92 protein-coding genes and 1 tRNA gene (3 of these 93 only partly in view) are annotated in these 115343 nt (G+C 71.9%); 38 read left to right on the forward strand and 55 right to left on the reverse strand.

Features of this window, described 5'->3' with window-relative positions:
* Both pepN (OO62_RS03670) and OO62_RS03675 read left to right on the forward strand, forming a co-directional pair.
* Positions 1-1133, forward strand: the end of a protein-coding gene (gene pepN, locus OO62_RS03670) for an aminopeptidase N (protein ID WP_033265695.1). Its footprint begins 1471 nt before the window's first position; the window shows 1133 of its 2604 coding nt (coding positions 1472-2604); its start codon lies beyond the left edge, outside the window; its stop codon occupies positions 1131-1133.
* 124 nt (positions 1134-1257) lie between these two features.
* A complete protein-coding gene (locus OO62_RS03675) occupies positions 1258-2277 on the forward strand; it encodes a hypothetical protein (RefSeq protein WP_033265696.1) in 1020 nt (339 codons plus the stop codon).
* A 44-nt stretch (positions 2278-2321) separates the two neighbouring features.
* Here the strand turns inward: OO62_RS03675 and OO62_RS03680 are convergent, their stop codons facing one another.
* Complete coding sequence (locus tag OO62_RS03680; RefSeq protein ID WP_033265697.1) at positions 2322-4064, reverse strand: TIGR03767 family metallophosphoesterase; 1743 nt, start codon at positions 4062-4064, stop codon at positions 2322-2324.
* Between the two features lie 443 nt (positions 4065-4507).
* Between OO62_RS03680 and OO62_RS03685 the strand changes: the two genes are divergently transcribed.
* Positions 4508-5539, forward strand: coding sequence for an aspartate-semialdehyde dehydrogenase (locus tag OO62_RS03685; protein WP_033265698.1), 1032 nt, complete (start codon positions 4508-4510; stop codon positions 5537-5539).
* 83 nt (positions 5540-5622) lie between these two features.
* Here OO62_RS03685 and OO62_RS03690 read toward each other — a convergent pair whose 3' ends face one another.
* Positions 5623-6144, reverse strand: coding sequence for a DUF1203 domain-containing protein (locus OO62_RS03690; protein ID WP_033265699.1), 522 nt, complete (start codon positions 6142-6144; stop codon positions 5623-5625).
* Positions 6145-6303: 159 nt separating this feature from the next.
* On the opposite strand from OO62_RS03690, the gene pepN (OO62_RS03695) reads away from it, so the two are divergent.
* Entirely contained in the window at positions 6304-8880 is a 2577-nt protein-coding gene (pepN, locus tag OO62_RS03695) for an aminopeptidase N (protein ID WP_033265700.1), read from the forward strand.
* A 122-nt stretch (positions 8881-9002) separates the two neighbouring features.
* Here pepN (OO62_RS03695) and alc read toward each other — a convergent pair whose 3' ends face one another.
* The 8 genes from alc to OO62_RS03735 all read right to left on the reverse strand — a co-directional run bounded on the left by alc (position 9003) and on the right by OO62_RS03735 (position 18100).
* Positions 9003-10154 carry an allantoicase gene (alc, locus tag OO62_RS03700; protein ID WP_033265701.1) on the reverse strand — a complete coding sequence of 384 codons (1152 nt, stop codon included), beginning with the start codon at positions 10152-10154 and terminating at the stop codon, positions 9003-9005.
* A gap of 128 nt (positions 10155-10282) precedes the next feature.
* The gene (locus OO62_RS03705) at positions 10283-11239 is read right to left on the reverse strand and encodes a LysR family transcriptional regulator (protein WP_033265702.1); all 957 of its coding nucleotides are present in this window, start codon (positions 11237-11239) and stop codon (positions 10283-10285) included.
* A 17-nt stretch (positions 11240-11256) separates the two neighbouring features.
* Positions 11257-12234 carry a DMT family transporter gene (locus tag OO62_RS03710; RefSeq protein ID WP_078617005.1) on the reverse strand — a complete coding sequence of 326 codons (978 nt, stop codon included), beginning with the start codon at positions 12232-12234 and terminating at the stop codon, positions 11257-11259.
* A gap of 55 nt (positions 12235-12289) precedes the next feature.
* Complete coding sequence (locus OO62_RS03715) at positions 12290-13267, reverse strand: acyl-ACP desaturase (protein ID WP_033265703.1); 978 nt, start codon at positions 13265-13267, stop codon at positions 12290-12292.
* 274 nt (positions 13268-13541) lie between these two features.
* Positions 13542-13790, reverse strand: a complete 249-nt coding sequence (locus OO62_RS03720) for a hypothetical protein (protein ID WP_033265704.1) — start codon at positions 13788-13790, stop codon at positions 13542-13544.
* Positions 13791-13849: 59 nt separating this feature from the next.
* Complete coding sequence (locus OO62_RS03725; protein ID WP_033265705.1) at positions 13850-15517, reverse strand: alpha-L-fucosidase; 1668 nt, start codon at positions 15515-15517, stop codon at positions 13850-13852.
* Between the two features lie 141 nt (positions 15518-15658).
* On the reverse strand, positions 15659-17824 hold the full coding sequence (gene malQ, locus OO62_RS03730; protein WP_033265706.1) for a 4-alpha-glucanotransferase: 2166 nt from the start codon (positions 17822-17824) through the stop codon (positions 15659-15661).
* A 6-nt stretch (positions 17825-17830) separates the two neighbouring features.
* The gene (locus OO62_RS03735; protein WP_033265707.1) at positions 17831-18100 is read right to left on the reverse strand and encodes a hypothetical protein; all 270 of its coding nucleotides are present in this window, start codon (positions 18098-18100) and stop codon (positions 17831-17833) included.
* A 504-nt stretch (positions 18101-18604) separates the two neighbouring features.
* Here OO62_RS03735 and OO62_RS03740 point away from each other — a divergent pair.
* Entirely contained in the window at positions 18605-21568 is a 2964-nt protein-coding gene (locus tag OO62_RS03740) for a glycoside hydrolase family 84 protein (RefSeq protein WP_033265792.1), read from the forward strand.
* Between the two features lie 116 nt (positions 21569-21684).
* Here OO62_RS03740 and OO62_RS03745 read toward each other — a convergent pair whose 3' ends face one another.
* Positions 21685-22221 carry an HNH endonuclease gene (locus OO62_RS03745; protein WP_033265708.1) on the reverse strand — a complete coding sequence of 179 codons (537 nt, stop codon included), beginning with the start codon at positions 22219-22221 and terminating at the stop codon, positions 21685-21687.
* Positions 22222-22512: 291 nt separating this feature from the next.
* On the opposite strand from OO62_RS03745, the gene OO62_RS03750 reads away from it, so the two are divergent.
* The 7 genes from OO62_RS03750 (at position 22513) to OO62_RS03780 (ending at position 30639) form a co-directional block, all read left to right on the forward strand.
* Positions 22513-23595: a mechanosensitive ion channel family protein gene (locus tag OO62_RS03750; RefSeq protein WP_033265709.1), complete on the forward strand. Its 1083-nt coding sequence runs from the start codon at positions 22513-22515 to the stop codon at positions 23593-23595.
* A 286-nt stretch (positions 23596-23881) separates the two neighbouring features.
* A complete protein-coding gene (locus tag OO62_RS03755) occupies positions 23882-25021 on the forward strand; it encodes an ROK family transcriptional regulator (RefSeq protein WP_033265793.1) in 1140 nt (379 codons plus the stop codon).
* Positions 25022-25081: 60 nt separating this feature from the next.
* Positions 25082-26422 (forward strand): ABC transporter substrate-binding protein, encoded by a 1341-nt coding sequence (locus OO62_RS03760; protein ID WP_033265710.1) that lies wholly within the window; start codon positions 25082-25084, stop codon positions 26420-26422.
* A 36-nt stretch (positions 26423-26458) separates the two neighbouring features.
* Positions 26459-27412, forward strand: a complete 954-nt coding sequence (locus tag OO62_RS03765; protein WP_033265711.1) for a carbohydrate ABC transporter permease — start codon at positions 26459-26461, stop codon at positions 27410-27412.
* Between the two features lie 6 nt (positions 27413-27418).
* Positions 27419-28327 carry a carbohydrate ABC transporter permease gene (locus tag OO62_RS03770; RefSeq protein WP_033265712.1) on the forward strand — a complete coding sequence of 303 codons (909 nt, stop codon included), beginning with the start codon at positions 27419-27421 and terminating at the stop codon, positions 28325-28327.
* 6 nt (positions 28328-28333) lie between these two features.
* Entirely contained in the window at positions 28334-29626 is a 1293-nt protein-coding gene (locus OO62_RS03775) for a 6-phospho-beta-glucosidase (RefSeq protein WP_051732624.1), read from the forward strand.
* Entirely contained in the window at positions 29617-30639 is a 1023-nt protein-coding gene (locus OO62_RS03780) for an N-acetylglucosamine kinase (protein WP_033265714.1), read from the forward strand. The genes OO62_RS03775 and OO62_RS03780 overlap by 10 nt, the downstream gene beginning before the upstream one ends.
* On the opposite strand, the gene OO62_RS03785 is transcribed toward OO62_RS03780, so the two are convergent.
* Together OO62_RS03785 and OO62_RS03790 are read right to left on the reverse strand one after the other, a co-directional pair.
* Positions 30636-30962: a hypothetical protein gene (locus OO62_RS03785; protein WP_033265715.1), complete on the reverse strand. Its 327-nt coding sequence runs from the start codon at positions 30960-30962 to the stop codon at positions 30636-30638. The two genes, OO62_RS03780 and OO62_RS03785, sit on opposite strands and share 4 nt — an antisense overlap.
* A 227-nt stretch (positions 30963-31189) precedes the next feature.
* The gene (locus OO62_RS03790; RefSeq protein WP_228332450.1) at positions 31190-31849 is read right to left on the reverse strand and encodes a FadR/GntR family transcriptional regulator; all 660 of its coding nucleotides are present in this window, start codon (positions 31847-31849) and stop codon (positions 31190-31192) included.
* A gap of 309 nt (positions 31850-32158) precedes the next feature.
* Here OO62_RS03790 and OO62_RS03795 point away from each other — a divergent pair, with 309 nt between their 5' ends.
* The 11 genes from OO62_RS03795 (at position 32159) to OO62_RS03840 (ending at position 50191) form a co-directional block, all read left to right on the forward strand.
* Positions 32159-33532 (forward strand): hypothetical protein, encoded by a 1374-nt coding sequence (locus tag OO62_RS03795; protein ID WP_033265794.1) that lies wholly within the window; start codon positions 32159-32161, stop codon positions 33530-33532.
* A 20-nt stretch (positions 33533-33552) separates the two neighbouring features.
* On the forward strand, positions 33553-34578 hold the full coding sequence (locus OO62_RS03800) for a glutamate ABC transporter substrate-binding protein (protein ID WP_033265717.1): 1026 nt from the start codon (positions 33553-33555) through the stop codon (positions 34576-34578).
* Positions 34579-34763: 185 nt separating this feature from the next.
* The gene (locus OO62_RS03805; protein WP_051732627.1) at positions 34764-36089 is read left to right on the forward strand and encodes a hypothetical protein; all 1326 of its coding nucleotides are present in this window, start codon (positions 34764-34766) and stop codon (positions 36087-36089) included.
* Positions 36086-38668: a serine/threonine-protein kinase gene (locus OO62_RS03810; protein ID WP_033265718.1), complete on the forward strand. Its 2583-nt coding sequence runs from the start codon at positions 36086-36088 to the stop codon at positions 38666-38668. The genes OO62_RS03805 and OO62_RS03810 overlap by 4 nt, the downstream gene beginning before the upstream one ends.
* A gap of 1 nt (position 38669) precedes the next feature.
* Positions 38670-40043 (forward strand): PP2C family protein-serine/threonine phosphatase, encoded by a 1374-nt coding sequence (locus OO62_RS03815; RefSeq protein ID WP_033265719.1) that lies wholly within the window; start codon positions 38670-38672, stop codon positions 40041-40043.
* 373 nt (positions 40044-40416) lie between these two features.
* Positions 40417-40488, forward strand: coding sequence for a hypothetical protein (locus tag OO62_RS40435; RefSeq protein ID WP_467027377.1), 72 nt, complete (start codon positions 40417-40419; stop codon positions 40486-40488).
* A gap of 126 nt (positions 40489-40614) precedes the next feature.
* Positions 40615-42168 carry an FHA domain-containing protein gene (locus OO62_RS03820; RefSeq protein ID WP_164993266.1) on the forward strand — a complete coding sequence of 518 codons (1554 nt, stop codon included), beginning with the start codon at positions 40615-40617 and terminating at the stop codon, positions 42166-42168.
* Positions 42169-42298: 130 nt separating this feature from the next.
* Positions 42299-42703, forward strand: coding sequence for a globin (locus tag OO62_RS03825; RefSeq protein ID WP_033265721.1), 405 nt, complete (start codon positions 42299-42301; stop codon positions 42701-42703).
* 186 nt (positions 42704-42889) lie between these two features.
* A complete protein-coding gene (locus tag OO62_RS03830; RefSeq protein WP_033265722.1) occupies positions 42890-46342 on the forward strand; it encodes an ABC transporter permease in 3453 nt (1150 codons plus the stop codon).
* A gap of 31 nt (positions 46343-46373) precedes the next feature.
* On the forward strand, positions 46374-49109 hold the full coding sequence (locus tag OO62_RS03835; RefSeq protein WP_051732629.1) for a thioesterase domain-containing protein: 2736 nt from the start codon (positions 46374-46376) through the stop codon (positions 49107-49109).
* A 104-nt stretch (positions 49110-49213) separates the two neighbouring features.
* Positions 49214-50191 (forward strand): ABC transporter ATP-binding protein, encoded by a 978-nt coding sequence (locus tag OO62_RS03840; RefSeq protein ID WP_051732653.1) that lies wholly within the window; start codon positions 49214-49216, stop codon positions 50189-50191.
* 100 nt (positions 50192-50291) lie between these two features.
* On the opposite strand, the gene OO62_RS03845 is transcribed toward OO62_RS03840, so the two are convergent.
* From OO62_RS03845 to OO62_RS03875, 7 genes are all read right to left on the reverse strand, one after another.
* Positions 50292-51014, reverse strand: coding sequence for a DUF8010 domain-containing protein (locus OO62_RS03845; protein ID WP_033265723.1), 723 nt, complete (start codon positions 51012-51014; stop codon positions 50292-50294).
* Entirely contained in the window at positions 51011-51445 is a 435-nt protein-coding gene (locus tag OO62_RS03850) for an acyl-CoA thioesterase (protein ID WP_033265724.1), read from the reverse strand. Before OO62_RS03850 ends, OO62_RS03845 begins: the two co-directional genes overlap by 4 nt.
* 5 nt (positions 51446-51450) lie before the next feature.
* Positions 51451-53115: an energy-dependent translational throttle protein EttA gene (ettA, locus tag OO62_RS03855; protein WP_033265725.1), complete on the reverse strand. Its 1665-nt coding sequence runs from the start codon at positions 53113-53115 to the stop codon at positions 51451-51453.
* A 305-nt stretch (positions 53116-53420) separates the two neighbouring features.
* Positions 53421-54812, reverse strand: a complete 1392-nt coding sequence (locus OO62_RS03860; RefSeq protein ID WP_173675863.1) for a Cys-Gln thioester bond-forming surface protein — start codon at positions 54810-54812, stop codon at positions 53421-53423.
* 241 nt (positions 54813-55053) lie between these two features.
* Positions 55054-55638 (reverse strand): single-stranded DNA-binding protein, encoded by a 585-nt coding sequence (locus OO62_RS03865; protein WP_033265798.1) that lies wholly within the window; start codon positions 55636-55638, stop codon positions 55054-55056.
* Between the two features lie 336 nt (positions 55639-55974).
* Positions 55975-58002 (reverse strand): YfjP family GTPase, encoded by a 2028-nt coding sequence (locus tag OO62_RS03870; protein WP_398741999.1) that lies wholly within the window; start codon positions 58000-58002, stop codon positions 55975-55977.
* Positions 58003-58811: 809 nt separating this feature from the next.
* A complete protein-coding gene (locus tag OO62_RS03875) occupies positions 58812-60722 on the reverse strand; it encodes a GTPase domain-containing protein (protein WP_078617000.1) in 1911 nt (636 codons plus the stop codon).
* Between the two features lie 302 nt (positions 60723-61024).
* Here OO62_RS03875 and OO62_RS03880 point away from each other — a divergent pair.
* Positions 61025-61097 (forward strand) — tRNA-Arg (locus OO62_RS03880).
* 175 nt (positions 61098-61272) lie between these two features.
* Here OO62_RS03880 and OO62_RS03885 read toward each other — a convergent pair.
* The 17 genes from OO62_RS03885 to OO62_RS03970 form a co-directional block, all read right to left on the reverse strand.
* Complete coding sequence (locus tag OO62_RS03885; RefSeq protein ID WP_033265728.1) at positions 61273-62661, reverse strand: tyrosine-type recombinase/integrase; 1389 nt, start codon at positions 62659-62661, stop codon at positions 61273-61275.
* Positions 62661-62864 carry a helix-turn-helix transcriptional regulator gene (locus OO62_RS03890; RefSeq protein ID WP_033265729.1) on the reverse strand — a complete coding sequence of 68 codons (204 nt, stop codon included), beginning with the start codon at positions 62862-62864 and terminating at the stop codon, positions 62661-62663. Before OO62_RS03890 ends, OO62_RS03885 begins: the two co-directional genes overlap by 1 nt.
* Positions 62864-64000 (reverse strand): AAA family ATPase, encoded by a 1137-nt coding sequence (locus OO62_RS03895; protein WP_033265730.1) that lies wholly within the window; start codon positions 63998-64000, stop codon positions 62864-62866. The genes OO62_RS03890 and OO62_RS03895 overlap by 1 nt, the downstream gene beginning before the upstream one ends.
* Entirely contained in the window at positions 63997-64905 is a 909-nt protein-coding gene (locus OO62_RS03900; protein WP_051732632.1) for a bifunctional DNA primase/polymerase, read from the reverse strand. Before OO62_RS03900 ends, OO62_RS03895 begins: the two co-directional genes overlap by 4 nt.
* 85 nt (positions 64906-64990) lie before the next feature.
* Positions 64991-66406 (reverse strand): DNA cytosine methyltransferase, encoded by a 1416-nt coding sequence (locus tag OO62_RS03905; protein ID WP_033265731.1) that lies wholly within the window; start codon positions 66404-66406, stop codon positions 64991-64993.
* A gap of 80 nt (positions 66407-66486) precedes the next feature.
* On the reverse strand, positions 66487-66945 hold the full coding sequence (gene ssb / locus OO62_RS03910) for a single-stranded DNA-binding protein (protein ID WP_033265732.1): 459 nt from the start codon (positions 66943-66945) through the stop codon (positions 66487-66489).
* 24 nt (positions 66946-66969) lie between these two features.
* Complete coding sequence (locus OO62_RS03915; protein WP_051732634.1) at positions 66970-67431, reverse strand: hypothetical protein; 462 nt, start codon at positions 67429-67431, stop codon at positions 66970-66972.
* An 11-nt stretch (positions 67432-67442) separates the two neighbouring features.
* A complete protein-coding gene (locus tag OO62_RS03920) occupies positions 67443-67631 on the reverse strand; it encodes a hypothetical protein (RefSeq protein WP_033265733.1) in 189 nt (62 codons plus the stop codon).
* Positions 67632-67663: 32 nt separating this feature from the next.
* Entirely contained in the window at positions 67664-67915 is a 252-nt protein-coding gene (locus OO62_RS03925; protein ID WP_033265734.1) for a hypothetical protein, read from the reverse strand.
* A gap of 141 nt (positions 67916-68056) precedes the next feature.
* Positions 68057-70249: a cell division protein FtsK gene (locus tag OO62_RS03930; protein ID WP_033265735.1), complete on the reverse strand. Its 2193-nt coding sequence runs from the start codon at positions 70247-70249 to the stop codon at positions 68057-68059.
* A 406-nt stretch (positions 70250-70655) separates the two neighbouring features.
* On the reverse strand, positions 70656-71897 hold the full coding sequence (locus OO62_RS03940) for a DUF2637 domain-containing protein (protein ID WP_033265737.1): 1242 nt from the start codon (positions 71895-71897) through the stop codon (positions 70656-70658).
* On the reverse strand, positions 71894-72529 hold the full coding sequence (locus tag OO62_RS03945; RefSeq protein WP_033265738.1) for a GGDEF domain-containing protein: 636 nt from the start codon (positions 72527-72529) through the stop codon (positions 71894-71896). Before OO62_RS03945 ends, OO62_RS03940 begins: the two co-directional genes overlap by 4 nt.
* Positions 72526-73131, reverse strand: a complete 606-nt coding sequence (locus OO62_RS03950; RefSeq protein ID WP_051732635.1) for a hypothetical protein — start codon at positions 73129-73131, stop codon at positions 72526-72528. Before OO62_RS03950 ends, OO62_RS03945 begins: the two co-directional genes overlap by 4 nt.
* Positions 73128-73442, reverse strand: a complete 315-nt coding sequence (locus OO62_RS03955; protein WP_033265739.1) for a hypothetical protein — start codon at positions 73440-73442, stop codon at positions 73128-73130. The genes OO62_RS03950 and OO62_RS03955 overlap by 4 nt, the downstream gene beginning before the upstream one ends.
* 87 nt (positions 73443-73529) lie before the next feature.
* Positions 73530-73712 (reverse strand): hypothetical protein, encoded by a 183-nt coding sequence (locus OO62_RS03960; RefSeq protein ID WP_033265740.1) that lies wholly within the window; start codon positions 73710-73712, stop codon positions 73530-73532.
* A 268-nt stretch (positions 73713-73980) separates the two neighbouring features.
* On the reverse strand, positions 73981-74160 hold the full coding sequence (locus OO62_RS03965) for a hypothetical protein (RefSeq protein WP_033265741.1): 180 nt from the start codon (positions 74158-74160) through the stop codon (positions 73981-73983).
* A 98-nt stretch (positions 74161-74258) separates the two neighbouring features.
* Positions 74259-74639 carry a RapZ C-terminal domain-containing protein gene (locus OO62_RS03970; RefSeq protein WP_033265742.1) on the reverse strand — a complete coding sequence of 127 codons (381 nt, stop codon included), beginning with the start codon at positions 74637-74639 and terminating at the stop codon, positions 74259-74261.
* A 487-nt stretch (positions 74640-75126) separates the two neighbouring features.
* Between OO62_RS03970 and OO62_RS03975 the strand changes: the two genes are divergently transcribed.
* Positions 75127-75897, forward strand: coding sequence for a helix-turn-helix domain-containing protein (locus tag OO62_RS03975; RefSeq protein ID WP_033265743.1), 771 nt, complete (start codon positions 75127-75129; stop codon positions 75895-75897).
* The gene (locus OO62_RS03980) at positions 75894-76367 is read left to right on the forward strand and encodes an NUDIX hydrolase (RefSeq protein ID WP_033265744.1); all 474 of its coding nucleotides are present in this window, start codon (positions 75894-75896) and stop codon (positions 76365-76367) included. Before OO62_RS03975 ends, OO62_RS03980 begins: the two co-directional genes overlap by 4 nt.
* On the opposite strand, the gene OO62_RS03985 is transcribed toward OO62_RS03980, so the two are convergent.
* Together OO62_RS03985 and OO62_RS03990 are read right to left on the reverse strand one after the other, a co-directional pair.
* Positions 76355-76924, reverse strand: coding sequence for an HD domain-containing protein (locus tag OO62_RS03985; RefSeq protein WP_206738490.1), 570 nt, complete (start codon positions 76922-76924; stop codon positions 76355-76357). The genes OO62_RS03980 and OO62_RS03985 overlap by 13 nt on opposite strands.
* A gap of 22 nt (positions 76925-76946) precedes the next feature.
* Positions 76947-77381 carry a GntR family transcriptional regulator gene (locus OO62_RS03990; RefSeq protein WP_033265745.1) on the reverse strand — a complete coding sequence of 145 codons (435 nt, stop codon included), beginning with the start codon at positions 77379-77381 and terminating at the stop codon, positions 76947-76949.
* Between the two features lie 261 nt (positions 77382-77642).
* On the opposite strand from OO62_RS03990, the gene OO62_RS39455 reads away from it, so the two are divergent.
* Complete coding sequence (locus OO62_RS39455; protein WP_129322953.1) at positions 77643-81524, forward strand: NACHT domain-containing protein; 3882 nt, start codon at positions 77643-77645, stop codon at positions 81522-81524.
* 974 nt (positions 81525-82498) lie between these two features.
* Positions 82499-83206, forward strand: a complete 708-nt coding sequence (locus tag OO62_RS04000) for a hypothetical protein (RefSeq protein WP_129322952.1) — start codon at positions 82499-82501, stop codon at positions 83204-83206.
* Between the two features lie 145 nt (positions 83207-83351).
* Here the strand turns inward: OO62_RS04000 and OO62_RS04005 are convergent, their stop codons facing one another.
* Positions 83352-84617 (reverse strand): DNA sulfur modification protein DndB, encoded by a 1266-nt coding sequence (locus tag OO62_RS04005; RefSeq protein WP_033265748.1) that lies wholly within the window; start codon positions 84615-84617, stop codon positions 83352-83354.
* 308 nt (positions 84618-84925) lie between these two features.
* On the opposite strand from OO62_RS04005, the gene tsaD reads away from it, so the two are divergent.
* Positions 84926-86044: a tRNA (adenosine(37)-N6)-threonylcarbamoyltransferase complex transferase subunit TsaD gene (tsaD, locus tag OO62_RS04010; RefSeq protein WP_228332640.1), complete on the forward strand. Its 1119-nt coding sequence runs from the start codon at positions 84926-84928 to the stop codon at positions 86042-86044.
* Between the two features lie 129 nt (positions 86045-86173).
* Positions 86174-87274, forward strand: a complete 1101-nt coding sequence (locus tag OO62_RS04015) for a hypothetical protein (RefSeq protein ID WP_051732637.1) — start codon at positions 86174-86176, stop codon at positions 87272-87274.
* Positions 87275-87315: 41 nt separating this feature from the next.
* Here OO62_RS04015 and OO62_RS04020 read toward each other — a convergent pair whose 3' ends face one another.
* The 3 genes from OO62_RS04020 to OO62_RS04030 form a co-directional block, all read right to left on the reverse strand.
* Positions 87316-88332 carry an alpha/beta fold hydrolase gene (locus tag OO62_RS04020; RefSeq protein ID WP_033265749.1) on the reverse strand — a complete coding sequence of 339 codons (1017 nt, stop codon included), beginning with the start codon at positions 88330-88332 and terminating at the stop codon, positions 87316-87318.
* 193 nt (positions 88333-88525) lie between these two features.
* On the reverse strand, positions 88526-89605 hold the full coding sequence (mreB, locus tag OO62_RS04025) for a rod shape-determining protein (RefSeq protein WP_033265750.1): 1080 nt from the start codon (positions 89603-89605) through the stop codon (positions 88526-88528).
* 155 nt (positions 89606-89760) lie between these two features.
* A complete protein-coding gene (locus OO62_RS04030; RefSeq protein WP_033265751.1) occupies positions 89761-91872 on the reverse strand; it encodes an FUSC family protein in 2112 nt (703 codons plus the stop codon).
* Positions 91873-92159: 287 nt separating this feature from the next.
* On the opposite strand from OO62_RS04030, the gene OO62_RS04035 reads away from it, so the two are divergent.
* Entirely contained in the window at positions 92160-93182 is a 1023-nt protein-coding gene (locus tag OO62_RS04035; protein ID WP_099869502.1) for an alpha/beta hydrolase, read from the forward strand.
* 37 nt (positions 93183-93219) lie between these two features.
* On the opposite strand, the gene OO62_RS04040 is transcribed toward OO62_RS04035, so the two are convergent.
* The 10 genes from OO62_RS04040 to iolC all read right to left on the reverse strand — a co-directional run bounded on the left by OO62_RS04040 (position 93220) and on the right by iolC (position 106272).
* The gene (locus OO62_RS04040) at positions 93220-93690 is read right to left on the reverse strand and encodes a hypothetical protein (protein WP_033265752.1); all 471 of its coding nucleotides are present in this window, start codon (positions 93688-93690) and stop codon (positions 93220-93222) included.
* 112 nt (positions 93691-93802) lie between these two features.
* On the reverse strand, positions 93803-94663 hold the full coding sequence (locus tag OO62_RS04045; RefSeq protein ID WP_033265753.1) for an ABC transporter permease: 861 nt from the start codon (positions 94661-94663) through the stop codon (positions 93803-93805).
* Positions 94660-97374 carry an alpha/beta fold hydrolase gene (locus OO62_RS04050; protein ID WP_033265754.1) on the reverse strand — a complete coding sequence of 905 codons (2715 nt, stop codon included), beginning with the start codon at positions 97372-97374 and terminating at the stop codon, positions 94660-94662. Before OO62_RS04050 ends, OO62_RS04045 begins: the two co-directional genes overlap by 4 nt.
* A 124-nt stretch (positions 97375-97498) precedes the next feature.
* On the reverse strand, positions 97499-97972 hold the full coding sequence (locus tag OO62_RS04055) for a GNAT family N-acetyltransferase (RefSeq protein WP_033265807.1): 474 nt from the start codon (positions 97970-97972) through the stop codon (positions 97499-97501).
* Between the two features lie 377 nt (positions 97973-98349).
* A complete protein-coding gene (locus OO62_RS04060; RefSeq protein ID WP_164993265.1) occupies positions 98350-99492 on the reverse strand; it encodes a hypothetical protein in 1143 nt (380 codons plus the stop codon).
* Positions 99493-99702: 210 nt separating this feature from the next.
* Positions 99703-101196 carry a CoA-acylating methylmalonate-semialdehyde dehydrogenase gene (locus OO62_RS04065; RefSeq protein ID WP_033265755.1) on the reverse strand — a complete coding sequence of 498 codons (1494 nt, stop codon included), beginning with the start codon at positions 101194-101196 and terminating at the stop codon, positions 99703-99705.
* A gap of 38 nt (positions 101197-101234) precedes the next feature.
* A complete protein-coding gene (gene iolD / locus OO62_RS04070; protein WP_033265756.1) occupies positions 101235-103118 on the reverse strand; it encodes a 3D-(3,5/4)-trihydroxycyclohexane-1,2-dione acylhydrolase (decyclizing) in 1884 nt (627 codons plus the stop codon).
* Positions 103115-104140 (reverse strand): 5-deoxy-glucuronate isomerase, encoded by a 1026-nt coding sequence (gene iolB / locus OO62_RS04075; RefSeq protein ID WP_078617001.1) that lies wholly within the window; start codon positions 104138-104140, stop codon positions 103115-103117. The genes iolD and iolB overlap by 4 nt, the downstream gene beginning before the upstream one ends.
* 30 nt (positions 104141-104170) lie before the next feature.
* On the reverse strand, positions 104171-105058 hold the full coding sequence (locus OO62_RS04080) for a Cgl0159 family (beta/alpha)8-fold protein (RefSeq protein WP_033265757.1): 888 nt from the start codon (positions 105056-105058) through the stop codon (positions 104171-104173).
* A 221-nt stretch (positions 105059-105279) separates the two neighbouring features.
* Positions 105280-106272, reverse strand: a complete 993-nt coding sequence (iolC, locus tag OO62_RS04085; RefSeq protein ID WP_033265758.1) for a 5-dehydro-2-deoxygluconokinase — start codon at positions 106270-106272, stop codon at positions 105280-105282.
* Positions 106273-106714: 442 nt separating this feature from the next.
* On the opposite strand from iolC, the gene OO62_RS04090 reads away from it, so the two are divergent.
* The 6 genes from OO62_RS04090 (at position 106715) to OO62_RS04115 (ending at position 112921) form a co-directional block, all read left to right on the forward strand.
* The gene (locus tag OO62_RS04090; RefSeq protein ID WP_033265759.1) at positions 106715-107635 is read left to right on the forward strand and encodes a sugar phosphate isomerase/epimerase family protein; all 921 of its coding nucleotides are present in this window, start codon (positions 106715-106717) and stop codon (positions 107633-107635) included.
* Positions 107636-108116: 481 nt separating this feature from the next.
* Positions 108117-109139: a Gfo/Idh/MocA family protein gene (locus tag OO62_RS04095; RefSeq protein WP_033265760.1), complete on the forward strand. Its 1023-nt coding sequence runs from the start codon at positions 108117-108119 to the stop codon at positions 109137-109139.
* Between the two features lie 206 nt (positions 109140-109345).
* Positions 109346-110794 (forward strand): sugar porter family MFS transporter, encoded by a 1449-nt coding sequence (locus OO62_RS04100; RefSeq protein ID WP_051732639.1) that lies wholly within the window; start codon positions 109346-109348, stop codon positions 110792-110794.
* A 108-nt stretch (positions 110795-110902) separates the two neighbouring features.
* Entirely contained in the window at positions 110903-111277 is a 375-nt protein-coding gene (locus tag OO62_RS04105) for a peptidoglycan-binding domain-containing protein (protein WP_033265811.1), read from the forward strand.
* Between the two features lie 386 nt (positions 111278-111663).
* Positions 111664-111858 carry a helix-turn-helix transcriptional regulator gene (locus OO62_RS04110; protein ID WP_033265761.1) on the forward strand — a complete coding sequence of 65 codons (195 nt, stop codon included), beginning with the start codon at positions 111664-111666 and terminating at the stop codon, positions 111856-111858.
* 139 nt (positions 111859-111997) lie between these two features.
* Positions 111998-112921 carry a 2-dehydropantoate 2-reductase gene (locus tag OO62_RS04115; RefSeq protein ID WP_051732643.1) on the forward strand — a complete coding sequence of 308 codons (924 nt, stop codon included), beginning with the start codon at positions 111998-112000 and terminating at the stop codon, positions 112919-112921.
* 28 nt (positions 112922-112949) lie between these two features.
* On the opposite strand, the gene OO62_RS04120 is transcribed toward OO62_RS04115, so the two are convergent.
* A complete protein-coding gene (locus tag OO62_RS04120) occupies positions 112950-114026 on the reverse strand; it encodes a LacI family DNA-binding transcriptional regulator (protein ID WP_078617002.1) in 1077 nt (358 codons plus the stop codon).
* A 285-nt stretch (positions 114027-114311) separates the two neighbouring features.
* On the opposite strand from OO62_RS04120, the gene OO62_RS04125 reads away from it, so the two are divergent.
* Positions 114312-115343, forward strand: the 5' portion of a protein-coding gene (locus tag OO62_RS04125; RefSeq protein WP_033265763.1) for a Gfo/Idh/MocA family protein. 18 nt of this gene lie beyond the right edge of the window; the window shows 1032 of its 1050 coding nt (coding positions 1-1032); the start codon lies at positions 114312-114314; its stop codon lies beyond the right edge, outside the window.
* Positions 115244-115343, reverse strand: the 3' end of a protein-coding gene (locus OO62_RS04130) for a DedA family protein (protein ID WP_078617003.1). It continues 695 nt past the right edge of the window; only the last 100 of its 795 coding nucleotides appear in the window; the start codon falls outside the window, past its right edge — the gene reads right to left on this strand; it ends in the stop codon at positions 115244-115246. The two genes, OO62_RS04125 and OO62_RS04130, sit on opposite strands and share 118 nt — an antisense overlap.

Here is a 115343-nt window from a genome sequence, read left to right on the forward strand (position 1 = left end):
CGCACCGGGTCGCGGTGGGCCTCTACCGGCGGCAGTCCGTGTTCTCCGGGAGCGGGGACGCGGCGCTGGTGCGCTACGCCCACGTCGAGGTGGACGTGACCGGGCCCCGGACGGCGGTGCCGGAGCTGGCGGGCCTGGAGCGGCCCGAGCTGATCCTGGTCAACGACGAGGACCTGACGTACTGCAAGGTCCGGTTCGACGAGGGGTCGCTGGCCACGCTGCGTACCCGGCTCGGGGACCTGACCGACCCGATGGCGCGGGCGCTGTGCTGGGCCGCCCTGTGGGGGCTGACCCGCGACGGGCTGATGCCGGCCCGCGACTACCTCGACCTGGTGCGGCGGTTCGCCGGCAAGGAGACGGACATCGGCGTCCTGCAGTCGCTGCACGGGCAGGCCCAGACGGCGCTGGAGTACTACTCCGCGCCGGACCGCCGCGAGCCGGCCGCCCGTGAGCTGGCCGAGGGCGCGCGGCACGAGCTGCGGCTGGCCGAGCCGGGCAGCGGCCACCAGCTCACCTGGGCCCGGCACTTCGCCGCGATCGCCTCCACGCCCGCCGACCTCCAGCTGCTCAAGGGCCTGCTGGAGGGCACGGCGAAGATCGACGGCCTGGAGGTGGACCAGGAGCTGCGCTGGGCGTTCCTGGAGCCGCTGGCCGCGCACGGCGTCGCCGACGAGGCACTGATCGCCGCGGAGCTGGCCCGGGACGACACCGCGTCCGGCAAGCGCCACCAGGTGCGCTGCCTGGCGGCCCGGCCCTCGGCCGAGGTCAAGGAGCGGGCCTGGTCGGACGTGGTGGAGTCCGACGTGCTGTCCAACGCCCTGGTGGAGGCGACCATCGCGGGCTTCGCGCAGCCCGGCCAGCGCGCGCTGCTGGCGCCGTTCGCGCCGCGCTACTTCGCGGCGATCGAGCGGGTGTGGCAGGAGCGGTCGATCGAGATCGCGATGGACGTCGTGCGCGGGCTGTTCCCGGCGTGGCTGGTGGAGCAGTCCACGCTGGACGCCGCGGACGCCTGGCTGGCCGGGCACGAGCAGGCGGCGCCCGCACTGCGCCGGCTGGTGCTGGAGGAGCGCGACGATCTGGCCCGGGCGCTGCGGGCACAGGCTTGTGACGAGGCGGCCGGGACGAGGCCGTAACCTCCGCGGCGACCAGCCCTTTTCGGCAGTCGAACGCCCGTACTTTAGCCCAGGATTGTCCGGTTCCGGGTACGGGCGTGTAACAGCGGTTAGGGGGTGGAGCGGGCGCGGGAATCGCCCTGTCATGAACGACACCCCGCTCTCCCCCCTCCCCCTCCACCACCTCTCCGGCCTGGGCACCCGGGTGCTGACCTCCCGTCAGCTCCGGCAGCACGGCGTCCCCGCCGCGGAGCTCACCGAGCGCTGCCGCCCCGGCGGCTGCTGGCAGCAGGTGCTCCCCGGCGTGTACCTGCTGCATCCCGGCCCGCCCACCAGCGAGGAGCGGCTCCGGGCGGCGCTGCTGTACGCCACCCACCGGGGGCCGACGGTGCCCCAGCAGGGCGCCCCGTCCACCGACGCCCCGCCGGTGATGATCACCGGCCTGGCGGCGCTCGCCCTGCACGGCTTCTCCGAGACACCCCCACTGCTCGCCCTGGACCGCATCGAGGTACTGGTCGCCCGCACCCGGCGGCTGCGCTCCACCGGCTTCGCGCAGATCGTCCGGGCCGCGGACCTGCCGGCGCCGCAGGAGGTCACCGGGGTGCCGACCGCCCCGGTGCCGCGCGCGGTCGCGGACGCGGTGGCCGGGCTCAGCGACGCCGCGGCGGTGCGCCGGCTGCTGACCGAGGCGGTACGCGGCGGGCACTGCGAGGCGGCCGCGGTGGTACGGGAGCTGAGCCGGGCACGGCTGCTGACCCGGCCGCACGTGGTCGACGCGGTGGACACGCTGCTCGCCGAGGGCCGGGCGCTGGCCGAGCAGCGGCTGTACGCGGTGGTCCGCGAGCACGGGCTGCCGGAGCCCCTGTGGAACGTCGATCTGCGGCTGCCGGGCGGCCCGCACCTGGGTGGGGTGGACGCCTTCTGGCCGGAGCACGGGGTGGCCCTGGAGATCGACACCCGCGTGCCGCGGCCCGAGGAGGACCCGCTGCACTCGGCCTTCGACCACAAGCGCGAGCACCTGGAGCGGCTGGGCATCACCGTCGTCCGCTGCCTCCCGCGCACCCTGCGGGAGGCCCCCGAGCAGCAGGCGGCGGTGATCCGTACGGCTCTGATGGCGGCGCCGGAGCGGGAGCCGAGCGCGTATGTGATGGCCCTGCCGCGCTGACGGGGCCCCGCCCCCGGAGCCGGCCCGGTCCCGCCCCGGCTCCGTCAGCGCCGCTTGAGCAGCAGCTCGACGTTGCGGTCCCGGGCCGTGCCCACCAGGTCCTTGCGGGCCTCGGGGGCGTTGAAGGACAGCTCGCGGTAGAGGGCCGCCAGCCCGGTCTGCGAGAGGTCGGAGAAGTCCGTGCGGTGCGGGGCGGCCGACTCGACGAGGGTGGTGATCAGCGACAGCGTCCCGTCGTGGTTGTCCACCAGCTCGATGACCCGGGCCAGCTGCGGGAAGTCGATGTGCGAGGCGGTGGACACCTCCCAGAAGCTGCCGTGCGGGGTGATGTCGTTCTTGTGGCTGTGGCCGTTGATCCACCCGACGACGCGGGGGTGCGCCGCCAGCAGCTCGACCAGTGCGGCACCGCCGTACCGCTTCTCGTGCGGGCGGGCCGGGTCGGGCCGGGTGTTGTTCATGGTCTTGCTGGTGTGGTGGCTGAAGACCAGGACGTGCGCCTTCTCGCCCTTCTCGTTCTCCTTCAGCGTCCGCTCCAGCCAGCGCAGCTGCGCCTCGCCGACCGAACCGGTGTAGTGGCCGCCGGGGTCGGTGGTGTCCAGGCTGATGCCGAGGACGTGGTCGGAGACCCGGAAGGTGTAGTAGAGGCGGTTCTCCGCGAGGTTCGCCGCGGTGTAGCCGTGGCCGTGCGGGCCGTGGCCGGCGTGCGACGGGTCGAGGTGGGCACGCAGGTACTCGGCGCGGGTGAAGGGGGCCCGGCGCTCGTCGGGGGTGACCCGCCTGGCCTGCTTGGCGTGCGCCTTCAGCATCCGCTTGAAGTCCGCGCCCTTGGGGTCGAGGCCGTCCTTGACCGCCTTCCAGACCTTCGCGGCCTCCGCGGCGGGCAGCGTCTCCAGCTTGTGGCCCCCGGTGGCGAGGTCCGTGAAGAAGGGGTCGCCGGGGGCGTAGCAGCCGCCGGGCAGCGAGTCGTGGTTACCGACCGTGGAGTACCAGGGCAGCCGGAGGCCGGGGCTCTGCACGGTCCGGATCGCCGCGTCCAGGAAGCCGTGCAGCTGCGGGAAGCCCAGCGCCTTGTCGGCGTCCCGCAGCGCGCTGTCCGGCTGCCAGTACAGCTTCAGGCCGCTGTCCTGGACGCCTTCGTAGCGGCGGGGGTCACCGGAATTGGGGGTGATCCGGCCGCCGCTCATCGCGGTCAGGAACCACTCCAGCTCCAGTTTGGAGTTGTTGTCGGTGTTGTCACCGGTGGTGATCACGAAGGACAGCGGGGCGCCGGTGGCGGGCCCGCCGGGCAGCGCGTTGACCCGCTCGATCAGCGAGACGACCCCGGCGACGGAGAGCGCCTCCTGCGGCCGCCAGGCGCTCGCCGTCTCCGCGCGCAGGTACTCGTAGCGCAGCGGGCTCTGCACATCGACCAGGTGCAGGTCGGTGAGCTGCACGAACGACGCCAGCGCGGTGCGGCGCCGGGCCCGTCCGGCGTGCGCGGCGGCCAGCTCGGCGCGCACCACCCGGTCCCAGGCCGGCCCGTCGGCGAGCCGGCGGTAGCCCCCGGTGCCGCGCGGCGTGGCGACGCCGGCGAGGGTGGTGCCCCTGGTGAACGGCACCCGGGGCACGGCGGGGGCGTCGACGGAGATCGGCGCGGCGGGGGCCGGGCCGGGGCTGACGGTGGCGGCCTCGGCCGTCCGGCCGGGGCCGCCGAAGGCGAGGCCGAGCCCGGTGGCGGCGCCGACCGCACCGGTGGCGGCGAGGAACGTACGGCGGTCGAGAGTGGCGGCGGACCGTATACGGGACATACGCGGGCTCCCCGGGTGCGAACGCGACGGCGGCCGGGCCCGCGGGCGGCGGGAGGGGGACTCCGTGTCACCCCTCCGCCGCACAACTGGCCCGTCACCAGGGATGGTTGGCACCGGGAATGACCTGCGCGTGAACGCCACCGCAACGCCGGGAACCCATCACCGGGCAGGGATCTGCCGGTCACCGGGCGGTCACCGGTCCCTGCCCGGGCCTGCGCACGGCGGTCACCGCGCGTTCACCGCACGGGGTATCCGGGGCGCCCGCCACCGGCCCCGCGGCACGCTTCGCAGGCGGCCGGTCACGCTACGCGTCCGTACGGCTTGCGATCCTCCGCAGAATGGAATGGATTGGACAAGGCGACGGGTGTCACACACATGATGGAGGCACTACTGAGCAGGTGTTCCGAGCAGACACCCACGTCAGGCCAGAAAGAAGGAGTCCCATGAGGGTCGGAATCGTCGGAGCCACCGGACAGGTCGGCGGCGTGATGCGGGGCATCCTCGCCGAGCGGAACTTCCCGGTCGAGCAGCTGCGGCTGTTCGCTTCGTCCCGGTCCGCCGGACGCACCCTGCCGTGGCAGGACACCGAGATCACCATTGAGGACGCGGCCACCGCCGACTACTCCGGGCTGGACATCGTCCTCTTCTCGGCCGGCGGCGCGACGTCCAAGGCCCTCGCGCAGAAGGTCGCCGACGCCGGCCCCGTGGTGATCGACAACTCCTCCGCCTGGCGCCGTGACCCCGAGGTCCCGCTGGTCGTGTCCGAGGTCAACCCGCAGGCCATCACGGACCGCCCCAAGGGCATCATCGCCAACCCGAACTGCACGACCATGGCCGCGATGCCGGTGCTGCGCCCGCTGCACGACGAGGCCGGCCTGGTCTCGCTGGTCGTCGCCACCTACCAGGCGGTCTCCGGCAGTGGCCTGGCCGGTGTGGAGGAGCTGGACGGCCAGGTCCGCAAGGCCGTCGAGCAGGACGCCACCAAGCTGACGCACGACGGCTCGGCGGTGGAGTTCCCCGAGCCCGACAAGTACGTCCGCCCGATCGCCTTCAACGTGCTGCCGATGGCCGGCTCGATCGTCGACGACGGTCTGAACGAGACCGACGAGGAGCAGAAGCTCCGCCACGAGAGCCGCAAGATCCTGGAGATCCCGGACCTGAAGGTGTCCGGCACCTGCGTCCGCGTCCCGGTCTTCTCCGGCCACTCGCTCCAGGTCAACGCCCGCTTCGCGCGCCCGATCAGCCCCGCCCGCGCGCAGGAGCTGCTGGCCGGCGCCCCCGGCGTCACCCTCTCCGACGTCCCCACCCCGCTCCAGGCCGCCGGCCAGGACGCCTCCTTCGTGGGCCGGATCCGCGCCGACGAGACCGCCGAGAACGGCCTGGCGCTGTTCCTCTCCAACGACAACCTCCGCAAGGGCGCGGCGCTGAACGCCGTCCAGATCGCGGAGCTGGTCGCGGCGGAACTGCGCGGCTGACCGACCCGGCCGCAGGGCGGTGCCCGTACCGAGACCCCGGGTCTCGGTACGGGCACCGCCCTTTTCCGTGCCCCCGCGCGGCGTCAGCCCCGCCGCACCTCGAACTGGAAGCACCCGTACTCCACGGCCCGGACGTGCACCAGCACGACCCGCGGGTCGGCGAACGCCTCGTCCAGCGCGGCGTCGAAGCCCGCCCCGGCGTCCTCGGGGATCTCGAAGAGCCGCCCGCCGACGATCTGCCCTTCGGCGTTGTAGCGGCGCAGCGTCCGCAGCGCACCCGGCCGCGCGAACGGGTACTCCGCGGTCGCCTCGGCCGGCCCGTCGCACTCCTCGGCGTGGATGAACACCGGGCCCTGCTCGTCGTAGGCCCCGGGCCTGGCGCCGGTCCGCTCGGCCCAGCGCCGCAGCGGCGCGTACGAGACCAGCGCCACCAGCTCGCCGGGCTCGATGGCGCGCAGGCAGCAGCGCAGCGGACTGCCGACGCAGTCCACCGGCCGGCCGTCCTCCCGCGCGCGGTACGGCTCGACGGGCCGCCCGGCGTCGTCGGTCCCGCGGATTTCCTTGAGCGCGGCGGGCGGAATGGGAAGGGGGGTGTAGGTCGTCATGCGTCCAGCGTCACCCGCGGCCCCCGGGCGGCGCCGGCGGGAATCGGACCACGCGGTCGGCCGCCGGTCCCTCGAATAACCAGCCCTCGGGCGCACGGGTCCGCGTGGAAAGATGACGGAAGAGTCCGATGCGATGAGCAATGCGAAGGAGACGAACGGGTGCCTGGCACGAATCTGACCCGCGACGAGGCGCAGCAGCGCGCGCGGCTGCTGACCGTGGACGCGTACGAGATCGATCTCGACCTCTCCGGCGCCCAGGAGGGGGGCACCTTCCGGTCCGCGACGACGGTCCGGTTCGACGCCGCCGAGGCGGGCGCGGAGTCGTTCATCGACCTGGTGGCCCCCACCGTGCACGAGGTCGTGCTCAACGGCGAGGCGCTGGATCCGGCCGCGGTGTTCAAGGACTCGCGGATCGCGCTGCCGGGGCTGCGGGCCGGCCGCAACGAGCTGACCGTCGTCGCGGACTGCGCCTACACGAACACCGGCGAGGGCCTGCACCGCTTCGTCGACCCGGTGGACCAGCAGGCTTACCTCTACACCCAGTTCGAGGTGCCGGACGCCCGGCGGGTGTACGCGTCCTTCGAGCAGCCGGACCTGAAGGCGACCTTCCAGTTCACCGTGAAGGCCCCGGAGGGCTGGACGGTGATCTCCAACTCGCCGACGCCCGAGCCGAGCGGGAACATCTGGCGGTTCGAGCCGACGCCGCGGATCTCGACGTACATCACCGCGCTGATCGCGGGCCCGTACCACAGCGTGCACAGCACGTACGAGAAGGACGGGCGGACGGTGCCGCTGGGCATCTACTGCCGGCCGTCGCTGGCCGAGCACCTGGACGCGGACGCCATTTTCGAGGTCACCCGGCAGGGCTTCGACTGGTTCCAGGAGAAGTTCGACTACGCCTACCCGTTCGCCAAGTACGACCAGCTCTTCGTGCCGGAGTTCAACGCCGGCGCGATGGAGAACGCGGGCGCGGTGACCATCCGCGACCAGTACGTCTTCCGGTCGAAGGTGACGGACGCGGCGTACGAGGTGCGCGCGGAGACCGTCCTGCACGAGCTGGCGCACATGTGGTTCGGCGACCTGGTCACCATGGAGTGGTGGAACGACCTGTGGCTGAACGAGTCGTTCGCCACCTACACCTCGATCGCCTGCCAGGCGTACGCGCCGGGCTCGAAGTGGCCGCACTCGTGGACGACGTTCGCCAACTCCATGAAGACCTGGGCCTACCGGCAGGACCAGCTGCCGTCCACCCACCCGATCATGGCCGAGATCAACGACCTCGACGACGTCCTGGTCAACTTCGACGGCATCACGTACGCCAAGGGCGCCAGCGTCCTCAAGCAGCTGGTCGCCTACGTGGGCATGGAGGAGTTCTTCAAGGGCGTGCAGTCCTACTTCAAGGCGCACGCCTACGGGAACACCCGGCTCAGCGACCTGCTCGGCGCGCTGGAGGAGACCTCCGGCCGTGACCTGAAGACGTGGTCGAAGAAGTGGCTGGAGACGGCCGGCATCAACATCCTCCGGCCGCGGATCGAGGTGGACGCCGACGGCGTGATCACCGCGTTCGCGGTCAAGCAGGAGGCCCCGGCGCTGCCGGCCGGCGCGAAGGGCGAGCCGGTCCTGCGGCCGCACCGGATCGCGATCGGGGCGTACGAGCTCCAGGACGGCAAGCTGGTCCGCACCGAGCGGATCGAACTGGACGTGGACGGCGAACTGACGCCGGTACCGCAGCTGGTGGGCAAGGCGCGCCCGGCCGTCCTCCTCCTCAACGACGACGACCTGTCGTACGCCAAGGTGCGCCTCGACGAGGAGTCGCTGAAGGTCGTCACCGAGCACCTCGGGGACTTCACCGAGTCGCTGCCGCGCGCGCTGTCGTGGGCGTCGGCCTGGGACATGACCCGGGACGGCGAACTGGCCACCCGCGACTACCTGGCGCTGGTCCTGTCGGGCATCGGCAAGGAGTCCGACATCGGCGTGGTGCAGTCGCTGCACCGCCAGGTGAAGCTGGCGCTGGACCTGTACGCGGCACCGGAGTGGCGCGAGGCGGGCCTGGGCGCCTGGACCGAGGCGGCGCTCGCGCACCTGCGCGCGGCGGAGCCGGGCAGCGACCACCAGCTGGCGTGGGCCAGGGCGTTCGCCGCCGCGGCCCGGACGGACGAGCAACTGGCGCTGCTGCAGGGCCTGTTGGACGGCACCGAGGAAATCCCGGGGCTGGCCGTGGACACCGAGCTGCGCTGGTCGCTGCTGGAGCGGCTGGCCGCCACCGGCCGGGCCGACGAGAAGGCCGTCGCGGCGGAGCTGGAGCGGGACCGGACGTCCGCGGGTGAGCGGCACGCGGCGACGGCGCGCGCGGCCCGTCCGAGTGCGGAGGCGAAGGCGGAGTCCTGGGCCTCGGTCGTCACCTCCGACAAGCTCCCCAACGCCGTGCAGGCGGCCGTCATCGGCGGCTTCGTGCAGACCGACCAGCGGGAGCTGCTGGCGCCGTACACCGCGAAGTACTTCGAAGCGGTGAAGGACATCTGGAACTCCCGCAGCCACGAGATGGCTCAGCAGATCGTGGTCGGCCTCTACCCGGCGCTCCAGGTCTCGCAGGAGACGCTGGACGCGACCGACGCCTGGCTGGCGTCGGCCGAGCCGAGCCCGGCGCTGCGCCGGCTGGTCACGGAGTCCCGGGCCGGCATCGAGCGGGCGCTGAAGGCGCAGGCGGCCGACGCGGCGGCGGGCGCGGCCCGCTAGCCGACCCGCCGGCATGGAAACGCCCGGTGGACAGGCGCCAGACGCGCTCCGTCCACCGGGCGGGCCGGGTACGCCGGGCCCCGCCCCCTCCCGCGGGGCCCGGCGAGGTGAAACGGGGCGGCTCAGCCGCTCAGCTCGTCGAAGCGGCGGACGAGCGCGGCGCGGCCGGTCTCGGTGAGGTCGCCGTGCAGCCGCATGCGGGCCAGGCCGCCGTCGGGGAAGACGTCCAGCCGTACGTGCGTGGCGGTGACCCGGCGGGGCAGCGCGAAGCGGTGCGGGGTGTCGGGCTGCAGCTTGGTGCGCGGCACGATCTCGAACCAGGCCGACTCGTCCGCCGGGTCGGCCGACTCCGCGTCGCAGCCGTAGAGCGCCGCCCAGCCCGCGGAGTTGCCCTTGAGGTAGGCGGTGTCGATCTCCACCGCGCGGATCTCGCCCTGCGCGGCGAGCCGGAAGCGCACCCAGTCGTTGGTGCCCTTGACCCGGCGGCGGCGGTTCTCCCAGCCGTCGTCCATCTTGCGGGACAGGTCGGGCTGGATGATCTGGGTCGGCGAGGAGTAGAAGCGGTCGGAGGCGTCCTCGACGGTGCCGCCGTGCATCACGGAGGCCAGGTCGAGGGTGCCGAGCACGTCCAGCCACTCCGGGTCGGGTATGACCTCGCCGTGGACCCGGAGGCGGGCTATGCCGCCGTCGGGGTGCTGCTTGAGGCGGAGGTGGGTGAAGCGGCGCTCCACGGTGACCTCGAACCCGTTGGCGGCGTGGCCGCGTACGGGCGTGCGCGGGACCAGCTCCTCCCACTTCACGTCGTCGGCGAGCAGGTCCTCGGGGCTCGGGCTGCCGGGCAGCGCGGTCGCCTCGACGGTGACCTGTTGCGGGTAGTTGCCGCGGAAGTGGGCGGTGTCGACGATGATCCCGCGGATCACGCCGGGGGCGGCCAGGCGGATCAGCGCCCAGTCGTGCTCGTCGTCGGTCGGGAAGGGGTGCTCGCCGTCGGCGCCGCGCCGCCGCCGGGTCTCCCAGCCGTCCATGATCTTGCCCTTGTGGCCGAAGTGCTCGGGGTCGAAGACCGCCGGGCCGGGCTTCAGCAGGTTCTCGCGCTCGGCGAAGAACTCGTCGTTCGCGGCGATCACCCCGGCGCCGAAGCGGCGGTCGGCGAGGTCGACGAGCGAGGTGAAGGGGAAGTCCCCGCCGCGGTAGTCGGCAAAGGGGTCGCCGCCACCGTACGGGTCGGCGTCGTTGGCGTGCGGATCAGTGGTGTCGGCCGGGGAGGTGGTCATCGTCGCCCTTCGACGGGTCGGGTGGTGCGGACGGGACCACCGTCGCAGCCGATCACCTCACAGGTCCATCGAAAGTTCTTGGACGATATGTTCAGTCCAGCTGAACGGTCGCCCCGGCTCGGAGGGCGTCAGGCGGGCGGCGGGGTGCCGTCGCCGCGCGCCTGGGCGGCCGCCGCCTGCCGGAGCGCGGCCAGTACCCGGGACAGCCCCGGCGCCCCCTCGGAGCCGCGCCGGACGGCCGCCACCACATGGCGGCGCGGCTGGTCGGCGTGCAGCACCCGCAGCACGACGCCGGCGCCGCCGCGCGCACGACCGGGCGCACCGACTCCAGCCATCGCCATCCGGGGCACCAGCGCCACACCCATCCCGGCCGCGACCATCGCCCAGATCGCGTTCCAGTCGGCGGCGGCATGCGCCTGCTCGGGCACGAAACCGGCGTTCTCGCAGGCGGTGGTGGTGATCTGCGACCAGGGCCCGCTGCTGCCGAAGATCCAGGGCTCGCCCGCCAGGTCGGCCAGCCGCAGCCCGGGCTCGGCGGCCAGCGGATGCCCGGCCGGCAGCGCCACGTCCAGGGGGTCGGCGAGCAGCGAGACCCGGCTGAACCTGGGGTCGCGCGGCGTGGGGGCGTGGGCCGCCAGCGACAGCGCCAGGTCGACGCTGCCCTCCGCCAGCAGCTCGTACGCGGCCTCCGCCTCCGCCTCCCGTACCGAGACCGCCAGGCCCGGATGCGTACGGCGCAGCTCCTGGACGGCGGGGACCACCAGCGCGGGCACGGCGGTGGAGAACGCGCCGACGCGGACCTGCCCCGCCTCGCCCTGGAGGTAGCCGAGCAGCTCCGCGTCCGCGCGCTCCAGCTGGGCGAAGACCGCCTCGGCGTGGCGCAGCACCAGCTGCGCCGCGTCGGTCAGCCGCACCCGCCGGCCGTGGGCCTCCAGGAGCGTGACGCCCAGGGCCTTGGCCAGCCCGGTCAGCTGCTGGGAGACCGCCGAGGGCGTCATGTGCAGCGCCTCGGCGGTCGCGGTGACCGTGCCCAGCTCCTGGAGGGTGCGCAGGATGCGCAGCTTCTTGATGTCCCAGTCGGCCATGCGGGCAGCGTACGCAGTCAGCGCCGACTCCCGGCGCCGAGCGCGACGCCCACGACGATCAGGGCGGTGCAGACCAGCTGCACGGGGCCGACGGCCTCGCCGAGGACCACGTGCGACAGCAGCGCGACACAGACCGGCTGGAGGTAGTAGACGACGCCCGCCCGGGCGGCGCCGACCAGGGCGATCGCCTTGTTCCAGGTGAAGTACGCGACGGCGGAGGAGCAGATCCCGATGTACAGCAGCGGCCCGACCGTGCCGGCGGTGGGCGCGAAGCCGCCCTCGGCGGCGAGGCTGACGCCGTACGCGGGGAGCAGCATCGCCGCGCCCAGCGCGAAGGTCATGAAGAGGAACGCGACGCCGCCGATGCCTTCGGGGCGGCGGCGCAGCAGGGCGCTGTAGCCGGCGAAGGTGACCGTCGCGGCGAGCATCCACAGGTCGCCGGCGGCGAGGTCGAGGTGCAGGACGGCGGTGGGGGAACCCTTGCCCACCAGGGTGACGACCCCGGCGAGCGCCAGCACCATCCCGGCCGTCCGGCGGCCGCCGAGCGGCTCGCCGCCCCGGTCGAACAGGGCGATCAGTACCGGGGAGGCGGCCGCGATCATGGCCATGTTGGTGGCGGAGGTGCTCCGTCCCGCCTGGTAGATGAGGGTGTTGAAGAGCGCGACGCCCAGCAGCGCGGCCAGCGCCAGGAAGCCGAGGTGCCGACGGATGACCGGCCACTGCCGGCGGACCTGCGGGAGGGCGAGCGGGGCGACCGCGAGCAGCGCGATGATCCAGCGCCAGAAGGCGGTCTGGACGGGCGGCACGGTGTCGTGCAGGGCGCGGGCGATGACGAAGTTGCCGGACCAGACGACGGTCGCCGTCAGGGCGAGCACCAGCCCGGCCCCTTGCGCGGACGGGGTGCGGGGGGCGTGGGCGCGGGCCCTCTCCAGGACTGCCACGGTTTCCTCTCTCTCGGCGGTGGGGAGTCTCCACCGTGGCAGTCCGCGACTCATCAGGTCCATCGAATAATTTCGATGGAATTGTTCAGCTGAACTGAATGATGGGCGCTTACTTGCGGGCCGCGCGGCGGGCGAGGATGGCCGCCTGCCGCTCGTCGAACTTGCGCGCCTGGCCGTCCAGACCGTTCATGTAGAGCCCCAGCTCCTCCTGTGCGGCCAGTCCGGCCGGTCCCAGGCCGCCGATCTCCAGCACCTTGAGGTGGCGCAGCACCGGCTGGAGCACGTCGTCGTGGTGGATGCGCAGGTTGTAGATGCCGCCGACGGCCATCCGCGCGGCGGCCCGCTCGAAGCCGGGCATGCCGTGGCCGGGCATCCGGAAGCCGGTGACCACGTCGCGCACCGCGACCATGGTCTGGTCGGGGGCCAGCTCGAAGGCCGCGGCGAGGAGGTTGCGGTAGAAGAGCATGTGGAGGTTCTCGTCGGCCGCGATCCGGCCCAGCATGCGGTCGCACACCGGGTCGCCGGAGTGGTGGCCGGTGTTGCGGTGCGAGATCCGGGTGGCCAGCTCCTGGAAGGCGACGTACGCCACCGAGTGCAGCATGCTGTGGGAGTTGTCGGCCTCGAAGCCCTCCGACATGTGGGCCATGCGGAAGCGCTCCAGCTCGTCGGGGTCGACGGCCCGGCTGGTGAGCAGGTAGTCCCGCATCACGATGCCATGCCGGCCCTCCTCCGCGGTCCAGCGGTGCACCCAGGTGCCCCAGGCGCCGTCGCGCCCGAAGAGGGTGGCGATCTCGTGGTGGTAGCTGGGGAGGTTGTCCTCGGTGAGGAGGTTGACCACCAGGGCGATCCGGCCGATGTCGCTGACCTTGGACTGCTCGGGGGCCCAGGCGTCGCCGTCCTCCAGCACGCCGGGGAAGTTACGGCCGTCGCTCCACGGCACGTACTGGTGGGGCATCCACTCCTTGGCGACCTTCAGGTGCCGGTTGAGCTCCTTCTCGACGACCTCTTCGAGCGCGTAGAGCAGCTGGGCGTCGCTCCAGGCGGCCTGGCCGTGCTCTCCGTTATGGCGGGCGGGGGCGATGGTCACGGGGGAACTCCTGGGGGGACGACGACCTACGGGTGCGTAGGTTTGACCTACGGCTGCGTAGGTTACGTCATCGTAGGTTAGGAACGGTTAAACCCTCCCCCGGCTCAAAACGGCCGAAAATCGCGCGATAGCCACCTCGCAACCCCTTTTTCACCTGCGGAAATATCCGGGTACGACAAAGGGCGCCGCACGGTCTTGTAACCGTGGGGCGCCCTTGCGGCGTCACCGGAGCCCGGTGCGGAACAGGGTCCCGGCGGGGACCCGGCCGGTGGACTCAGCCCTGGGACTTGGTCTGCTTGCGGGACTTGTCGCTCAGCACGACGAGCCCGGCGATGACCAGGAAGAGCACGAGGGGGGCGGCGACGTAGAGGCCGAGCGTCTGGATCACGCTCAGGCCCGGACCCGGGTCGTCACCATCGTCGCGGGTGAGCGCAAACGCGGGGGACGACATCAGCAGCATCAGCGCGGTGCCGGCGGTGATGGTTCCGGCGCGCAGGGCATTCTTATTGACCTTGTTGCTCACGAAGTCAACGTATCGGACGCCCCGCCACACCGCGCGCCCGGGGTGGCGCAACGGTCACCTCAGCCCCCCCCCGCGCCCCGGCCGCGGTGCAGCGTGACCGGTGTGAGGTACGTCCGCCCGCGGGCCTCCCGGACGGTGACCCGCACCGCGTCCGCGGTCACCGGGGCGGGCAGCGCGAGGATCCGCCGGTGCCCGACGGTGGTGCCGCGCGCGAGCGTCGTCCACGTCCCGCCGGTCCGCGCCGCCACCTCGAAGCGCTCCACCCGCTGCCCGTGGCGGAGGTCCTCGCCGAGCCCGATCCGGTCGAAGGTCCACGGCCCCGGGCCGGCCTGCCGCAGGTCCGTGCCGTACGTGGCGCGCACGGCCGTGCCGAAGGCGGTGAGCGAGGCGACGTCCTCGGCGGCGATCCGGCCGTCCCTGGCGGGCGGGACGTTCAGCAGCAGCGAGGCGTTGCGGCCCACGCTCTTCTCGTACAGGTCCGTCAGCCGCGCCGGCGTCCTGGGCCGCTCACCGGGGTGGTGGAACCAGCCGGGGCGCAGCGAGACATCGGCCTCGGCGGGGTACCACTGGAGGTACTTGGTGGTGGGCGCGAGGAGCTTGGCGCGGGAGCCGATGTCGGGGTCGGTGGAGTCGTTGGGCAGCCCGCCGGCCAGCACCGTCCACGGGTCCTGCGCGGAGGGGGTGACGCTCCACTCGGTCTCGCGGGCGGTGCCGTTCTCGTTGCCGACCCAGCGGGCGCCCTGCGGCCCGGCGAAGACCACGGTGTCCGGGGAGAGCCGGTGGATCAGCCGGAACCACTCGGTGACGTTGTACTTCTGGGTGATGCCGGAGTCCGACCAGGGGTTCGCGCCGTCCAGCCACAGCTCGTCGAGCGGGCCGTACTGGGTGAACAGCTCGTAGACCTGGTTGAGGTAGTAGGCGTCGTAGTCGTCCGCCCGTACGCGGAAGGAGGGCAGCTTGCCGCTGCGGACCGCGGCGGCACGGTCGTCACCGGGGACGAGGGTGGGAATGACGCGCTCGGTCACCTCGCTGCCGTTGCCGAAGCGGCCCAGGCCGCGCGGGGCGTGGTCGCCGTCCTCCAGGGCGACCCGCTCGGGCAGGCTGAGCGGCCGGCCCTCCTGCTCCTTGCGGCGGATCTCCTCGACCCAGCGGGCGTGCCAGGCGTGCGGGAGTTCCGCACCGTCGGACGGCGAGAGGTAGAGGCCGACCTTCAGCCCGGCCCGGCGGGCGGCCCTGACGTACGCGCCGACGACATCGGGCCGGCCGGGGGCGGCCGCGACCGAGTGCGGGGTGTAGCGGCTCGGGTAGAGCACGAACCCGTCGTGGTGCTTGACGGTGAGCATCACCTGCTCGGCGCCGGCCGCCTTGTACGCGCGCATCCACTGGTCGACGTCGATGCGGGACGGCGCGAACAGCTTCTCGTCCTCGGCGCCCGAGCCCCACTCCCGGTTCGTGAAGGTGTTCATGCCGTAGTGCGTGAAGGCGGTGACCTCCCGCTGCTGCCAGGCGAGTTGGCCCTTGGTGGGGACGATGTGGGCGGCCTTGTCGATGACGCGTTCCGGGGTGTCGCAGGGCTCGACCGTCATCTGGGACGCGGGGCGCACCGGCCCCGTGCAGGGGCCGGTGGCCGGGGACGACCGGGCCAGGGAGCTCTGGGCGGGGACGAGCGCGGCGGCCGCGGTGAGCGCGAGCGCGCACAGGGCCCGCCGGATGCTGCGGAGTGCCATGGTTCCCTCCACCTCGCCGAACCATGACGAGCACGGGACAGCCCGCTCGAATGGTCGGATGTCTGGATGGTGTCCAGGGCATGGTGCCGGACGGCGCGGCATACCGGAAGGGTGCGCACAGGGCCCGGAGCGAAGACTCGCTCAGCGGTTTCCGTCGGCCAATTCCCGCATCAGCGCGTGCAGTCGGGGCGAGGCGGCCAGCTCTTCGAGGGTCTGCGGGTGCCCGTCCGGCCCGGCGATCGGAAGCCGCCAGTTCGGGTATTCATCCCATGTCCCGGGGAGGTTCTGCGGGCGACGGTCCCCCACGGCGTCGGGCAGCCAGACGCCGACCATCCGCGCCGGGGTCCGCAGCAGAAAGCGGTGCACGGCCCTGACCGCCGCCTCCTCGTCGCCCGGGCCCTCCGGAAGCAGCCCGCGCCGCGTCAACTCCCCCAGCCATTCGGCGAGTTCACCCCGGGCACGGGACCGTTCGCGCTCCGCGGGCCCGGCGAGCAGCCCGAGCCGGGCCCGCAACGCGACGTCCTCGCCGGTCAGCCGGGCGGCGGTGGAGGGCAGGTCGTGGGTGGTGACGGTGGCCAGGCAGTCGCTGCGCCACTCCTCCGGGGCGAGGATCCGGGCCTCGTCCGGCGCTTCCCGGCCGTCCGCGGCGTCCGCGGTCCCGGGGGCCGCGCCGGCCGGGTCCGCCCCGTCGCCGCCGGCCCGCCGCCCGCCGCCGTAGTCCCGCTCGAACCACAGCACCGAGGTGCCCAGCACCCCGCGCTCCGCGAGCGCCTCGCGCACCCCCGGCTCGACGGTGCCCAGGTCCTCGCCGATGACCGCGGCGCCGGCCCGGTGCGCCTCCAGGGCGAGCACCGAGAGCATCGCCTCGCCGTCGTAGCGGACGTAGGCGCCCTCCGTCGGCGGCCGGCCCTCCGGGACCCACCACAGCCGGAACAGCCCCATCACATGGTCGATGCGCAGCGCACCGGCGTGCCGCAGCAGCCCGCGCAGCAGTTCCCGGTACGGGGCGTAGCCCGCGGCGGCCAGCGCGTCCGGGCGCCAGGGCGGCAGGCCCCAGTCCTGGCCGCGGGCGTTGAAGGCGTCGGGCGGGGCACCGATGGACATGCCGGCGGCGAAGGCGTCCTGCTGGGCCCAGGTGTCGGCGCCGGAGGGGTGGACGCCGACGGCCAGGTCGTGGACCAGCCCGACGGCCATCCCGGCCTCCCGCGCGGCACGCTGCGCGGCGGCCAGCTGCTGGTCGGTGTACCAGGCGAGCCGGCAGTGGAAGTCGATCCGGTCCCGCAGCCGCGGCCGCAGCCGGGCGGTGTCCGCGGACCGCGGGGAGCGCAGCCCGGCGGGCCAGCGGCGCCAGTCGGGGCCGTGCCGTTCGGCGATCGCGTACCAGGTGGCGTGGTCCTCCAGGGGCCGGCCCTGCTCGGCGAGGAAGTCGCAGTACGCGGCCCGCCGGCCCGGGCTGAGCGGGACCGCGACGAGCAGCTCCAGGACCTCGCGCTTCAGCGCCCACACCGCGTCCCGGTCGATCAGCGCGCCCGCTTCGAGCACCTCGCCGCGCAGCGCACGGGCCCGGGCGGCCAGCTCGTCGGCGCGCAACCGGTCGGCGCCGGCCAGCCGGACGTACTCCGGGATCTGCTCGATGCGCAGGTGGACCGGGTCGGGGAAGCGGCGCGAGGAGGGCCGGTAGGGGGAGGGGTCGGTCGGCGGGCCGGGGACGGCCGCGTGCAGCGGGTTGAGCTGGACGAAGCCGGTGCCCAGGGCGCGCCCGGACCAGGCGGCGAGGTCGGCGAGGTCCCCGAGGTCGCCCATGCCCCAGGACTGCCGGGACAGCAGGGAGTAGAGCTGCACCAGGAAGCCGTGACTGCGGCCGGGGGGTGCGGGTACCCGGTCAGGAGCGACGATCAGCGGGGCGCGGGCGGCCCGGCCGTCGGGGGCCTTGGCGTGCAGGACGTGGACGCCCGGCGGCAGCAGCCGCGCGAGCGCCGCGGCGGCGGGCGCCGCGGGGCCCTGGAGGACCTGCTCGTCGGCCTCCCCGTACTCGGTCTCCACCCGCAGGGCGGTGCCCTCGGGGAGCTCCGGGAGGTCGGGGGGCCGGCCCGGACGGGCGACGACGGTGCGCGGCAGCAGGGCGCTGCCGGGGCCGTCCTCGTACGCGGCCAGGGCGGTGCGGACGGCGTGCGGGGTCGAGGCGTCGACGCCTAAGGCGGCGAGCACGGCGACGACGGTGTCGTCGGCGATCTGGACACTTCTGCCCGGTGCGGGTCGGTACGACGTCGCGATGCCGTGCAACCGGGCGAGCCGCGCGCGGCCCATCGGCCCTCAGACCTCCATGGACTCCGTGCCCAGGCCGGCGGCTGTGGGCTCGCTGGTCAGCGGCAGCTCGGCGGCGATCGGGACCTCACTGGTCAGCGGGGCGGCGTCGGCGAGCGGGGGCTCGCTGGTCAGGGGCGGCTCCACGAAGCTGAAGGACCCGGAGCCGTCCAGGCCGGAATCGGGGTCGGAGACCCCGTCGTACGGATTGCGCTCCACCGTCGCACCTCCCGGTTTGGAGGACAGAGCGTCGAGGAGAAGCTGAGCGGATGCGGCCACGAGGGCCTCCCGTTCATCGGTAATGGGACAGGTGGGCCCTACCCACTCGACACGATCGCAGACTTAACTGCTCACGAAACGTGACTCAGGTCACATTATCCCGCACGCAGGCGATTTCACTGCACGGAACGCCGGAAGGCGCGAAGAACGCGGTGCGAGCGGGCCTCGCGACGGAAGTTCTGCGGCCCGGCGGCCCCCGTCGCCCCACCCGAAGCATCGTCCGGAACCCGCCCATACAGGGCCCTCCGAGGCCCCCGGTATCGCCCGGTTGACACCCTCACCGCCACAATGGTGGGCTCACCGCCGAAGGTCTGTCCGAACGGACATCGGCGGGAAACCGGGGAATCAGGGGACATCGGGGTGCCGGCGGGAAACCGGCGGGCAGCCGGACGGGGACGAGGAGCAGCCGTGCGAGGCCGGGGCGTGTGGGGCGTCGGAAAAATCGGTAGGAGCGGCAGGGCGGTCGGCGCGAGCGCCCGTGCGCGGGTCGCGGGGACCACCGCACTGGCCGCCGCGGTCATCGGGGGTCTGCTGGGCGGCGTGCCCACCGCCCAGGCGGCACCCGCCGACCCCGCCGTCGGCGGCCCCGGCCAGCCGGACGGCACGGACCGGTCCGCCGGCGCGGGCCAGGTGCCCGCCGTCTGGCCGCGCCCCCAGTCACTGCAGGAACTCGGCAGCGCCGTCCCGCTGGGCCGGGAGGCCGTCCTGGTGGCGGCCCCGGACACCGACCCCTACACGCTCGACGTGCTGCGCGGACTGCTGCGCGACGCCGGCGTGCGCACCGTCCGGGAAGTGACCCCCGGCGACCGGCTGCCCGACGCCGGGCCGGTGTTCCGCGTCGGCGGAACCCAGGCCGAGGACGCGCTGCGCGCGCTGCGCGCACCGGCCCGCGGGGACCTGCCCTCCGGCGGCTACCGGCTGGCCGTGGGCCGGCTCGCCGGCCGCGACACCGTCGCCCTGGCCGGGGTCGGCCCGGACGGCCTCTTCCACGCCGCGCAGACACTGCGGCAGCTGGTCACCGGCGGGGCGGGCGACCGTGAGGTGGCGGCGGTGACCGTGCGGGACTGGCCCGGCACGGCGGTGCGCGGCACCACCGAGGGCTTCTACGGGCAGCCGTGGAGCCGGGCGCAGCGGCTCGCCCAGCTGGACTTCATGGGCCGCACCAAGCAGAACCGCTACCTGTACGCGCCGGGCGACGACCCCTACCGCCAGGCACGGTGGCGCGACCCCTACCCGGCCGCGCAGCGGGCCGACTTCCGGGCGCTGGCCGAGCGGGCCCGCGCCAACCACGTCACCCTGGGCTGGGCCCTGGCCCCCGGACAGGGCCTGTGCTTCTCGTCCCAGGAGGACCTGCGGGCGCTGCGGCGCAAGGTGGACGCCATGTGGGCGCTGGGGGTGCGCTCCTTCCAGCTCCAGTTCCAGGACGTCAGCTACGACGAGTGGCACTGCGGCGACGACAAGGACGCCTTCGGCACCGGCCCGCGGGCCGCCGCCAAGGCGCAGGCGCGGGTCGCCAACGCGCTCGCCGACCACCTGCGGGAGCGCCACCCGGACGCCGGGCCACTGTCGCTGATGCCGACCGAGTACTACCAGGACGGCGCCACGGAGTACCGCAGCGCGCTCGCCGAGGCGCTCGGCGAGCGGGTCGAGGTGGCCTGGACCGGCGTCGGGGTGGTCCCGCGGACCATCACCGGCACCGAACTGTCCACCGCCCGCCAGGCGTTCGGCCACCCGCTGGTCACCATGGACAACTACCCCGTCAACGACTACGCCCAGGACCGGATCTTCCTCGGCCCCTACCGCGGCCGCGAGCCGGCCGTCGCCACCGGCTCGGCGGCGCTGCTCGCCAACGCCATGGAGCAGCCGCTCGCCTCCCGCATCCCGCTGTTCACCGCCGCCGACTACGCGTGGAACCCGCGCGACTACCGGCCGGCGGAGTCCTGGGACGCGGCCATCGACAATCTGGCGGGCGGCGACCCCCGGGCCCGCGCGGCCCTGCGCGCACTGGCCGGCAACACCTCGTCCTCGCTGCTCAACCGCCGCGAATCGGGCTATCTGCAGCCGCTGATCGAACGCTTCTGGCAGACCCGCGAGACGGCCGTCAACAGCGGCCGCCCCGGCAAGGACGAGGACTTCGCCGCGGCCGCCAAGGCGCTGCGCGCCGCCTTCCACGCCATGAGCGCCGCCCCCGACGACCTCAGCCCCGACCTGGCCGCCGAAATCCGGCCCTGGGCCGCGCAGTTGGCGCGCTACGGCAGCGCCGGCGAGCAGGCCGTGGACACGTTGACGGCGCAGGCCCAGGGCGACGGGGACGCCGCCTGGGCCGCCCAGCGCGCGGTGCAGCGGCTGCGCAAGGAGATCGGCCGGAGCCCGGCGACGGTCGGCAAGGGCGTGCTGGCGCCCTTCCTGGAGCGCGCGATGACCGAGGCGGACGCCTGGACCGGTGCCCGCGGGACGACGCCCCGGCCCGTAGGGGGCGCCGGCGCGGCCGCCCTCACCGTTCCCTTCGAGCGGGCCCGGCCGCTGACCGCGGTGACCGCGCTGACCGACCCGGGCCCGTCCGCGGGCGCCGTCTCCCTGGAGGCGCACGTTCCCGGCGAGGGCTGGCGGCGCCTCGACACGCTCTCCCCGACCGGCTGGACCGAGGCGGAAACGCCCCGGCTGAGCGCCGACGCGGTCCGCCTGACCTGGGCCCACGGCGCGGACGCCCCGTCCGTTCACGCCCTCACCCCGTGGTTCGGGGACACCCCTGCGGCCGGTCTGGAGCTGTCCCGCAAGGCGACGGACGCACAGCCGGGCGGCAGCGCGACGGTCGACGCCCGGCTCTTCTCCCGCCGCCCCCGCGACGTCCGCGAGAAGCTGTCGGTCAAGGCCCCCAAGGGCTTCACCGTGCACGCGCCGAAGGAGGTCACCGCCCCCCGGGGCGGCACCGCCACGGTCCGCATCGCGGTCGACGTCCCCGAGGACGCCCCGTCCGGCACCTACGAGGTCCCGGTGTCCTTCGGCGGCGAGCAGCAGACGCTGACCGTACGCACCTATCCGGCCACCGGCGGCAAGGACCTGGCGCACGGCACCGTCGCCACCTCCTCCGGGGACGAGACGTCCGACTTCCCGGCCTCCGCGGCCACCGACGGCAACCCGAAGACCCGCTGGTCCTCCCCCGCCGACGACAACGCCTGGCTCCAGTTCGCGCTGGCCCACCCGACCCGCCTCGGCCGGGTCGTGCTGACCTGGCAGGACGCCTACGCGGCCCGCTACCGCATCCAGGTCTCGCCGGACGGCCACAGCTGGCGCACGGCCGCCACGGTGCAGGACGGCAAGGGCGGCCGCGAAGAGGTCAGGATGGACGCCAAGGACGTCCGCTTCGTCCGTATCCAGGGCGACAAGCGGGCCACCCGCTTCGGATACTCACTGTGGTCGGTGGAGGCGTACGCGGTCACCGGCGGCGACCGGCCGACGACGGACTGAGCGCCGCCGGTCACCCACCGCCACGGAGGCGGAGCCGTCGGCCGCGACGGCAAAAGCCCGACGGCACACGGCCGTCGGGCCCCTCCCGTACGTCCTCCTGCGTACGAAAGCCCGGACTACGCCGATACGGCGTCGATCCGGGCCAAGGCGTCATCCGCGCCGTACGGCTGCAAATACGGCAGCCAGCGCGGGTCACGATGCCCCGTGCCGATGATCCGCCACGCCAGTCCTGACGGCGGGGCGGGCTGATGACGCAGCCGCCAGCCGATCTCGGCGACATGGCGGTCGGCCTTGACGTGGTTGCAGCGCCGGCAGGCGGCGACGACGTTCTCCCAGGTGTGCTGACCTCCGCGGCTGCGCGGGATGACGTGGTCGACGCTGGTTGCGACGCCACCGCAGTACATACAACGCCCGCCGTCACGCGCGAACAGCGCACGGCGGGTCAGGGGGACGGGGCCACGAAAGGGCACCCGCACGAACCGCTTCAAGCGGACCACGCTCGGAGCAGGAATGACTCGGGTCGCGCTGTGCATCAGGGCGCCGGATTCCTCAAGGCTGACGGCCTTCTCATTGAGGACGAGGATGAGCGCACGGTGGAGCGGTACGACGCCGAGCGGCTCGTACGACGCGTTGAGGACCAGGACATGCGGCACGGGTGCCTCCTTGTACGCCGGCGGCGCGTGGCTCGCGCCGGGACGATCTCTCCACAGTGTCCCCCGGTGCCTGGTCGGAGCGCCACCATGACCGAGTAACGGGCCGGAGGTGTTTTCCACCACACCCCGGTATCACCCTCCAGATACGGCTCATTCCGGCCGCCCGGGGACCTCCCGTCTCGAACATGGGCACGGACCGCCCTCGTTGCCCCGTTAGTGTGGTTGGTCTGCCCGGTCGCCGGGGCTCCCATTCCGGCCGGGCCTGGTGTGTCCCACACGGAAGGTTCGACTGTGTTCTGGTCCGCTTCGCCGGCCGCTGCCGCGCCCCTGAGCGCCGCAGCCGGTTCAACCGGCCCGACCTCGCTCGACGAGGCCACGGAGAAGGCCACCAACTTCGCCGACTGGGTGCAGCAGAACTGGGGGACGTGGCTCACGTCCGGCCTGCAGATCCTGCTGATCATCGTGATCGCGGCGGTCCTCCGCCATGTGATCCGCCGCACGATCACCAAGCTCATCGAGCGGATGAACCGCACTGCGGCCGCCGCGCAGGGCACCGCGCTGGGCGGTCTGCTCGTCAACGCCGAGCGCCGGCGCCAGCGCTCCGAGGCCATCGGCTCGGTGCTGCGCAGCGTCGCCTCGTTCGTGATCATGGGTACGGCCGCGCTGACCGTGCTCTCCGTGCTCCAGATCAACCTGGCACCGCTGCTGGCCAGCGCCGGTGTGGCCGGTGTCGCGATCGGCTTCGGCGCCCGCAACCTCGTCACGGACTTCCTCTCCGGCGTCTTCATGATCCTGGAGGACCAGTACGGCGTCGGTGACGAGATCGACGCGGGGGTGGCCACCGGCACGGTCATAGAGGTCGGCCTGCGGGTCACCAAGCTGCGCGGACCGAACGGCGCGATCTGGTACATCCGCAACGGCGAGGTCAAGCGGATAGGCAACCTCAGCCAGGGCTGGTCGACCGCCGCGGTCGACGTGCTCCTCGCCGCCGACCAGGACCTGGAGCGCGCCCGCCAGACCATCACCACGGTCGGCGAGGAGATGTCCAAGTCCGAGCCGTGGAACGAGCAGTTGTGGGAGCCGGTGGAGGTGCTGGGCCTGAGCGAGGTGCACCTGGAGACGGTGACCCTGAGCGTCGCGGCCCGGACGATGCCCGGCAAGGCGCCGGGCGTCGAACGGGAGCTGCGCTGGCGCATCAAGCGGGCGCTGGACGCCGCCGGGGTCCACCTGGCGCCGCGCCCGGCCCCCGAGGAGGAGGACGAGGCCGCCGCCGACCCCACGGCCGCCGTCGCCGCCCCCTCGGCCCTCAGCAACCCGACGTCGCCGCAGTCCCTGGCGTCGGATCCGCTCACGGCGCCGAAGATCGGGAAGTAGCCGCCGGGCCCGGACCTTTCAGGGGAGGGGCGTACCGCTTGAACGCGGTACGCCCCTCCCCTTCGTCGTGCGTGGGGGCCGGTGGAGCGGGGCACCGGGCGCCGGCAACTCGCCCCGCGCAAACCATTGACGCCGCCTTGAACGCCCGCTTACCTTCCTGTCATCGATTGGAAGGTTTCTTAACAGATGCTGGTGGTCGTCCGGACCTCCGGTGAACGGGGTGACAGACATGGCCGGTGGGCAAGGAGCGCAGGGGACCCCTGGGACACCGCGGGTGTTGCGGGCCATGAACGACCGCGCCGCGCTCGATCTTCTGGTGTCGCAGGGCCCGCTGACCCGTACGCAGATCGGCGAGCTGACCGGGCTGTCGAAGCCGACCGCCTCCCAGCTGCTGGCCCGGCTGGAGGCCGCGGGACTGGTGCGCACCACCGGGAACGTCACCGGACGGCCGGGGCCCAGTGCGCAGCTCTACGAGATCGACCCGGGCGCGGCGCACGTCGCGGCGCTGGCGGTCGACCAATTGGGCATCACCGCAGCCGTCGCCGATCTCACCGGGCAGGTGCTCGGTGAGGAGCGGGTCGACACCGACGCCGTGGGCGAGGACGTGCCGAACCGGACGGCGCGGCTGGTCGCCAGGGCCGTCGACGGGGCGCTGGCCAAGGCCGGTCTGGCGCGTGAGCGGCTGCACGGCGCGGTGATCGGCACCCCCGGCGCGCTGGACCCGCAGACCGGCCGGCTGCGCTACGCCCCGCACCTTCCCGGATGGCACTCGCGGGCGCTGAAGGAAGAGCTGGCGGAGGTCCTGGGCACGCCGATCACCATCGAGAACGATGTGAATCTGGCGGCGGTGGCCGAGCAGCACGACGGCGCGGCGCAGGACTTCGACGACTTCGTGCTGGTCTGGGCCGACGAGGGGGTCGGCGCCGCGATCGTGCTCGGCGGTCAACTGCTGCGCGGGGCCACCGGTGGCGCGGGCGAGATCGGCTACATGCCGCTGCCCGGCGCCCCGCTGGCCCGGGGCGGTGACCGCAGCGCCGCACAGCCGGACGCCGGCGGCGGCTTCCAGCGGCTGGTCGGCTCGCCGAGCGTGATCGAACTGGCCCGGGAGTACGGGGCCCCGGACGTCCACACCGTCGAGGAGGCGCTGGAGCGTGGCGACGTACGGGAAGAGGTCGCCCGGCGGCTGGCCACCGGGCTGGCGGCGGTGGTCGCGGTCGTCGACCCACGGCTGGTGGTGCTCTCCGGCGAGGTCCCGCAGGCCGGCGGGGAGGCACTGCGGGCCCTGGTCGAGGAGGAGTTCACCGGGCTCGCGCTGCCCCGGCCCACCCTGCGCCTCAGCGATATCGGCGGCAACCCGATCCTCATCGGCGCCCTGCGGACCGCGCTCGCGGATGCGCGCGACGCGGTGTTCGACACCACGGGCTGAGCCCGCGATTCCACGGCACCTCCACCTCACCGACTCCCCCTGCCGTAAAGGAAGTCCGCCATGCCGATTTCGCGTCTGCGCCACCGGCTTTGGGCCGCGCTGGCCGGCGCCGGGCTGCTCGTATCGGGCTGTGCCAATCCCGGCGTGGGCAGCGACCGCGACGATCCGACCGCACCGGTCACCCTCACCTTCTGGCACGGCTGGTCGACGCCGGGCGAGGTGAAGGCCCTCAACGACAGCGTCGCCCGTTTCGAGAAACGGCACCGCAACATCACGGTGAAGGTGGTCCCCAACGTCACCGACGAGACGATGAACCAGGCGCTGCGGGCCGGCGGGAGTGACGCGCCCGACGTGGTGTCGTCGTTCACCACCAACAATGTGGGGCAGTACTGCTCGTCGGGGATGTGGGCGGACCTCGACCCCTTCCTGAAGAAGACCGGGGTGGACAAGAAGCGTGTCTTCCCCAAAACCCTGCTGGATTACACGAGTTACCGGGGTCGGCAGTGTGCGCTGCCGCTGCTCGCGGACTCCTACGGCCTGTACTACAACAAGGACGCCTTCAAGAAGGCGGGCATCACCCGTCCGCCGCACACCATGTCCGAGCTGAAACGGGACGCCGTCAAACTCACCGAACGCACCGAGGACGGCACGTACCGGCGGGTGGGTTTCATGCCCGACTTCCGCCTCTACCAGAACAGTCCGGACCGGATGTTCGCCCAGTGGGGGCCGCGGTACTTCGACGCGCACGGCAAGGCACGGCTCGCCGAGGACCCGGCGAGCAAGCAGTTCTTCGCCACCGCCCGCGCACTCGTCGACGCACAGGGCGGCTACGGCGCGCTGGAGAAGTTCCGGACCACCTTCGGCGACGAGATGTCCTCGCAGAACGCCTTCCTGACCCAGAAGCTGGCCATGCACATGGACGGTGAATGGCGCGGCCTGATGCTCAAGGACGCCAAGGCGCCGTTCCACTGGGACACCGCTCCGATGCCGGTGCCGGACGATCGGGCCGACACCTACGGCCGGGGCTATCTGACCGGCACGGTATTGGGCATCGCCCACAGCAGCCGCCACCAGAACGCAGCCTGGGAACTGGTGCGCTACCTGACCACGAACACCGATCAGGTGGTGCGGTTCGCCAATGCCATCCACAACGTGCCGTCCACCAAGGCGGCACTGAAATCGCCGAAGCTGGACGCCGATCCGACCTTCCGCACCTTCCTCGACATCGCACAGAACGCGCACAGCGTCGCGCTGCCGCCGTCCACCAACGGCGGGCAGTACGTCACCGCGCTGCAGGACTTCTCCTATGCCGTGGAGGCCGGCAAGGTCCCCGACCTCGCCAAGGGCCTGCGCGGGCTCGACGCGCAGATCGACGCCGACAACCTCCAGTCCGAGAACTGACCCGCCGATGACCTCCGAGAGCTGACGGAGCACCCCATGGCAACCACCACCCCCGCGCCGGCGCTGCGGCGCAAGCGCACCCGCGCGCGGCTGCGCACCCTCGGGTTCCTCTCCCCCTGGCTCATCGGCTTCTCGGTCTTCTTCGGCTATCCGCTGATCGCCACCGTCTACTTCTCCTTCATGCACTACAACCAGATCCGGCCGCCCGCATTCGTGGGCCTGCGGAACTGGAGGTACGTCCTGACGCAGATGCCGCTGTTCGGCCCCGCGCTGTGGAACACGCTGTGGCTGGTCGTGGTGATGGTGGCGCTGCGGGTGGTCTTCGGCCTGGGCATCGGCATGCTCGTCACCAAGATCAAATCTGGCGCGGGATTCTTCCGCACGGCCTTCTACGTGCCGTATCTCGCACCCCCGGTGGCCGCCACCGTCGCCTTCGTCTTCCTGCTCAACCCCGGTACCGGCCCGGTCAACGAGATCCTCGGGGCGGTCGGCATCCCCGCCCCCTCGTGGTTCAACGACCCCGACTGGGCCAAGCCCTCGCTGGTGATGCTGTCGCTGTGGGGCATCGGCGACCTGATGGTGATCTTCATGGCGTCGCTGCTGGACGTCCCCAAGGAGCAGTACGAGGCCGCCGAGCTGGACGGGGCCGGCGCCTGGGGGAAGTTCCGCTACGTCACCTGGCCGTCCATCACCCCGATCGTGATGTTCGCGGTGGTCACCGGTGTTGTCCAGACCATGCAGTACTACACCCAGGCGCTGGTCGCCGGGAAACTCGCCTCCGGTGTCTCCATCGGCCCGGGCACGGTGATCCAGCCCGGCTACCCGGACCACGCGACCCTCACCGTCCCCCAGCTCGTCTACTCGCTGGGCTTCCAGAACTTCAACACCGGCGCGGCGTGCGTGCTCTCCCTCGTGCTCTTCGCCCTGGCCATGGCCGTCACCACCCTGCTGATGCGCAAGCGCGCCGGCCTGCTCGCGGCGGAGGACTGATCCGGGATGACCACCACGACGCTCACCACACGCCCCGCCCCGGCCCGTACCGGCGCCACCGGCGACCCGGCCGCCCGCGCCCGCGCCCGCCGCTCCCGTCTGCTGCACTGGATCGCCGTCCACACCGTCGCCGTGGCCGCCGCGCTCTTCTTCCTGCTGCCGTTCGTCTTCGTCTTCCTGACGTCCGTGATGAGCGACAACCAGGCGATGAGCGGCGAACTGTGGCCGCACGAGTGGCACTGGTCGAACTACCTCACCGTCTTCCGGACACCCGGCTTCCTGGACTGGTGGAAGAACTCGCTGCTGTACGCCGGGCTGGGCACCCTCCTCACCGTCTGCTCGGCCGTCCCCGTCGCCTACGCCCTCGCCAAGTTCCGCTTCCGGGGCCGCCGCACCGCGATGATCCTGGTCATCTCGACCATGATGCTGCCGCCGCAGGTGATCGTGATCCCGATGTATCTGGTCTGGGCCCAGCAACTGCACCTGGCGGGCTCGCTGTGGCCGCTGATCATCCCGATGGCGTTCGGCGACGCCTACTCCATCTTCCTGCTGCGGCAGTTCCTGCTGACGATCCCCCAGGAGTACCTGGAGTCGGCGAAGGTCGACGGCTGCGGGGAGCTGCGCACCCTGCTGAGGATCGTCGTGCCGATGGCCAGACCGGGCATCGCCGCCATCGCCCTGTTCCAGTTCTTCTACTGCTGGAACGACTACTTCGGCCCGCAGATCTACGCGGCCCAGAACCCCGCCTCCTGGACGCTCTCCTACGGGCTGGAGTCCTTCAAGAGCGCGCACAGCGTCAACTGGAACCTCACCATGGCGGCGACGCTGCTGGTCATGGCGCCGGTCATCATCGTTTTCTTCCTCGCTCAGAAAGCCTTCGTCGAAGGCGTCACCCTCACCGGAGTAAAGGGCTGATCGCGCATGCTGCCGTCTTCTGCAGGACGCCTCCCGCACCGCCGCGTCAAACTCGCCGTGGTCGGCGGCGGCTCGACCTACACCCCCGAGCTCATCGACGGCTTCGCGCGCCTGCGCGACGTCCTGCCGCTGGAGGAACTGGTCCTGATCGACCCGGCCCTGGACCGGCTGGAGATGGTGGGCGGGCTGGCCCGACGGATCTTCGCCAGGCAGGGCCACCCGGGAAGGATCTCCTGGACCGACGACCTCGACGCCGGTATCGACGGCGCCGACGCCGTGTTGCTGCAACTGCGCATCGGCGGCCAGGCCGCCCGCAACCAGGACGAGACCTGGCCGCTGGAGTGCGGCTGCGTCGGCCAGGAGACCACCGGCGCGGGCGGCCTCGCCAAGGCGCTGCGCACCGTCCCCGTCGTCCTGGACATCGCCGAACGCGTCCGCCGCCGGAACCCCGACGCCTGGATCGTCGACTTCACCAACCCCGTCGGCATCGTCACCCGCGCCCTGCTCACCCACGGGCACCGGGCCGTCGGCCTGTGCAATGTGGCGATCGGCTTCCAGCGCAAATTCGCCAAGCTGCTGGGCGTCGCCCCCGACCAGGTCGAGCTGGAGCACATCGGCCTCAACCACCTGACCTGGGAGCGGTCCGTACGCGTCGCCGGCGAGGACATCCTGCCCAAGCTGCTCGCCGAACACGGCGAGACGATCGCCGGCGACCTGCGTCTGCCGCGCACCCTCCTCGACCACCTCGGTACCGTCCCCTCCTACTACCTGCGCTACTACTACCAACACGACGCCGTCGTCGAGGAGTTGCGCAGCAAGCCCTCCCGTGCGGCGGAGGTCGCCGCCATCGAGCGGCAACTCCTGAGCCTGTACGGCGACCCCGCGCTCGACGAGAAGCCGGAGCTGCTCTCCCGGCGCGGCGGCGCCTTCTACTCCGAGGCGGCCGTGGCACTCACCTCCTCCCTGCTGGGCGACACCGGCGACGTTCAGATCGTCAACACCCTCAACAACGGCACCCTCCCCTTCCTCCCCGACGACGCGGTGATCGAGGTCCCCGCGGCGGTGGACGCCGCCGGCCCCGCCCCCCTGCCCGTACGCCCCCTGGAGCCCCTGTACGCCGGACTGATCGCCAACGTCACCGCCTATGAACACCTGGCCCTGGAGGCGGCGTTGCGGGGCGGCCGGGAGCGGGTCTTCTCCGCCCTGCTCTCCCACCCGCTCATCGGCCAGATCGACTACGCCGACCGGCTCACGGACGAGCTGATCGCGCACAACCGGGAGCACCTCACGTGGGCCTGACCGGCACGGCGCTCGCCATCGACGCGGGCAACAGCAAGACCGACGTGGCCCTGGTGGGCGCGGACGGCAGCGTCCTCGGGACGGCGCGGGGCGGGGGCTTCCAGCCGCCGCTGGTGGGCGCCGCCCGCGCGGTCGACGTCCTGGCCCCCCTGGTGGAAGCCGCCCTCGACCGGGCCGGCCTGGGCGGCGCCGGCCCCGTCGACCGCCTCTCCGCCTTCCTCGCCAACGTCGACCTCTCCGCCGAGGAGACCGTCCTCACCGCGGAGATCACCGGCCGCGGCTGGGCCCGCTCGGTCGGCGTCCGCAACGACACCTTCGCGCTGCTGCGGGCCGGGCTGCCGGACGGCGGCGAGCCGGTCGGCGTCGCCGTGGTGTGCGGCGCCGGCATCAACTGCGCCGGTGTGGGCCATGACGGCGCCACCGCCCGCTTCCCCTCAATCGGCCGGATCTCCGGCGACTGGGGCGGTGGCTCCTTCCTCGCCGACGAGGCGCTGTGGTTCGCGGCCCGCGCCGAGGACGGCCGCGGCGAGGCCACCGAACTGGCCCGCGCCGTCCCGGCCCACTTCGGTCTGTCGACGATGCTGGAACTGATCGAGGCGCTCCATCTGCACGCCATTCCCGAACGCCGCCGCCATGAACTGGCGCCGCTGCTCTTCGCCGTGGCGGACTCCGGCGACCCGGTCGCCCGCGCCGTCGTCGCCCGCCAGGCCGAGGAGATCGCCCTGATGGCGACCGTCGCCCTGCGCCGCCTCGATCTCCTCACCGAGCCCACTCCCGTGATCCTCGGCGGCAGCGTCCTCGCCGCCCGTCACCCCCTCCTCCACGACCGCGTACTCCGCCTGCTGTCCGAACACGCTCCCAAAGCCGTACCGCACGTGGTGACCGCCCCGCCGGTCCTGGGCGCGGCCCTGGACACCCTGGACCGAGGAGCAGCGGACGAAGCGGCCTACGCCCGGCTGAGAGGAGCCTGGGAGCAGGGCCCATCCGGCCCCGAACCGCGGGACGTGCCCTAGCCGATCCGCACGCTGTCCCCCCGCCGTGTCTCGATGCGTTCGCCCGGGGCCAGGAGGAGGGACGGGGGGTGGTCGGCGGGGGACGGGGGCGCGGTGGGGGGATGGTCCCGGTGGCGTTCCGTGACGATCGCGACGGGTTGGTCGGTGTCGTTGATGATCAGGGTGGCGGAGCCGTCGATGCGGTGGTCGAGCGGATAGCTGCCGGCCGGGTCGACGTACGTGGTGCCGCCGATGGTCAGGAATCCGCTGGCCGGGGGCTCCGGCGAGGTGGGAAGGCCGTTTCGGGGGTTGAGAGGGGCGAGGGTTTTCTGCCTGCGGCGCATGGTGTTCTCCGATTCGTCGGGCGCGGGCGGGGCCCGCGCCCGTCGTGTGTCGTACTCGACTTCGTCACTGAGAGTAGTCGGAGAGGGGTGCCGTCGTCAGCGGCGCGCGGGATGACGGGGAGGGCGCTCGGCACGTCGAGCGCGCCCCCTGCTGACCGCCGGGCCCGGCCACCGCGCGGCAGGACGAGGCCGGCCGGCGCCCGCAGGCCGGACCAAGCCGGCCGGGCTCAGTCGTCGTGCGGCAGGGCGAGGTCGCGTACGTGGCCGGCGAGAAGGAGGACGGCGGCGTCGACGGCGGCCTGGGGATCCCGGTCCCGGATGGCGTCGGTGAGGCGGGAGTGCGGATCGGTGGCGGCCGCGGTGGCGGTGTCCAGGCAGGCGGCGCGGCGGAGTTCCTCGCGCAGAGCCGCGCTGAGGGAGCGGTAGATGTCGGCGAGCACGGGGTTCGCGCCGGCCTCGGCGACCAGCACGTGGAACGCGGCGTCGGCGGCGGTGAAGGCATCCGCGTCGTGTGCGGCGAGCGCGGCGTTGCGGCGGGCCAGCGCCGCTTCGATGCCGGCGAGCTGGGCGTCCGTACGGTGCTTGGCCGCCTGCCGGGCGGCGACCACGTCGAGGCCCTGGCGGACCTGGGTGACATGGCTGAGTTCGGCGCGTTCCAGGCGCCGGCGGAGCGCGGCCGCGCTGTCGTCGTCGGAGATCACGAAGGTGCCGTCGCCCTGCCGGGGTTCGAGGAGCCCGGAGTGGACCAGGGAGCGGACCGCCTCGCGTACCGAAGCCCGGCTGACCCCGAGGCTTTCGGAGAGCGCGTTCTCGGGCGGGATCCGGCTGCCCACCGGCCAGGTCCCGTTCACGATCTGGGCGCGGATCTCGTCCGTCGCGGTCTCCACGAGCGACACCCTGCCCTTGCCGACCGACCGCACGGGGCCACGCTCCCTTCGCTCACCTCGTCATCCGTGTCACCTGATGTCTGATGACTCTGCGGTCACTGTAATGCGCGGCCGGGGCGCCGCGGCGGGCCGGCCGCGGCGCGGCCCGCGCGGATCGCGATCCGAACAAGATCGGGCCAAGAGCCGTGTGGTTGTCAGTGGCTGCGGACATACTGCTGCCCATGCACCGGTCCTTGTCGTGAGCGCTCTCGGGCGCCGGGCGTGGGCCGGACCCGCAGTCAGCGACCAGGGGGAGGTTCCGTGTCGTCCGTGTCGACCAGCAGCGTGGCGCCGCCCGCCCCGGCGCGCCGGCCGGCCTGGGCCGAAGGGCTGGACGAGCTGCGCGCCGCGGCGACGACCGAGCCGGGCCGGCTGCGGGTGATAGGCGCCGTCCTCGCGCTGCTGGTGGTGCTGTTCGGCGCCGTCACGGCCTGGCAGGTCACGGACCGGGCGGCGGCCGCGGACGACGTGGTGGAGCACAGTCAGCCGCTGACGGCGGACGCGGCGAGCATCTACCGCTCGCTGGCGGACGCCGACACCACGGCCGCCGGGGGCTTCCTCGCGGGCGTGGAGGGCAGCGCGGCGACCCGTGACCGCTACGACCGCGACATCGCGACCGCGGCGGAGCTGCTGGCCAAGGCGTCGCGCAGCAGCGGCGGTTCGGACGACGCGGGCGAGCAGATCGCCCGGCTCAACCGGCAGCTGCCGCGCTACACGGGACTGGTGGAGACGGCCCGCGCGAACAACCGCCAGGGGCTGCCGCTGGGCGGCGCCTACCTGCGGTACGCCAACGAGCGGATGCGGACGGAACTCCTGCCGGCCGCCCGGGCGTTGTACGACGCGGAGACGCAGCGACTGGCGGCGGACTACGCCGACGCCGAGGCCCGGCCGTGGGCCGCGGTGGCCACCGGCGCGGCGGCGGTCGGCGCGCTGGGCTGGGCGCAGCGGCGCCACTACCGGCGGACGAACCGCGTGTTCAACCGCGGGCTGGTGGCCGCGACGACCACTTCCGTCGCGGTGCTGCTGTGGCTGGTGGCAGGGCATGTGGTGGCGCGCGCGGAGCTGACCGCCTCGTACGAGCACGGCGCCCGGTCGCTGCGGGTGCTCAACGAGGCGCGGATCGACGCGCTCCAGGTGCGCGGCGACGAGAATCTGACCCTGGTGGCGCGCGGTGCGGTGCTCACGGGCGACCAGCAGGATTTCTACGAGGCCGGTTTCCGTTCGGGGATGAAGGACCTGGCCGGTACGGGTGATCATGGTGCCGCGGCGGCGGGAAGCAGACTGGGCAGGGCGCTGGCGCTGGCGGACGACGAGGCGGGGCGGGACCCGGTGCGCGAGGCGCTGACGCAGGTACGGCAGTGGCAGGCCCGGCATGCCCAGGCGCGGGCGTCGGACGAAAAGGGCGACTACGAGCGGGCGTTGGCGAAGGTCATCGGCGCGGACGGCTCCACCGGTGAGTCGTTCGACCGGGTGGCGGCCGGGCTGCAGAAGGCGCTGGTGCACGAACAGGGGGAGTTCCGGTCGGCGGCGGACAAGGGGCGCGGGGCGCTCGGCGGGCTGCCGGTCGGCACCGGGGTGCTGGCCGCGCTGGGCGCGCTGGGCGCGATCCTGGGGATCGGGCGCAGGCTGGCGGAGTACCGGTGAGGAGGACGGGTGAGGGGGACATGAACGGGCGCGCGCGAGGGCTGCGGAATCTGCGTGCCGTCCTGGCACCGGTCGCGGCCGGGATGTGTGTGATGGCGGCCGCGGCGGCGGTACTGGTGCCGGCGCTGGGCAGCGCCGAAGGGCACGACAAGCCCGGCGGTGGCGCGTCGTCCCCGTCGGCCACGCACCACGCGTACGGGCCGGGTTCGGCACCGGCGGCGCCGGCCGCCGCGGCCTGCACCGCGGACCACGCCGCCGCGAGCCTGCGGCCGTCGTCCGACGGCGGCCCGGCGGTGGACCGGATCAAGGAGAAGGGCCAGCTGGTCGTGGGCGTCGACCAGAACACCTACCGGTGGGGGTACCGCAATCCGGCCACCGGCAAGCTGGAGGGCTTCGACATCGATCTGGCCCGGGCCGTCGCCGCCGACATCCTGGGCCCGGACGCCAAGGTCGTCTTCAAGGCGGTGCCGACCAACCAGCGGATACCGGCGCTGCAGAAGCGCGCGGTCGACATGGTGGTGCGCACGATGACGATCAACTGCGCGCGCAAGCAGAAGGTGGCGTTCTCGACCTCGTACTTCCAGGCGGGGCAGCAGGTGCTGGCCCCGAAGACGTCCACGGTCAAGGCGTTCGACGGTTCGCTGCGCGGCAAGCGGGTGTGCACGGCCGCGGGTTCGACGGGTGAGTCGGAGCTGGCGGCGCAGCGGCACGGCGCCAAGGTGCTGACGGTGCCCAACCAACTCGACTGCCTGGTGCGGCTCCAGCTCGGCCAGGCGGACGCGGTGGTGACGGACAACGCGCTGGCCGCGGCGCAGGCCGCGCAGGACCCCACGGTGGAGCTGAAGGGCAAGCCGTTCACCGACGAGTCGTACGGCGTGGCGATGAACAGGGACGACACGGACCTGGTGCGGCGGGTCAACAAGGTGCTGGACGACTACCGGGGCGACGGCAGCCCCGACAGCCCCTGGATGCGGGCGTACCGCACCTGGCTGCGGGCCGATATGCCGGGGATATCCGGGCCGCCGTCGCCGGAGTACAGCGACTGACCACCAGGGGGGGCGTGCGGGGCGCGAACCGCCCCAAGGAGCGGTGTAGGTCGCTGATCGCCGCATGGAGCGGCCCGATGACGTTCACTATGGAAGAGAAGGAGGAAGCGCAAGGAGCCGGAACCGCAGCAGCCACCCGGTCACAGCAATCGCCGTGCACCGTACGCGTATTGGAGAGGTGATCGATGGGGGTCCCTGGACCCGTCCCCGGTTCTCCGGGGATGCCCGATGCCCCGGTGCTGGACCGGGAGGAGGTGGACCGCGCCCTGGCCCGGCTCGGCGCCGAGTACGAGGCGATCGAGACCTCCTTGCTGGCACTGCAGGACCACGCCGGCCGCCGGCTGCTGGAGGGCGCCGATCTGTCGGGCACCACCAAGGAGCGCTGGGCCGCCACCGAGCGGTCCATCACGGTCCTGTGGTCGCTGTTCGACGCGTACACGGCGACGCTGGAGGCGGCGCGCGAGGTGCGGGCGCGGCGGCGCTGGCCGTCCCCGGAGGACCTGGCGGAGCTGACGGGGCTGCTGCGGGACGACGGGGTGACGGTCCCCGGGGCGGCCGACGGGGAGACCGGCCGGGAGAGCGGGCCGGCCGTCCGCGGCGAGCGGTACAGCCTGGAGGAGCTCGTCGACCGGATGAACGGGCTCTACGCACGGTCGCTGGACGTGATCGTGGCCGCCGACGCGGTCTGGTCGGCGCTCCCTGCCCGGATAGACCTGCTCTCCGCCGAGCTGCAGCGCACCCGCTCGCTGGCGCACTCGGTGGGGGTGCGGCCGGGCGAGCATCCGGCGGGCGACGACCTGGAGCGGATCACGGACGAGCTGGCGCGGCTGCGCGCCCAGGTGATCGCCGATCCGCTGGCGTTCTGGGTGTCGTCGTCGACGGGGAGTTCGGCGCCGGGCGGGGGGCGCCCGGACACCGGCCGCTACGACCGCGCGGCGCGGGCGCTGGAGGACATCCGGCGGGAGGTGGCGGCGGTGCTGGACGTCCGGCAGGACGCGGAGCACCGGCTGATGCAGCTGCGCGACGTGCTCTCGCGGGCCGACCGGACGCTGACCGAGGCGCGGCAGGCACGCGGTGAGGTGCTGGCGAAGATCGCGGCGTCGGAGGTGCCGGCCGTCAGCGGTCCGCCCACGGCCCTGCACGAGCAGCTGGCCGCGGCCGCGGAGTACCGCAGGCGGTCGCTGTGGCACCGGCTCTCCCCGCTGCTGGACAGCCTGGAGGAGCGGGCCGAGGACGAACTCCACCGCGCCCGCGAGTCGTTGACCGCGGTCACCGCGCCGCTGGCGGTGCGCGCCGAGCTGCGCGGCCGGCTGGACGCGTACCGCGCGAAGCTGGCGCGGCACGGCCTGGCGGCGGATCCGCTGCTGGTGGAGCGGTACGACATCGCCCGCCGGATGCTGTGGAGCGCGCCGTGCGACCTCCGGGCGGCCGAGCACGCGGTGTGGCGCTATCAGCAGGCGGCAGCGGAGGCGCTGGCTCCGCAGCAGGTGGAGGGCAAGGGGGAGTCGTGACGGAGCGGACGGAGGGGAGCTGCCAGCGGCGCGGCTGCGCGGGCGGGTACGAGGACGTCGGCGGCGGCGAGCTGTACTGCGACCTGTGCGGGCTGGCACCGGTCGTCTCGCCGGGCGGCCTGCTGTCCTCGCTGCCCACGGACCTGACGGGCCGTGCTTCGGGGCACGCACCGGCGGGCCGGGACGCGGCCGGTGCACTGCTGACGGTCCCCTCCCCCGGCCCCGGTTCCGGCTCCACCCCGGCGTCCCGGCGCTCGGCGTCGTCCCGGCGCTCGGTCTCCGGCCGGCTGTCGCGCTCCCCGTCGGACGGCGGTTCGGCGGGCGGCCGGGCGGCGGTGTCGGTGCGCGGCGCGAGCAGCGGCGCGTCCTCCGGGTCGGCACGCGGACGGCTGGGCGCGGGCCTGGTGACGGTGCCCCAGGTGCCGCGGCCCGATCCGCGGACGGCGGTGCTGGAGCACCCCGAGGTCCCCGAGCGCAAGCGGTTCTGCAGCCGCGCCGACTGCGGCGCCCCGGTGGGCCGGTCGCGCGGGGAGCACTTCGGCAGCACGGAAGGGTTCTGCACCAAGTGCGGCCATCCGTACAGCTTCGTGCCCAAGCTGCGCCCCGGTGAGATGGTGCACGGCCAGTACGAGGTCGTGGGCTGCCTGGCGCACGGCGGGCTCGGCTGGATCTATCTGGCGATCGACCGCGCGGTCTCCGACCGGTGGGTGGTCCTCAAGGGACTGCTGGACACCGGCGACGAGGAGGCGCTGGCGGTGGCGATGTCCGAGCGGCGCTTCCTCGCCGAGATCGAGCACGCCAACATCGTGCGGATCTACAACTTCGTCGAGCACCTCGACCGGGGCACCGGCAGCCTCGACGGCTACATCGTCATGGAGTACGTCGGCGGCAGGTCGCTCAAGGACCTCGCCAACGACCGGCGCACGCCCCAGGGGAGGCGCGATCCGCTGCCCGTCGAGCAGGCGTGCGCCTACGGCATCGAGGCGCTGGAGGCGCTCGGCCACCTGCACGGCCGCGGCTTCCTGTACTGCGACTTCAAGGTCGACAACGCCATCCAGCAGCACGACCAGCTCAAGCTGATCGACATGGGCGCGGTGCGCAGGATGGACGACCACGACAGCCCGATCTACGGCACCATCGGCTATCAGGCGCCCGAGATCGCGGCACTGGGCCCCTCGGTCGCCTCCGACCTGTACACGGTCGCGCGCACCCTGGCCGTCCTCACCTTCGACTTCCAGGGCTACACCAACGTCTTCGCGGACTCCCTGCCCGACCCGGACAACATCGAGGTCTTCCGCACCTACGAGTCCTTCTACCGGCTGCTGGTGCGCGCCACGGACCCGGACCGGGCGCGCCGGTTCGGCTCCGCGGAGGAGATGGCCGAGCAGCTGACCGGGGTGCTGCGGGAGGTGGTGGCGCTCCAGACGGGCGAGCCCCGGCCGGCGCTGTCCACCCTCTTCGGGCCCGAACTGCGCGCGGTGGACACCGAGGTGCTGGCCCCGCAGGAGGGCGACAGTTCGCTGCTCGGGGCGCGGGGCGCGGCACCGTCCTTGCCCCGGCGGGCGGAGCCCGGCGCTCCGGTCCTGCGTCCCCTGGACGTCGCCGGTGCCGCCCTCGCACTGCCGGTGCCGCGGGTCGATCCGGCCGACCCGAACGCCGGGCTGCTGGCCGGGCTGCTGACCGCCGCCCCCGCCGAACTGCTGGGCGCCCTGCGCTCGGCGCCCACCGACTCCCTGGAGGTCCGGCTGCGGGAGCTGCGCGCCCATCTGGAGGCGGGCGACGGCACGGCGGCGCGGGCGGTGTCGGAGGCGATCGCGGCGGAGCCCGCCGACCCGTGGGCCACCCCGGTGGCGGGCGGCGGGACCGCCGGCGAGTGGGGCGCCGACTGGCGGGTGGTGTGGCACCGCGGCCTGGTCGCGCTCGCCACCGGGGACCGCGAGGGCGCCGCGCTGGCCTTCGACGCGGTCTACGACGCCTTCCCCGGCGAGCCGGCGCCGAAGCTGGCACTGGGCATCTGCGCGGAGCTGCTGGGCCAGTTGGACAACGCCGTGGAGTACTACCGCCTGGTGTGGGCGGCCGACCGCGGCTACGTCAGTGCCGCGTTCGGGCTGGCCCGGGTGCGGCTGGCGGCGGGCGACCGTACGGGCGCGGTCGAGGCGCTGGAGTCCGTACCGGAGTCGTCCATCCACTACACCGCGGCGCGGAGCGCGGCGGTCCGCGCCCGGCTGCGGCAGCGCGCGCCGTCCGATCCGCTGCTGGCGGATCTGCGGGCGGCCGCCCGGCAGGTCGAGGCGCTCGCCGGCTTCGGCCTGGACGCCGAGTGGCGGGAACAACTCGCCACCGAGGTACTGGGCAGCGCCCTGGACTGGGTACTCTCCGGTAGCCACGGTGCCGCGGCGGACGGTGAAACAACCGCGCACGGACGGCCGGCGCTGCTCGGCAGCCCGCTGGACGAACGCGGTCTGCGGTTCGGCCTGGAGCGGTCGTACCGCCTGCTGGCGCGGCTGGCGCAGCGTGGCGAGAGAAGGATCGAGCTGGTGGAACGGGCCAACCGCTTCCGCCCCAGGACGTGGGTGTGACATGGGTGTGACTGGGCCGTCCCGTTGTGCGGGGTGCGGTGGACCGCTCGACGCGGGGGACAAGTTCTGCGGCCGGTGCGGTGCCGACCTCCTGACACCGGCCGCACCGCCGGGGTACGGCGCGCCCGCGGGCCAGGGGGCGCCGGCCGTCCCTCCGGTGCCGCCGCTGCCCCCGGTGCCGCCCGCTCCCCCGGTGCCGCCCGCCCCGCCCGCAGCGGCCCCGGCTGCCGGACCCGCCGGCCCGCCGCCCCCGGACCCCACGACCCGTCTGCCGTACGCGAGTCAGGGCGACGCGCCGCTGCCGGACGGCGCCCCCGCCGCGGCCGGCTCCGCGACGCCGGACGGTCCGCCGCCCGCCGATCCCCGGGTGGCCGGATACGAGGTGGTCGCCGACGCCGCCGCCGAGGCCGCTTCCGGCGCGCCGCGGCCGGCGGCCCGGCCCGCCGGCACCCCCGCCCGGGGCACCCGACTGTGCCCCCTCTGCCGCTCCGGCGCGGTGGACGAGGACGGCCGCTGCGAGCGGTGCGGGCACGCCCGGCCGCGCGCCCGCGACCACATGGAGCGCGAGCTGGCGGGCCTGGCGGCCGTGAGCGACCTCGGCCATCGCCACCACCGCAACGAGGACTTCTTCGCGCTGCGGTCCGCCGCGCTGCCGGACGGCGCCCCGGTCGTGGTCGCCGTCGTCTGCGACGGCGTGTCCTCGGCGACCCGCCCCGACGAGGCGTCCCAGGCGGCGTCGGAGGCCGCCGGCGAGGCGCTGCTGGCCTCGCTGCCGCGCGGGACGCACCCCCAACAGGCCATGCACGAGGCCGTCCTGGCGGCCTCCGACGCGGTGGACGCGCTGGCCGCCGACCCCGCGCAGGCACACGACGAGCACCGCCAGCAGAACGCCCCGGCCTGCACGTTCGTGGGCGCGGTGGTCGGCGGCGGGCTGCTGACCGTCGGCTGGGTCGGTGACAGCCGCGCCTACTGGATCCCCAACGACCGTACGGCGCCGCCGGTCCGGCTCACCGAGGACGACTCCTGGGCCGCGCAGATGGTCGCCAACAACCTGATGTCCGAGGCCGAGGCGAACGCCGACGAGCGCGCGCACGCCATCACCGGCTGGCTCGGCGCCGACGCGTACGAGGTCGAGCCGCACACCGCGTCGTTCAAGCCGGACGGGCCCGGCCTGGTGGTGGTGTGCACGGACGGGCTGTGGAACTACGCCGAGTCCGCGGAGCAGATGGCCGCGGTGCTGCCGTACGACGCTCCCGTCCGGCCGCTGGACGCCGCCCGGGCGCTGGTGGCCCACGCCCTCGAAGGCGGTGGGCACGACAACATCACGGTGGCGCTGGTGCCGTTCCCCGCGCCGGCGGCAGGGGCCACGGCCTGACCGGCGGGGCACGGCCCGGCCGACGGAGCCCGGCGCACCGGCGCGCGGCGCACGGGCCGGTCGCGGGAGAACCGTGACCGGCCGTGTGGGATTGATCATTCCCGCGCCGGGCGGCCCGTCGCCGCGGGGCCCGTGACGGCCTCTCCCGCGGGTGTGCGGGCGGGCCGTGCGGACGGCCGCTGCCGCCGCTCCCCCGGCGGGCAATCCGCAGGTGGCACACGGCACGCGGAAAGCGGAACCGGTACACGTCACCCCACAGGGGCGTGAGAACGGAAAGTCCGGAGATGTCGGCTGTGCACCCGCGAAATCGGGCCGTACGGCCCGCCTCGCCGGGGCCCCGGAGAGGGAGGAGGCTGCGAAACTCCTTGCGAAGGTGGTGGACGTCGCCGATGCGGCGACGGGTACTGTGCGACTGAAGGCGACGGTCGCCAGGCGGACGGGGTGACTCTCGAAACGCCCTCGGCGACAACCGTTCGCATAAAGAAGCAGCACCAAAGAATCACAGTCAGTACCGACACGATCAGTACCGCGCAGTGCCCGAAAGAAACGGTACGGAGGGGGAAGAACCGACATGCCGACCTGCCCGAGCGGCCACCAGTCGGTGGCCGAAGACTGGTGCGAGGTGTGCGGCCAGCGGATGGCGGGTGCTGTCCCCCCGCCGCCGTCCCTGCCTGCCGGCTTCCTGAACACGCCGCCCAGCCAGCCCACCGGAGCACCCGGCCCGCCCCCGGGCCACGCCGGTCCCCCTCCCGGTCAGCCCGGTCCTCCTCCGGGTCAGGCCGGTCCCCCTCCGGGGCAGCCCGGTCCGCCCCCCGGCTTCGGCGGCCCCGGCCCCGGCCAGGACAGCGGCCAGGGCGGCTACGGCTTCCCGCCGCCGGCTCCCGGCCCCGGTGGCCCCGGTGGCCCCGGTGGCCCCGGCCCGCAGGGTGGCTACGGCTTCCCGCCGCCCGTACCGGGCCCCGGCCAGCCGCCGCCCGGCCCCGGCCCCGAGCAGTCCGCGCCCGAGCTGTGTCCGCAGTGCGGCCGGCCGCGCGAGGCGATGGCACCGTTCTGTGAGGAGTGCCGCTACAACTTCCTCACCAACTCCCCGACGTCCTACGCCCCGCCGCCCGGCCAGCAGCCCGGCCCCGGCACGCAGGGCGGCCAGCCCGGCTACGGCTTCCCGCCGCCCGCACCGGGCCCCGGCGGTCCCGGCCCGCAGGGCGGTCAGGGCGGCTACGGTTTCCCGCCGCCGCCCCAGCAGTCCCAGCAGCCGCACCCCCCGCAGCAGCAGGGCATGCCCGGCATGCCGCCCAGCCCCGGCCAGCCCGGCCCCGGCGGCTACCCCGGCCAGCCCGGCCCGCCGCCCGGCATGCCCGGCCCCGGCCCGGCCGGCCAGCCCGGTCCGCCCCCGCAGCAGGCGGACGACTGGCCGCTGAGCCCCCCGGGCGCCCAGCCCGGGCCGCCGCCGATGGCCCCCGCGCCGCCCGGCCCCGGCCCGCAGGCCCCGTTCGAGCAGCAGCCGCCCGCGCCGTTCCCGCCGCAGCAGCCGGGACCGTACGAGCAGCAGCCGCCGTACGAGCAGCAACAGCCCTACGAACAGCAGCCGTACGAGCAGCAGCAGCCGGCCCCGTTCGAGCAGCAGATGCCGCAGCAGGGACCCGGCGGGGACCAGCAGTGGAACGGCGGCCCCGGCCAGGGCCCCGCGGCGCCCCCGCAGGGCCCGGCGCCGGTCGTCGGTGCCGGCTGGGTCGTGGCGGTCGCGCCGGACCGTGAGTACTTCATGGCGATGATGGGCCGCAGCGGCCCGGAGGCCGCGGGCCTCAACCTGCCCGCGTACTCGCCCGAGCAGGTACTCCCCCTCGGGGGCGGCCAGCTCGCGATCGGCCGCCGCCGCAACAGCACCGGCGAGTCCCCGGACATCGACCTGGGCAGCTCGCCGGAGGACCCGGGCGTCTCGCACCAGCACGCGCTGCTGGTGCAGCAGCAGGACGGCAGCTGGGCGGTGGTGGACCAGAACTCCACCAACGGCACCACGATCAACCTCGCCGAGGACCCGATCCAGCCGTACGTGCCGGTGCCGCTCCACGAGGGCGACCGGGTGCACGTCGGCGCCTGGACGACGCTCACCGTCCGCCGGGGCTGACCGCACCAACAGGAGTACCGACAGCGGGGCGTGACCATCCGGTCACGCCCCGCTGGTCGTTCCGCCCCGGCTCCGTGGGGGCCGTCCTACGACCTGAGTCCTAGCCCGGAGCGTCTGCCACCATGGACGGGTGAACGAGAATCCGCGCGGCACGGTTCAGGGGCAGACCTTCTACGAGCAGGTCGGTGGCGAGGAGACCTTCCGTCGCCTGGTGCACCGCTTCTACCAGGGAGTCGCCGAGGACCCGTTGCTGCGGCCGATGTACCCGGAAGAGGATCTGGGCCCGGCCGAGGAGCGGCTGGCGCTCTTCCTCATGCAGTACTGGGGCGGCCCCCGTACGTACAGCGACGGCCGCGGCCACCCCCGGCTGCGGATGCGGCATGCCCCGTTCACCGTCGACCGGGCCGCCCACGACGCCTGGCTGCGGCACATGCGGGACGCGGTGGACTCCCTCGAACTGTCCGCGGAGCACCGCACGCAGCTGTGGAACTACCTCACCTACGCCGCCGCCTCGATGATCAACGCCGCGGACTGAACGGCGCCCGGCGGCCCGCCCTGCCCGCCGCGGGCTGAGGAACGCGTCACACCTCCCGGCCACCGTCGCATCCCGTCCCCCTCCCGTCACGATCCGGTCAAGGCCCCCCGGAAACCGCTTACCGGACGCCCCCGTCTCTGACAGCATCCGTTCATCTGTTTGGTGCTGACCACGGCAGGGGGAACCGTGACCGGCTTCGTCCTGCTACGGGTGCGGGCGCACCGCCTGCTGCTGGCCGCCGCGCTGCTGTCGGTGCTGCTGACCACCACGGTGCTGACAACGTTGGCGGCCTTCTCGGGGGCGGTCGGCGACGCCGGGCTGCGGGAGGCGCTGCGCACCCGCTCGGCAGCGGCCGCCGCCCTCCAGGTGAAGGCCCAACTACCCGCCGGGAAACGGGAGTCCGCGGACCGCGCGGTCAACCAGGGGGCGCGGCGGGCCTTCGACGGGCTGCCGTACACGGTGCGCACCCTGACCCGCTCCGGGCCGTACGCGCTGCCCCGCTCGCTCCGAGCGCCGGACGCACGCAAGGGCGAGCCGGACCTCACCCATCTCGCGGCCCTGGACCGCTCCCGCCTCACCCTCGTCAGGGGCACCTGGCCGGGGCACGTCACGCGCGGGCCGCTGCCGGTCGCGCTGCCCGAGGCCGCGGCCGCCCGGCTCGGTGCCGGGCCCGGCCGCCGGATCACCCTAGACAACCGGCTGTCCGGCCCCGCCCATCTGACGGTGCAGGTCACGGGCGTCTACCGGCCCAAGGACCGCACCGACCCCTACTGGAAGCTCGACGACCTCGGCGGGCGCGCGGTGCGCACCCTCGGCTTCACCACGTACGGCCCGCTGCTCGCCGATCCGGCGGCGTTCCGGGCCGGTCCGCTGGTGCAGGACTCGGTCGGCTGGCTCGCCACCGCGGACTTCCGGACGCTGACCGCGGACCGGCTGGACGCGCTGAGCGCCGCCGCCGGTCCGGCGCCCAAGGCGTTGATGGCCGATCCGGCGTTCGCCGGCCGGGCCACCGCCGGCACCGATCTGCCCGAGGCGCTGGGGCAGTTGCGGCGCGCGCTGCTGGTGAACCGCTCGACCATCCTGATCGTGGCACTCCAACTGCTGCTGCTCGCCGGCTGTGCGCTGCTGCTGGTCGCCCGGATGCTGAGCACCGAGCGGGCCGGTGAGACGGCGCTGCTGCGGGCCCGCGGCGGGTCCCGGTGGCGGATCGCCGGGCTGGCGCTCACCGAGTCGCTGCTGCTCGCCGTCCCGGCCGCGGTCGGCGCCCCGCTGCTGTCCGGCCCGCTGATGCGCCTGCTGGCCGGCGGCGCCCTCGCCCGTACGGGGCTGCCCCTGGACACCCGGCTCACCGGCCCGACCTGGCTGACCGGCGTCGGCGCGGCCCTGGGCTGCCCCCTCGCCGTCGCCGCGCCCGCCCTGTCACGGACCGGTACGGACTCCCCCGGGCGTACGGAGTGGCGGTCGTGGGGCAGGACGGGTGCGGACCTCGGGCTGCTGGTGATCGCCGGCGTCGCCTACTGGCAGCTCCAGCGGCAGACGGCCGGCGGTGACGGCACGGGCGGCGCCGGCGGGGTCCTGACCGGCGACACCACCGGGCAGCTGGGCATCGACCCGGTGCTGGTGACCGCCCCGGCGCTGGCGCTGCTCGCCGGCACGGTGCTCACCCTGCGGCTGCTGCCGCTCGCCGCCCGGATCGCCGAGCGGGGCGCGGCCCGCGGCCGGGGGCTGGCCGCGGCGCTGGCCGGCTGGCAGATCAGCCGCCGCCCTTCGCCGAGCTCTCCCCTCCGTTCGGGCAGGGGAGGCGCCCACCGCGGCGCGGGCCCCGTCCTGCTGCTGGTGCTGGCCACCGCGCTGGGCATGCTGGCGATCGGTCAGCGCGCCTCCTGGGACCGCTCGCAGGACGACCAGGCGGACTTCCGGGCCGGCGCGGCGGTGCGCGTACTGGCCAGCAGGATCCCGCAGTGGGGGCAGGGCGGCGCCTACGCGGCGGTGCCCGGTGTGGCCGCGGCGCTGCCCGTCGGCCAGGCCGAACTGGACCTGTCGGGCGGCCGGTCCTCCTCGCTGCTCGCCCTGGACACCATGGGGGCCTCCCCTGCTCGAACGACGTCGGGAGCCGGGGGAACGTCGGCGGGGGCGCTGCTGCTGCGCGGCGACCTGGTGGGCGGCGAGGCTGATGGCACCGCGGGCGCGGCGGCGGACGGGGTGCTGCGCGCGGTGGCGCCACGTGCCGGCGCACCCGGCGCGGACGGACCGGAACTCCCCACCGCCACCCGCGAGGTGCGGCTGACCGCCACGCTGCGCTCCCTCAAGGCCCTGCGGGTCGCCCCCGAGCGGGTGCAGCAGCCCACCGACGAGGCCGCCACCCACGAGACCGGGCCGGTGCCCGCCACCCTCGCCGTCCTGATCACCGACGGCTTCGGCGTCCCCGCCACCCTGCCGCTCAGCACGCTCCCCGCCGACGGCAGACCGCACACCCTGCGCGTGGACCTCGCCGCGGCGGCCGGCGCCCCCGCGGGCCGCCCGGCCGGCCCGTTGCGGCTGACCGGACTGGTCGTCGACACGGACCAGTCGGACGTCTCGCACCGCCAACGGCTGTCCGTCCTCGGTGCGCAGGCCGTCGTCGGCCACGACCCGCCCCGGGCCCTCACCCCGCCCGCCGCCCTGGCCTGGCGAACGCAGCTCAGCGACAGGAGCAGCTCGGTGGGCGAGGCGTACGGCCCGCGGGCGGACCGGGCCGAGGTGCCCGCGGGCGGCCTGCTGTCCCAGACGTACGACACCGGCGCCCGGCTGGACGACTGGGGCGCGGCGGTGACCTCGCTGCGGATCACCGTCGCGCGGCCGACGCCGCCGCCGCTCGCCGCCGTCGCCACCGACGCGTTCCTGCGCGACAGCGGTTCGAAGGTCGGCGCGGTCATCGATGTGCCGGTCAACGGGCAGCAGTTGAAGGCGCGGATCGTCCGGGCGGTACGGGCCCTGCCGGGCCCCGCGGACGGCGACGCCGGCAGCGGACTCCTCGTCGACTTCCGGGCGGTCAACGAGGCGCTGGCCGAGCGCGGCGCCGCGCCCCTGGCCGCCACCGAGTGGTGGCTGCGTCCGGAGCCCGGCGCGGTGGCGAAGGTCGTCGGCGCGCTGCGGTCCCGCCCGGACACCGACCCCGGCCAGGTCCTGGTCCGCGACGAGATCGCCCGGCAGCTGCACGACGACCCGCTGGGCCTCGGGCCGCGGAGCGCGCTGACCGCGGCGGCCGCGGTCGCGGTGGCGCTGGCGGCGGTCGGCTTCGCGGTGAGCGCCGCCGGTTCGGTCCGCGAACGGGCCCGGGAGTTCGCCGTACTGCGGGCCCTGGGGGCGCCGCGCCGCCAGCTCGCCCGGATGATCGCCGCCGAGCAGGGCGTGCTGATCGCGCTGGCACTGGCGGTCGGTGGGGCGCTGGGGACGGTGCTGACCCGGGCGGTGGTGCCACTGATCGTGCTGACCGGGCAGGCGGGCCGCCCGGTGCCGCCGGTGCTGGTGGAGCTGCCGGCCGGCCAGGTGGCCGCGCTGCTGGCGGCGGTCGCGGCGGTTCCGCTGCTGGTCGTCGCGGGCATCGGGCTGCGGCGCGGCGACCCGGTCGCGGCCCTGCGCGACCAAGGAGCGCTGTGACGATGACGAAGCTGCCGAGGGGCGGGGGCCGATGAGCGCGCTCACCTGGACGGGCCTGCTGGCCATCCGGCTGCGGACGGCGCGCGGGGCGGCGCTGGCGCTGGGCACGCTGGTGCTGGTCACGGCGTTCCTCGCGGCGGCGTTCCCGCGCGGCGTAGACGCGTACGAGACCCGCGGGGTGCGCCATGCGCTCGGCGCGGCGCCGCCCGAGCAGCGGACGGTGGAGATCTCCGTCGCACGCGGCGATGTGACCGCCGCCGACCCCGCGGCCGCCTACCGTGCGGCGGAACTCGGCCGCCAGGACCGGGCGATCCGGCGGCAGTTCGAGGAGCCGCTGCGGGTCTCCGGCGACCAGTCGCTGTACGGCGTACGCACCACCAAGGCGCTGAACGCACGCGACTCCTGGCTGCCCCGGCCGGAGGGCCCGGATCCCGCCATGTCGTTGTACGCGGTCGCGGACCTCGCCCGGCACGCCACCCTCACCCGGGGGCGGCTGCCGCGCGGCGCGGCCTCCGGGGCGCGCACCGTCGAGGCGGTGGTGACCGTGTCCACCGCCCGCACCCTCGGCCTGCGCGTCGGCAGTCAACTGCACCTGCCGGGCCTGACCGTACGGATCTGCGGGCTGCTCACCCCGCACGACCCGGACGGCCCGTACTGGGCCGTGGACCCGCTGATGGCTGCCGCCCGCCAGGACGTGTCGGCGGGCACACCGCCGCAGAAGTACTGGCGCGCCGGTCTGTTGCTGTCCCCTCAGGACGGGCCGGCGCTGACGGCCACCGAGGGTGAGCCGGAGAAGTTCTGGCGCTATCCGGTCGACGCGAGCGCGCTGACCGCCCAGGAGGCGCCGCGGCTGCGGGACCGGCTGGTCTCCCTCGAACACGGCGCGGCGCTCGCGAAGGTGCGGGGGGTCGCGGGCGGCGGCGCGCTCGCCGACAGCGCGGTGGACGGCCTGCTGGACGGCTTCGCGCGGATGCGGGCGGCGGTCGCGCCGGTCATCGCGGTGGCCGCGTTCGGGATCGGCACCGTCGCGGGCATCGTGCTGCTGATGACCGGGGCGCTGGCCGCGGCCCGGCGGGGCCCCGAGCTGGCGCTGCTGCGGGCCCGCGGCGCGTCGCTGGCCGGCCTGACGGGCCAACTGGCCGCGGAGGCCGGGGCGGTGGCGCTGCCCGCGGCGGCGGCCGGCGGCGGGCTGGCACTGCTCGTCGTCCCCGGCGAACGGGTGCTGCCGTCGCTGCTGGCGGCGGCCGGCACCGGACTGCTGGGCACACTCGCGCTGCCGCTGCGGGCCGCCGCCGCGCACCGCCGCCCGCGCACCGCCGCCCGCGCCGACCTGGCGACCGCCCGCCCCTCCCGGCGCCGTACGGTCGCCGAACTGACCGTGCTGGTCCTGGCGGCCGGTGCGGTGGTCGCGCTGCGCCGCCGCAGCACGGCCGCCGGCGGTGGCGTGGACGCCCTGGTCAGCGCCGCGCCGGTACTGATCGGGGTGATCGCGGCACTGGTCCTGCTGCGGCTCTACCCGCTCCCGCTGCGCCTGGCGGCCCGGCCCGCCGCCCGCACCTCCGGGCTGACCGGCTTTCTCGCACTGGCCCGCGCGGGCCGCGCGCCGGCCACCGCCGGACTGCCGCTGCTGGCCCTCCTGGTGGCGCTGACCACGGCGTCCTTCGGCGGCTCGGTGCTCGCCGGGATCGCCACCGCCCGCGACCGCGCGGCGCTGACCGCGGTCGGCGCGGAGGCCCGGGTCTTCGCCGACAAGCCGCTCCCGGCGGCCCTTCAGCGGGCCGTCGCGGCGGTGCCGGGCGTCGACGACGCGGTACCGGTACGGCTCTCCGTGCAAGCAGCCGACGACGGCGGCCCGCCCCTCTATCTGGTCATCGCCGACCCACCGGCGTACTCCCGGCTGGCCCGCGCCACCGGTCTGGGCGCCTTCTCCGCGGCGCAGCTGGCCGACCCCGGCGGGGACCGGCCGCTGCCCGCGATCGTCTCGCCCCGCGTCCTGGCCCGCTTCGGACGGGCGCCGATGGCGCTGCAGCCGGAGTTCGGCCAGCTCGTCATCCGCCCCACGGCCGTCCGCGCCGACACCCCCGCCCAGCCCGGCGGCGACTTCGTGCTGCTCAACGCCCGCAGCGTGGCCCGGCTCCACCCGGACACCTATGCCGAACCCGCCAACGGCCCCACCCTCCTGCTGCTGTCCGGCCACTCCCTGGACGCCGGGGCGCTGCGTGCCGCCGTCCGCGCCCACACACCGGCCGCCGGGCCGCCCCTCCGGCTCGCCCTGCGCTCCGCCGAACGCGCGGCACTCGCCGACTCGCCCCTGCAGCAGGGGGCGGAGCGCCTCTACACCGCGGCCGTGGTGGCCGGCGCCGGCTTCACACTGCTGGCCCTGCTGCTCTCGCTGCTCCAAGCGGCCCCGCAGCGCACCCAACTCCTCGCCAGGTTGCGCACGATGGGCCTGCCCCCCGCGCAGGGGCGGCGGCTGATGGTCCTGGAGGCGCTGCCGCAGGCGCTGCTGGCCGCGGCCGGCGGGGCGCTGGTCGGCGCCGCCGCGATCCGGCTGCTGAGCGCCGGGATGGACCTCGCCCCGCTCGCACTGCCCGGCGCATCGGGCGGCGGGGCGCTCGGCGCCGTACGCCTGCGCACCGATGCCGCGTCCCTGCTGCTGCCGTCGGCGGGCGTGGTCGTACTGGCCCTGGTGGTGGCACTGGCCCAGGCATGGCTGAGCGAACGACGGCGTGAGAGCGCCGAGTTGAGAATGGGGGAACGACCGTGACCACCGGTAAACAGCCCGGGACCGACGGGCCACGGCCCTCCGGGGAAGGACCCTCGGGCACCGGGGAACGACCGTCGGCGTCGGGGGAACCGTCTCTCGCCGAACTGGAGCGACGTGCCGCGTCCCGGCGCGGGCGGCCCGCCTACGGGCACGACGCGCTGATCGTCTGCGACCGTCTGGTACGCGTCTTCACCACCGACGGTGTCGAGGTACAGGCGCTCCAGGGGCTCGATCTCCTCGTCGCCGAGGGCGAGTTGATGGCCCTGGTGGGGGCGTCCGGCAGCGGCAAGTCGACGCTGATGAACATCCTGGCCGGTCTGGACGTGCCGACCGCGGGCGCCGCCCGGGTCGCCGGCCGTGATCTGCTGACCATGGACGCCGGGGCCCGGCTGGGCTACCGGCGTGACGTCGTCGGCTTTGTCTGGCAGCAGACCGCCCGCAACCTCCTGCCGTATCTGACCGCGGCGCAGAACGTCACCCTGCCGATGCAGCTGCGCGGCGGCCGGCGCCGGGCGGCCCGTACGAAGGCGGCAGACGAGCTGCTGTCGATGCTCTCCCTCGGCCACTGCCGCGACCGCCGGCCGCACCAGCTCTCCGGCGGCGAACAGCAGCGCACCGCCATCGCGGTGGCACTGGCCAACAACCCGTCCGTCCTGCTGGCCGACGAGCCGACCGGCGAGCTGGACTCCCACACCGCCGAGCAGGTCTTCACGGCCTTCCGCACCGCCAACGAGGAGCTGGGCACCACGATCGTGATCGTCACCCATGACCAGGCGGTGGCCGACGAGGTCCGGCGCACGGTCGCCATCAGGGACGGGCGGACGTCGTCGGAAGTGCTGCGGCGCACCGAACGGGACGCCGCGACCGGCCAGGAATCCCTGGTCGCCCGCGAATACGCGATGCTCGACCGCGCGGGCCGGCTCCAGCTGCCGGCCGACTACACCAGCAGCCTGGGCATGGCGCACCGCGTCCTGCTGGAGCTGGAGAGCGATCACATCGGGGTGTGGCCGGACCCCACCGCGGACGGCGCGGCAACCGAGGAGAACGGCGACGGGCCGGCCGGGACCGCCCAGGGCACCTGAGGACGGGCCCGCGCCCCGCCAGCGCACCGGCCGGCCGCCGGCCCGGGCGGGCAGACGGCGGCTCGGGCGGGCAGGCGGCGGCTCGGGCCGGCGCGGCTGCTCAGACCGGCGTGACCGTCAGCCCCGACAGCCCCGTGAGCCCGGCCGGGCCCCCGGTCCGTACGGCGATCGACCCGTACGGGGTGCTCAGTCGCAGCCAGCCGCCCGCGGACAGCAGGCTCAGCGGCGGGGCCTGCACCTGCGCGGCGGGCACGCCGCCGCCCGTGGTGAGCGCCCCGGCCCGCACCGGACGGAGGAAGCCCAGCGACTGTGCGGCGTGCGCGGCACGCAGCGGAAGGTGGGTGTCGCCGAGGGTGCGCGACCAGATCTCCCGGCCGATGCGGTCCCGTTCGGCGCGGGTGCGGTGCTGGGGCGGCAGCGCCTCGTCGCGGGCGCGGAACTCGGTGACCGCGGCAGCCACCGCCCGCGTCAGCGCCTCGGGCGTCGGCAGCCCGGGCACCCGCTGCCAGCCGCCGCGCGGCGGCAGCAGCCCGGTCCACGGCGGGCCGGTCACGGAAGCGGGCACGGTGAGCGCCCCCCGTGACTCCTCGATCCCTTCGAGGAGCTCACCGGCCGAGACGGTGGTGTCGAGGGTGGTGTCCTCGGCGAGCCGCGCGGTACGGATCGCCAGCACCTCGAACGAGGGCGGGCGTCCGAAGACGGCAAGGACCCCGCCGCCGGCCTGAAGCCGGACCGTCGCGGCGCGGTCGTAGTGGATCAGCCGGGCGAGGAAGGCGGCGAGGTCCGCCGCCTCCCCGTCGTCGGCCAGGTGCAGCGCGGTCATACCGCGGCGGTTCCCTCCTGGTGCGCGGCGTCGTCGAGGTACTCCTTGAGGATCGCCTTCTCCTCCGCGGTGAGGCGGCGCGGACGCTCCTCGGCGAAGTTGTACGGCACGACGACGGTCGAGGCCCGCAGATAGAGGGCCTCGTCGTCCTTGACCTCGTAGGCGACCGTCATCGACGCGGCGCTGATCTTCGTCACCCACAACTCGACGGTCACCGGCGCGGGCCGGTGGACCAGCGGCCGCACGTAGTCGATCTGGTGCCGGGCGACGACCGAGCCGCCCGTGAACGACGGGCTGCCGCCCCCCGGCGCCAGCCGGCGCATGAAGTCGATCCGCGCCTCTTCGAGGTAGCGGACGAACACCGCGTTGTTGACATGGCCGAACGCGTCCATGTCGGACCAGCGCAGGGGGCAGGAGAAGAGGTGGCGCACGTCGGTCAGCCCCGGGTGAGCTTCTTGTACGTGGCGCGGTGCGGGCGGGCCGCGTCCGCGCCGAGGCGCTCGACCTTGTTCTTCTCGTACGACTCGAAGTTGCCCTCGAACCAGAACCACCGGGAGTCGCCCTCGTACGCCAGGATGTGCGTGGCGACGCGGTCGAGGAACCAGCGGTCGTGGGAGACGACCACGGCGCAGCCGGGGAACTCCAGCAGCGCGTTCTCCAGCGACGACAGGGTCTCGACGTCGAGGTCGTTGGTCGGCTCGTCGAGGAGCAGGAGGTTGCCGCCCTGCTTGAGGGTGAGCGCCAGGTTGAGGCGGTTGCGCTCACCACCGGAGAGCACACCGGCCGGCTTCTGCTGGTCCGGGCCCTTGAAGCCGAAGGCGCTCACATAGGCGCGCGACGGCATCTCGACCTGGCCGACGTTGATGTAGTCCAGCTCGTCGGAGACCACGGCCCACAGGGTCTTCTTGGGGTCGATGTTCTCGCGGCTCTGGTCGACGTAGGAGATCTTGACGGTCTCGCCGACCTTGATGTCGCCGGAGTCCGGGGTCTCCAGGCCCTGGAGCATCTTGAACAGCGTGGTCTTGCCGGCGCCGTTCGGGCCGATGACGCCGACAATGCCGTTGCGGGGCAGGGTGAAGCTGAGGTCCTCGATGAGGACCTTCTCGCCGAATGCCTTGTTGAGCTTCTCGACCTCGACGACGATGTTGCCCAGACGCGGGCCCGGCGGGATCTGGATCTCCTCGAAGTCCAGCTTCCGCATCTTGTCGGCCTCGGCCGCCATTTCCTCGTAACGCGCCAGACGCGACTTGGACTTGGCCTGCCGCCCCTTGGCGTTGGAGCGGACCCACTCCAGCTCTTCCTTCAGACGCTTGGCACGCTTGGCGTCCTTCTGGCCCTCGACCTTCAGACGGGTCTGCTTGGTCTCGAGGTACTTGGAGTAGTTGCCCTCGTAGCCGTGGGCACGGCCGCGGTCGAGCTCCAGGATCCAGCCGGCGACGTTGTCGAGGAAGTACCGGTCGTGGGTGACGGCGACGACGGTGCCGGGGTACTTGGCCAGGTGCTGCTCCAGCCACTGCACGGACTCGGCGTCCAGGTGGTTGGTGGGCTCGTCGAGGAGCAGCAGGTCGGGCGCCTCGAGCAGCAGCTTGCACAGCGCGACGCGGCGGCGCTCACCACCGGAGAGGTTGGTGACCGCCCAGTCACCGGGCGGGCAGCCGAGGGCGTCCATGGCCTGCTCGAGCTGGGTGTCCAGGTCCCACGCGTTGGCGTGGTCGAGGTCCTCCTGGAGCTTGCCCATCTCCTCCATCAGCGCGTCGGAGTAGTCGGTCGCCATCAGCTCGGCGACCTCGTTGAAGCGGTGGAGCTTGCCCATGATCTCGGCGGCGCCGTCCTGCACGTTCTGCAGGACCGTCTTGGACTCGTCCAGCGGGGGCTCCTGGAGGAGCATGCCGACGGTGTAGCCCGGGGAGAGGAACGCATCACCGTTCGACGGCTGCTCAAGACCGGCCATGATCTTCAGCACCGTGGACTTACCGGCGCCGTTGGGACCCACGACGCCGATCTTCGCGCCCGGCAGGAAGCTCAGCGTCACGTCGTCAAGGATGACCTTGTCGCCGTGCGCCTTGCGCGTCTTGCGCATCGTGTAGATGTACTCAGCCAAGAGAAACCGTCCGCCAGATTGGATCGATCAGAGTCTGTGTGCGCCGCCGCCCGGTGCCACCGCGCGCCGAGGCCGGAGGAGGGCAGATACACCCCATCTTGCCGTACGTCCATCCCTGGAAGGAAACGCGTGCCAAGGGACGGACGCCAGTGGCCCCGGAGCGAGACAACGCTCCGGGGCCACGGGGTGTTCCCACCGCGACCGCTCGATCACCCTGAGGTCACGAGCGCTCACCGATGGTTACTGCGGGTACTTCAGGTACTGCGGGTACTGCCGGGCACCGCTGGGTGCCGCTGAGCTGCGCGTCACTGCGCGGGGGTGCCGGCCTTCTTCTTGCGGAGGAAGAACACCGCGGCACCGCCGACCACGACGAGGACGACCGCGACGCCCGCGATCATCGGGGTGGCGCTGCTGGAGCCGGTCTCGGCGAGGTCGGTGCCGTGGCCGCCACCGGTGGTGCTCCCGCCGACCGACGCCGGGCTGGGCTTCGAGGAGGGCTTGCCGCCGCCGCTGCCGGCGGTCTTGCAGTCCAGCACGCCGGTGAACGACTTCTTGAAGCCGCCCGCACCCGTGATCGTGATGTTGTACGGCTGGTCCTCGCCCACCGGCACCGTCACGGTCTGCGACGCGCCGGGCTTGACCTCGTAGTCCTTGCCGGACAGCTGGAAGCGGAACGCCTCGTCGCCCTTGTTGCTGGCCGTGACGTCCACGCCACCCTTGGCGCAGTTCTTCTCGGCGGTGATCGCCGGGATGGCGCCCTGCTTCTTCCAGGAGACCGTGGCGGCCGCGGAGACCGTGGACTCGCTGGAGCCGGCCAGGATCTGGGTCTGGCTCTTGGCGTGCTCACCGATGCCGGTGAAGGCACGGCCGACCGGGACCTTGGTGGCGGCCTGCGCGGTCAGCGAGGTGTTGCCGTCCGCGGTGCCCTTCGGCACGTCGAAGAACAGCTGGGTGCCGTCGGCGGCGCTGGTGACCGGCTTGCCGTCCTTGCCGACGACCTTCACACCGGCCGGCGCACCGGCCGCCGGGGAGATCGTCACGCTGTCGGCGTTGGTGTGCACGGTGACCGGGCCCAGCTTGCCGCCGGACTTGCCGGAGACAGCCGGCGGGTCCAGCGTCAGGGACGCCTTGGGCTCCGCGACGCTCTGTGCGTTCTTCTCCAGGTACTCGGCGAGCTTCTCGGCCGCCGGGTCGACCGCGTCCACCTTGACGTGGTCGGAGAAGCGCCAGATCGCGACCTGGGTGCCGGCCGCGGCGGTCTTCTCGGTGAGGTTCCCGGCACCGGCCTTGGAGGCGAGCGCGGCCAGGTCGTTCACCTGCGGGTAGGAGTTCTGCAGGATCCAGCGGATCTTGCCGGCGTCCGCGTTGTTGTGCAGCGACGAGGCGCTCCAGGGCACTTCCTGGTACTTGGCCTGCTGCTGCGTCGGGTTGTGGATGTCGATGCAGTACGTCTGGAGCGTGCCGCCGTTGTCGACCGACATCTCGAAGAGCCCGGCGCCGACGCGCTGGTCCCCGCCGTCACTGTGCACGACCGCCTGGTCGAACGTCTTCAGTCCGCCGAGTGTGGCGGTGGCGCCCCCGTGAGCCGGGGTGGTCTCGTCCGCCGCGGCAGTTCCCGCGGTGGCTATTGCGCCCGCCGCGACCAGGCCGGAGGCCACGACCGCGGCGGCAAGGCGGGCTGCGCCCCGCCTCTTCATGGAAAGCATGAATTTCCCCTCTGGGCGAGACGGTCGGGTGGGGTACTCGTCTCGCCGAAAGATCCCAAAGAACTCAACAGCCGAACGTCAGCCCCCGTGAGCCCCCGTGAGTACTCGTCGGATCTTATGGAGCAGGCGCATCAGGGTCCCCAGTAATGGCATCCCATAAGCGATCCGAATCGCAATCGTTATCGATGCCCGTCACCCTGACCTGGCATTATCGATAAATCGCCGGTGGTTTTCAGGGCACTGACACCTTCTTGGGTGAATTGCCCCCGCCCGACGAGCGCTCCTCCCCGACCGGCACCGCCGTTCTCCCTCCTCCTGCATCCGACTCCACGGGGGTGCCCAAGCTCCGTGCAGGCGACGGTCGTTGCGTCGGATCCTGTTCCTGTCCCGGGCCGTCCGTCCGCCGCTGCGTCTCCGGGACGAAGTCGGCCGCTGCCTTCGCCGCCCGCACCACTCGGCGGAACGCCGCCGTGCCGCGCGAGAGGTCGTGGCCGATCGTGACGGCGTCGACCTCGGCCGAGAACCACCGCTGCCCGCCGCGCTCGGGAGGCTGCTCGCCCTCCCGCAGTCGCAACCGCCCCTGCACCACCAGCGGTTCGCCCACCGCCACCGACGCGGCGACGTTGTCCGCGAGTCCGCGCCAGGACCGGACCGTATAGAAACTCGTCTCCCCGTCCGTCCAGCGCTCCTGCGCCTTGTCCCACCGCCGGGACGTCGCCGCCAGCCGGAACCTCGCCACGGTCACACCCGCCGTGGTCTGCCGGTGCTCCACCGCCGTCGCGGCATTCCCCACCAGCGTCACCATCGTGTCGTTCACGGAAATCGCCTCCCCCGTCCTGCGCGCTCGCCCCTGTCGCTCGCGCTGCGTTGACCTCATGCTGCACCGGTCCGGCGAAGTGCGCCGGGGCCTGTGGACGGTCGGCCGAGTGTGGATAACCGCGCCACCCGAAAGGGGGACCGGAGGGGGCTGGACGGGGCTGGAGGGGGTGGAGGGAGCTCGGAGAGAGGGCCGGAGATGGTTCGGGGGAGGGCGAGAAAGAAGAGGGCCGGAAGGCGGAAGGCCGCACGGCTCGTACCCGCTGGTACCCGCCGCGCGGCCCACGCACCGGGCTCACCCCCCGGCCCTCACACCTCGGCCCTCACACCTCGGCCCTCACACCCCCGACGCCACCGCGTACTGCTCCCGGACCTCGCGATAGCGCAGCAGCTCGGCGGCGACCGGCTCCAGCACCCGCGCCCGCCCGCAGCCCGCGGCCGCGCTCCGCAACCGCCGCTCGGCGTCCTGCCCGTACCGCCTGGCGGGGCCGCGCGCCACCACCCGGCACATCCATGACAGCGCCGGCCCGCCCACCGAGCCGACCACCGCGGGCAGCAACCCGGAGACCCAGGCCGACGCATCGGCCACGCCGGTGACCGCGCCCAACAGCCACAGCAAGCCGACGACTTGGAGTACGGAAAGCAGCCCCTGCAGCGCGGCGGCCACCGTCCACCAGCGCGGTTTCACGGCCGGTCCGCCCCGTAGCGACTCCTCGGAATCGGCCGCCACCTTGTCCAGCGCCTCCGGCAGCCCGTACGCACCCCGGTCCGCCGCCTCGCGCACGGCCTGGGCCCAGGGCGCCGGCAACCCGTGCGCCGCCTCACCCGCCACGGCCCGTACGGCATGCTCCACCACCGGGCGCGCAGCCGCCCGCCCGTCCACCGCCGCGTCACCGCCCGCACCGGAGACCGCCGACCCTGCCGAGACCGCCGACCCTGCCGCCACTGCCGCCACGGCCGACGGCCCCGACCGCCCGGAGCGCGCGGGCCGCCCCGACCGCCCGGACGCCTTCACGGTGGGCGCCCTTCGCGCCCCCACAGTCCCGATGGCCCCGGCGGTCCCACTCGCCCCCACAGTCCCAGCCGCTCGCGCCGATCCGCCCGCACTCACCGTCCCCACCGCTCCCTCAGTCCCCATGAGCACCCCCGACGAGCCGCCCGCGCTCTGCCGACGCCGCCCCCGCCGAGGCCCTCCCCGCCGCCCCCGCATCCGCGCCCACGGTGACCCGCAGGCCCGCTCGGCGTACCGCAGCCAGTCGCGCTCCGCCGCGCTCCCGGCGGCCACCGCGCCGACCGCGTCGGCCAGCCGGTTGTCGAATTCCTCGCGCGCCCGCTCCGTCAGCCCGACCCGGCTCCGGGCCACGTACACCGACCGCAGCCGTTCGGCGGCCGCGTCCACGTCGGCCGCCAGCCGCCGGTCCGGTGCGCCCCGCTCCGCGACGAACTGGCCGAGCGCCTCGCGCAGTTCCCCCACGCCCTGGCCGGTCGCGGCGGACAGCGCCAGCACCGCGGCCCCGGGCTCCCCGTGCTCGCCGAGCGCCAGCCCGTCCTCGTCCAGCAGCCGGCGCAGATCGTCCACGACCTGGTCCGCGGCGTCGCCGGGCAGCCGGTCCACCTGATTGAGGACGACGAACATCACCTCGGCGTAACCCGCCAGCGGCCGCAGATACCGCTCGTGCAACACGGCGTCGGCGTACTTCTCCGGGTCCACCACCCAGATCACCGCGTCCACCAGTTCCAGCATCCGGTCCACCTGGGCGCGGTGTTCGGTGGCCGAGGAGTCGTGGTCGGGCAGATCGACCAGGATGAGTCCGCGCAGGTCGGAACTGCCGTCGGCAGGCACGTGGCGGCGGTGCGCGGGCACGCCGAGCCGGCGCAGCAGCCCCTCGGCGCCCGGTCTGCCGCCGGGCCAGACGCACGCCACCGGTTCGGCGGTCGTCGGCCGCCGCGGCCCGACCTGCGAACGGTTCGCCCCCGCCAGCGCATTGAACAGCGACGACTTACCGCTGCCGGTGGCACCCGCGAGGGCGACGACGGTGTGCTCGCCGGACAGCCGGTACCGCTCGTCCGCCACCTCCAGCACCCGTCCCGCCGTCTCCAGCATCCGCCCGTCCAACCGGGACCGTGACAGCGCGATCAGCTCGCGCAACGCCTCCAGCCGCCCCCGCAAACCACCCGACACGGCCCGTCGTCCCCCGTCAGCGACCCAGCGGTACCCGCCGCCCCCGCGTTCCACGTCCAACGGCCCGCGCGGCTGAATCAGCGCCTCCACATCACTCTGCGACGCCTCACTCCCTGTTACGCCCCAGGCCCCGGTGCCCGCGCCGGTGCCCGACCCGCCACCTGCGCCTCTGCCCGTGCCCATGCCCGTGCCGACGTCCGGGCCACTGGCTCCTCCTGAGCCGGCGGGGCGGAATGCGCCGTACGACCCGCCGGGAGACGCTCCATCCGACCCGGCGCGGGACTCCCCGGAGGAGGCGCCACGTGGTCCGCCGTACGAAGCGGCGGGGTAGGCGCCGTGCGAGGCAGCGCGCGACGCTGCCTGTGGCACGGCGTGCGACACGGCAGGTGACGCGACGCGTGGGTCGCCGAACGACTCGCCCCACGACTCCGCGCACGACTCCCCGTACGACTCTGCGCTCGGGCCGCCGCCTGCCTCTGCGCACGGCCCTTGGTATGGCACTCCGCACGAAGCGTCACCCGCTTCCTGACCGCCTGCCGCCCCGCCCTCAGGCGTCGCCACAGACGACGGTTCCACTCCCGCCCCACTCATACCCCGCCGCACGTCCACCCCCGTGCGAACTCCGGCCACACCCCCCGCTTCAGCCGCATCCTCCGCTCCAGGCACGCCTTCCGTTCGCGCCCTGCCTTCCCCCCTGGGCTCTCCACCCCTCACCCTTCGCGCGATTAATCCGTCATCCCAGGTACCGCCCGATTCCCCCGCCCCCCGCACACCCGGCTCCGCTCCTCCCTCAAAGTCCGCATTCCCCTCTGTCTCCACACCCGCCACCGGCCCACCTCCGTCACCGGAAGCCACAACCCCCTCACCCTCAGCCCCCTCACCCACAGCCGTCTCGCCCACAGCCCTCACACCCGCAGCCGTCTCGCCCATCGCCACCTCACCCGTCGCCGCCACCTCCCCCTCTCCCTCCGCCCCAGTCACCTCGTAACCGCTCACCCCGAGACCTCCTCCTTGGCCAGTTCCAGCCCCGCTCCCAACCCCGACCCCGCCTCCGCCCCCAACCCTGATCCGAACCTCGGTCCGGACCCCGACGGCGCCCGCACCGCCGCCTTCAACTCCTTCGCCCGCTCCTGCTCCGTCTCCCGTTGCTCCGCCTGCCGCTCCCTCTGCAATACGGAGAGCGCGGCGATCAGTTCGGCCTGCTGTTCCGGCGGGACGGTCAGCTGGTCCAGAGGGGCCAGCCGTCGCTCACGCTCACCGTCCAACGCGCGCTCCAGATACGTGGTCAGCAGCCGGCCACCCCGCTCGCAGAGCCGTAGCGCGGTCTGGGCCCCCAGGAGATCGGCCAGGTTCTCCCCCGCCGTACGGGCGCGCCGTCCGCCGAGCAGCGCGGTGGCCAAGAGCGCCGCCGCGTCCTCCGGTTCCACGGAACCCAGGCGCTCACCGGCCTGCCCGGCACGCGCCTCGCGGGTCTCCTCCTCGGCCAGCTCCTCCAGGCACCTCCGCCAGCGCCGCACGATCACACCGAGCCGCTCACCCGCACCCGCCGCGCCCGCGGCCGCCGTCAACGAGACCTCCGCCGCAGCCGGATCGCGCCGCCAGGCTTCCGCGGCCCGCTCGTCGGCCTCTTCCACGGCGCAGGTCAGCAGCGCGGTGAGCCCCTGGGTCAGGGCGTCGAGCAACTCGTCCGACCGGCCGCCGAACCCGTGGTCCCGCCAGTGGGCGCGGGCATCGCCGGACAGCACCTCACCGGCCGCGACCTCCCGCCGCACCCGTCCACCGGCCAGCTCGTACGCCTCCTCGACCCGCCCGGCCAGCCGCAGCGCCGCGGCGTGCTGGGCGGCGGCGGCCCCGGCCAGCGCGGGGAGCCGGCTGCGCAGCGAGGAGATCACGCCGGCCGCCGTACGCTCCGCAGCGGCGGCGCGTGCGACGGGGTCCTTGGCGTGCCGCTCCAGCCAGTCCCGCAGCGCCGCGACAGCCGTGGCGGGCAGCAGCCCGCTCCCGCCGCCGGCCGACTCGGGCAGCTCGGGAATGGTGAACCGCGGGACGTGGCCGAGACCGGCCCGCTGCAGGAGTTCCGCGTACCGGCCGGAAATGTCGGTGGCGATCTGGTGCGGCACCCGGTCCAGCACGGTCACCAGCGTGACGTCGTACTCCTTGGCCGTACGCAGCAGATGCCAGGGCACCGCGTCCGCGTACCGGGCGGCCGTGGTGACCAGCACCCACACGTCCGCGGCGCAGATCAGCTCCGCGGCCAGCTCACGATTGCGGGCGACCAGCGAATCGATGTCCGGCGCGTCCAGCAGGGCCACCCCGCTGGGCAATGCGGAATCCGCCTCGATCCGCACCGTGAGCGCCCCCGCCCCACCGGCCTCACCCCCACCGCCGATCCCACGCCCACCACCGAGACCGTGCTCACCGGCTGCCTCCGCCGCCTCTGCGCCGCGCCCGCCACGGCCGTAGCTCCCATAGGAAGGAGCCGCGCACGGGTACTCCCCCTCCCCGGAGCCCCCGTCGTCCTGCTCGGGAACCCACACCCGGGTGAGCTGCGGCAGCACCCGTGGCCCGGAGAACCAGTGGACGTCCTCGGGATGGCAGACCAGCACCGGCGTACGCGTCGTCGGACGCAGCACCCCGGCCTCCGAGACCCGCCGCCCGACCAGCGAATTGACCAGGGTGGACTTGCCCGCCCCGGTGGATCCGCCGATGACGGCCAGCAGCGGGGCCTTAGGTGACCTGAGCCGGGGAATCACATAGTCGTCGAGCTGGGCGAGCAGCTCGTCCCGGTTGCGCCGGGCACGGGCAGCGCCCCGTAGTGGCAGCGGAAAGCGTGCGGCATCGACGCGGTCGCGCAGAACGGACAGTGCGTCGATCAGCCGGGGTCGTACGTCCAAGGTCGCCACATGTGAAGAATGCCCAATTTCGTTCGCTTTTTGAAGCGTATAACCCCTCGTGCCCGCCGCAAGAACCGTTACAGAACGGGGCAAGTGGCCCATGGGGCGATCGCGACAAGTGAGGTGCAGGCATAACGAGTGCACAACACCCGAGGCGCGAGACGTCAAAAGCGGTGCAGGATTCGTACCTGCCTGCGATTATCGGGACCGCTTCACCGAACCTCCACAACGTGCCACGGAGGTGAAGCAACCGGGACGAGGCACCCGGACCTCTATCCTTGTCCGCGGTCCGTGATCCACGTCCACACCCGGCCCCCGTAGCTCAGTGGATAGAGCAGGTGCCTTCTAAGCACTTGGCCGCAGGTTCGAGTCCTGCCGGGGGCGCTCTCCAAGACCTTCCCTTCGGGAGGGTCTTTTTGCTGGTCAGGACGCCTGCGGCCGCACATGCGAAAGCGCCGGACCCTCCCCTGCCGGTCTGGGGAGGGTCCGGCACTGTCCCGCTGTCACCGGGTTTCTGCGGGCGGCTGTGGCAAATGCGTGGCGAAGCTTCCCCGGCCGCTCAGTCGACGTCGGTCAGCTCGGGGAGATCCTCCTGGGCCTCCATCCGGCGCTTCAGGTCAGGGAGCTGCCCGGAGATGCATCCGGCGTAGAACGCCAGCAGGACCGGGACGCTGTTGCCGGCCCAGTAGGCGACCTGCGCGGGCGGGATGCCGTCGTTGAGCCACTTGGTCAGGCGGCTGTGCCGGATGTCGTAGATGCGCTTCCCCATAGGGGACTCGTACTCCCGCTCGGTCAGCTCTTCCTTGCGAGCGCTCCGCCATGCCCGGCGAGTCACCGAGCCGGCGATGATCCCGCCCTTCTCTCCCTGGAACAGCCGGTCACCGGGCTTCAGGTTCTCCTCCCTTATGTGCTCGCGGAGAATCTTCGTCAGCGCTGGCGGCCCAGGGACGGCGCGGGTGTCCTCTTCCGCTCGCCCCTTCAGGCCTCGCCGCTCGTGAATCTCACCGTCGTCCGTCCAGTTCTTTCCCACCTCTGGCTCCGCGGTGTGGAAGAGGACTTCGCACCACTGGTCCTCGGCGTCCGCCGGAGGCAACTGGACGTCATCCACGTACATCGCCGCTGCCTCCTCCGGGCGCGGGCCGGTGTAGTAGATCGTGGAGAAGTACGCGTACAGCCGCCGGCCACCTCGAGGACGACGCCGGATGCGCGCCAGGATGCGCGCCATCCGGTGCGGGTGGATCAGAGAACGTCTGTCCACAGCATTGGACGTCTTTGGCGTTGCGCCCCTCCCCTTCGGCAAGGGGTTCGTGCGCAGGATCCGGTGCTTTATCGCGTACTCGATGGCGGCGTTGAGGACCCGGCGGGTGCGCTTGACGGAGCTGGCGGCCGCCCGTGTGCCGTCCAGCTTCTTGCCCACGGCACGAAGGACTTCGTCGACCTTGACCGGGTCCTCCCACGCGGCCATCGACAGCGTGTTGCGTTCCACCCACTTCAGGATCGTGGCCACCTGCGGCGGCGCTTCCTCGCGTCGGCGCGTGTTGAATGCGTACTCCCGCAGCGCCGTGCGCACGTCCACCGGCTTGAACGCCATCGGTGGAGTACGCAGCATTGCGATAGTCGTGGCCATCAACACCTTCGACGTGGTCTTACGGCTATTGCCCGACGTGCGCTCCCATTGAGCGTCCGCGAACTGAACGGCGAAGTCGTACCAGTTCACCGCACTCGCCCCCGACTGGTACGTGACCGGGCGCCCGGTGGTGAGGCTGAACGCTTCACCACGGCTTGTGGCAGCAACCAGCTCGGAGCGGAAGGAGTCCGCGAGCGCTCGCGTGGCGAACGGCGCTCGCCACTCCTTGCCGTTCAGTGCCCAGCGCACGCTGTAGGACGTCTTGTTCTTGCCTCGGTAGACCCGGATGCTCCAGATCTTGACGTTGTACGTGGTGTCCATCAGGCGCGGTCTTCCCGTCCGTCCAACCAGTGTTCGTAGTCGCTGCGGCGGATGCGGAGATCGCCGTTCGGCAGCTTGATGCAGCGTGGGGCCCGCCTCTTCGCGCGCCAGTCGTAGAACGTGGAGCGCGAGATCTTCAGGTCCTTGCAGATCTCGGCGATCGTGAGCTTGTCGTCTCGTGACCTGGGCAGTGCCGTTGTCATCACGCGCTCCCTTCGTCGTTCGAGCCGGACAGTCGGACACTGGGGGTTTTGGGGTGTCCGGTTCCTTCGTGCAGCTCAGAGGGGGTGACCGGACAGTCGGACACCTCGGACACCTCCGGGTGGGAGGTGTCCGGGTAGTAGCGCCCCGCCCCGTCCTTGGTGAGCTGTCCCGCCTCGGCCATGCGGGAGCAGTAGCGGCGAACGGTGTCCGCGTCGACGTTCGGCAGCGCGGCGACGATGTCCCGGGGCCGTACGCCGGGGTTCTCCCGGACGTATCGCAGGATCGCCGCCCGGGTGTCGCCGATGGTGTGGTCGGAGACCGGCCCATCGAGCATGTGCCAGGCCCCCGAGGCAGCCTGGAACTTCAGGGCGTACTCGGCTTCGTCGACGTCGCGTCCGGTGACGTGCAGGATGCCGTCCGCCTGCCCGCGCGCCCGCTTGAGGACGAGCGTGGCGTCCGCGGCTCCGGCAATGCCGTTCGTACCGGAAACCTCGGTCAGAAAGTCGTCCGAGCCTGCCTTGCGAACGTGGTGGACGAGCACCACGGCGATGCCGTAATGGTCGGCAATCCGCTTGGCATAGCCGACGGCGACATAGTCCGCGTCGTACGCGGACACGCCTTGCGGGGCTTGGCCACGCATCTTGGCGAACACGTCGATGACGACCATGCGGGCGTCCGGGTTGCGGTCAAGCCATCCCGCGATGGCGTCGCTGCCGCCCTGGGGGAAGGGCGGGCATTCGGTGACTAGGGTCAGGCCGCCTGGAGCCGGCTGCCCGCCCAGCATCTTGCCCATACGGGTCTGGAGACGGCGCGGGGTGTCCTCCAGGGCGAGGTAGAGCACTGGTCCGCCGTCGACGGGGACAGAGTCGAAGGCATAGCCGCCGGCTGCGACGGCGAGGGCCAGGCCGAGGGACAGCCAGGACTTGCCCACCTTCGGCGGCCCGGCGAGCAGGTTGACGCCTTCGGCCAAGATTCCGGGTACCGCCCATTTGGGCTCCGGGAATTCCGCGGCCATGAGCTGATCGGCAGTCCACGCGGTTCGTGGGCGCTCCCTCTTCGGCAGCTCACGCGGGGCCGCCTCGGGGTCGCTGGGCACGGAGTAAAGGTGCAGCGGGGGGATGGCGTTGCTGCTCATGCCGCCTTCCCCAGACCCGTGTGAAGGCCGTTGGTCACGGCGCGGTGGGCGTACGCCTCGGGCACACCGACAGCGACCGCGGCGGCGGTGACCTCCGCTCCGAGACTGTCCAGGCCGCAGGGCCCGGGGCACTGCGTGTGCAGAGCCGCCAGGAAGCGGGCGACGCCGAACGCCTGGGAGGCGGCGCCGGATTCGGTATGCGCACGGATCATGGCCAGGCCCCGGTCCAAGCCGGTGCGTACGTACTGTTCAGTGTGGCGGCAGCCGGTAGCCACGGCCCGGTCCCAGGCGGCGCGCTCGTAGATGGAAGAAGCCACAGCCCCGGAGGCGGGGGTGGCTTCTTCCACCAGGGCACGGACGGCCGGTGGCAGGTCGGTCAGGCTCCCGGTGCCGTGTCCAAGCCACCGGGCGTAGGACATGCGGGATTTGATGTCCACGCCCGGCCGCACGGAGTTGGTCGACCGCATTGAGCCGCGGTAGATCCAGTGCTCTCCGCGGGTGGTCGCCACCGTCCTGGTGGGGGGCAGCGTGGCGCGTGCCCAGGCGACCGCGTGCGCGTTGTCGAGGTCGACGACGGTCAGGTCGGCGCCGCCGGGGTGGTAGGCCAGGGCCGCGGCGTGCTGCCAGGCCGGGGCCCATGCCGGGGAGGTGAGCACGTGGGGGTCGGTGGTGGCGGCTGCCCAGCCGTGGCACACGGCGGGGCACTGGCAGGGGCCCGCGCTCTTCATGTGAGGGCGGCCGCCGCAGGCGCCCTGCGTGCATGAACGGCAGTTCCCGAAAGGCACCTTCCCCTGCCGCAGCGGCAACACGGGAAGGCCCGCTGCGGCCAGGTCGAGCGCCGTGCGCAGCAGGTCGTCTCGGTGGGTGGCGCTGTGGGGCAGCGCGGTCTTGCCATCAGATGTCATGCTGGGGGTTCTCCTGTTTCTTCGAAGGGACGGAGAGCCGGGCCGGCCGCGGTCTTGTGGTGAGAGGCGGCCGGCTCGGGTGTATCTAGGTGACGGGTTCGAGGTCCTGGCCGGTGATGGCCTCAGCGACCATGGCGACCAGGTCGCGGGCGGCCGGCGGGGTTACGGCGTTGCCGAGCATCAGCACGCGGGTGCGCTTGTCGTTGGCCAGCAGCCGGTAGTGGTCGGGGAAGGCCATGGCTGCGGCGTACTCGTGGGGCTCCAGCATCCGGAAGCGGCATTCCTCCACCGAGGCGACCGCCCCGCCGTAGAGGGCCCCGTGCCGGTCCACAGTGGTCACCGTGGGGAGAGGCCGACTGGCCGGGCGAGCCGTGCCGTTGGAGTAGTAGGGCAACACCAGGTCGGGAGTGGTGACAAGGCCGTGGTGATTGCCGGACGCGCACACGGTGGCCAGGGGTGCGGTGATGGAGCGGTGGGAGGAGCCGCCGCCGCGGAGTTCGACCATGTAGGGCGGCAGCGCGAGCCCCGTCTCGTTCCGCGTGGTCACCGTCCTCAACGGCGCGGACGCCGGTGCCGCCTTCTTGCCCTCCCGGCCCTCCACGGGGACGGTCAGGGGTTCGGCGAACGCGGTGAAGCCGGCGCGGACGCGGCGCATGGTGTCAGCTGCCAGGGGCCGCTTGCGCTCCCCGATCGCGGCGGCGGGAAGGCTCCAGTCGATGACCTCGGCTGCGCCCCGCACGGCGGGTTCCACGATGGTGTTGCGGCACTCGGTGCGGGGGCAACGCCACAGGTACTGGGCGCGCTTGCCGTAGCGGCCCCAGCGCCGGTCGAGGCGCTTGAACGCCTGCATCGCCCGGATGCGGCCGTGGACGGTGCAGTCGGCCCAGGGCCGGGTCCACTTGTCGAAGTCCGGGGCCCGCTCCCCCTGGCGCCACAGGACCACATACATGCGGTCGCGGGACTGCGGGGCGGGAGGACCGAAGGCGGCTGCATGCATGGAGTTCATCCACACGATGCGGTGCTCGTAGCCCCACGCGTGCAGGGTGGACAGCCACGCTTGAAAGGCGGCGCCGGGAGCGGCTTCGGGGCCCCACCAATAGGCGTCAACGACGTTCTCCACGATGATCGCGCGGTAGTTGTGGACCTCGGCGAAGCGGGGGACATCGTGCATAGTGGCGCGGGAACGGACGGCGGCTTCGTCGGTGCCGTCCTCGGCGAACAGGCCGTCGGAGTGGGCGCCGTGTCCGCGGCGGCGGCCTTTGGCGATGGAGTGGTTGGTGCACTCCGGCGAGGCCCAGAGGATGTCGGTGCGGGGGTAGCGGCGCGGGTCGACCTGGGAGAGGTCGGCACAATCATGGTCGGCGTCGGGGTGATTGGCCTGGTGGGTGTCAACAGCGTGCCGGGCGTGGTTGGCGGCCATGCGCACCCGGATGCCCGGAACATCGACCGCGCCGGTGGACGAGCCACCGGCGCCGCAGAACAGATCGGTCAGGGTCAGCACAGGTTCTCCTGTTGCTTCGAAGGGACGGAGAGCCGGGCCGGCCGCGGTCTTGTGGTGAGAGGCGGCCGGCCCGGGTGTGTCTAGAACGGCGGCTCCTCCGGGGCAGCGCCGGGGGCAGCCTGGCCGGACGAGGTCCACTGGTCCCAGGTCGAAGCCGGGGCCGGGTTGGCGCGCTGGACGCGTTCGACCTTGGCGGTGGCGAAGCGCAGCGACGGCCCGATGTCGTCGACTTCCAGGGCGAGCATGGAGCGGTTCTCGCCCTCCGGCGTCTGCCAGTTGTGCTGACGAAGGCGGCCGGTGACCACTACGCGCGTGCCCTTGGCGAGGGTGTCGGCGACGTGGTTAGCGAGGTCACGCCAGGCGGTGCAACGCAGGAACATCGCGGTGCCGTCCTGCCACTGGCCACTGGTCTTGTCGTAGCTGCGCGGCGTGGAGGCGACGGAGAACTTCACCATCGCGGCGCCGCTGGGGGTGAACCGCAGCTCGGGGTCAGCGGCCAGGTTGCCGACGATGGTGATGGGGGTCTCTCCCACGGACATGGGTCACTCACTTTCGATTGGTGATCAGTGGTGGAAGTGGTTGCGTTTGATGACGGCCTTTCGGATGTGGACCGTGGTCCCGCCCTTGTGGTGGCCGGTGGCGCTGAAGACCTGCACGGCGACCCAGCCGCCGAAGATGACGGCGGCGAGGACGATGAGCTGGTGGATGAGCGCGGCGAGCGCAGCGAGAAACGTGGTCAGCAGGACGAGGCCGCCACAGATGGCGGCGAATCCGATGCCACCGAGGGCGATGTTCACCGCCGTGCGGGAGACAGCTGGCTCCGTCGTGGCCGGTTCGGGCTTGGCGGGGGCGATGGCGTAGCCGGTCACGACCCGCCCGTCCTGCAACACCACGCTCGCCACGACCGGGACGCTGTCCGACTGGACGGGCACCAGCGGCGCGGGGGTGAGCGGTGTGTGCTTGTGGACCTCGATGGGTGTCCCCTGAGGCCCGGTCGGGTCGCGGGGTGAGATGGGCTGGTGCACGGCCGGGCCCCCTACAGATTCCGGACGGCGTCGAGGACGGCGTGGGTGAGCTGGTTGATGGGGCCGGAGGCGCCGGTGGAGGCGAGGAAGAAGCCGAACATGATGGCGATGAAGGCGGAGCCCCAACCGAGGGTCTTGGAGCGCAGCAGGAAGAACAGCACCAGGCCGAACAGGGCGACGAGGGAGACCGTGATGGCCACGGTGGGCCTCCTTGGGTGAGGTGGTGGTGGGGTCAGCGGGTGCCGTCGCGGTGCAGGCGCGCGGCGAGGTTGAACAGGTGGCGGCCCACCCGGATGCGCTTGCGGTCGCCGTGGCAGCGGCGGCAGGTCTTGCCGGGGCGGAGCCGGCCGCGGCGGTCGGTCTTGAGCGCGTAGCCGAAGCCGCGGCACTTGCGGCAGTTGCCGAACGGCGAGATCGCACACAGAGCCGCGTAACAGAGTGTGACTATGAGCGGGAAGGCGATAGCGAGGGCGGTGGGGGTCATGAGCGGGCCTCCGGGGCGGTTTTCGAGGGTTTCCGCAGGTGGGCCGCTATCCGCTAGCAGCCTGATCAGAGTGGGTGTGGGGTGCTAGCGGGGCCGCTAACGTTAGCGAGGGTTACTGCTAGCGATAGCGGCCCCGGAGCCTCATCCGGCGTCGCGGTTTCCGTCACGCTCCGCTACTGCGGCGACGATGTGGGAGCGTTCGATGCCGCGCCGATTGACGACCTTGTCGTTGATGCGCCGCCCGATCTGGACGGTACCGATGCCGTACGGCTTGAGGGCAGCGGTGAGCTGTTCGGCAGCCCACTCGCCGTAGACCTCCGGCCGCAGTTCGGCCAGCCGTGCCACGACGGTTTCGTTCCAGACCTTCGCCTCCTCGACCGGGACGACGCCCAACAGGTCGCGCAGCAGGTCATAGGTGGCCGAGGCGTCCGTCTCGGGTTCCTCGCCGAGCGCGTGGCCGGAGAGCAGGCCGGCGTCCTCGCGGGCCTTGCGGGCCCGCAGCGCGATGGCGTCAGCGCCGACACTGTCGACGTAGACGGAGCCGACGATCCGGGCATCGGAGCCTTCGCCGACGAAGTAGTGGATGCCCTTGTCGGCCCAGGAGAACATCGTGGCCCGCACTCCGCGCTTGTAGGCGGAGGTGCCCAGGACCATGTCGTTCTCCAGCTGGCCCATGACCTTCAGGCACCAGCGGGCCGAGGCGTTCGCGGAGATGCCGGTGGGCAGCGCCTTGGCGTCCGGCCGCTGGGTGGCCAGCAACACGACGATGCCGGCGGCGGGGCCGCGCTTGACCAGGTCGGTGATGATCTCCTCGAACTCCTTGCCGTGCTTGGGGTGCTCGAAGAGGACCTGGCACTCATCGACCCCGAGCACGATGGGGTGCAGGCCCAGTTCCTTCTTGCTGGCCAGCTCGGAGGTCACCTTCGACTCAGGGCAGATGTCGCGCGGCAGCGAGCGGATCACCCTTGTGCGGCGGCGCAGCTCGGTACGCAGCTCGCGGCAGTCGGCGATGACGTACTCGATGACCTCATCGTCGTCGCCGGCGGCGTGCCGGTGGGAGACGCGGTCACGGACGGGGTCCAGGTCGCCGGTGCCCTTCATGTCGTACGTGTGCAGCTCAGCGCGGGGATCGAGGGCGGCGATGAGCAGCAGCAGACGGAGAAGGAAGGTCTTGCCCATGCGGGGGATGGCGCCGATGATGCCTGCGATGTACATCAGCGTGACCTCGACCCAGCGTCCTCGCTGGTCGGTGCCGAACGGCACGGGCTTGAACAGGTCCACCGTCCCGGACTTGGCCAGCGGCCAGGCGGGCTTCTTCGCTTTGGACATGTCCTGGTCGCCGACCCACAGCACCAGGCGGCCGGTGTGCTCGTCCGGTACCGCCTCGGGCCATACGCAGCCCAGCGGCCGGCGAAGCCCCGAGGCCAGCTTGTCGCGGCGCTCGATGACATCGGTGACGGTCACGCCGTAGGGCAGGTCGCCTTCGGCGCGCCAGCCGGGGCCGTCGCGGGTGATGGGGGCGGTGAAGGTGAACCCCTCGCGGCCCTTGGACTGGGCCTGGTTGATCGCCGGGATACCCAGCGCGCCCAGGGCCCGCAGGACGATGTCCGAGGTGAGCTTCTGGGCCTTGGGCAGCTCGACGGCGCGGTTGATGACGGGGTCGTCGGCCGACTCCCCCGCCCAGCCCAGGGCCAGCACCACCGTGCTCACCGAGACGGCCATAAGCCAGGCTGGGGCGAGCACGTACAGCGCCAGCGCGGCACCCAGGCCGATGAACGACGCCAGGATCACGACCAGAGTGCGCAGCCGCACGCGTCCGTCACGCTGGCGGGAGAGCTTGAGGTAGGTGGCCGCGTCCTCCTTGGCCACCATGGCGCGGCGCACCGGGTCGCCTTCCGCGTCGGAGACCCAACGCATCGTGCCGCCCAGGAACTTCGCCGCCCCGCGCGGGGCCTGGAGGGCCAAGCGGCCGGCGTAGAAGGGCGAGCGCAGCGCGTGGTAGGCGGCGACGTGGCCGTAGTGGCTGGCCACCCACGTCGAGGCCGTCTTCAGTTCGTCGGCGGACTTCACCCACTCCGGGACGATTGCCCGACGCTTGGCACCCATCAGCCGACCGAGGTAGCCGGGGCTCTTCACGTCGGGCCCGTCCACCCTCATCGGGGCAGGCGAGTCGGAGTCAGCCGTCTCCGCGACAGTGTTGTCGTTGGGTCCGCTGCGGGCGGACCGTGCTTTCTCCAAGTCGACGACGTCAGCGCCCTGGTGGGGCTCGTGGTCGGCGGCCATGTCGGCTTCGAGCCAGTTGAACAGTTCATTCTCGTCGTCGGGGTGCTTCACTGAAGCTTCCTTCCATCGGGAGGGGTGGCGGGGCCCGGCCGCTGTCTTGGTCGGTTGTGACCGGGCCCCGTCGACTACAGGTCGAACAAGCCGCACTGATCCGTGGTCGGAATGGCGGCCTGCCGCTTCGCGATCCGCCGTGCGGTCGCGAGGCAGCTGGGGCACCAGGCCCGCAGCTTCCCGACGGGGAGAGCCACGGCCTGGCGGTCGGGGATGGTCAGGTCGGCTGGGGCGGCCAGGAGCCGGATCGGGCCACCGTGCTTGCCCGCGTATCCGTCGTGCTCGCGCGGGCAGCGCCCGTCGGACTTGGCATGCGGCTGGCCGCACTCTCCGGTGCACTGGCAACGCCAGCCAGCCGCCTTCATGACCGTGCGGAAGAGACGGGCGCCAGCGATCGGTTCGGACCTCATGCCGCCGGCCCCCGGCGCTCGGCCTGGACGGCATCGCGCAGCCTTACCGCGTAGTCCTGGGCGCAGCCGCCGAGGGTCTCGCGTACCTTCCGGGCGGAGAGCTTGTCGGCACCACCGACGATGTCGGCGAGCTTGCGGACCTTGTCGAGATCGGCCGCCGAGAGCGGCTTGTCGGGAGTCTTCGGCGAGGTGCGTCCAACTGCCTGCTTCCCTTTACGCCCAAGGGCTGTACGCCCCTGAGGGGCCTTCCCCGGGGCGTTCCGGACGCCTCCTCCCGCACCCCCGCGCGGGCCGGTTTCCGGGCCGCCTTCGGGGGCTCCGCCAGTGGGTCCGTCGTCCCCGGGAGCGGAGGGGAACAGGTCGGCGAGAAGCATCTCAATGGCCGCCGCCTCCGGGGTCACCCCCGCCTCAGCGAGGGCCCCTTCGACGGACTTCACCGCGGCCACCCGGCGAGCAAGAACCTCGGCGGTCGCTGCCAGCGGCGCGCCCTTGACGTCGAACCACGCCTCCGCCCACGCCTTCTCCCGGTCGAGGGAGCCGTAGGGGTGTGCGGCGAGGATGTCGGTGTAGCGCTTCCACACCTTGTGGAAGCGGATGCGGCGCTTGCGCTCGTGCCAGGCCCTCGCCCGCGCTTCGCGGCGCTCCCGCTGAGTGCGGCCGGCCTTTCCACCGTGGCGGCCGAAGCCTCGCAACTCCCAGTAGAAGACTCCGCCCAGGCTCGCCGCGGCCAGGACGTAGGCGAGCCAGTTATGCGAAGTGGTGGGGGCGTGGGTGAAGTTGATGACCCCGGCGACAGCGGCCGATCCCCACATGGCGGCACGGAACCTGCCCACCGGGCGACCCTCGCGCTTGGCCCGTTCACCGGCCACCGTGGCCACCCAGGCCCCGGCCTCCAGCATCACCGCCAGCGCGACCGCGATCGCGCCGGGCAGACCGGGGACCGCGGCCAGGGCGGTGATCTGGAAGTAGAGGGCGGGGGCGATGGAGCAGGCCATGACCACCAGGGCCGCGATCGTGTCGCCCTCGGCCTTGGCCTTGCCGACTACCGCCGTGCGGACCGCCCTGCGTTCGGCCTTGCGTTTTGAGGCTTCCTGCCGGGCCTCGTGCTTGGCCCGGCGGGCGCGCTCTTCGCGTTCGGCCCGTTCCTTGCGCTTCTCCTCTGCCAGCTGACGCCGGTCGAGGCGGTCCTGTTCCCGCTCGCTGGCGCGGTCGGCGCGACGCTCTTCGTAGTAGCTCACCGCTCCCCTCCCATCGCGGTAGTGCCGGGGCGGCCGGCACGGCGGCCGTTGACCGCCGGCAGGGCGGGCGTCAGGCCGAGGGCGACGAAGTAGCCGCCACCGGTCTGCTTGGCGGCGTACATGGCCTCATCCGCCCGCCGCAGCGCCGCAGACAGATCAGCCCCCGGCTGCGTGGCGACCGCACCGATGGAGGCGCCCACGGCCAGCTCGCGACCCTCGTAGGCGAAGGGCCGCACAAGCCGGGCGTGCAGCCTGGATGCCTCGAACCGCACACGGTGAGCGTTGGCGGGCAGGACCAGCGCGAATTCGTCTCCGCCCAGCCGGGCGGCCAGACCCCAGTGACGGACGCAGTCGGCAAGAACGCGGCCGGTGTGAACCAGGGCCGCGTCCCCAGCCGCGTGGCCGTAGCTGTCGTTGAGGGCCTTGAAGCCGTCCAGGTCGATGACGAGCACCGCGGCCGCGCTGCGGACCAGCCGCCGGCGGGCCTTGGCCTCGAACCAGACCCGGGTCGGAAGTCCGGTCAGCGGGTCGCGGCGAGCCGCCTCGATCCGGCGGTGCAGCCGGAGCGTGTGCAGAGACCATCCGGCCGCCAGCGGACCGGCAGTGGCAAGAGCCGTCAGCGTGGCGTTCATGCCGCCTCCACCTCCACCACGGCCGGCGCCTGGACCAGCCCGGTCAGGGCGGCGATCTCATCGCCGGTCAGAAGGTCGCGGGCGTCCACGGCATGCGCCACGGCGCAGATCTCCGGCCACAGGTGGGTGACCTTGCGGCGGGCCATCCCCCGGACCATCGCCCAGGACCGGCCGCCCGCGGGGACGTGATCGCGACCGAGGCGGAACCCGGACTGCGCCAGGACGTCCACGGCATGCTCACGGTCGTGATCCGCCGCGCAGGTGGCCGCCCGTTCCGGGGTCCACAGGCCGTAGGTCAGCAGGTGGTGGACGTGGGCGAGTTCGCCGGCCGCGGCCTGGGCAGCGAACTGCCACGGGCAGGGATTGCGCACCTGGAAGGTGGTGGTGCCCGTGACCGAGACACCGCCCGCCTCATTGGCCCAGGCGATGATCTCGCTGGACTCGACGTGCATGCCGTAGGCCATGGCCAGCACCGCGTGCCCGGCCTCGTGGAATGCCAGGCCCAACCGCGTCTGCTCGTAGCTCAGGTCCGTCTCGAAGCGTGCGCGGGGCTTGCCGGTGTGGTCGGCGAGCAGCTCGGGAGCGGGAGCGGTGGTCCTCATGCCGCCTCTCCCTCCCGCGCGGGGCGGTCGCTGCGGCGAGTGGGCCGCAGCGGCGCGGCGGCGGTCAGGGCGTCGGCATACAGGGCGTCCCACGCGGCGATCTCGTCACCGCGCTCGCCCTGCTCCCGCAGGTCCGCCAGCACGCCGGCGGCGGCGTCCAGGCGGGCCGCGCGCTCCTGGGCCGCCTCAGGCTCGAAGGGGCCGAGGAACAGCTCACGGTCCAGGCCAGGGGGGCCCTCCTCGAAGCCGAAGGCGAGTTCCTCGAACTCACCGCTGTTCACCACCTGTTGGTGGCCGATGTACGTACGCATCGGTTGCTCCTGTGTCGAAGGGACGGAGAAGAGCCGGGGCGGTCGCGGTCTTGTGGTGAGAGGCGACCGCCCCGGCGGACTGCGGTGTTACTTGCGGCCGCGCCAGGCGCCGGCTGCGGCGTTGCCGTGGGAACGGGCGTGCCCGGACTGCTCACGGGCCGCCGCCCGGTTCTCCGGGCTGTTGTGCCTGCTGTAGTCCTCGCGGGCCGCAGCGTGCAGCTGCTCGACCTCGCTGGACTGGGCGGCACTGCGGGAGCGGAATATGCTCACCCTCGATCCTTTCTGGGATCACAGGGCGCGCCCGATTTAGCTGCCAGGCGGAGGGCGTGCCCTGCTTTGTGTGTGGCTTCCTGGAACCGAGTGGTCCGGCTCCCTGCAACCCCGTCCGTACGGCGGGAAGCGCCGGACGGACGGGGGAGGCAACCGGCCGCCGCCCAAGGTGCGGCGGCCCACATAGAGGCGGTCGGCGCCCCGGGCCGATCCGGCGTCCTTGCGGGCCCCGCACACGGCAGGCCCGGGGCTAATGGCGCCGCGCCGCCTACAGCTCGCCGCGCCGCTCCAATTCGCGGGCGATGTCGTTCTGGTCCGCGATCGCGCCCAGGGAGTTCGCACCGCCGGCCCGCTCCCGGTTGATCAGCCCGTACTCGTTCCGCAGGTCCTCGGTGGACCGGGTCTTGCTGTCTTCGACCGCCGGAGACGGGCTCTTCCTGATCCTCATGGTCAATTCCTCCGTGTTCCTTCGGGAGAGTGATGTGGGTCGTGCGTGCCCCGACCGGGAGTCGAACCCGGCTACGACCATCGGGGCGGTTACGGCTGTCAGCGCTGGACGACGGGTTTGTGCAGGTCGCGATGGGAGACGGTGACGTCGTGCCCGGCAGCGCTCAGCCGCTCAGCCAGCGCGTGGGCGAAGGTCGGGGCACGGTGCCTACCGCCGGCGCATCCGTCGGCGACGGTCACGGTTCCGGCGCTGGGTCCGGAGGCGAACGCGACGACCGCCGTCGCGGTGGCCTCCACCAGGGCCGTGATGCCGGCCGTGCCCAGAACAGCGGCACGCACCGGTTCGTCCTCGGCGGTCATGTACCGCAGCTCGGGCGACACGTGCGGGTCGCGGAAGTGGTGGCGCAGGTCGATCGTGAGATGCGCCGCCGGCGGCGCATCGTGCAGGTAGCCGAACGAGACGATCTCGACAACAGCCATGACGGCTCCTCAGAAGCGAAGGGGTGTTCCGGCTCCCCTCAGCGCTGCTCGTGCGAGACGAGCAGCGGAGGCAACCGGTCGCCGCACGACGTGCGGCGAAGGGGTCAGATGGCGCTGTTCAGCACGCGGATACAGTCCGCGCACGCCGCCTGCTTGAGCCACGGGAGAGGCGGCGAATCCCTAGCACGCTGTTGAGTTCTCAAGGAACGGTCGCTTCCTTCGCCCCTCTTCATGAGGGCCTCCGGACGACACGGAACAGCAACACCCGCACCGCGACGCGGTGCATGTATTACTTGTCTCTCACCGTGGCAGATCGATTCAGGGTCGTCAACCCGTGAGGTCTTCGATGCCTGAACCGCCGCCCTCGATCAGCGACATGACCAGGTTCCCGCCGGACTGGCGGACGTTGGACTCCGTACGTGTACGACTTGAGCCCGACTCGCTAGAGTCAAAGTCGTCCCAAGACGTCCCGCGACGGGGAGGACGAGTGGCGAACGAGCGACTGCGTGGCGCCATCGTGGAGAGCGGCCTGACGATGGACCAGGTGGCGGCACGGCTCGGGGTGTCTCCCAAGACCGTCGATCGCTGGATCACGGACCCAAAGCGCAAGCCATACCGGCGATTTCAGTACGCCCTGGCCTCAATGCTCCGGCTGGAAGTCTCGTACTTGTGGCCGGACGAACGGACCGCGGAAGAGGTCACAGCCTCAAGCGACTCTGAGCTGGTCAAGCTGTATCCGCACCGCAACGTGGTGCCGCAAGACGCATGGACCAAGCTCTACGCCAACGCCACTACACACTTCGACGTCCTGGTGTATTCCGGCTTCTGGCTCACGGAGGACCCGCGGTTTCACCGCCTCGTGCGCGAGAAGTCGGCCGCCGGCGTCCCCGTGCGCTTCATGCTCGGCGACCCCAGCAGCCCGGCCGTCGCGGTCCGGGGTGACGACGAGGGCATTGGCCCCTCCATGGCCGCGAAGATCCGCAACGCCCTCACGAACTACGCCCCGCTGTTCCACCTTCCGGGAGTGGAGTTCAGGCTGCACGGTACGACGCTGTACAACTCGATCTACCGCGCCGACAACGAGCTCTTGGCGAACGGTCATGTCTACGGCGTAGGCGCCTACCTGGCACCGGTCCTACACCTTCAACGGGTCCCCGGCGGCGAACTGTTCGACACCTACGCGGAGAGCGTGGAACGGGTATGGGAAGGCGCCCGGCCCATCGACTCCCCCACCGACTATGAAGGCGAAGCGACATGAGCCGTATCGACTACTTCCGTGATCCGAATGCACCCAAGGCCAACTCCGTTGTTCCGTCCGTAACCGCGGTAGTCCGCAATGACCACGGGGACATCCTGCTCATCCACAAGACCGACAACGACTTGTGGGCCCTTCCCGGCGGGGGCCACGACGTGGGCGAGAGCATCACGCAGACGGTGGTGCGAGAGGTGGAAGAGGAGACCGGTATTTCCGTGGAGGTGGAGGACATCGTCGGCCTCTACACGGACCCCGAGCACGTCATGGCGTACGACGATGGCGAGGTACGGCAGCAGTTCTCCATCTGCTTTCACGCCCGGCCGGTCGCCGGCACTCTGCGCACCAGCTCGGAATCGAAAGAGGTCCGCTGGGTCTCCCCAACGGACCTCGATTCCCTGGACATTCACCCGTCCATGCGGCTCCGGATCATGCACGGCCTGGACGCGACGCGCACCGCTCCCTACCTCGGCTGACCGGACGCCTCGGCAACGCTGAGCCGCTCCTCGACACGCTGCACAGCGGCGTGAATCTCGGGTGCGGCCCGCTGAATGAAACGGCCGACGATCGTCTCGGGCCCGTACCGTTCGACAATCTCCGAGACCCGAGCACGGGACGACGTGCAGCCGCCCTCGGGGGTCGTCGTCATGTCGCAGAACAGAAGAGCGTCCACCAGCTCCGGCCGCTCCAGCTCGAACTCGGTCTCCAGCTCTTCGCGGAGACCACGCTCCTCAGCCTCAAGCAGGGCACACGAGTGGTGAGCCACGAGCCGGACCACCCGGTCGTCCACGCCTTCCTGATCACGCAGGAAACGAGCGCCGTCGAGTGGATGAAAGCCGGTGGAGGCGATACTCGGCGAGTAGCCGATGTCATGCAGAACGGCCGCGGCCTCCATGAGGGCAGCGTCGTCGTCGAGGATCGGCCCAAGCGAACGAGCCCGCTCAGCTACTCCGAGGGAGTGAGCCCAGCGGCGCGGAAGCGGCTCGGACAGCAGCGATTCGGCGAGGCTGTAGGCCCGCTTGGTGAGATCCATGGCGCCCAGGCTACGGGTCACCTCAGCCGGCCGGCAGGGCGCGCACCTGGCGCCGGCGGTTGGCGCCCACGGCAACCAACCCTCGCCCCTCCAACTGCGCGATCGCCGAGCGCACCGCCGTACGGGAGACCCCGAACCGCTCACACAGCTCCTTCTCAGAGGGGAAGGCATCGCCCACCTTGACCCCGTCCTCCTGGAGGAGCTCCACGACCTTGTCCACGAGCGGCCGCCGGTCCCCTGTCCCAGCCACGTACCAGCCGGCGCCTTGGACGGACTCGATCACGCCGTCAGCCTTCAGCGCCTTGAGAGCCCGCCCGATCGTGCTGCGGCCCACGCCATAGGTGCGCATCAGCTCAGCTTCGGACGGAAGCGCTTCGCTGATCTGGCTTTTCGAGATTTTCTGTCGCAGAGACTCCGAGATCTGCAAGTACGTACCTCGCGGGCTGGCCTGCGGCACTGGGCCTCCTCCTTCGACTTGGCACCGCCTTCGCGGCCCTGTGTCACATCTAGCTTCGCACGCCACCCAGTCCGCCCTACGTAGCTGATTCTGCGACTTCTCAGCGAACCACGTAGCACACAGAACAGGACCAGTTTGCCCAGGAGCCTCGCCGGCCCACTTCACGAATAACCCATAAAGTAAACTTGGGGATAAAACTCACAATCCGCGCGTTTGGCTGTTCCGGCCATACCATTCGTCCACTCCCGCCATACTCCACGCATGCGCTTTGACCTCTACAACTTGGGCCCGAGGGAATTTGAGAACCTCACTCAGGCGCTCACGATTGCCAATCTCGGGCCACTCGTGACCCTGTTCGGCCTCGGACCAGATGGAGGTCGGGAAGCCACCTTTGAGAACTCAGCTCCAATCGAAAATGCGAGCACATTGGACTGGGACGGAGTTGGTGTACTCCAGGCAAAATACAAGGAGACCCAGGCAAGCCCACGCGAAGAAGCAACCTGGCTGATCAACGAGATCCGCAAAGAATTCAAACAATGGCGGAACTCGACGAAGCGCCCCGAGAAGCCGAAGTTCATCCTCTTCGCCACGAATGTCACGCTGTCCCCGGTTCCACGAACCGGAGGTGTCGACCGGGTCGACAAAGTCATGAAAGAAGAGTGTCAGCGATTGGGGGTGCACGGGTGGGCCGTCTGGCATGCAGAAAACATCAACAGGTTTCTGGAAATTCACGACGGGATCCGCACCTCATATTCAGCTTGGATCTTGCCAGGCGACATCCTAAGCATCATCTATAAGGAGTTGCACGGAAAGCGCACCGACGTACCCAAGGCCATGCAGTCCTTTTTGGCCAAGGAACTGGTCAAAGATCGGTACGCGAACTTGGATCAGGCTGGCGCCGCGGATGACCGCACTATTCCTCTAGCCAGTGTTTTTGTCGACCTCCCTATCGGAATGCGCAATGAAAACGGGCAGGGTTATGAGGCTGAGTGTCTACAGACACTGATTTCGGCATGCGACGCCAAGCACTCGGCCGAGGACTACGACACCTTAGAGGAGAGAAGGGAATTCATTGCTCCTAATCGAGTAGTTCTCGTTGGCGGTCCCGGCCAGGGAAAGAGCACCGCAAGTCAGTTCATTTGCCAACTTTACCGAGCCATGCTCGTTAAAGACACTTCAGCCGTCCGAAACCCTGACGTACGCTCCACGATTGCACAGATAACGGAACAGGCGGAAAGGGAAAAGCTAGCACCTAAGGCCCGACGTTGGCCGATTAAAGTCCCTCTGACGCGCTTCGCGGATCAACTGGCAAGAGGTAATTGTCGTAATCTGCTCGACTACATTTCTCAAAGAGTCAGCGAAAGCGGCAGCGCAGAGGTGACGCCGGCCGAAACTAGAGAGTGGCTTTCACATTTCCCTTGGCTGCTTATCCTCGACGGCCTGGACGAGGTCCCTGGTTCGAGCAACAGAGCGCAGGTCCTCGAACAGATTAACAACTTTCAAATCGAGGCTGACGAATGCAACGCCGATCTGGTCATTGTTGCGACAACTCGACCACAGGGCTACACCGACGAATTCTCTCCCAAACATTTCAAACACTACACTCTGATTCCTCTAAAAACCTCTAATGCCCTCGCATATGGGCTCAAGCTGGCCCACGCGCGATATGGCGCCTCTGCGGATCGCGTGCCAATTTTGATGTCTCGCCTGGAACAGGCTGCGGCAGAGCCCTCGACCGCGCACCTCATGACCACGCCACTTCAGGTAACGATCATGGCGGTCCTACTTGATAGAGTAGGGAAAGCACCTAAAGACCGGTATACGCTATTCGCCGATTACTACCGCGTCATCTACGAGCGTGAACTGGAGAAGGAAGGAACAGCGAGCAATCTGCTCCGCGATCACGCAGCGGACATCAGTTCAATCCACGCTGACGTGGGATTGCTGTTGCAGACCCGGAGCGAGCGATCAGGAGAGACGGAGTCTCGTCTGACTCTCAGCGAGCTGGACATCATCATCAGGGAAAGGTTGGCTGAGGAAGGACATGCAGGCGACAGGCTTTCACGGCTAACGGACTCAATCAGTACGGCCGCCACAGACCGGCTTGTTTTTCTTGTCCCCTCACGGGGCGAGGAAGTTAGTTTCGAAATTCGGTCTCTTCAAGAGTTCTGGGCTGCTGACGCTCTCATGAATTGTAGCGAAGAGCACATTGCAACCCGACTTCGCGAAATGTCCGTCAGCTCTCACTGGCGCAACGTTCTGCTATTTGCTTTGGGCAATATATTCGCAAATCGTCGCACGCTGAGAGATAGCGTAATTACTCTCGTGGCGGAACTAAATACCATTTCAGATTCGTTCGGAGCTCTGCAGCGCAGGGCACTTACCGGCTCCCGTCTAGCCGTTGAAATCCTAAATGACGGCATGGTAAGAGCTCCTCGATACGAGAGGACTTTGGTCGAACAGGCGCTGAAGCTACTGAAGCTTCCGCCAGCTCCGCACATTAAAGTCCTGGCCGCATCGATCAGCGAACAGGGCATGGAGATAGCTCGAGAATTCCTTTCTTCGGAGTTGAGAGAAGGTGAAATCCCTGAGCGTGCTGTTCTCGACTTCCTAGGATCCCGTGCTGCCCACCACGACATTTGGGCACGAGATAAACTGCAATCGATCTATGAAAGTGCTTCGCAAGAACAGCGCATGGATCTCTTCGAGGCCGGCCTCGCAATGGATAATACACCCATCATCAATCTGGCATCTCAATGCCTTGAGCAACCCGAGAGCACGCTCTCAGTTGCCCTCAACGGATATCCAAAGTTGCGCTACGCAAGCGCACAATCTCGTCCGTTCCCGTCCAGTCCGTGGGCTTCGGCGGTGCTTCAGTTTTTTTCCAGCCGCGACACAAACTCCATATTTGTCCAACTCGCCAGTCGCATGCGTCTAGCCATTTGTCCGACGAGGTTTACCTCGGAGTCGCTTGACAATGCAGTGAAATCAGCAGTGACTCCAAGTCACTGGTTGATCAAGATGCACTCATTCGGCCAAAATCCGAGCTGCGAGAATCTAGCAGCGGTGGTCGAGGCACTTTCTCCATATAGAGATCAGTACGTCGCAAGTGCAGCTACTCATTTCCCTTGGATCATCCGGTATTCCCTGCACTTCGAAGCGAAAATTGGTGACCTCCGTGAGGCACTCGACCTAATTATCGATGGCGCATTGGGCGGCCCCAGCGATTGGGAGGATCTCGAAAAATCTTGGTCTTCTCAGGAACTCGCCACCCTCTTCGACAATACATTTGAGGATTGGCGTCTAGAGCGCAAGCCCTTCCTTCCATTTTCCGTTGCGGTCCCGGTGACTACTGGTTTCCGAAAAAATCTCATGCGGGCTCAGGGGTACGAAATCAGCCGCTTGGCAGATCTGATCTCCCGAATGCCTGACGTAACCGATCGGCACATGATGGTTATGTTCTTGATGGCTTCGCTGTCCCATCCAGTCCACGAGGGAGAGCTTGGGTTCCCACTAACTCCACAGCAGGTTAAGGATCTGCACAAAAGCCTAGATCATCAGCGCCACTTCATGAACTCTGCTTGGGTGAGAACCATTCCGCCCGACGACGAGTGGATCGCCACCATTAACGAAATTGCACGGCCTTTCATTATGGGGCGTTTTTGGGCGCCAGACGTCCCTGCTTGGTTTGCAACGAAGTGGGTATCCGATTTCGAGGCTTGGCGTGGCTTGGGAGCATTGATTCTATGTGATCCATCCCGCGACTTGTCCGCGAGGATTAAGCGCCAGATTGAGCATGAATGGGAAAGGAATACCTTGCAGCCGTCGGTGGATTCTTCCCACAAGCGCTTTATGGCCATGGCGGTGTCCTTCTCTCGGTGTGCTCGCAGCACGGAGGAGGCCAATGACATTCTTGGTCACCTGGTCGAAGCGATCAATCTAAGGGAGATCGATTACTCAGAGGTGATCAGGCAAGTCGCCCTAGATCACCGTGCGCCCAGCCAGACCCTAGTACTTGGCTTGATGGACGCCATGGCGGACAAACTCTCCCCATACGAGAAAGAGGACTCTTATGAACGTCTCGTCTCTGTGCAGTCGAGCGCACTTACTCACATTTCCTTCGAAGCTATGAGGCCGTGTTGATACCGAAACAGATAGGGAAAGGGATCAGCCCAGCCCTCAGTGAGGAGCGATAACAGCAGTGGAGTACAAATGGGTGCCGGCCGCGATGGTCATAGAACCACGGGTGGCTTACCGTCACAGCAGGAGTAGTTCGAGCGCGTAATCAGAAGATTCACGGTCATCATCTTGCCTAAAGTGTGATCAGAAGCCGACCGGCGCAGCTGCAATCGTGCGAGCGGCGTGTGAAGTCAGCCGCCAGTGACGCCGAAGTAGCGCTAGGGCACGACACAAACATCTGCCCGCCTTATGGCGATGCTCGCCGGAGCCGCTACGCCGGTCCTGGGTGTATGCGCCTGTGTCCGACTGTCCGATCGGAACTCTGACCTGCACAAGTGGGCCGGACACCCTCAGAAGCCAGTGTCCGGGTGTCCGGTCCGGACGGCTGTAACACTCTCGTCCGCGGGTGTCGCAGCCGTCTTGCAGCGCACTTAACGGGACACCCGGCAAGGCTCCAATTTCGCGCTCCGGCAAATGCGTGGCAAAACGGGAGGTCGAACCCGAGCGCGCTCGTCAAACATGCAGATCAGAGCCACACCCAGCCGGGAGTGCACACCTCTCTTCTAAGCACTTGGCCGCAGGTTCGAGTCCTGCCGGGGGCGCTCTCCAAGACCTTCCCTTCGGGAGGGTCTTTTTGCTGGTCAGGGCGGGTGTGGCCGCACCGTAAAAGATCCGGGGCCGCCATGAATCGCTTGAGCTGCAAGGTGGCCGGAGCGCCCTTCTCCGCCCTCTGAGCAGGCCGAACGAACGGGCCCGTCAGTCAGGTGAACCTCGGCTCGGTGGTGAGGCAGCCGGGCCGTGGGTGGTACAGGAGGCATGTGAGCTCACAACCGCCGACCGGCCCGCCTCCCGGCCCCCCGCTGGGCGGCCCTCTGCCCGGGGCTCCGCCGCCCAGCCCGCCGTCCCCTCGGGGCCCCTGGTGGCGCACTCCGCCTGCGATGGTCGGCGCAGGCGTTGCCCTCGTGGTGATTGTGGTGGTAATTACCTTCGGTTTCGGTGGCGGCGACGACGGGGGAACGTCTTCCGATGTCAGCACGGCTCCCAGTGCCCCCGCCACTGTTCCAAGCGTCAGTTCATCCGCAGCAGCTCACGATCTGGCCACACACGTGACACTGGCGCCCGCGGATTGGGGGAGTACATACGTGCGAGATTCCCCCTACGAGGGGGACGAGATGGCGACAAGCCTTCCCGACCAGAACTGCAAACTCGTGGCGGAGTCGCTGACCGACGCCCTCGCTCATCAATGGCGCAACGCCAAAAACCCTGATAACACAGCTTTCGCCTCCTCGTCGCTCACCGTCTACAAGGGAGCGGACTTCGCCAAGCGCGACATCGCCCGGCAACGCGACGCTCTGCGGCAATGCCCGTCCGAGAGCGAGACCAGCGACAAGCGTCAATGGGACAACGTGCACGAGGTCAAGATTCCCGCACTGAAGGGCTTCGATGACGTGGTGGCCGAGGAAGGCCACTTGGGCACCGACGAAAAGGGCCAGAAGACGGACACCTACTACGTATCTCTTACCGGTAGCAGAGGACAGTACGTACTGAACTCGGCTGTCAGCCGCGGGCCCGATACGCAGGAACAGAACCGCACCGATGCGGTCAATGCTCTCTCGCTCATGCTGAGTCGACTTGCCGGCCGTTGAATTCAGTGAGGTTTTGACGTGCAGGTGAGAGGACCACTCGCTTTCTGATGGCCGCCTGCGTTCTCCGGCCGCGTGGAAGCACCGGATCCCCCGGATGGTGCTACGACGCGGAGGATCCGGTGTTGTTCGGCTGGTGCAGCCTCAGTCAGAGGGCGGCAGGGGCCTTCTTGTACCAGTCGGTGATGACACCCACGAGATGGACGATGTTCTGGGTGCGCATGATCGGCGCCGACGCGTTCGGTTCGAAGTCGGTGTTTGCTGCGGTGGTGCGCCAGATGCTGGTCTCGGCAACCGGGGCAGCCATGTACGGGTCGAGGCGCTTGAAGAAGTCGGTGATGTCGTCGAGTTCGGCCGGATTGTCGCCCGCTCGCAGCTCGCGAAAGACGCCACCCAGGACGCGCAGCATGCCCACCGAGCCGAGAAGTGAGGAACGGCGCACCTCCTGGGCCATGGTGAGATCCCCCGGCTGACGCTCCGCGTCGGGGTCATCCTCGGTGAGGGCGGCAAGGTCGGTGAAGGCGTTGGAGATGACGTCGAGGAAGTCCTTGACCTGTTCGATCACCTCGCCGTCGGTGAGCGTCTGCTCGGCCTTCTTGCTGATCCGGCCGCCGGCGCCGGCGATGACGGCGCGCGTGATGTCGGCAATGTGCTTGGCGCCCATGAAGTTGGGGTTCTTGAGCGTCATGCGGTCCTGCTCCGCGTCGACCCGCCCCTTGAGCAACGGGTGGTCGATCACGTCGGACAGGGTGCGGTTGGCGACCTTGTAACTGTCGAAGCGGGCACGGACGGCACTGCTGATGCCCTTGGCGTTGTCAGCGACGTCCACGAACATCTGCTGGGCTTTGATGGGGTCCGGCTCGACGTAGATGTCCAGGCCGACGTATTCGACTTTCAGGCGGTCCATCTGACCGATGAGCTTCTCTCGCTCGGTTTCGAGCTTCGCGGACTTCTCCGGGCTGAGTTTGCGGGCCATTTCGCGGTCCACGGAAGAGATGGCATCGGTGATGCGCTGCTTCTCGATGGCAACGCCGAGCACACGGTGCTGGCCGTCGATGGTCCTCAGGGAGGAGATGCCGCCGATGGCCCACGGGACCGTGAGATAGCCGACGGCCCCCTGTTCGTCCAGCTTCTCAAAGTGGCAGCCGCCGCCGTCCCGCGCCAGGAGAGCGGGGGCCACCCAGTCCTGCTTGGTGTCGAGGTACTCGCCGAAGTGCTTCGCGTGGAGACGGTCGACCTTGCGGTTGTCCTTGTCGACGTTGTTGGGATCGGGCACGGGGAGGATGGTCGGAAGGTCGAGAAGGGGGACGCGCACGCTGTAGACAGTGCGGCCGCCCTGAGGGGTCTTGATGGCGAGGTACGTGCTGGAGTCCTGCGGCTTGGAAAGTCGCAGCGGGTCAACAGTGATGGTCACAAGTGCCCCCCAATGGGATCGATCACGCCCTTAAATGGCGTGGCAACAAGCAGAGGCTAGGGAGCAAGCGACTTCCTCGGTTAATAAGTTTTTATTTTTCCGGGTGGGGTGCTCATGAATACCCTTTTGGTGGGTGGGATCGATTCAAACTGATTGATTTTGACGCATGGTGATCGGGTCGCATCGCCCAGCGGCCCTGAGGACGCGAGGGAGCCCCCGGGAGCTATTGCAAGTAGTTTGCAGTTAGTGTGGGTGGGCAGTTAGGGCGTGGTGTGGGAAGGGAGCGGGGCGGCGTGGGTGGGGTGCCTGTGGTGTTGGGGATCGAGTCGTCCTGTGATGAGACGGGTGTGGGACTGGTGCGGGGCGGCCGGCTGTTGGGGCAGGCGGTGGCGTCGAGCATGGACGAGCACGCGCGGTTCGGGGGTGTGGTGCCGGAGATCGCGGCCCGGGCTCATGTCCATGCGTTCCAGCCGGTGGTGCGGCGGGCGTTGGACGAGGCCGGGTTGCGGATGGCCGACGTCGGGGCGGTCGCGGTGACGACCGGGCCGGGGCTGTCGGGTGCGCTGCAGGTCGGGCTGGCCGGTGCGAAGGGGCTGGCGTATGCGCTGGGCGTGCCGTTGTACGGGGTCCATCATCTGGCCGGTCATGTCGCGGCCGACACTCTGGAGCACGGTCCGCTGCCCGACCCCTGTGTGGTGCTGATCGTCTCCGGGGGACACACCTCGTTGCTCCTCGTGCGGGATCTGGCCCGCGACCCGATCGTGCACCTCGGCGACACGCTGGACGACGCCGCCGGTGAGTGCTTCGACAAGGTCGCCCGGGTCTTCGGGCTGCCGTACCCCGGCGGTCCGGCCATCGACCGGGCAGCGCGCGTGGGGGATCCGCGCGCTGTCCTCTTTCCCCGGCCGCTCACCGGGCCGCGCGACGACCCGTACGGGTTCTCGTTCTCGGGGCTGAAGACGGCCGCCGCGCGGTGGGCGGAGCGGCATCGGGGGCAGGTCCTGCCGGTGGCGGACGGGGCCGCGTCGTTGCAGGAGGCGATCGCCGATGTGCTGACCCGTAAGGCGGTGGCCGCCTGCACCGCTCATGGCGTCGGCACGCTCGTGGTGGTGGGCGGGGTCGCGGCCAACTCCCGGGTCCGGGCGCTGGCGGAGGAGCGGTGCGCGGCGGCGGGACTCACGCTGCGGGTGCCGCCGCTGAGGCTGTGCACCGACAACGGCGCGATGATCGCCGCCATCGGGGACCTCCTGGTGCGGGCGGGCGCCGAGCCCGCGCCGCTGGACGTGTCGATCGATCCGTCGGCACCTCTGGAGTACGCGGCGCTGCATCCGGTCGGTGGGGGTGCGGGCCGTCTTCCTGTCCGTGTCCCTGCCCCTGACCCTGACCGTGGCCGGGAGCGCATCTTGCCTGCGGGTGTTGTCAGTTAGGCGGCCGGCGGGGGATCCATGGGCTTGATCGGGTTTGACTATCCCATGAATGAGGTGCCGCTGCTCCAATCAGCGCACTGACCACGTTTTGCTCCGGGGCGCCGGCCGTGCGGCGTCGATAGTGACCCCATGACGGGTTTTTTGGCGCGGTATCGCTCCAAGCAAGCTGAGCGCGGGCCGTGGGAACTGCGGGAGGGAATTCGCTCGCGCGCCCGCGAACTGCGGGCTCTGCTGCTGGACCGGATCAGCACGCACGCGGAGGACGACCGCGTGCAGAATCTGGCGCGGGAAGCGCTTGAGGAGCTGGAAAAGGCCGAGCAGGCGATCAACCACCATGAGCACGCCCGGTACAAGAATGCTTCGCACCTGACTGTCGGGCAGATTCATCTGGACACCGCGCACAATTTGCTGCTGCGGCTGTCGGGGCCGAACGAGATGGTCTCGATGATGCCGGGTGTACTGGCCGTCGTGCAGGCGTACCTGCCGTCCACCGACCCGCGGCGGGTGGGTGTGGAGCGGATCGACCACTGGATCACGCAGAAGGGCTCCCTCACCGAGGAGGATCTGGAGCTGATCCTGGACGCCGTGGGGGTCGCCCGCCAGGCGAGTATCCGCGAGACGCTCCGGGTCCGCAGCTTTGTCAATATCGTCGCGTGGGTGACGGGATTCCTGGCGGCGGCCGCCGTATTGCTCGCCGTTCTTGCCGGGGTGAGTGACGACACCTTGCCCCTGTGTTTCACTCCGGGAAGTGGTGTGGGCAGGTCGGGTTACTCGGTGGTCTGTCCCGTGAAATCGGAACTGCAGCCCCGTTCCAGCCGCCTTGATCAGAACGTCGCGGCGGCCACCACCCCGGTCGATTACACCCTGGTGGAAATTGTGGGGCTGGTGGCCGCCGCCATTGCTGCTGCCACCACGCTTCGGCGGATCAGGGGAACCTCGACTCCTTACAACGTCCCCGTCGTGCTGGCGGTGCTCAAGCTTCCGACCGGGGCGCTCACGGCCGTGCTCGGCTTGTTGTTGATGCGCGGGGGATTCGTCCCGGGGCTTGCCGCGCTGGATTCGTCCGCGCAGATCATCGCCTGGGCCATCGTCTTCGGTTACGCCCAGCAGCTTTTCACCCGGCTCGTCGACAGTCAGGCGCAGTCCGTGCTCAATGCGGTGGGTGCGCCGAACGCCCCGGCTGCCCAACCCCCCTCGGCTTCCCCGGGTCCGCGAGCCCCCGCCCACTGAGGAGCCGGGGAGCGGAGGGCCCGGGGAGCGACCGCCGCGCGCTACGCCGGCAGCGACGTCAGCCAGTCCAGGAGCAGGGCGTTGACCTCCGTGGGGCGTTCCTGCTGGACCCAGTGGCCGCAGCCTTCGAGGATGTGGGAGCCGGACAGGGCGGGGAGGGTGACGGGGAACGCCTTGATGGCATCGGCCATCCAGTGGGTGGGGGCGTCGTGTTCGCCGCCGATGAAGAGGGCGGGACGGGTGAGCGGGGCGCCGTCCCAGGCGGCCAGGTCGGCCCAGTCCCGGTCGACGTTGCGGTAGCGGTTGAGGCCGCCGGTCAGGCCGGTCCGCTCGAATTCGCCCGCGTAGAAGTCGAGATCGGCCTCGGTGAGCCAGGTGGAGGGGGCGGTGGCGTCGGGGAAGCGGTCGGAGAGCCGGCCGCCCGGCGCGACCGTGGAGAGCGGGAAGCCGTCCCGGCCGGACGGGGCCTGCGCGTCGCCCGAGAGGCCGGCGTAGAAACCCGCGAGCCAGCCCCGCACGTCGGGCTCGATCTCCGCCTCGGCCCGGCCCGGCTCCTGGAAGTAGCTGACGTAGAACTCCTCGCTGCCGCCGACCCGGGCGAAGGCGTCGGTGGGCCGGATGCCGCCGCGGGGCGCGTAGGGGACGCTGAGCAGTGCCACGGCGGTGAAGAGGTCGGGCCGCAGCAGCGCCGTGTTGGCGGCGATCGGCGCGCCCCAGTCGTGGCCCACGATGACCGCGCTCTCCTCGCCGAGGGCGCGCAGGACGCCGACGTTGTCGGCGACATGGGCCAGCATCCGGTAGTCCGCGATGTCCCGTGGCGCGGCGGAGCGCCCGTAGCCGCGGACGTCGATGGCGACCGCCCGGTAGCCGGCCGCGGCGAGTGCGGGGATCTGGTGGCGCCAGGAATACCAGGACTCGGGGAAGCCGTGGACCATCAGGACGAGCGGGCCGGTGCCCTGTTCCACCAGGTGGATGCGGCCGCCGGGGACCTCCACCGTGCGGTGGGTGGCGTCCGGCAGCGGGGTGGCGGCGGGTGTCGTGCGGGCGGGCTGCGACATACGTCCTCCTCGGGGACAAGCGGGGAGCCGCCGGCCTTCGCGGCCGCTCCGCCATGATCATGGGCGTAAGGCCGGCCGGGGGCGAGGATTTTTGCCGGTTCGGCAACGCGCCGGGCCCGGACCCCGCCACCGCGACGGCCACCGGGACGGCGACGGCCACCGCCCCGCCGCGCGGCTGCCCCAGCCACCACCGCTACAACCGCACCGTCCGCCTCGGCTGTTCCTTCGCGCCCGTCAGCAGCCCGTGCAGGCTGGCGAATTCGTCCACGCACTTGGCGGTGCCGTTGACCACGCAGTCCAGGGGGTCGTCGGCGATCCGTACAGGGACGCCCATCTCCTGCCGCAGCCGCCGGTCCAGGCCGCGCAGCAGGGCGCCGCCGCCGGTCAGCGCGATGCCGCGCTCGATGATGTCGCCGGACAGCTCAGGGGGGCAGTCGTCGAGGGTGTGGTGAACGGCGCGGACGATCGCCTCGACCGGTTCGGCCAGGGCCTCGCGGATCTCCTCCTCGGTGATCTCCTGGAGGCGGGGCAGTCCGTTGACGTGGTCGCGGCCGCGGACGGTGTAGGTGGTGCGGCGTTCCGGCTCGCCCTCCTCGTCGACGTCGACCGGGGTCCAGATCGCCGAGCCGAGGGCGATCTTGATGTCCTCGGCGGTGCGCTCCCCGATGTCCAGGGCGTGCTTCTTCTTGACGTACGAGGTGACGGCCGCGTCGAGGGCGTCGCCGGCGACCCGTACGGACCGCGCCGTGACCAGGCCGCCCATGGAGACGACGGCAACCTCGGTCGTACCGCCGCCGATGTCCACCACCATGCAGCCGACCGGCTCGTCCACCGGCAGGCCGGCGCCGATCGCGGCGGCCATCGGCTCCTCTATGAGGTGCACCTCGCGGGCTCCGGCGGCCCGGGCGGAGTCGACGACCGCGCGCCGTTCGACGCCGGTGATCCCGGAGGGCACGCAGATGACCACCCGCGGCCTGGAGAAGCGGCGGCCGGGGAGGGCCTTCTTCATCAAGGCGCGCAGCATCTGCTCGGCTGCGTCGAAGTCGGCGATCACCCCCTCCTTGAGGGGGCGCATCGCGGTGATACCGGACGGGGTGCGGCCGATGGTCCGTTTGGCCTCCAGGCCCACGGCGACGACCTCGCCGGAGGCGTTGACGGCGACGACGGACGGTTCGTTCAGCACCACGCCCTTGCCGCGGGCGTACACCAGGGTGTTGGCGGTGCCGAGGTCGATGCCTATGTCGTAGGTGGCGGACGAAGTGCTGGACGCCATGGGGAGTTCGTGTGCTCTCTCGCGACGGGGTGGGGGGACGGGGTGGGGATCGGGGCGCGCGGAACCCGGCGCAGCGGGACTGCGGAATTCCGGCATTTGCCCCGCAGACAACCCCATTGAGCGGCAATGGGGTTCAATGCGGGCAATCAATAAGACTACTGGGGAGCCTGAATGGTTCCCGGCGCCGCCCCGTCGCCTCCGCCCGGCCCTCTCGACAGCGCCTCGGCGAGGTCGTCGAGGGCGTCCAGCAGCAGATCAGCGGCGCGCGGCGCGACGCCCTCGCTCCCGGCCTCGGCGTCCCACCGCTCCCACACGGTACGCAGCGCGCCCCAGTCCAGTGTGCCGCGCTCCCGCACGGCCCGTGCGGCGCGCTCCAGGGAGGGGCCCAGCTCGGCGGCGAACGCGGCGGCGCCGGGCGACGGTTCGGCGTCCTTGTCGGGGAGGTGGGCCTCCAGGATCATCGTGACCCGGCCCATCGTGGCGAGCGCGGCGCCGGCGGCCTTCGCCGAGCCGGCCGACAGGCCACGGTGCCGCACGGGTTCCTTCTCCGCCCTGGCCTCGGTCTTCTCCCAGGCCGCCCGGGCGGCGCGGGCGTCCAGCAGCGCCTCGCGGACCTGCCGGGGGCGGCCCTCGGCGGGGCGGGCGTGGCGCCCGTAGACGGCCATCGCGTAGCGCCCGTTGGCCTCCAGCCACTCGGCGAGGCGGTCGCGCAGCCGGGGCGTCTCCCAGGCGGGGAACAGCGCGTACGACAGCAGCGCGAGCAGCCCCCCGACGAGGGTGAGCACCACGCGCTCCTCGACGGTCTGCTCCCAGCCCTCGCCGGCGATGCCGAGGAGGAAGACGACATAGGCGGCCACACAGGCCGAGGTCACCGAGAAACCGGTGCGCATCAGCAGGTACATCAGCCAGACGCAGACCACGGCGAGCGCGGCGCTCAGATACTCGCCGGGGTGCACCAGGGCCATCAGTGCGCCGCCGATGGTGACGCCGACGAGGGTGCCGCTGAAACGGGCCACACCGCGCGCGTACGTCTGGGCGAAGTCGGGGCGCATCACCATGACGGAGGCGAGCGGCGCCCAGTAGCCGTGGCCGAACGGCAGCGCGGTGCCCAGCAGATAGCCGGCCGCGGCCACCGCGGCCACCCGCAGGGCGTGCCGGAAGATGTGCGAGGACCACCGGGCCTCGCGGTGCAGCGCCCGCAGCGCGACCGGTACGAGCCGGGGGACGCTGGGCCGCAGCAGATGGCCGCGCTCGGCCTCGGTGGTGGGGCGGGTGGACCGGACCGGCTCGTCGGTGAGCTCGACGGCGTCGACGAGCAGGGAGATCAGCCGGTAGGCGGAGCGGCGGGCGGCGCCCGTCAGCATCGGCCCGGTCGCGGGCACTTCGAGGGTGGCCATCGCCTCCGGTGACAGCCGTACCGGCTTGGCGTGCCGTACGGCGTGCGCGACGGCGTCGAGGACGGTGGCCGCGGCGGCCAGCAGGTCGCGGGCCCGGTCGCGTTCGGGGCCCTCCAGGGGCGCGCCGACGACCGGGTCGGCGAGCGAGGCGAGGACCGGGCGGAGCCGTTCGGCCACCCCGCGCGGGCCGTGCAGCTGGGCCGGGCGGCGCCTGGCCTGACGGGCGGTCACGGTGGAGGCGAGCCGGGCGTCCATCAGGGGCGCGGGGTCGAACGGGGCGACCGGGTCCTGCCGCAGCCGCCGGGCGTAGTCGGCCTCCGCGGCCAGCGCGTCGGCCAGTGCGTCGCGCTGGATGCCCCAGGGGCGGACCGGGAAGACGACGATGAGGGTGGCCTGGACGACGCCGCCGAAGAAGATCAGCGCGGCGTGCTGCAACGCGCCCAGGACGGACGTCGGCAGGGTGACGGTGACCAGCATGATCGCCACGGTCTGGGTGCCGGCCAGCCCGCAGACCGGGCCGATCGCCCAGGCCATCCCCGACAGGAACGTCCAGCCGGCGAGCAGCACCACGAACGTGGCGGTGTGCGCGGCCGCCAGGTAACCGAGGAAGGTGGAGACCGCCAGCGCGCCGGCCACGGCGAGCGCGAGGACCGGGCGCGGCCGCATACTGCGCTGGAAGGTGACGATGCCGGAGGAGAACGCGCCGAAGGCCGAGGAGACCGCGAGGACCGGATCGCCGCGCCACAGGCACAGGCCGATGACGATGGCGACACCGGCCGAGCCGCGGACCGCGATCAGCGGGGTGAGCTTGGCCCGCTCGATCGTCAGCCCGGAGCGGGCGGCTTCCCTCAGCGCACGCGACCAGCTCATGGCCGCAGGATACGGTCCACGGGCGCGGGTTCCGGGAGGCCCGGGCGCGGTGCGCTCCCCCGGCCCACTCCCCCACGCGCCGGGAAAATCCTGGTAAACCCGGCTTCCGGCGTACGTAAAACACCGCAGGTCACCAAGGGGAAGGCCGGATTCCGGGCGAGGGTGCGAGCAAGCCGACACCCCGGAAGGGAAACCCGCGCCCGCCCAGGCGCCCTCTTTCCGTGCGGCCGGGAGCACTCCCGGCCGGCCGGGACGGCTCCCGGCAGGTTCGGCAAGGAGAAGGCCCCGTGCGCACAGCCCTGTTCCGTCCGGTGATCGCGATGATCACCCTCACCGTTCTCGCCGCCACGGCCGGCTGCGGCACGCATGCGACCCCGCCCTCCCCCGTACGCTTCGCCGGCGGCCCCAAGACCAGCGCCGCGCTGCACACCACACCACCGGGCAAGCGCTCGCTGGTGCAGTGGCCCACCCGGCCGATCACCTTCACCGAGGAGAGCCGGGTCGGCGGGGCCGGGCAGAACACCCCGATCGGCGTGACCACCCTGCACGGCCCCAAGTCGGGCTTCACCGGGAAGGTGTGGGTGTGGGCACCGCCGGAGTACTACGAGAAGCGCAACGCGAACAAGGGCTTCCCGGTGATGGAGGCGCTGCCCGGCGCCTACGGCTACCCCGTCAACTACTGGATCGGCTCCGACCTCAAGCTGGAGGAGAGCCTCGCGCAGTGGTCGAAGGACGGCACCAGCCTGCCGTTCATCGTGGTCATGCCGGTGCTCAACCCCAACGACAAGCAGTACTACGACGGCAGCGACATACCCGGCCAGCCGAAGATCGGCACCTGGCTCAGCCAGGACGTGCCCGACCTCGTGCGGCAGAACTTCCGCACCCTCAGGACCCGCGACGCCTGGGCCATCATGGGCTCCTCCTCGGGCGGCTTCGCGGCCCTGAAGAACGTCCTGCAGAACCCGCGCACCTTCAAGATGGCGATCCCCAACGGGCCGGACATCGTGCCCGACTCCCCGCTGTGGAACGGCCACGCCAAGGAAGAGCGCGAGAACAACCCCGAGGTGCTCGCCCGCCGGCTGATCGCGCGCGGCGGCCCGGAGGTCTACGTCGCCTTCCAGGACGGCTCCCGGGAGTACACCGTGCTGCCGAAGGTCCGGAAGTTCATCGCGCAGTACGGGCACGGGCCGGTGCGCACCCGGCTGCAGATCGTGCCGGGCGGCACGCACAGCGCGGCGACCTATGTGAAGGGCCTGGGCGAGGGCACGATGCGCTGGGTCAGCGCCCACATGCAGGGACCGGCCGCCTGATCCCGGCGGCCGGCCCGGGGACGCACCGGCGGGCGGCTCACCAGCCGCAGTCGACGTCCTGGAGCTCGATCGGGCGCGAGTCCAGGCCCACGTAGGCGGTGAAACTGCCGGTGCTCCCGCCGTCCCAGTAGGTGGTGACCGTCGCCCAGCCGACACCGGCGGACTGGGCGGTGGTCACCTTCCCCACGGTGATCTTCCGCGGGGTGTTCTGCGCGCACAGCAGCAGGTCGTAATCCGGGGTGTGCGCGGCGCGGTCCTTGAGGTAGTCGGAGACCTGGTGCTCGCGGGACCAGGGGCTGGGGCCGTGCTGGCCGTAGAAGCCGGTCAGGAAGCGGTGGATCTCGACGGCGGTGTGCCGGCCGTTCGGGTCGGAGCGGACGGCGCCGGCGGCCGGCGCGGTCCGCGGCTGGACGGCGGCGGCCGGGCCCGCGGCGGCGAGCGCCAGACCGAGCGCGGCGGCTCCGGCGGTGACAGCGGCAGCGGTTTTACGCGAAGTGGTACGGAGCATGAGATGTCCTCAACTTCGGTTATGTGAAGGCTGTGCTGCTGTAGACACCCGGCCGGGCCGATTGGTTGCGGCCACCGCGGGGCCTCCGGGAGGGAACCTCAGCGGCCCGCCGTCACGACACCACGTCCTTGCGCGCGAACCCCCGGAACGCCAACGCCACCAGCACCAGCGCGTACGACACCGACACCGCCGAGCCCTGGATCATCCCGGACCACTCCATCCGCGGCTGGAGGGCGTCCGCCCAGGAGTACTGCCAGTGCGCGGGCAGCACGTCCCGCCAGTCGCCGAGCGCGGTGACCTGGTCGAGGACGTTGCCGACGATGGTCAGCCCGACCGCGCCGCCGACCGCGCCGAGCGGCGCGTCGGTCACCGTCGACAGCCAGAACGCGAGCGCCGCGGTGACCAGCTGGCTGACGAACAGATAGCCGACCACCACGGCCAGCCGCGGCACCGCCTCCCCCGCCGACAGCGCCCCGCCGGTGGGCAGTTGCAGCGCCCCCCAGCCGTACGCGGCCGACCCGACGGCCAGCGCGACCAGCGGCAGCAGCACCATCGCCGCGGCGCTGAACAGCAGCGCCACGGTCAGCTTGCTCAGCAGCAGCCGGGCCCTGGGCACCGGCGCCGCCAGCAGGTAGCGCAGCGAGGACCAGCTGGCCTCCGAGGCGACGGTGTCACCGCAGAACAGCGCCACCGGCACGACCAGCAGGAAACCCGCGGAGACAAACAGCGCGGTCGCGGCGAAGTTGGCACCGGACGCGGTGGCACTGTCCATCAGGGTGATCCGGCCGTTGCCGCGGCGGCTCGGGTCACCGCCGATCGCGAACGCCGCCACCAGCACGAACGGCAGCAGCGTCAGAACCGCCGCGACGACGAGGGTACGGCGGCGCTTCAGCTGCCGCCGGGCCTCCACCCGCAGCGGGAGGGTGCGGCGCGGCCGGTATCCGGGTGCCCGCGCGGTGCCGGTCACGCTCATCGTGCGTCTCCTCCGATCAGAGTGAGGAAGGCGTCCTCCAGGCGTCGGTGCGGACCGATCCGGTCCACCTCGATCTCCAGACGGAGGAGTTCGGTCAACAGCTGGGTCGTGGTGAGGCCGTCCGGCCGTACCTGCAGGCCGCCGTCGGCGCGCACCGCCGAGGCCACCCCCGGCAGCGCGGCCACCTTCTCCACCACGGCGTCGGTGAGCGGCCCCGCGACCCCGACCAGCAGGGTGTCGCCGGAACCGGTGATCTCCGCGACCGGCCCGGCCTGCACGAGCCGGCCCCGGTCCATGACCACCAGATGCGTACAGCTCTGCTCGACCTCGGACAGCAGATGGCTGGAGACGATGACGGTGCGCCCGGCGGCCGCGTAACGGATCATCACGTCCCGCATCTCCCGGATCTGCGGCGGGTCCAGCCCGTTCGTCGGCTCGTCCAGGATCAGCAGGTCCGGCAGCCCGAGCATGGCCTGCGCGAGGGCGAGCCGCTGCCGCATGCCCTGCGAGTAGGTCCGCACCGCGCGCTGCAACGCGTCGCCGAGACCGGCGATCTCCAGTGCCTCGTCGAGGTGCGCGTCGTCGGCCGGCCGGCCGGTGGCCTGCCAGTACAGGTCGAGGTTGGCCCGGCCGGACAGGTGCGGCAGGAAACCGGCGCCCTCGACGAACGCACCGACCCTCGACAGCACCGGCGCGCCCGGCCGGATCGCCTGCCCGAAGATCCGCACCTCGCCCTCGTCCGGCGTGATCAGCCCCATCAGCATCCGCAGCGTGGTCGTCTTGCCCGCCCCGTTGGGCCCGAGCAGACCGAGCACCTGCCCCTTCTCCACACGGAACGACACCTCCCGCACCGCGTACCGGTCCGCCGACCCGGCGTAGCGCTTGCTCAGACCGCTGATCTGCAGCGGCACCTCGGCAAGCGCCGGATCCGGGGCCGGTGCCGCGGCCCGGCGGCGGGCGGTGAGCAGCAGCAGCGCCGCGACCACGGCCGCCGCGGCCGGCAGCGCCCAGGTCCAGGCGGGCAGCGGGGCGGCCGCGCTGCGCACCTGGGGCGCGGTGGGCACGCTCAGGGCGCCGCCCTGCAGGGAGACGGTGTAGGTGGTCGGCTCGGCCGGTGAGGCGTAGCCGAGGTCGGTGGCGGAGAGCACCAGCCGCAGCCGGTGCCCGGCCGCGAAGTCGTGGTCGACGGCGGGCAGCCGCAGCGTGACGGTCCGGCCGTCGTGAGCGCCCTCGACGCGGTACGGCGTGACCAGCTGGGAGGGCAGCACCTGGCGGCGGCCGTCCGGGGCGACGTCGTAGAGCTTGGCGAAGAACACCGCGTCCCGCGCACCGGACCGCACCCGCACGGTGGCGCTCGGGCTGCCGGTCAGATGCACCGACGAGGCCAGCGGCGCCGACTCGAAGCGGGCGAACTGGCCGGGGAAGTCCAGCGACAGCCCGCCGGCACCCAGCGAGGCGAAGTTGCCCAGCGCACCGACGCCCGGCACCGCGGAGATCGCGGGCGGCCCGGCACCGGCCGGGTTGCTGAAGGTCTGGGTGCGCCCGGCCAGCCGTACCCGGCGCGGATCGCCGTCCAGACCGGTGTACCGGTCCGCGCTCGCGCCGCTCAGCCGCACCGCGCCGTCGGTGGAGTCCAGTCCCCCACTGCGGCTGACCCGGAACGCGGGCCCGGTGTCGGCGCCCTCGTCCCCCTTGAGGTAGCGGTCGAACCACGCCTTCGTACGGGCCTGGAGGCGGGCCGTCTCCCGATCGCCGCCGTCGTGCCCGCCCGCGATCCAGTCCACGTCGACGGGCGCCCCGTTCCTGCGGACCGCCTTCTGTATCGCGTCGGCGTTCTCCAGGGGGAACAGCGAGTCCGTCTGCCCCTGCATGATCAGGGTCGGCACCTTGATGCGGTCGCCGACGGCGGACGGGCTGCGCTCCGCCAGCATCCGCCGGGCCGCCGCGTCCGGCCGGCCGCTGACCGCGACCCGCTCGTACATCCGGCACAGCGCGGGCTCGAACTTGCCGCAGCCGCCGGAGCCGGCCGGCGCACGGGCCGCGCCGGTGGGGGCGCCGGCCGAGCCGGTGGTGAAGAAGATCCCCGCCCACAGCTTCTTGAACACGCCGTGCGGGAAGAGCGCGTCGGCGAGGTTCCAGTAGGTGATCTGCGGGGCGATGGCGTCGACGCGCCGGTCGTACCCGGCCGCCAGCAGCGAGATCGCGCCGCCGTACGAGGCGCCGGCCACCCCGACCCGGGGGTCGCCGGGCTTGTCGAGCTGCACCTCGGGGCGCCTGGCGAGCCAGTCGATCAGCCGCCTGACGTCGGCGACCTCACCCTTCGGGTCGTTCAGCCCGATCTTGCCGGTGGACCTGCCGAACCCGCGGGCCGACCAGGTCAGCACGGCGTACCCGCTGCGGGCCAACTCCTCGGCCTGGCCCCGGAGGTCGGCCTTGCTGCCACCGAAGCCGTGCCCCAGCAGCACGGCGGGCCGCCGCCCACCGGAGCCCTGCCCCGCGGTGAAGAAGGACGTGTCGATCCGTACCTTCGTCGCGGCGCCAGGCGCCTCCGGCAGGCTCAGCAGCCGGTCCTCCCGGTGTACGGCGGGCGCCGCGTCCGAGGAGGCGGCCGCCCAGGTGCCGCCCCCTATCAGTACGGCCAGCGCGCCCGCGGCGGCGTACAGACGCCGGCCGCGCATCCGTCCGCGCAGTCTGAGACTCCGGAGATCCATACCGGAATCCTAGGGACGGCCGCCCGCCGGCACCCCGTCCCCCCGGGGGAACCCGGGCGTCTCCCCCGGGAGTAGGGTCCGCCCTTCCCGTACCACGAACGCGGTACGGGAAGGGCGGCCGCGGCTATCCGGTGGGCGCCGTCGCGCGGAACCGCACGAGCCCGTCACGGCCGGCGCAGCGCTCCAGCCCGGCCTTCTCCAGGACCCGGCAGGAGGCGGGGTTGGCCGGCTCGACGTCCGCGTACACGGTGTGCACGCCCGGCGCGGCCAGCGCGAACGCCACCAGGGCGCGGGCCGCCTCGGGCGCGTAGCCACGGCCGCGCCGGGACGGTACGACGCCGTAGCCGAACTCCACGCTGCCGTCGTCCGACGGCGGGAACAGTCCGATGCCGCCGACCACCAGGCCGCTCGCCCGCTCGATGATCTGCCGCTGGCCGTAGGTGCCGCGGGCCTCCGGGTGCCCGGCGGTGAACCCGGCGATGACGCGGTCGCCGTCGTCGGGGTAGTCGGCCGCCCAGTGCGGCTGCCGCAGCCCGCCGAGGACGGCGGCCAGCTCACTGCCGGACCACGGCCGCAGCACCAGCCGCGCGGTCAGCAGATCCGCGCCACCCGTGGAGCGGGCGGAGGCGGCGGCGTCAGCGGAAGCGGTGGGAGCGGGAGAAAGGGGGGAAGACGGATCCGATGCGGCGGAATCCGGGGAAAGGTGAGAAGTCACGTATCACTCCTGGTCGTTCTGCGACGACCGGGCAGCGCCCGGGGCCCGGACTGGTGGGCGTCCGGCTCAGGCGGCGACCCGGCCAAGGGCATGCTGATGAGGCGTCTGGCGGGCCATATTCATCAACCTCCCTCGTCCCGTGGTGCGTGACCGCGCGCCGGTGCGGCGCCGCTGGAGAGTAACAACGGTGCGCGCACCGTGGCCAGTTGTTTTCCCGGGGCCGCCGCAGCGGCCTCCCTCCCCCCCCCCCGCGGGCCCGCTCAGTACTGCGGCGGCCCGAAACCGCCCTGCGGCGGCGGGGGCGGAGTGCCGGGCGGCATCGGCGGGACACCCGGCGGCGGCATCGGCGGGCCGCTGACCGGCGGAACCGGACCGGCCGGCGGCTGCCAGACGGGCGGCGGGCCCTGCGGCCCGGGCGGCACGAAGCCGGGCACCGCGAACTGCGGGCCCCGCACCGGCGGATACCAGGCGGGAGCGGCCGGCTCCCCCCGGCCCATCAGCACGAGCAGCGCCAGCGAACCGACCGTGTCCAGCAGCAGCTGAAGGTCGTTGAGGACGCTCAGGCCCGGCATGGTCGCGTTCAGCTTGAAGAGCGCACCGTCGTTGGCCATCGCGACCACCGCCAGCAGGGCACTGGGCAGCGACAGCGTCACCAGCCCGATCGCCAGACCGCGCGCCGCGCCGCCCCGCATCAGGCTGTTGAGCGCGGCCACCGCGGTCAGCGCCAGGAAGACCAGGGCCGACCAGCCGGGGGACAGACTGAGCAGGGAACTGAGGACACCCCGGCCGAGGTAGAGCATCTCGAAGGTGCCGCTGCCGCCCTGCACCAGCATGTAGATGTGCCAGGCCACGTTGCACAGCACCATCGCGCCCAGCAGCAGCCCGGCCACCACACCGGCCGTCCGCGCCGGCCGCATCGGCGGGTCGCTGGGCGTCTCACGCGGCCAGGACCGCATCCCGGCGAGCAGGACGACGCCGGCGACCAGGGCCACCAGGAACAGCACGCCGCTGCTGACGAAGACCCCGTCGAAGGTAGTGGTGCTCGTCTCGGCGTGCAGGAACCACTTGTCGTCGCTGGTGTGGTTGCCGACGCTGACGATGGCCTGCAGCGCGGTGGCGAAGGTGAAGGTGGTGGCGACGGCCAGCAGCCCGCCGGCCACCCGCTGCCCGGCGAAGGCCGCGAAGACGGCCGCCAACTGGAGGGCGGCGAGGCCGAGGTGGAACGGGCCGGTGACCTGGTTGGTGCCGCCGGGGCGGCCCCCGGTCCAGGACTCCCACAGGCCGTCGATGCCGAACTCACCCAGGTCAACGGCCAGCCAGTAGGCCGTGAAGAGGAAGAACAGCAGGCACAGCGCCCCGCCGGTGAGCCGGGCGCCCTTGGCGAGCGCCATCGGTTGCTGCATGTGGTCCCCCGTGTGTGTCGATGCTCGGCGAGGGAGCACGGTAGCAACGCGGCAGCGCCCGGTCTCCCCCGGGACCTGGGATTTCTCCGCCCCGCCGGCGGCGCCCGGCGGCCCGGACGTGCCGGACCCCCTGCCGGTGAGGGCCGGCAGGGGGTCGGGGTCGGTGCGGACCGTGCGCCGGGAGTCCGGCCGCGGTGCGGTCCTGGCCCGTCAGTGGTTGCTGGGGAAGCCCAGGTTGATGCCACCGTCGGACGGGTCGGGCCAGCGGGTCGTGATGACCTTGCCGCGGGTGTAGAAGTGCACGCCGTCGTTGCCGTAGATGTGGTGGTCGCCGAAGAGCGAGTCCTTCCAGCCGCCGAAGGAGTGGTAGCCGACCGGCACCGGGATCGGCACGTTCACGCCGACCATCCCGGCCTCGACCTCCAGCTGGAAGCGGCGGGCCGCGCCGCCGTCCCGGGTGAAGATCGCGGTGCCGTTGCCCCACGGCGAGTTGTTCATCAGCGCGATGGCGTCGTCGTACGTCTCCACCCGCACGACGGACAGCACCGGGCCGAAGATCTCGTCGCGGTAGGCGTCCATCTCGGGCGTCACGTTGTCCAGCAGCGAGACGCCGATCCAGTGGCCGTCCTCGTAGCCCTCGACGGTGTAACCGGTGCCGTCGATGACGACATCGGCGCCCTGGGCCGCCGCGCCCGTGACGTACGAGGCGACCTTGTCACGGTGCACCTTGGTGATCAGCGGGCCCATCTCGGAGGCCGGGTCGTCGCCCGGGCCGATCCGCAGCTTGTCGGCGCGCTCCTTGATCTTGCCGATCAGCGGGTCGGCGGTGTCCCCGACGGCGACCACGACGGAGATCGCCATGCAGCGCTCACCGGCCGAGCCGTACGCGGCGTTGATCGCCGAGTCCGCGGCCAGGTCCAGGTCGGCGTCCGGCAGGACCAGCATGTGGTTCTTGGCGCCGCCCAGCGCCTGAACGCGCTTGCCGTTGGCGGTACCGGTGGTGTGGATGTAACGCGCGATGGGCGTGGAACCGACGAACGACACCGCGGCGATGTCCGGGTGCGCGAGGATCGCGTCCACGGCCACCTTGTCGCCGTTGACGATGTTCAGCACACCGTCGGGCAGGCCCGCCTCGGCGGCCAGCTCGGCCAGCTTGAAGGCCGCGCTGGGCACCTTCTCGCTCGGCTTCAGGACGAAGGTGTTACCGCAGGCGACGGCCAGCGGGAACATCCACATCGGCACCATCGCCGGGAAGTTGAACGGCGTGATGCCGGCCACCACACCCAGCGACTGACGGATCGACGCCACGTCCACCCGGGTGGACACCTGCGTGGACAGCTCACCCTTCAGCTTCTCGGGGATACCGCAGGCCAGCTCGACGATCTCCAGACCGCGGGCGACCTCACCGAGCGCGTCGGAGTGCACCTTGCCGTGCTCGGCAGTGATCAGCCGGGCGATCTCCTCGCGGTGCGCGTCCACCAGCTCCCGGTACTTGAACAGCACCGACGAGCGCTTGGCCAGCGAGCTGGTGCCCCACGACGCGAAGGCTTCCTTCGCCGCGCGGACGGCCGCGTCGACCTCGTCGGCCGAGGCGAAGGCGACCTGCTTCTCCTGGGCTCCGGTGGCCGGGTTGTAGACCGGGCCGAAGTTGCCGGAGACACCCTCGACGGGCTTGCCGCCGATCCAGTGGCTGATGGTCTTCATGCGGGGGGCCTTTCTGGGCTGACGACTTCGAACGGGGGTCACAGGTGGCGGCGGCGCCCGGCGGCGTGCCGGTCGTACGCCTCGCGGGCGGCGACCGCCGCCGGACGTGTCGCGGTCTCGGCAACAGGTACATCCCACCAGGCTTGGGCGTCCGGCGCGCCCGGCACAGTGTCAGCCGTTTCGGTCTCGACATAGACACATGTGGGGCGGTTCGCGCCGCGCGCCTTCACGAGCGCGGCACGCAGCTCACCGACCGTCGCCGCCCGCAGCACGTCCATGCCGAGCGACGCGGCGTTGGCGGCCAGGTCCACCGGCAGCGGCGCACCGGTGTACGTGCCGTCCCCGGCCCGGAAGCGGTACGCCGTCCCGAAGCGTTCGCCGCCGGTCGCCTCGGACAGGCCGCCGATGGACGCGTAGCCGTGGTTCTGGACGATCACGACGGTGATGTTGACGCCCTCCTGCACGGCGGTGACGATCTCGGTGGGATTCATCAGATACGTACCGTCGCCGACCAGCGCCCACACCGGACGGTCCGGCGCGGCGAGCCGCACACCGATCGCGGCGGGGATCTCATAGCCCATGCAGGAGTAGCCGTACTCCAGGTGGTACTGCCGGCGGGACCGGGCGCGCCAGAGTTTGTGCAGGTCACCGGGGAGCGACCCGGCCGCATTGATGATCACGTCGGTGTCGTCGACGATGCCGTCCAGCGCGCCGAGGACCTGCGTCTGGGACGGCCGTACGGAGTCGTCCGCCGCACCGTACGCGGCGTCCACCCGGCGCTCCCACTCCTCCTTCGCCGCCCGGTAGCCGGCCTCGTACGCCGCCGCCACCCGGTGCCCGGACAGCGCCCCGGTGAGCGCTTCGAGCCCGGCGCGGGCGTCGGCGACGAGGGAGGCGGCACCGAGCTTGTGCGCGTCGAAGGGGGCGATGTTGAGATTGACGAAGCGGACACCGGGCGCCGCGAACAGCGTCGACGAGGCGGTGGTGAAGTCGGTGTAGCGGGTGCCGACGCCGATGACCAGGTCGGCCTCGCGGGCCAGCGCGTCGGCAGTGGCGGTCCCGGTGTGGCCGATACCGCCCACGTCCGCCGGATGGTCGTGCCGCAGCGAGCCCTTGCCGGCCTGGGTGGAGGCCACCGGGATGCCGGTCGCGTCGGCGAACGCCCGCAGCGCCTCCTCGGCCTCGGAGTGGTGCACCCCGCCGCCCGCGATCAGCAGCGGCCGCCGGGCCCCCCGGATCGCCTGCACGGCCTCCGCGAGGGCGCCGGCGTCGGGAGCCGGCCGGGCCACCCGCCACACCCGGTCGGCGAAGAACTCCTCCGGCCAGTCGTACGCCTCCGCCTGCACGTCCTGCGGCAGGGCCAGGGTGACCGCGCCGGTGTCGACCGGGTCGGCGAGCACCCGCACGGCCTGGAGGGCGGCGGGGATCAGCGCCTCGGGGCGGGTGACCCGGTCGAAGTAGCGCGACACCGGGCGCAGCGCGTCATTGACGGACACATCACCCGCGGAGGGGACCTCCAGCTGCTGGAGGACGGGGTCGGCGGACCGCGTCGCGAAGACGTCACCGGGCAGCAGCAGCACCGGCAGGCGATTGACGGTGGCGAGCGCGGCACCGGTGACGAGGTTGGTGGCGCCCGGGCCGATGGAGGTGGTGACGGCCTGCGCGGAGAGCCGGTCGCACTGCCGGGCGTAGCCGACGGCGGCGTGCACCATGGCCTGTTCGTTGCGGCCCTGAAGGTAGGGCAGCGCGTCGCCGGACTCCAGCAGGGCCTGGCCGATGCCGGCGACATTGCCGTGGCCGAAGATGCCCCAGCAGGCGCTGATCAGCCGGTGCCGCCGGCCGTCCCGCTCGGTGTACTGGTGGGCGAGGAACTCGACCAGGGCCTGCGCGACCGTGAGGCGGCGGGTCGTCGGGGCGTTCATCGGGCGTCTCCTACGGGCGCGTCGGGGTGTCCGGGGTGGTCGGGAGAGCCGGGGGATCCGGCAGTTCCCGGGACTGTGGGGGATGCAGGGGCTCCAGGGGCGCCTGCGGCCTCGGAGCCCGGTGATGCCCGCGTCGCCTCAGGGGCCGGCGCTTCGTAGCGCGGCAGACGGGGGTCGACGGGCTGCTCCGGCCAGGTGCCGCGGATCCAGCCGTGGTCGGGGTGGTCGCAGATCAGCCACTCGCGGGTCTCGCCGGGGCCGGCCATGACGTTGAGGTAGTACATGGCGTGCCCGGGCGCGGCGATCGACGGCCCGTGCCAGCCGTCGGGGATCAGCACCGCGTCCCCGCTGCGGACCTCGGCCAGCACATCGGTGCCGCGGCCGCGCCCGGACGGGCTGACGCGCTGGTAGCCGACCCCGTCCGTGCCGTGCGCGGCCTCGATCTCGAAGTAGTAGATCTCCTCCAGCTCCGACTCCTCGCCGGGGCGGCACTCGTCGTGCTTGTGCGGCGGGTAGGAGGACCAGTTGCCGCCCGGGGTGAGCACCTCCACCGCGATGAGCTTGTCGCACGCGAACGTGCCGGCCGCGCCGAAGTTGTTGACCTGACGCGAACAGGAGCCGCTGCCGCGCAGCTCCACGGGCACGTCGGAAGCGGCCCCGTAGCGGGCCGGCAGGCGGCGTACGCAGCGCGCCCCGGTCAGCGCGAAGCGGCCGCCCGCCCCGCTGGCGATCTGCACATGCGCGTCCCTCGGCACGTAAGCGAAGTCCGTGACGCCGCTGAACACGTCCTCCCGGCCGGTCAGTTCGAAGACGTCGCCGCCGTCGGTGAGCACCGTGCAGCCGCCGGACAGCGGCAGCACGATCCACTCGCTGTCCCCGGTGGCGAAGGAGTGGTGGCCGCCGGGCGGCAGGTCGAGGACCCGCAGCGAGGAGTACCCCCAGCCGGCCCGCTCCGGGTCGATGTCCACGGCGTACGGCCCCGCGGCCGCGTCCCCGGCCCTCAGATGGAATTCAGTACCCATAAGTCGAGTCTCCTGCGGAAGTCGCGTCGTTCACAGCAGGCCCACGGCGGTGTCCACGGCGGCCGCGACATCCCCGTCGGCCGGGTAGAGCAGGGAACGGCCCACGACCAGCCCCTGCACGGTCGGCAGCCGCAGCGCCTTGCGCCACTTCTCGTAGGCCGCTTCCTGCTCGCCGACGGTGCTGCCGACGTCGCCGCCGAGCAGCACCGTCGGCAGGGTGGTGGTCTCGCAGACCCGGGCCATCGCGTCGGGGTCGTCGGTGACCGGCAGTTTGAGCCAGGTGTACGCGGAGGTGCCGCCGAGACCGGAGGCGATGGCGACGGAGCGGGTCACGGCCTCGGGGCTGAGGTCGTTGCGGACCCTGCCGTCTATCCGGGAGGAGAGGAACGGCTCGACGAAGACGGGCAGTTCCCGCTCGGCCATCGCGTCGACGGCGCGGGCGGTGGCCTCCATCGTGGTCAGCGAACCGGGGTCGTCGTAGTCGATGCGCAGCAGCAGCTTGCCCGCGTCGAACCGCAGCCGGACCAGATCCTGCGGCCGGTGCCCGGTGAACCGGTCGTCCATCTCGAACGAGGCCCCCGCGATGCCGCCCCGGTTCATCGACCCCATGACGACCTTGCCTTCGAGGGCACCGAGCAGCAGCAGGTCCTCCAGGATGTCGGCGGTGGCGAGCACCCCGTCCACGCCGGGCCGCGACAGCGCCAGCACGAGACGTTCGAGCAGGTCGAGGCGGTTGGCCATGGCGAGCTGCCGGTCGCCGACCGCGAGCGCGCCGCGCGCCGGGTGGTCGGCGGCGACGATCATCAGCCGGCCGCTGTCACCGATGAGCGGCCGACGCGTGCGGCGGGCGGCGGCCTCCGCGACGGCCCCGGGCCGCCGGGCCCGCAGCGTCGTGAGGTCACTGATCCGAGGGGTCAAGGCTCAACTCACCTTCTTGAGGGCGTGGGTGGGGCGGGGTGGCGCGGCGGGGCAGCCTCAGGGGGCTCGGGCGTCGCGTGCGCGTGGCTCGGTGGTCACGTCGGGGGGGGGTGCGGGGCCGCGTCGGGGTGGGGCGGGGGTCGTGTCGGGGATTGCTCGGGGCCGCGTCGGGGGTGGTGCGGGCCGCTTGCAAGTGACCGCACGGCGACCCCTGGGGCACCTCACCGCCCCGCGAGAAACCCCTCGACCTCGTCGACCGTGGGCATCGCGGAGGAGCAGGCGAGGCGGGCGGCGACGAGGGCGCCGGCGGCGTTGGCGTACCGCATCATCGGCTCCAGCTCCCAGCCGGCGAGCAGCCCGTGACACAGCGCCCCGCCGAAGGCGTCCCCGGCACCGAGACCGTTCACCACCTCGACCGGCGTGGGCGGCACCTCCGCGACGCGCCCGTCACGGTGCACCGCCAGCACCCCCTTGGGCCCCTGCTTGATGACGGCCAGCTCCACGCCCCGCTCCAGCAGCGCCTGGGCGCAGGCTTTCGGGTCCCGCAGCCCGGTGGCGACCTCGGCCTCGTCCACATTGCCCACCGCGACGGTCGCGTACCGCAGCGCCGCTTCGTAATACGGGCGGGCGGTGGCCCGCGCCGCCGCACCGCTCGCCCCGCCGTCCTTGGAGGCGCCGCCCTCACCGCCCCAGAACATCGGCCGCCAGTCGAGGTCGAAGACGGTCGGACCGGCCTTGGCCCGGGCCTCCAGCGCGGCGAGGGTCGCACCGCGGCTCGGCTCCTCGCACAGCCCCGTACCGGTGATCCAGAAGATCCGGGCGGCCGCGATCGCCTCCCGGTCCAGCTCCTCCGGATGGATGACCAGGTCGGGCGCCTTCGGGCGGCGGTAGAAGTACAGCGGGAAGTCGTCCGGCGGAAAGATCTCGCAGAAGGTGACGGGCGTCGGAAGGTCGTCGACCGGCGTCACCCAGCGGTCGTCCACCCCGAACTCCCGCAGCGCCTGGTGCAGGTAGTCGCCGAACGGATCGCGTCCGGTACGGCTGATCACCGCGCTACGGCGTCCGAGCCGGGCCGCCGCCACCGCGACGTTGGCGGCGGAGCCGCCCAGGAACTTCCCGAAGGTCTCGACCTGCGCGAGCGACACGCCGGTCTGCAACGGATAGAGGTCGACTCCGATGCGGCCCATGGTGATCAGGTCGTACGGCTCGGTCATGTGCACCCCTTCGGGTCGGCCGGCGCGGCGGATTCGACGGCTTTCGACGGCTGGAGCTCTCGCGGCGGGTTCAACGGCTTCAGCTCTGAGGAAAGGTCTAACGGTGCACCTCAGACCCTGTCAACAGTTTGTCCTTACATTCTGACGTCAAAGCCCCTCTCGCCCCGCCCCGGCCGCACCTCCGCCACACCCCCACCTCACCCCGGCCGCGCCCCCACTACGCCCCCAACTACGCCTCCGTTTACGCCCCACCCACGCCCCGGCGCGCACCCCGGGAGCCACAAGCCCTTGCGCACCGCCGGGACTCCAGAGCTACAAAGTCCTTAAGTCCTTATGTCAGGACGAAGTCTTGACACTCCCCGGGGCGGCAGCGAGGCTGTGCCCCACAACCCCAGCCCAGCGTCTCCCGGTCACCGCCGACCGGCGAGAGGAGAGCCGCAGCATGTCCGTTCCCCATGCCGCCCCGCCCGTTCTGGACCGCATCCGCGTGGGTTCCGCACCCGACTCCTGGGGGGTGTGGTTCCCCGACGACGAGCAGCAAGTCCCCTGGCAGCGCTTCCTGGACGAGGTCACCGAGGCCGGCTACGAGTGGATCGAGCTCGGCCCGTACGGCTACCTCCCCACCGACCCCGCCGTCCTGCACGAGGAGATCGCCCGCCGCAGCCTGAAGGTCTCGGCCGGCACGATCTTCACCTCGATGCACCACGGCCCGTCCGTCTGGGACAAGACCTGGACCCACGTCTCCGAGGTGGCCACCCTCACCCAGGCCATGGGCGCCAAGCACCTCGTCGTGATCCCCTCCTTCTGGCGGGACGACAAGACCGCCGAGGAGCTGGAGCCGCGCGAGCTGACGGTCGAGCAGTGGAAGCACCTGACCACCGGCATGGAGCGGCTCGGCAAGCGCGTACGGGACGAGTTCGGACTGGACATCGTCGTGCACCCGCACGCCGACACCCACCTCGACACCGAGGAGCACGTCGAGCGCTTCCTGCACGTCACCGATTCCGACCTGGTCAACCTCTGCCTGGACACCGGCCATTACGCGTACTGCGGCGGCGACAGCGTCAAGCTGATCCGCACGTACGGCGAGCGGATCGGCTACCTGCACCTCAAGCAGGTCGACCCGGACATCCTCAGCGATGTCGTCGCCAAGGGCACGCCCTTCGGCCCGGCCGTGCAGCAGGGCGTGATGTGCGAACCGCCGCTCGGCGTGCCCGCGCTGCCGCCCGTCCTTGAGGCCGCCCAGGAGCTGAACGTCGACCTCTTCGCGATCGTCGAGCAGGACATGTACCCCTGCCCACCCGACCAGCCCTTCCCCATCGCCGAACGCACGCGGCGCTTCCTGCGCTCCTGCGGGGCCTGAACCACTCCGGTCACCGGTCACCGGTCGCCGATCACCGGTCACCGATCACCGGTCGCCGATCACCGACTGCCGGTCGCCGGCCGCCCCGCCATGGCGGCGCAGCGCGGCCTCTCCTCACATCCCCTCGCGCGGCGCAGCGTGTCCGGCTTCGCGTGGCACAGCGCGTGGCTCGTCGCGTCACGCAGCGCGTGGTTCGTCGCGTCACGCCGCGCGTCTCCCTTCGCGTCACGCAGCGTGTCTCTCTTCGCGTCACGCAGCGCGTCCTCTGGCATTGCGCGCCGCGTCTCCCTTAGCGTCGCGCGGCGCGTCGCCTGTTGATGCGCGGGGCGCCGGGCGCCGAGTTCCCCCTCGCCTCGTGGCGCCTCCTTGTACTCCGGCAACGATTACGGAGAGTAATCAGTTCCCAGGGTATATCACGCTCAGCAACACGTCACTCTGCAAGCAATACGTACCCTTCAGCACGTAAGGACTTGAGGACGACATGACTTCTTCGTACGGGACCCTCGGTGTGGCGGTCATCGGGACCGGCCGGATGGGCGCCGACCACGTGCGCCGGATCAACGACGTGATCAGCGGCGCCCGGGTGGCGGCCGTGGTCGACATCGACGCCGCCCGGGTCAAGCACCTCGCCGACGGCATCGACGGCTGTACCCCGTACACCGACCCGGCCGCCGCCATGGACGACCCCGCGGTGGACGCCGTACTGATCGCCTCGCCGGGCCCCGCGCACGAGGCAGCGCTGCTGGACGCGTTCGCGCGCGACCTGCCCGTGCTGTGCGAGAAGCCGCTGACGCCGGACGCCGCGTCCGCGCTGCGCGTCCTGGAGGCGGAGCAGGCGCTCGGCCACCGTCGCGTCCAGGTGGGGTTCATGCGGCGATACGACAAGGACTACCGCAGCCTGAAGGCCCTTCTGGACCGGCGCGCCTACGGCCGGCCGCTGATGCTGCACAACAAGCACCGCAACGCCGACACCCCGCCCGGTTTCACCAACGCCATGATGATCAACGACTCGGTGGTGCACGAGATCGACGTGACCCGCTGGCTGCTGGAGGAGGAGATCACCGCCGTACGGGTACTGCGACCGGCGCCCACCGGGAACGCGCCCGAGGGCCTCAGCGACCCGCAGCTGGTCCTCTTCGAGACCGCCGGCGGCCAGGTCGTCGACACCGAGATCTTCGTCAACTGCGGCTTCGGCTACCAGGTCAGCTGTGAGGCGGTCTGCGAGAGCGGTACGGCCAGGATCGGCGACGACCACGGCGTGTTCAGCAACACCGCGAGCCGCTGGGGCGGCGGCATCACCCCCGGATTCGTGGAGCGCTTCGAGGACGCGTACGACCGACAGGTGCAACGCTGGGTGGACGCCACCCGCCGCGGCGAGGTCGAGGGCCCCAGCTGCTGGGACGGCTATGCGGCGGCTGCGGTGTGCGAGGCGGGTGTGCTCGCCCAGGCCAGTGGCGAGCGGGTTGCGGTCGAACTGATCGAGCGACCCGCTCTGTACGGCTAGAGCCACCCGTAATTGATAGAGCCACCCCGTAACGGCTTGAGCCATCCCGTGCTCGACGGACAGTGCTGCCCCCGTGCTCAGTTGTCGGCGGCGTCGGCCCGGTCCGTCGTAGGTGTGCCCGCTCCCTGATCCACCGAAAGGCCCCGCTCCATGCACCTCCCTCGTGATCCGATATCCGCGCCCTCCCAATCCCAGCGGGGTTGACGATGTCCGCTCCGACCCGTCAGGCGGCGTCCGCCGGCCCGCGTGTCAGTCCGCGGGCCCGTGACGCCAAGCGCTTCATCGTCGGCATCGCTGCCATCGCCGCTCTCGGCGGCGCCCTGTTCGGATACGACACCGGGGTGATCTCCGGGGCGCTCCCCTTCATGGAGGACCACTTCGGCCTGACCTCCTTGGGTGAGGGCGTCATCACCAGCGCGCTGCTGATCGGCGCGGCCTTCGGTTCGCTGATCGGCGGCCGGATGTCCGACGCGCTGGGCCGGCGCAACTCGCTGCTGTGGGCGGGCGCCGTCTTCATCGGCGGGGCGATGGCCGTCGCCGTGTCGCCGGGCGTCCCGGTCATGACGGCGGCGCGCTTCGTGCTGGGCCTCGCGGTCGGCAGCGCCTCCGTGATCACCCCGCTCTACCTGTCGGAGATCGCGCCGCCGCACATCCGTGGCCGGCTGGTCTCCTTCAATTCGCTGATGATCGTCAGCGGCCAGCTGCTCGCCTACCTCATCAACGCCGTGCTGGCACGCTGGGAAGCCTGGCGCTGGATGCTGGGGCTCGCGGCCCTGCCCGCGGTGGCGCTGTTCGTCGGGCTGTTCTTCCTGCCCGACACGCCGCGCTGGTACATCAGCAAGGGCCGGCGCGACGAGGCCGCCCGGGTGCTGGGCCGTACGCTGCCGGCCGAGGACGTGCCCGCCGAGTTGGCGCGTATCGATCAGGCCCGCGAGCTGGAGGCGGGCGCCCGGCGCGGCGCGTGGCAGCAGTTGCGTACGCCGTGGGTGCGGCGGCTGCTGCTGATCGGCATCGGGCTGGCGGCCGTCCAGCAGATCACCGGGGTGAACGCCGTCGTCTACTTCGCGCCCAAGATCCTCGCCTCGACGGGGCTGGGCACCGGTGCGGCGATCACCGCGACGATCGCGGTGGGCGCGGTCTCCGTCCTCGCCACCGCCATCGGGATGGCCCTCATCGACCGGGTCGGCCGGCGTCCCCTGCTGATCACCGGTCTCGCCGGCATGACGGTCGCACTGGCATTGCTCGGTGCGTCCTTCCACCTCCCGCACTCGGCCGCCGTCAGCGCCCTCGTCCTCGGCCTGATGGTGCTCTACATGGCCTTCATGCAGGCCACGCTGAACACCGGGGTCTGGCTGCTGCTCGCGGAGATGTTCCCGCTCAAGGTGCGCGGGCTGGCTATGGGTGCCGCGGTGTTCGTGATGTGGGTGGTCAACTTCGCGGTGGCGCTGGTGTTCCCGGTGCTGCTGGACGCGATCGGCGCCGGCGCCACGTTCTGGTTCTTCGGCGCGATGTGCGTGCTGTCCCTGATCTTCTGCAAGCGGTACGCACCGGAGACGAAGGGGCTGGCGCTGGAGGATCTGGAGCACGAGCTGCGGAAGGCGGCGGGTGCGGAGGCGGTGGGGGTGGCGGTGGCGGCTGTGGACTCGACTGACTGATGTGTCGTCATATTTCGTCGCACCAGCGGCAGTTGTGGGGAACCGTGGGGCGGGCGCCCGGCGTCGGAGGGGGTGGAATCACATCCAACGGGGGAAACGGTGGACTTCGTGAATGCCAACGCACTCAGCCATGTCATCAAGCGCGCTGCCGTACTGACCGCGACCGCGGGGCTGCTGACCGCCGGGCTGCTCACCGGCCCGGCCGCCGCCAGCAGCCCGGCGCCCGCGGGCCGGCCGGCCGGAACGCTGGCGGCCTGCGCGTACTACAACGGGACCGCCCTCACCGTCTACGGTCAGCGCGGCGACCGGGTCTCGCAGGTGCAGTGCCTGCTGGCGAACCGTCGCTACCTCCCCTGGGGAGACGTGACGGGGTACTTCGGGCCCAAGACCCGCGCGGCGGTGAAGAAGTTCCAGGCCCGGCACCATCTGACCGCTGACGGGAAGGTCGGCAGGAAGACCTGGCGGGCGCTCTACACCGCCTGATCGGGCCGCGGAACGTGTGGCGGGCCGGTTTCCCCGGGAGCGGGAACCGGCCCGCCACACTGCTACCCCACCGGCCCCCCTGAACCTGCCGCCCCAGCAACCCCACCACCCCCAACAACTCCACGAACCCCGCCGCCCCGGCCTGCCCCGCCTCCCCCCTGCGCCCGTCCCGTATCCGTCCCGCCTCCGTCACAGGCGTCCCCCGCGCGTCACGGCTGTCACCGTTGCGCGGGTCTTCCGTCACAGCCGATCAACAGCCCCTCCCCGACCGTCACTCGGTGTCGTTGTCCAGGCACAGGGTGAGTGATCACCAGGCCGTACGCGGCTCCCGGCCGGCTCCCCCGGGTCGACCCTGCGTACGGCACGGCAGCCAGGAGGTGGCAGAGATGACCGACCGCAGGCTCTGGTCGTACAAGGAGATCGCCGCACACATCCAGGTGCAGCCGGACACCGTGCGCTCGTATCGCAAGCACGGGCTGCTGCCGGAACCGGACCTGGTGGAGGGCGGGAAACCGTACTGGTTCGCCGACACGGTCAGAGCGTGGGTGGCTCAGCGACCCGGCCAGCGCGGCCGCCGCTGACGCCACCCTGGACCAGGCCCGGCCCCGGGTCCCGGTGCACCGCACCAGGCGGAGCGCCGGGATCCGGCGCCCGGGAGCGCCCATTCCATGAGCACGCCGACGACCTCCCTCGCGGCCGCGACGGCTCTACGATCGGGGTATGCCCCAGGAATCCCGGGCAGCAGCGCCCGCCCGGCTCGCGGTGATCGGTGCCGGTGCGATCGGCGGCTACACCGCCGCCCTCGCCCACTGGGCCGGTCTGGACGTCACCCTGTGCGTACGCGCTCCCCTGGACGGCCTGACGGTCGAGAGCGGCGGTGAGGCGCGCGCCGCGGCGGTGCGGATCGCCACCGATCCGGCGCGGGCGACGCCGGTCGACTGGGTGCTGCTGACCACCAAGGCGCAGGACACCGCGGGTGCCGAGGGCTGGCTGCGGCGGCTGTGCGGCCCCGGTGCCGCCGTGGCGGTGCTGCAGAACGGCGTCGGCCAGGAGGAGCGGGTGGCCCCGCTCGTGCCCGAGGGCACGGGCATCCTTCCCACCGTCGTCTACATCTCCGCGGAGCGCCTCGCGCCCGGCCGGATCCTGCATCACGTCGCCAGCGAACTGCACGTGCCCGAGGGCCCGTTGGCGGACCGTTTCGCCGCTCTGCTGTCCGGCAGCGGGCTGCAGGTGCATCGGGTCCCGGATTTCACCACGGCCGTCTGGCGCAAGCTGTTCACCAACCTCGCCGCCAACCCCCTCACCGCTCTCCTCCAGCAGCGGATGGGTGTCTTCGCCGACCCCGGGATGGCGCGGCTCAGCCGGGATCTGCTGCGTGAGGCGGCCGCGGTGGCGCGGGCGGAGGGGGCGGACCTCGGCGAGGAGGACATCGCAAGGACGCTGGAGCTGTACGCCGCGGCGCCTCCGGACGGCGGCTCCTCGATGCTGTACGACCGTCTCGCCGGGCGCCCGTTGGAGCATGAGTTCATCACGGGTGCGGTGGTGCGGGCGGGCGAACGGCACGGCATCGCGACGCCGTTGAACGGGATGCTGCTGACCCTGCTGCGGGCGGTGGACCGCGATCTGCGGGCCGGGAGGGCGTAGCGGGGAACCGCAGCCGGGGCGCGTGTGGTCAGGCTGTCGGGGGTGGTGCGGTGGACCCCCGGATTTCGAGTTCCGGGGTGACGAGGCGGTGGGCGGCGGGGGCGTCCGGGTGCGCCATCCGGTCCAGCAGGCAGCGGGCCGCCCGGCGGCCGACCTCGTGGCTGACGTTGTTCACCGAGTTCAGCCAGAGGTGGCGGATGCGGGCGAGGTAGGTGTTGTCGTAGCCGACGAGGGAGAGGTCGGTGGGCACGTCCAGGCCGAGTTCCTGGGCGGCGGAGAGCGCGCCGACGCAGGAGATGTCGTTGAACGCGAAGACCGCGGTGGGCCGTTCGTTGCCGCGCGCCCCGGTGAGCAGCCGTACGGCGGCCCGGTAGCCGCCCTCTTCGGTACCGTCGCCGGTTTCCACGGCGGCGCTCGCGTCGAGGCCGTGGGCGCGTACGGCCGCCTCGAAGCCGCGCCGGCGCAGCTCGCCGACCAGGCCGTGTCCGGTGAGGTGGGCGATGCGTCGATGGCCCAGGGCGATGAGGTGCTCGGTGGCGAGCCGGGCGCCGCGCTCGTCGTCGTTGGCGACGATGTCGACGTGCGGCAGGCGGGGTTCGTGGTTGCCGGCGATGACGGTGGGCAGCCGCCCGGCGACCTCGGCGAGCCCGTCGGTGTCCGGGAGGGTGCCGACGACGACGAGGCCGTCGACCCGCAGCTCCTGGAAGGTGCGGGCGAAGTCCTGGCCGGCGCGGTGGTCGAGGCGGCCGTCGGCGATCAGCATGCGCAGGCCGTGCGCCTGAAGTAGGGAGTTCAGGCCGTCGAGGACGTCGACGAACCAGGGGTTGCGCATGTCGTTCAGCAGCACGCCGACGGTATGGGTGCGGCGGGCGACGAGGCTGCGGGCGGCGGCGTTCGGCCGGTAGCCCAGCTCGTCGATGGCGTCGAGGACGGCCTGCCGCTTGGCGGCGCTGACCCGCGGTGAGTCCTGCAGCACCAGCGAGACCAGCGATTTGGAGACCCCGGCCCGCTCGGCGACGCCGCGGATCGTCGGCGGGCGCGGCCCACCCGGGCGCCCGCCGGCTCCGCGCTCCTCTTCGGCGGCGCGCTCGTTGGACCGTTCCATGGACGAGATCCTTCCAGCGGTCCGCCGCACCGTCAACGGCGGCTCCGGCACCCATCCGTACGCGCCCCGACCAGACCCTGCGCGCCCCGGGGCAGGCCACGGCACATGGACTGCCGTGACCGGGCCGGCGGCCGCACCGAAGCCCGCAGAGGGATTGACATGCAGACATCAGGACATGCAGGGTGCCCGGAACGGCCCCGGATTGGATCGTTCCAACCACGACCAGTCGCCTTCCCTCCTCCCTCCCGTCTCCTCTCCTCCCCTCTCCCTCCGGAAGGACCGAGCATGAAGATCGGCCTCATCGGTACCGGGCGCATCGGCGCGTTCCACGCCCGGACCCTGCAGAGCGTCCCGGGCGTGCGTGACCTCGTGGTCGCCGACGCCGACTCGGCGCGTGCCGCGGCGCTGGCTGACGCCCTCGGCGTACGGGCCGCCGCGAGCATCCCGGAGATGTACGCGCAGGGCCTGGACGGTGTGGTGATCGCCGCGGCGACCAGCGCACACGCCACGCTGATCCACCAGGCGCTGGACGCCGGGGTGCCGGTGTTCTGCGAGAAGCCGGTCGCACTGGACGTGCCGGGCACGGTCGGCGTGGTGGAGCGGGCGGAGGCCGGCAGTGTGCCCGTGCAGATCGGCTTCCAGCGCCGCTTCGACGCCGGTTACCGGGCCGCCCGGGAGGCGCTGCGCTCGGGCGAGCTGGGCTGGCTGCACACCCTGCGCGCCTGCACCAGCGACCGGACGCCGCCCCCGGCCGGCTACATCCCCACCTCCGGCGGGCTGTTCCGGGACTGTTCGATCCATGACTTCGACATCCTGCGCTGGCTCACCGGGCGTGAGGTGGTCTCGGTCTACGCCCAGGGCGCCAACCGGGGCGCGTCCTTCTTCGCCGACGGGGACGACGTCGACACCTGCGCGGCCCTGCTGCGCTTCGACGACGACACCCTCGCCACCGTCACCGCGACCCGCTACAACGGCGCGGGCCATGACGTGCGGTTGGAGGTCTGCGGCTCCGAGGGCGCCCGGTTCGTCGGCCTGGACGACCGGGCGCCGCTGCCGTCCGCGGAGCCGGAGCTGTCCTGGCGGCGGGCCGCCGACCCGTACGCCACGTTCATGGAGCGCTTCCACGACGCCTATGTCACCGAGCTGGGGGTCTTCACCGAGGTCGCCGCGGGCCGCCGGCCGAGTCCGTGCTCTCCGGCGGAGGCGCTGGAGGCGCTCTATGTCGCCGAGTCCTGCGAGCGGTCACGCCGGACCGGCGCACCGGTGGCGGTCGCGGACGTCCGCGTCACGGCCGGGCCTGCGGCCCCGGGGGCCGGG

Origin of the sequence: Streptomyces lydicus, from assembly GCF_000717345.1 — a bacterium.
GTDB classification, from domain to species: Bacteria; Actinomycetota; Actinomycetes; order Streptomycetales; family Streptomycetaceae; genus Streptomyces; species Streptomyces lydicus.

Excerpts from the sequence above, each read along its gene's own strand:
- OO62_RS03980 (WP_033265744.1), top strand. The coding sequence starts at position 75,894 with ATGAGCCGTATCGACTACTTCCGTGATCCGAATGCACCCAAGGCCAAC.
- iolB (WP_078617001.1), bottom strand. The coding sequence starts at position 104,140 with ATGGGTACTGAATTCCATCTGAGGGCCGGGGACGCGGCCGCGGGGCCG.
- OO62_RS03895 (WP_033265730.1), bottom strand. The coding sequence starts at position 64,000 with ATGAGCAGCAACGCCATCCCCCCGCTGCACCTTTACTCCGTGCCCAGC.
- OO62_RS03765 (WP_033265711.1), top strand. The coding sequence starts at position 26,459 with ATGGCAACCACCACCCCCGCGCCGGCGCTGCGGCGCAAGCGCACCCGC.
- OO62_RS03845 (WP_033265723.1), bottom strand. The coding sequence starts at position 51,014 with ATGACCGCGCTGCACCTGGCCGACGACGGGGAGGCGGCGGACCTCGCC.
- OO62_RS03900 (WP_051732632.1), bottom strand. The coding sequence starts at position 64,905 with ATGACATCTGATGGCAAGACCGCGCTGCCCCACAGCGCCACCCACCGA.
- OO62_RS04115 (WP_051732643.1), top strand. The coding sequence starts at position 111,998 with ATGCCCCAGGAATCCCGGGCAGCAGCGCCCGCCCGGCTCGCGGTGATC.
- OO62_RS03955 (WP_033265739.1), bottom strand. The coding sequence starts at position 73,442 with ATGCGTACGTACATCGGCCACCAACAGGTGGTGAACAGCGGTGAGTTC.
- OO62_RS03835 (WP_051732629.1), top strand. The coding sequence starts at position 46,374 with ATGAGCGCGCTCACCTGGACGGGCCTGCTGGCCATCCGGCTGCGGACG.
- OO62_RS04000 (WP_129322952.1), top strand. The coding sequence starts at position 82,499 with ATGGTCGGCGCAGGCGTTGCCCTCGTGGTGATTGTGGTGGTAATTACC.
- OO62_RS04040 (WP_033265752.1), bottom strand. The coding sequence starts at position 93,690 with ATGCTCCGTACCACTTCGCGTAAAACCGCTGCCGCTGTCACCGCCGGA.
- OO62_RS03860 (WP_173675863.1), bottom strand. The coding sequence starts at position 54,812 with ATGAAGAGGCGGGGCGCAGCCCGCCTTGCCGCCGCGGTCGTGGCCTCC.
- OO62_RS03800 (WP_033265717.1), top strand. The coding sequence starts at position 33,553 with ATGAACGGGCGCGCGCGAGGGCTGCGGAATCTGCGTGCCGTCCTGGCA.
- malQ (WP_033265706.1), bottom strand. The coding sequence starts at position 17,824 with ATGGGCCGCGCGCGGCTCGCCCGGTTGCACGGCATCGCGACGTCGTAC.
- OO62_RS03770 (WP_033265712.1), top strand. The coding sequence starts at position 27,419 with ATGACCACCACGACGCTCACCACACGCCCCGCCCCGGCCCGTACCGGC.
- OO62_RS39455 (WP_129322953.1), top strand. The coding sequence starts at position 77,643 with ATGCGCTTTGACCTCTACAACTTGGGCCCGAGGGAATTTGAGAACCTC.
- alc (WP_033265701.1), bottom strand. The coding sequence starts at position 10,154 with ATGACCACCTCCCCGGCCGACACCACTGATCCGCACGCCAACGACGCC.
- OO62_RS03950 (WP_051732635.1), bottom strand. The coding sequence starts at position 73,131 with ATGAGGACCACCGCTCCCGCTCCCGAGCTGCTCGCCGACCACACCGGC.
- OO62_RS03760 (WP_033265710.1), top strand. The coding sequence starts at position 25,082 with ATGCCGATTTCGCGTCTGCGCCACCGGCTTTGGGCCGCGCTGGCCGGC.
- OO62_RS03870 (WP_398741999.1), bottom strand. The coding sequence starts at position 58,002 with ATGGGCACGGGCAGAGGCGCAGGTGGCGGGTCGGGCACCGGCGCGGGC.
- OO62_RS04065 (WP_033265755.1), bottom strand. The coding sequence starts at position 101,196 with ATGAAGACCATCAGCCACTGGATCGGCGGCAAGCCCGTCGAGGGTGTC.
- OO62_RS04100 (WP_051732639.1), top strand. The coding sequence starts at position 109,346 with ATGTCCGCTCCGACCCGTCAGGCGGCGTCCGCCGGCCCGCGTGTCAGT.
- OO62_RS03680 (WP_033265697.1), bottom strand. The coding sequence starts at position 4,064 with ATGTCCCGTATACGGTCCGCCGCCACTCTCGACCGCCGTACGTTCCTC.
- OO62_RS03710 (WP_078617005.1), bottom strand. The coding sequence starts at position 12,234 with ATGAGTCGCGGACTGCCACGGTGGAGACTCCCCACCGCCGAGAGAGAG.
- OO62_RS03985 (WP_206738490.1), bottom strand. The coding sequence starts at position 76,924 with ATGGATCTCACCAAGCGGGCCTACAGCCTCGCCGAATCGCTGCTGTCC.
- OO62_RS04015 (WP_051732637.1), top strand. The coding sequence starts at position 86,174 with ATGACGGGTTTTTTGGCGCGGTATCGCTCCAAGCAAGCTGAGCGCGGG.
- OO62_RS04045 (WP_033265753.1), bottom strand. The coding sequence starts at position 94,663 with ATGAGCGTGACCGGCACCGCGCGGGCACCCGGATACCGGCCGCGCCGC.
- OO62_RS03890 (WP_033265729.1), bottom strand. The coding sequence starts at position 62,864 with ATGACAACGGCACTGCCCAGGTCACGAGACGACAAGCTCACGATCGCC.
- ssb (WP_033265732.1), bottom strand. The coding sequence starts at position 66,945 with ATGTCCGTGGGAGAGACCCCCATCACCATCGTCGGCAACCTGGCCGCT.
- OO62_RS03945 (WP_033265738.1), bottom strand. The coding sequence starts at position 72,529 with ATGAACGCCACGCTGACGGCTCTTGCCACTGCCGGTCCGCTGGCGGCC.
- OO62_RS03965 (WP_033265741.1), bottom strand. The coding sequence starts at position 74,160 with ATGAGGATCAGGAAGAGCCCGTCTCCGGCGGTCGAAGACAGCAAGACC.
- OO62_RS03690 (WP_033265699.1), bottom strand. The coding sequence starts at position 6,144 with ATGACGACCTACACCCCCCTTCCCATTCCGCCCGCCGCGCTCAAGGAA.
- mreB (WP_033265750.1), bottom strand. The coding sequence starts at position 89,605 with ATGGCGTCCAGCACTTCGTCCGCCACCTACGACATAGGCATCGACCTC.
- OO62_RS03925 (WP_033265734.1), bottom strand. The coding sequence starts at position 67,915 with ATGACCCCCACCGCCCTCGCTATCGCCTTCCCGCTCATAGTCACACTC.
- OO62_RS04030 (WP_033265751.1), bottom strand. The coding sequence starts at position 91,872 with ATGAGCTGGTCGCGTGCGCTGAGGGAAGCCGCCCGCTCCGGGCTGACG.
- OO62_RS04020 (WP_033265749.1), bottom strand. The coding sequence starts at position 88,332 with ATGTCGCAGCCCGCCCGCACGACACCCGCCGCCACCCCGCTGCCGGAC.
- OO62_RS04095 (WP_033265760.1), top strand. The coding sequence starts at position 108,117 with ATGACTTCTTCGTACGGGACCCTCGGTGTGGCGGTCATCGGGACCGGC.
- OO62_RS03970 (WP_033265742.1), bottom strand. The coding sequence starts at position 74,639 with ATGGCTGTTGTCGAGATCGTCTCGTTCGGCTACCTGCACGATGCGCCG.
- iolD (WP_033265756.1), bottom strand. The coding sequence starts at position 103,118 with ATGAACGCCCCGACGACCCGCCGCCTCACGGTCGCGCAGGCCCTGGTC.
- OO62_RS03755 (WP_033265793.1), top strand. The coding sequence starts at position 23,882 with ATGAACGACCGCGCCGCGCTCGATCTTCTGGTGTCGCAGGGCCCGCTG.
- OO62_RS04050 (WP_033265754.1), bottom strand. The coding sequence starts at position 97,374 with ATGGATCTCCGGAGTCTCAGACTGCGCGGACGGATGCGCGGCCGGCGT.
- OO62_RS03705 (WP_033265702.1), bottom strand. The coding sequence starts at position 11,239 with ATGGCCGACTGGGACATCAAGAAGCTGCGCATCCTGCGCACCCTCCAG.
- OO62_RS03885 (WP_033265728.1), bottom strand. The coding sequence starts at position 62,661 with ATGGACACCACGTACAACGTCAAGATCTGGAGCATCCGGGTCTACCGA.
- OO62_RS04060 (WP_164993265.1), bottom strand. The coding sequence starts at position 99,492 with ATGCAGCAACCGATGGCGCTCGCCAAGGGCGCCCGGCTCACCGGCGGG.
- OO62_RS04090 (WP_033265759.1), top strand. The coding sequence starts at position 106,715 with ATGTCCGTTCCCCATGCCGCCCCGCCCGTTCTGGACCGCATCCGCGTG.
- iolC (WP_033265758.1), bottom strand. The coding sequence starts at position 106,272 with ATGACCGAGCCGTACGACCTGATCACCATGGGCCGCATCGGAGTCGAC.
- OO62_RS03675 (WP_033265696.1), top strand. The coding sequence starts at position 1,258 with ATGAACGACACCCCGCTCTCCCCCCTCCCCCTCCACCACCTCTCCGGC.
- OO62_RS03820 (WP_164993266.1), top strand. The coding sequence starts at position 40,615 with ATGCCGACCTGCCCGAGCGGCCACCAGTCGGTGGCCGAAGACTGGTGC.
- OO62_RS03815 (WP_033265719.1), top strand. The coding sequence starts at position 38,670 with ATGGGTGTGACTGGGCCGTCCCGTTGTGCGGGGTGCGGTGGACCGCTC.
- OO62_RS04120 (WP_078617002.1), bottom strand. The coding sequence starts at position 114,026 with ATGGAACGGTCCAACGAGCGCGCCGCCGAAGAGGAGCGCGGAGCCGGC.
- OO62_RS04110 (WP_033265761.1), top strand. The coding sequence starts at position 111,664 with ATGACCGACCGCAGGCTCTGGTCGTACAAGGAGATCGCCGCACACATC.
- OO62_RS03685 (WP_033265698.1), top strand. The coding sequence starts at position 4,508 with ATGAGGGTCGGAATCGTCGGAGCCACCGGACAGGTCGGCGGCGTGATG.
- OO62_RS03785 (WP_033265715.1), bottom strand. The coding sequence starts at position 30,962 with ATGCGCCGCAGGCAGAAAACCCTCGCCCCTCTCAACCCCCGAAACGGC.
- OO62_RS03805 (WP_051732627.1), top strand. The coding sequence starts at position 34,764 with ATGGGGGTCCCTGGACCCGTCCCCGGTTCTCCGGGGATGCCCGATGCC.
- OO62_RS03775 (WP_051732624.1), top strand. The coding sequence starts at position 28,334 with ATGCTGCCGTCTTCTGCAGGACGCCTCCCGCACCGCCGCGTCAAACTC.
- OO62_RS03725 (WP_033265705.1), bottom strand. The coding sequence starts at position 15,517 with ATGGCACTCCGCAGCATCCGGCGGGCCCTGTGCGCGCTCGCGCTCACC.